Origin of the sequence: Streptomyces sp. B93, assembly GCF_018070565.1 — a bacterium.
In the GTDB taxonomy this organism is placed as follows: domain Bacteria; phylum Actinomycetota; class Actinomycetes; order Streptomycetales; family Streptomycetaceae; genus Streptomyces.
Genome location: NZ_JAGPXL010000018.1, coordinates 1 through 112887, shown reverse-complemented (window position 1 = coordinate 112887; position 112887 = coordinate 1). Strand labels below are relative to the sequence as shown.

The following is a 112887-nucleotide window of genomic DNA, read 5'->3' as shown; positions in this document are numbered from 1 at the left end:
TCGAGGCCGTCGTAGCCGAAGTCGCGGGCGAGTCGGCAGACCTCTTCCAGGGGCAGGTCGGCCCACTGGCCGGTGAAGAGCGTGAAGTTGCGGGGCATCCGTCCGGTCCTCCTCAGACGACGGTCAGGCGGCGGTCAGGCATGGGTCACGCGGTGGTCGGGCATGGATCAGGCGGCGATGGTCGTGTAGACGCTGTTCTTCTCGGCGCTCTCCTCCACCGCGGCGAGCACCCGCTGCACCTGGAGGCCGTCGGCGAAGGACGGCTCGGGGCGGCGGCCCTCGGCGACGGCGTGCACCAGGTCGCGGACCTGGTGGACGAAGGTGTGCTCGTAGCCGAGCCCGTGCCCGGGCGGCCACCAGGCCTCCAGGTAGGGGTGGTCGGGTTCGGTGACGAGGATGCGGCGGAAACCGGAGTAGGTGTCCGGTTCGGTGCCGTCGTGGAACCAGAGTTCGTTCAGCCGCTCCAGGTCGAAGGCGAGGGAGCCGCGTTCGCCGTTGAGTTCCAGGCGCAGGGCGTTCTTGCGGCCGGTGGCGTAGCGGGTGGCCTCGAAGGAGGCCAGGGCGCCGGAGGCGAAGCGGCCGGTGAACAGGGCGGCGTCGTCGACGGTGACCTCGCCGGTGCCGTCGGCGGACACCGCGGCGAGCCCGCTGGTGGGTCCACCGGGCAGCGGCCGGTGCCGTACGAACGTCTCGGTGAGCGCGGAGACCCCGGCCAGCGGCTCTCCGGCCAGGTGCTGTGCGAGGTCGACGATGTGCGCGCCCAGGTCGCCGAGCGAGCCGGACCCGGCGTGCTCCTTGCGCAGCCGCCAGGTCAGCGGGAACCGCGGGTCGGTCAGCCAGTCCTGGAGGTAGGTCACCCGGACGTGCCGCAGGGTACCGAGGCGGCCCTCCGCGACCATGCGGCGGGCGAGGGCGGTGGCGGGCACCCGGCGGTAGTTGAAGCCGACCATCGCCAACTGGCCCCGCGCGGAGGCGGATTCGGCCGCCGCCGACATCGCCTCGGCCTCCTCCACGGTGTTGGCGAGGGGCTTCTCGCACAGGACGTGCTTGCCCGCGGCGAGGGCGGCCAGCGCAATCTCGGCGTGGCTGTCGCCGGGGGTGCAGATGTCGACGAGGTCGATGTCGTCGCGGGCGACCAGGGCGCGCCAGTCGGTCTCGGCGGAGGCCCAGCCGTGCCGGTCGGCCGCGGCGCGTACGGCGGTGGCGTCCCGTCCGCAGATCGCGGTCAGCTCCGGCCGCATGGGCAGGTCGAAGACATGGCCCGCGGTGCGCCAGCCCTGGGAGTGGGCGGCGCCCATGAAGGCGTAGCCGACCATGCCGACGCGCAGGGGCGGCGGCCCCGCTGCCCCGCTGCGGTCGTCCGGCCCCTCGGCCTGCTGCGGCTGTCCCATTGGATGACTCCTCCTCGTCGTCGTGGCGCGGTGGGGGGTGGCGCCCGGCCCGCCGTCGGCGGCGGGCCGGGCCCGTGGTACGGGGCGCCTCACTCGAAGCCGGTGGACATGTACTGACCGACGTTGTCCTTGTCGACGACGGCCGAGTAGAGCGTGATGGAGGCGGGGATCTCGAACTCGGCCATGCCGCCGACGCCCTTGCCCTGGCCGAGGGCGCGGGCGAGGTCGATCGCGGAGGCGGCCATGGTCGGCGGGTAGAGGACGGTGGCCTTCAGGACGCTGTTGCCCGCCTCGATGGCCTGGAAGGCGGAGAGCGCGCCGGCGCCGCCGACCATCAGGAAGTCGTCGCGTCCGGCCTGTTCGATGGCGCGCAGGGCGCCCACGCCCTGGTCGTCGTCGTGGTTCCACAGGGCGTCGAAGTTGGACTGCGCCTGGAGCAGCTGGGCCATCTTGGCCTGCCCGGACTCCACCGTGAACTCGGCGGCCTGGCGGGCGACCTTCTTGATGTTGGGATAGTTCTTCAGGGCGTCGTCGAAGCCCTGGGTGCGCTGCTGGGTGAGTTCCAGGTTGTCGAGCCCGGCGAGTTCGATGACGCGGGCGTTCGGCTTGTCCTTGAGCTTCTCGCCGATGTAGTGCCCGGCGTTGAGGCCCATGCCGTAGTTGTCGCCGCCGATCCAGCAGCGGTAGGCCTGCGGGCTGTTGAAGATGCGGTCGAGGTTGATCACGGGGATGCCCGCGCGCATCGCCTTGAGGCCGACCTGGGTGAGGGCCTTGCCGTCGGCGGGCAGCACCACCAGGACGTCGACCTTCTTGTTGATGAGGGTCTCGATCTGCCCGATCTGCTGGGCGGTGTCGTTGGAGCCCTCGGTGATCTCCAGGGTGACGTCCGAGTACTTCCCGGCGCGGCTCTTGGCGTTGTCGTTGATGGCGTTGAGCCAGCCGTGGTCGGCCTGGGGACCGGCGAAGCCGATGGTGACCTGCTTGCCGGGCTGGTCGTCGGCGGCGGGCTGGTTGTTGTCCGCCTTGTCCTTGTCGTCGCTGGACTCGTTACTCGTGCAACCTGCGAGGAGGGCACCGGCCGAGACGGCGGCGGTCCCGAAGAGCAGTCCTCTGCGTGTGGGGAGCTGTGTCATGTCGGTGAACCCTTTCCTCAGGTCGTGCTCGCGGTACGGCGCTGGACCAGCACGGCGGCGACGATGATCGCGCCCTTGGCGATCTGCTGGACGTCGCTCTGAAGGTTGTTCAGGGCGAAGATGTTGGTGATGGTGGTGAAGATCAGGACGCCGAGCACGGAGCCGACGATGGTGCCGCGGCCCCCGCTGAGCAGGGTGCCGCCGATGATCGCGGCGGCGATGGCGTCGAGCTCGTAGAGGTTTCCGTTGGTGTTCTGACCGGAGCCGGACAGGATGATCAGCAGGAACGCGGCGATGCCGCAGCACAGTCCGGACAGCAGGTACAGGTAGAGGCGCTGGCGGCGGACGTCGATCCCGGCGAGGCGGGCGGCCTCGGGGTTGCCGCCGACGGCGACGGTGCGGCGGCCGAAGGTGGTGCGGTTGAGCACCAGCCAGCCGACGATGGTGACGAAGGCGAAGACCAGCACGAGCGGCGGGATGCCGAGCACGTAGGCGTCGCGTTCGCCGAGGTCGAGGACGCTGTCGACGGTGACGATCTGGGTGCGGCCGTCGGTGATCTGGAGGGCCAGGCCGCGCGCCGAGGCGAGCATGGCGAGGGTGGCGATGAACGGGACCATCCCGCCGTAGGCGATGAGCAGTCCGTTGACCAGGCCGCAGCCGACCCCGACCAGTACGGCGGTGAACAGGATGCCGCCGAAGCCGTACTCCTGGGTGGCGACGGTGGTCGCCCACACGGAGGCGAGGGCGACGATCGCGCCGACGGAGAGGTCGATGCCGCCGGAGGTGATGACGAAGGTCATCCCGACGGTGACGACGCCGATGACCGAGGCCTGGGTGAGGACGAGTTGGAGGTTGCGGGTGTCGAGGAACTCGTCCGGCTTGGTGATCCCGCCGATGACGACGAGGGCGGCGAGCACGCCCAGCAGGGTCAGGGTGCGGACGTCGGCGCGGAACACGAGGGTGCGCCATGCGGGCGGCGGGGGCGCCGACGGCACCTTGTCGGCGCTGTCCCGCGGCGGGGAGACGGGCTGCGTCATGACGCCGGGCTTCCTTCCATCACGAGGTCGAGTACGCGGTGTTCGTCGAGGTCGCGGGCGGGCGCGGTGTGGACGACGCGGCCCTCTCGGAGCACCAGGACACGGTCGGCGAGGCCGAGCACCTCGGGCACCTCGCTGGAGACCAGCAGGACGCCGAGGCCTTCGTCGGCCAGGCGGCGGACGACCGCGTACAGTTCGGCGCGCGCGCCCACGTCCACGCCGCGCGTCGGTTCGTCGAGCAGCAGCACCCGGCAGCCGCGCAGCAGCCAGCGCGCGAGCACCGCCTTCTGCTGGTTGCCGCCGGAGAGGGTGCGCACCGGCACGGACGGGTTGTCGGGGCGCAGCGACAGCTGCCGGGTCGCGGCGCGGGCGGCGCCCAGTTCGGCGCCGCGGTCGATCCAGCCGCCGCGGGAGAAGCGGGACATGGAGGAGACGGACACGTTCCGGGTGACCGACTCCAGCATCAAAAGGGCCTGGGCCTTGCGTTCCTCGGGGGCGAGCCCGAGCCCGGCGCGCACGGCGGCCCGTACGCTCCCGGGCCGCAACGGCCGCCCGTCCACCAGCACTTCACCGGCGGTGGGCTTCCTGGCGCCGTAGACGGTCTCCAGGATCTCGGAGCGTCCGGAGCCGACGAGTCCGGCGAGGCCGACGATCTCCCCGGGGCGGACCTCCAGGTCGAGCGGCTCGAACTCGCCGTCCCGGGCCAGGCCGCGCACCTGGAGCAGTGGTTCGCGGGCGGGCGGCTCGGTGGGCCGGTCGGGGAAGACGTACTCGACGTTGCGGCCGGTCATCAGGGCCACGACCTCACGGGTGGGCGTGGACTTGGCGGGCAGTCCGTTCGCCACCGCCCGGCCGTCCTTGAGGACGGTCACCCGGTCGCCGATGCGGCGGATCTCCTCCAGCCGGTGGGAGATGTAGACGACGGCGACCCCGTCGGCGGTCAGGTCGCCGACGATGCGGAAGAGGTTGTCGACCTCGTCCGGGTCGAGCGCCGCGGACGGCTCGTCCATCACGATGAGCCGTACGTCGTGGGAGAGGGCCCGCGCCATCGACACGATCTGCTGCTGCGCCGCCGACAGCTCCCCCACCAGCCGTGCCGGATCGATCTCGGGGTGGCCGAGCCGTTTCAGCAGCGCGGCCGTCGAGGAGCGGGCGGCGCCGCGCCGTACGACGAAGCCGACGGCCGTCGGCTCATGGCCGAGGTGGACGTTCTCGGCGACGGACAGGTGCTCCACCAGGTCGAGTTCCTGGTAGATGGTGGCGATGCCGAGGCGCATGGCGGCGATCGGCGAGCGGAGGGTGACCTCCTCGCCGCGCCAGCTGATGGTGCCGCCGTCGGGCTGGTGGGCACCCGCGAGGACCTTGATCAGGGTGGACTTCCCGGCGCCGTTCTGGCCGAGGAGGCAGTGCACTTCACCCGCCTGGACGTCGAGGGTGACGCCGTCCAGGGCGCGGACTCCGGGGAACGACTTGGTGATGCCGGACATGCTGAGCAGCGGTGGTTCTGGTGCCATGTGGGTTCCCCTTGGCGGGCGTGCGGGCCGGTTCAGGGCAGGGCGGAACGGGGCAGGGCAGAGCTGGGCAGGACGTGGCGGGGCAGGGCAGGGCAGAGCAGGGCGGGGCAGGGGTGGTGCCGGGCGTGGTGCCTGACGAGCCGTGGTGCGGTGCGGGGTTGCGCGGTTACGCCGGTGAGAACAGATGGTCGCTGATGAGCCGGGCCGCGCCGATGACTCCGGCGGTGGGGCCCAACTCGCCCAGGACGATGGGGAGGTTGCCGGTCGCCAGCGGCAGCGACTGGCGGTAGACCTGGGTGCGGATCGCGGCGAGCAGGGTGTGGCCGAGGCCGGTCACCCCGCCGCCGATCACCACCAGGCCGGGGTTGAAGAAGCTGACCAGACCGGCGATGACCTTGCCGGAGTGGTTGCCGCCCTCGCGGATCAGGTCCAGGGCGGTGGCGTCGCCCGCGGCAGCGGCGGCGGCGACGTCGACGGCGCTGAGGCCGCCGCCCGCCTCCAGCCGTGCGGCGAGTTCGGCCGAGTGGCCCTGCTGGGCCGCCTCCAGCGCGTCGCGGGCGAGCGCGGCGCCGCTGAAGTGGGCTTCGAGACAGCCCCGGTTGCCGCAGGCGCACGGGCGTCCGTCGGGCACGGCCTGGATGTGCCCGATGTCGCCCGCGCTGCCCGTCGTACCGCGGTAGACCTCTCCGCCGACGACGATGCCGCAGCCGATACCGGTGCCGATCTTGACGCAGAGGAAGTCGTTGACGGTCCGGGCGACTCCGGCGTGCTGTTCCCCCATCGCCATGAGGTTCACGTCGTTGTCGACCATGACCGGGCAGCCGAGTTCCTGGCTGAGCGCCTCCCGCACCGGGAAGCCGTCCCAGCCGGGCATGATCGGGGGCGCCACGGGGACGCCCTCGGGGAACCGCACCGGGCCCGGGACGCCGATGCCGGCGCCGTCGAAGCCCTCCGCGAGTCCCGATGCCCGCAGTTTCGCCGCCATGGCGAGGACCTGCTCGAAGACCGCGACCGGGCCTTCGCGTACCTCCATGGGCTGGGTGATGTGCCCCAGGATCTCCAGTTCGGCGTTGGTGACCGCGACGTCGATGGAGGTCGCGCCGATGTCGACACCGAGGAACCGCAGATTGGGGGCGAGCCGGATGTTGTGGGAGCGTCGGCCGCCGCGGGAGGCGGCGAGCCCGTCGGCCACCACCAGTCCGGTCTCCAGCAGCCGGTCCACCTCCACCGCCAGCTTGGACCGGGACAGATCGACCTGGTCGCCCAGCTGGGCCCGGGAGTTGGGGCCGCCGTCGCGCAGCAGCTTCAGCAGTTTGGCCTGATGGGCGTTAGCGGGTCGCGCCGTCATACGTCTCACGAGCCCCTCCCCGCCTCTGTCGGCCTGTGTGCGCCGGGTTTCCGCCACTGCTGTGGCTTGCTTCGGTAGGGGAACGTAGCAGCGGCTGCCATGACTGGGAAGAAGTCGTGCACGAATTACCGACGACTTTTTCCACTCGCAGGACAAAGCCGGGGTGCACAACGGGCGCAATGACAACACTCAGGGCGCGCGCCGCGCTGAAGGCATGGGCGCGCGCCCGGTTCTGAGGCGTGGGGTCAGGGCTGCTGCCGGGCGTGATATGAGCGGCGGGTGTGCTCGGTGTGTTCACGCATCAGCCGGGTGGCCGACTGCTCGTCGCGGGCCACGATCGCCGCGATCAGGTCCCGGTGCTCCACCCAGGACTGGTGGCCGCGCTGCCGGGCGACCGGCGTGTAGTACCAGCGCACGCGCCGGTCGACCTGGGCGGCGAGTTCGGCGAGGACCGCGTTCCCGGCCAGCTCCATGATCTTGGCGTGGAAGCGGGCGTTGAGCGCCACGGCGGCGTCCACGTCGTCGTCGGCGACGGCCTCCAGCCCCTCGTGCAGCAGGGCCTCCAGCGCGTCGATGCCGTCCTTGGTGGCGTTGGCCGCGGCGAGCCGGGCGGCCTCGGCCTCCAGCAGCGTACGGACGGTCAGCAACTGGTCGGCCTCCTCCTCGGTGGGCTCGTGCACGAACGCGCCCTGGGCGGGCCGCAGATCGACCCAGCCCTCGGTGTTGAGGCGTTGCAGCGCCTCGCGCACCGGCTGGCGCGACACCCCGAGGTGACCGGCGAGTTCGCTCTCGACGAGGTGCTGGCCCGGCTGGAGGGCGCGGGTGGTGATGAGTTCCAGGAGCGCCTCGTAGACCCGGTCGCGCAGCGGTCCGGGCCGTTCGAGCTTGGGCACCGCCCCCTGCGGCAGTCCTGTCGACAACATCGGTCCCCCTCCTCGGCGGGCCGTGCACGGCGGGCGCGGGACCCGCGGTGGCGCCGGTCCCTGCGGCACTGGTAGCCAGTATCGATTGTCTTTCGTCTACAGTCTACGGCGCACAAGTGCCAGCCCATGGGTGAGTCGACCTCGTCACACACCCGCCCGAAGTGCGGTTGCGCCGCTGCTCAAGGGCAGCGGACGACCTGCCCGGCGTACGACAGGTTGCCGCCGAAGCCGAACAGCAGCACCGGGTCGCCGGTGGTGACCGCGCCCTGTTCGACGAGCTTGGAGAAGGCCAGCGGGATGCTCGCGGCCGAGGTGTTGCCCGACTCGGTGACATCGCGGGCGACCACCGCGTTGACGGCGCCGATCTTCTCGGCGAGGGGTTCGATGATCCGCAGGTTGGCCTGGTGCAGCACGACCGCGGCGAGGTCGGCGGGGGCGAGACCGGCCCGCTCGCAGGCCCGCCGGGCGATCGGGGGCAGTTGGGTGGTCGCCCAGCGGTAGACGCTCTGCCCCTCCTGCGCGAACCGCGCCGGTACGCCCTCGATGCGCACCGCGTGCCCCATCTCGGGCACCGAGCCCCACAGCACCGGCCCGATGCCCGCGTCCGCGGAACCGGCCGCCTCGACCACGGCGGCGCCCGCCCCGTCCCCGACCAGCACACAGGTCGTACGGTCCGTCCAGTCGGTGACGTCGGACATCTTGTCGGCGCCGATCACCAGCGCCCGGGCCGCGGCGCCCGCCCGCACGGCGTGGTCGGCGGTGGCCAGGGCGTGGGTGAACCCGGCGCACACCACGTTGACGTCCATGGCGGCGGGCGAGGGCACCCCCAGCCGGGCGGCGACCCGGGCGGCCGTGTTCGGGGAGCGGTCGATGGCCGTGGAGGTGGCGACCACGACCAGGTCGATGTCACCGGGGGTGAGGCCCGCCGTGGCGAGCGCCTTGGCGGCGGCGTGCGCGGCCAGCTCGTCGACCGGTTCGTCGGGCCCGGCGATATGGCGGGTGCGGATGCCCACCCGGCTTCTGATCCACTCGTCGCTGGTGTCGACCAGGTCCGCCAGGTCCTCGTTGGTGAGCACCTTGGCTGGCTGGTAGTGGCCTAGCGAGGCGATGCGCGAGCCGTTCATGGGTGGGATCCCCCTCGTTGCCTTGGGTAGCGGGATTCACCAGTGTGATCAGTGACTCACGGGTACGGCGGCAGGCAAGGCGACAGGAATCGGGCGCCCGAGTTGTCGGCTTCCATCAGACCCTCGGACGCCCGAACACCTGTCGGACACTCACCCCGTGAAGAGTTGGGTGGCCTTGCGGACCAACTCGTAGAGCCCATAGCCGAGCGGCGCCCCCACCCACAGCCAGGCGAAGGCGATCAACGCACGCCGGTCAGGCGGACTCTGGCTGCTGTCCTCGGACATCGGCGGCCTCCCTCGGCGCGGTGACATGGTGACGGGGATCGACGGGGCGGACGAACTCGTTGGCGACGAAGCCGACGACGAGCAGCCCGATCATGATGACGAACGACGTTCCGTACAGGGCGGATCCGGACTTGCCCGCCTCCTCCTGCCGGTCCGCTATCCAGTTCACGATCAGCGGGCCGAGGACGCCCGCCGTGGACCAGGCGGTGAGCAGCCGCCCGTGGATGGCGCCGACCTGGTAGGTGCCGAAGAGGTCCGTCAGATAGGCGGGGACGGTGGCGAACCCGCCGCCGTAGAAGGAGAGGATCACCAGCGCGCACAGGATGAACAGCGGCTTGCTCGCGTCACCGAACAGCGCGATGAGGAGGTACATCAGCGCTCCGGCGCCCAGGTAGACGCGGTAGATGTTCTTGCGGCCGATCAGGTCTGAGGTGGACGACCAGGTGATCCGTCCGGCCATGTTGGCGGCGGACAGCAGGGCGACGAAGCCGGCGGCGGCCGTGGCCGACACGGGGGTCGGGGTGTCGGCGAAGAAGTCCGTGATCATGGGGGCGGCCTTCTCCAGGATGCCGATGCCCGCGGTGACGTTCATGCACAGCACGACCCACAGGCACCAGAACTGCGGGGTGCGCACGGCGCTGCGGGCCGAGACCTGCACACCGTCCACCGTGCTCGGCGCGGACGCCACCGGCCGCTCACCGCGCGTCACCCGCACCAGCAGGACACCGAGCAGCATGAACACCGCGTACGTCAGCCCGTGGACCAGGAACGCCATGGCGATCCCGGAGTTGTCGGCACCGAACGACTCCAGCATCCGCGCCGACCACGGCGAGGCGATCAGCGCGCCGCCGCCGAAGCCCATGATGGCGATGCCGGTGGCCATGCCGGGCCGGTCCGGGAACCACTTGATCAGAGTGGAGACCGGGGAGATGTAGCCGATGCCGAGGCCGATGCCGCCGACGAAGCCGTAGCCGAAGACGATCAGCCAGTACTGCTCGGTGGCGGCGCCGAGCGCGGCGAGCAGGAAGCCGGACGAGAAGCACACCAGGGCGACGGTCATCGCCCAGCGCGGCCCGTTGCGCTCCACGAGCGTGCCGCCGAACGCGGCCGACAGGCCGAGCATCACGATGCCGAGCTGGAAGGGCAGCGCGCTCTGGGTGCCGCTGAGGCCGAGCGCGGATTCCAGGGGCGGCTTGAACACGCTCCAGGCGTAGGCCTGGCCGATGGAGAGGTGGACGGAGAGAGCGGCGGGTGGCACGAGCCAACGGCTCCAGCCCGGGGGTGCGACGGGGGGACTCATGATCCCGGACGATAGGAACGGGTACGGGAGTTGAGAACCCTCGGGTCGACCGTATGCGATGAGCGGTATGCCGTGTGCGGTGAGCGGTATTCCGCGGCTGGGGGGTCAGTCGTGCGGCACCAGTGCCACCGGACCCCGCACCTGGTGGATCAGGGCGTGCGCGACCGGCCCGGTGTGCGGGACCGTCACCGTGGCGCGCCGCCGCAGGCCCACCACCAGCAGGCCGGCCCCGTCGGCGGCCGGTACCAGCACATGGGCCGGGCGGCCCTCGTGGCAGACCTCCGAGACGGACACGGCCGGGTACTTCTCGCGCCACGGCAGCAGCAGCTCGGCCAGCTCACGCTCCGCCGACCGGCACACGCTCGCCCGCCGCTCGGCGGCGTCCGGCAGGCCGCGGGCGAACGGCAGGTGCCAGGCGTGCACGGCGCGCAGCGGCGCCCGCCGCAGGTCGGCTGCGCGGAAGGCGAAGGCGATGACGTCGTCGCTGGGCTCGTCGACATCGACGGCGACGGCGACGGCGACCTCACGGCAGGGGGTGCGCACCGACGGGCCGCCGGTCTCGTCCGGCACGTGCTCGTCCTCGGCCGCCGCGCCGTCGCGCACCAGCACGATCGGGCGCGCGCAGCGGGCGACGGTCGCCATGGCGACCGACCCGGAGACGAACCCGCCGAGACCGGTCGGTCCCTGGCTGCCGATCACCAGCAGTTCGGCGTGCTCACCCTCCGCGAGCAGGGCGGGCACGGGCGGTTTGGCCACCTGCTCGGCGGTGACGGTGAGCTGCGGGTACCGCTCCGCCAGCCGGTCGAGCGTATGGCGCAGCACATGGCGGGCGTGCTGCTGCGGGGCCCGCAGCTCGGGCAGGGCGGCGGCCTCGACGGCGCCCTCCGGCAGGCCCGCCTCCCAGGCGTGCACGAGCCGGAGCGGGAGTCCGCGGCGCAGTGCCTCGCGGGCCGCCCAGTCGGCGGCGGCGAAACCCTCGCGTGAGCCGTCCACACCGGCAACCACTGGCCTGATCATGACCGTCACCTCCTGGTCATGCGGTGGGTGTGCGGGGCGGCCGGGGCGGGCCGCGCTGCCGGAGACACGAGGGGCCTCCGACCACCAGCGTGAGCCACGTGGGCCCCGAGCGCCAAGGGCCGTTCGGCCCCGGCAGCGCACCTGGGCCCGCTCAGTCGTGCTGCGGCACGACCGCGACCGGGCACTCCGCGTGGTGCAGCAGTGTGTGGGCGACCCTGCCGAGCTGGAGGCCGATGTGGCCCTGACGGCGCCGGGCGCCGACGACCACGAGATCGGCGGCGGCGGAGTGGCGCACCAGCACCTTGCGTGCCGGGCCCTCCACCGTCGTACGGCGCACCCGCAGGCCGGGGTGGTCGGCCAGCGGGCCGCCGAGCAGTTCGTCGAGCTGGGTGAGGGCGCGTTCCTCGTGGTGGCGGGCCGGTTCCTGGGCGAGGGCGCCCGTGTCGGCGCTCTCGTGGACGGGGCAGCGCCAGGCGCGGACCGCGTCCAGGGTGGCGCCGCGGACCTCGGCCTCGCGGACGGCGAACCGGGCCGCCGCGCTGCCGGAGGCCGGTTCCCCGGCGCCGAGCAGGACGCGGTCGTGGCCGCCGGTGAGTCCGGTCCGGTCGCCGCGGACGACGATCACCGGGCAGTGCGCGCGGGCGGCGACCGCCAGGCTCACCGAGCCGAGCAGCAGCCCTTTCAGCTCGCCGCGCCCCCGGGAGCCGGTGACCAGGGCGAAGGCGTGGTCGGCGGCGCGCAGCAGCGCGTCCACCGGGTCGGAGGTGTGCACGGCCGTGGAGAGTTTCACGTCGGGCTCGCGGCGCCGGGCGCGTTCGGCCGCGGAGGCGACGATGTGCTCGGACAGCACCTGCTCGGAGGGCCGTTTCAGGTCCCCGGAGAGGGTGATGCCCTCGTAGCGCTCCCAGAGGGAGGCGTACACCAGCCGCAGTGGCACGCCGTGGCGGGCGGCCTCGTCGACGGCCCAGTCGACCGCCGTCAGACTGCCGTCCGATCCGTCGACGCCCACGAGCAGGGGCAGTTCCGTCGTCGTCATCGTTGCCACCGCCTCGTCGTCGGGCAGGGTGCGTACAGGTCCATGCTCACCGTGGCAGCCGGGGCGGCCGGGCAGGAGGGGCTGTTCGGGCCCGGCGGGGACCGGTCGGCCCCTGGCACCGGGGCGCGGTGGGGAGCAGCATGGCGGAAGGGCCCGGAGTGAGGAGCGGGAGATGTCCGTCGGCCGGATCGTCGTCATCGGGGTCGGCAACGAGTTCCGCCACGACGACGGTGTCGGCTGGGCGGTGACGGCACGGCTCGCGGAGCGCGCCGCCGCCCGGCCGCTGCCGCCGGGCACCGTCCTGGAGAACTGCGACGGCGACCCGGCCAGGCTGCTGGGCCTGTGGGAGGGCGCCGCCCTCGCGGTCGTCGTCGACGCCGCGCACGCGCGCCCCCCGCACCCGGGCCGCGTCCACCGGCTCACCCTGGACGGCACGGGGACCGCCCGCACCACGACGACCAGCTCGCACGGGCTGGGCCTCGGGGACGCGGTGGAGCTGTCCCGCGTCCTGGACCGGCTGCCGGGCCGTCTGGTGGTGTACGCCGTCGAGGGCGCCGACCGTTCGCAGGGCCGGGGTCTGTCCGCCGCCGTGGCGGCCCGCGTGGAGGAGGTCGCGGACGCGGTGGAGGCGGACCTGCGGCACGGTCCGGGTGGACCGGACGACGCCCACGGCCCGGCTGGACCGGACGACGCCCACGGCCCGGCTGGTCCGGACGACGCCCACGGCCCGGCTGGACCGGACGACGCCCACGGCCCGGCTGGTCCGGCCGGGCCGGGGAAGCCGACCGGTGCGGGCGGCCGGGGGGTCCGGCCCGGCAGCCTCGCCCGTCCCGGCGGCGTCGCCCGCCCCGGCGGGAAGGGGGCGCCGTCATGAGCGAGCGCCGCACCCGGCACATCGAGGTCTTCGGCCGCGTCCAGGGCGTCGGCTTCCGGCCGTACGTGCACCGGACCGCGACCGCGCTGGGCCTGGACGGCTGGGTGCGCAATGTCGACGGCCATGTGGAACTGACCGTCTCCGGCGGCCCCGACGGGCTGCGCGAACTGGTCGCACGGCTGCGTGACCGGCCGCCGCCGCTGGCCGCCGTACGCCGGATCGAGGTGACGGACGTCCCCGGCGACCGGGCGCCCCCCAATGCCGGGTTCACGGTGGTGGCGAGCCAGGCCGACCCGTCGGCCGCGCCCCGCGAGATCCCGCCGGACGCGGCGATCTGCGAGGCGTGTCTGGCGGAGCTGTCCGACCCGGCGGACCGGCGGTACCGCTACCCGTTCGTCAACTGCACCGACTGCGGACCCCGGGCCACCGTGATCGAGGAGCTTCCGTACGACCGCGAGCGCACCACGATGCGCCGCTTCCCGCTCTGCCCCGACTGCGCGGCCGAGTACGCCGACCCGGCCGACCGGCGCTTCCACGCCGAGCCGCTCGCCTGCCCGGTGTGCGGTCCCCGGCTCGCCTGGGACGGGCTGCGGGGCGAGGAGGCGCTGCGGGCGGCGGTGCGGGCCGTCGGCGCGGGCGGCATCGTCGCGGTGAAGGGGCTCGGCGGCTACCAGCTGGTGTGCGACGCCACCGACGCGGCGGCGGTGGACCGGCTCAGGGAGCGCAAGCGCAGGCCCGCCAAGCCGTTCGCCGTGATGGTGGGTGACCTGGCCGGGGCCCGGCGGCTGGCGCACGTCGGCCGGACCGAGGCGGCGGTGCTGGCCTCGCCGCAGCGCCCGGTCGTCCTGCTCCGGGCCCGGCGCCGCGGTACGCCGCTCGCCGCCGGGGTCCATCCCGGCACCGGGCGGGTGGGGCTCTTCCTGCCCACCACCGGCCTGCACCACCTGCTGCTGGGCGAGCTGGCCCGGCCGCTGGTCGTCACCAGCGGCAACCTCGCCGACGAGCCCATCGCCACCGACGACGGCGAGGCCCGCCGGTCGCTCGGCACGGTCGCCGACGGGTCCCTGACCCATGACCGGCCCATCCGGGCGCGCTACGACGACTCGGTGGTGCACACCGCCCACGGCGCGGTGCTGCTGCTGCGCCGGGCCCGCGGCTACGCGCCCGCGCCGCTCGCCCTGCCGGTGCCCGCGCCCGTCCCCGTGGTGGGCGCCGGTGCCCAGCTCAAGCACACCTTCGCGCTGGCCGGGGCGGGCCGCGTCCATCTCGGTACCCACACCGGCGACCTCGCCGACGCGTCGACGTACGAGGCGTTCGAGACGTCGTACGCCGATCTGACCCGGCTCACCGGCATCGCGCCCCGGGTCGTCGCCCACGACCTGCACCCCGGCTATCTGTCGACCCGGTGGGCGACCGGGGGGCGGCGCTTCGAGCGGCGGATCGCCGTCCAGCACCATCACGCGCACGTGGCCGCGGTCGCCGCCGAGCACGCCCTGACCGGGCCGTTCACCGGGGTCGCCTACGACGGTCTCGGCCTGGGCGACGACGGCACCCTGTGGGGCGGGGAGGTGCTGGTCGCCGGGCTGGCGGGCTACCGCCGGGTGGGCCGCTTCGCGCGGGCTCCGCTGCCCGGCGGGGAGGCCGCCGTCCGGCATCCGGCGCGGATGGCGCTCGGCTACCTGCACGGCCTCGAACCGCTCGGCGGGCCCCGGCCCGGACCGGACCTCGTGCGGCCGTTCACCGACCGGCTCGACACCCGCGAGGCCGCGGTCGTCCGGGCCATGGTGGAACGCGGCGTCAACTGCCCACCGGCCTCCAGCGCGGGCCGCCTGTTCGACGCGGCGGCGAGCCTGCTCGGCCTCGGCGACACCGTGTCGTACGAGGGTCAGGCCGCCGTCGCCCTGGAGAGCGCGGCGGGCGGCCACCGGGCGGACGCGCTGCCGTGGCGGCTGGCACGGGCGGACGGCCTGTGGGTGTACGACCCGGCGCCGACGCTCACCGCGCTCCTGGAGGGGCTCGCGGACGGGGTGCGGGTTCCCCTGCTCGCCGCCGCCTTCCACACGGCCGTCGCCGAGGTCACCGCGGCGCTGGTCGGCCGGGCCGTGGCCGACGGCGCCCCGCGCACCGTGTGCCTGGGCGGCGGCTGCTTCCAGAACACACGGCTGCTGACCGAGGTCTCCGGTCTGCTGCGCGCCCGCGGCCTGCGGGTTCTCACCGGGCGGGCCGTGCCGGTCAACGACGGTGGCATCAGCTACGGCCAGTCGGCGGTCGCGGCCGCCGTACTGGCGGGAGAGGGGTGAGGGCGATGTGCCTGGGCATCCCCGGCCGGATCGTCGACGTCCGCGAGGAGGCGGGCCTGCGCACCGGCACGGTCGACTTCGGCGGGGTGCGCCGTGAGGTGTGCCTCGCCTACACGCCGGACGCCGGGGTGGGGGCGTACGTCGTCGTCCACGTCGGGTTCGCCATCGCCCGGGTCGACGAGGCCGAGGCCGAGCGCACGCTGGAGGTGCTGCGGGCCATGGCCGACGCGGTGACGGGCGAGCTGGGCGAGCCGCTGCCCGCCCGCCGCGAGAGGGCGGACTGAAGTGACCGGTGGTGCGGAAGAGGGCCGAACGGCCCTGGTGGCGGGGCGCCGGACGCGGTGTACTGGAGGTGACGGGAAGGACCCGGCACAGACGCGGAGCAGCGGTTTCCCCCGGCCGCTCACCGCGCAATTCGGATCCGCGAGAAGCGGGTGAGTCCTTCCCGTCCTTTCGTGCCCGGACACCGTCCAGGGGGGCCGAAGGGCCCTCGGATCGGGTCCGGGCGGCCTGTGGCGCCGGGCGGCGCCCGGGCGGACGCTGGAACGAGTAGCCCCCACGGCCTCCGCACGGAGGGGAAGTCTCATGTCCGACCGTCGCACCGCCGCCGTCCTGGACCTAACCGGGCTCGACGCCCTGGTCCAGGTGCTGCGCGGCCGGGGCCGCACCGTCGTCGGACCGACCGTGCGGGACGCCGCCGTGGTCCTCGCGGAGATCACCTCCGCCGACGAACTGCCGTTCGGCTGGGGCACCGAGGTCGAGGCGGGCCGCTACCGGCTGGTGCCACGCGCCGACGGCGCGGCCTTCGCGCACACCACCGGCCCGCAGTCGTGGAAGGCGTTCCTGCACCCCGAGCGGGAGCGGCTGTGGAGCGCCGACCGTACGGCGGACGGGGACCTGTCGGTGACCGGGGAACCGCCCGCGCACCCGTCGTACGCCTTCCTCGGCGTGCGCCCCTGCGACCTGCGGGCCATCGCGATCCAGGACCGGGTGCTGGCCGGGGGCCGCTACCAGGACGACGGCTACGCCGCCCGCCGCACCGGTGCCTTCCTGGTGGCCGTCGAGTGCACGGAGCCGGGCGCCACCTGCTTCTGCGTCTCCATGGGCGCCGGGCCGGGTGCCGACGAGGGCTTCGACCTCGCGCTCACCGAGGTGGTGGACGAGGCGGGTCACCGCTTCCTCGTCCGCGTCGGGAGCGAGGCCGGCCAGGCCGTCCTCGCCGAGGTCCCGCACCACGGCGCCGACGAGCGGACGTCCGCCGCCGCCCGGGACGCCGTGGCCGCGGCGCGGGAGCGAATGGGCCGGACCATGCCGCCCGTTGACCTGCGCGCGCTGCTCGGTGAGAGCCTGACCGCGGACCGCTGGGACGATGTCGCCGAGCGCTGTCTGACCTGCGGCAACTGCACCATGGTGTGCCCGACCTGCTTCTGCACGACCACCGAGGAGGTCACCGACCTCACCGGGACGCACGCCGAGCGGTGGCAGCGCTGGGACTCCTGCTTCGACCTGGACTTCAGCCGTCTGCACGAAGGCCCCGTACGGTCCTTGGGCCGCAGCCGCTACCGGCAGTGGCTGACCCACAAACTCTCCACCTGGTACGAGCAGTTCGGCAGCTCCGGCTGCGTGGGCTGCGGGCGCTGTATCACCTGGTGCCCCGTCGGCATCGACATCACCGAGGAGGCCGCGGCGCTCGACGAGGAGCGCGCCGCCCGGTCCCGGCACGAGACCCACGAGGAGACGCGACGATGACCTCCACCACCACCCTCGCCGCCGCCCTGCCCGCCGAACACCGCGCACGGCTGATGCGGTTCGCCCGCGAGGCCTCCTTCGCGTCGGGCGCCCGCCTGTTCGAGGAGGGCGAGCGCGCCGACCGGTTCTGGATCGTGCGGACCGGCACCGTCGTGCTGGACCTGAGTGTGCCCGGCCGCCGCCCCGCGGTCATCGAGTCGCTGGGCCACGGTGAACTCGTCGGCTGGTCCTGGCATTTCCCGCCGTACTGGTGGCAGCTGGGCGCCGAGGCGCTCAGCCCGGTGCGGGCCTGGGAGTTCGACGCGAACACCGTACGGGCCCTGTGCGAGGAGGACGCCGAGTTCGGCCGCGCGGTCGCCACCTGGGTCGGCCGGGTGGTCGCCGACCGGCTGCACGCCTCCCGCATCCGGCTGCTCGACCTGTACGCCCCGCACGGCAGCGGGAGCCGGTCATGACGAGCGTCCCGCTGCCCTACCGGGTGACCGCGGTACGGCCCGAGGCCGCCGACACGGTCAGTGTCGCGCTGGCCCCGGCGGGCGCCGCGGTCCTCGCGCCCTTCGCTCCGGGGCAGTTCGCGATGGTGTACGCCTTCGGGGTGGGCGAGATCCCGGTCTCGGTGTCCCGGATCGACCGTCACGAGCTGACGCACACGGTCCGCTCGGTCGGCGCGGTCTCGGCGGCGCTGTGCGCGCTGCGCCCCGGCGACCTGGTGGGCCTGCGCGGCCCGTTCGGCACCGGCTGGGACCTGGGCCGGGCCCGCGGCCGGGACGTCCTGGTCGTCGCGGGCGGCATCGGCCTCGCCCCGCTGCGCCCCCTGCTGGACGCCGTACTCGCCGCCCCGCACGCCTACGGGCGGCTGAACCTGCTGGTCGGCGCCCGCAGCGCGGAGGACCTGCTGTACGCCCGGCAGCTGCGGGCCTGGGCGAGCGCGCACGGCCCACTGAACTGCGCGGTCACCGTGGACCGCCCCTCCCCCGGCTGGCCGGGCCGCGTCGGGGTGGTCACCGCGCTGCTCGACGACGCCCGGTTCACGCCGGCGAACACGACGGCGTACGTGTGCGGCCCCGAGGTGATGATCCGCGCCACCGCCCGTGCGCTGCGCGCCGTGGACGTGCCCGCGGACCGGATCCGGGTGTCGCTGGAGCGGAACATGCGCTGCGCCACCGGCACCTGCGGCCACTGCCAGCTCGGCGGGGTGCTGCTGTGCCGGGACGGTGCCGTGATCGGGTGGGACCGGGCTGGGAGCCTGCTGTCCGTGCGGGAGTTGTGAGGCCCGCCGCCGAAGGAGGTGCGATCGTGTCCGAGCCGACCGTCCCCACACTCGCCGTGTTCAAGCTGGCGTCCTGCGACGGCTGCCAGCTCACCCTGCTGGACTGCGAGGACGAGCTGCTCGCCCTCGCGGGCCGGGTGCGGATCGCGCACTTCCTGGAGGCGTCCGGTGCGGTGGAGCCCGGACCGTACGACCTCGGGCTGGTGGAGGGGTCCGTTACCACCGCCGCCGACGCCGAACGGGTCCGGGAGATCCGCGCCCAGTGCCGGGTGCTGGTGACGATCGGCGCCTGCGCCACCGCCGGCGGCATCCAGGCGCTGCGCAACTTCGCCGACGTGGAGGAGTTCACGCGCGCCGTGTACGCGCGGCCCGACTACATCGACACCCTCGCCGAATCCACCCCCGTCTCGGCCCACGTCGACGTGGACTTCGAGCTGCGCGGCTGCCCGATCGACCGCCGTCAGCTGCTGGAGGTCGTCACCGCGTTCCTCGCCGGACGCCGGCCGGACGTGCCCGACCACAGCGTGTGCTTCGAGTGCAAGCGGCGCGGTGCCGTCTGTGTCACCGTCGCCCGGGGCATCCCCTGCCTGGGCCCGGTCACGCACGCCGGATGCGGGGCGATCTGCCCGGCGTACGGCCGCGGCTGCTACGGCTGCTTCGGCCCGTCGGCCTCCCCCAACCTGCGCGCGCTGCTCGGGCTGCTGCGCCGCGACGGTCTCGACGACCGTGACGTCGCACGCCTGCTGCGCACCTTCAACGCCGCCGCGTTCGACCGGCTTGCCGAGGACCACGACGAGGAGGTGCGGACATGACCCACCAGGGCTCCCGAGTGCTGCGCGTCGGCTCGCTCGCCCGTGTGGAGGGCGAGGGCACCCTGGTGCTGCGGATGGCGGACGGCCGCGTCGAGGAGGCGTCGCTCAGCATCTACGAACCGCCCCGGTTCTTCGAGGCGTTCCTGCGCGGCCGGGTGCACACCGAGCCGCCCGACATCACCGCCCGGGTCTGCGGTATCTGCCCGGTGGCCTACCAGATGAGCGCCTGCCAGGCCGTCGAGGACGCCTGCGGTGTCACCGTGGAGCGGCCGGTGCGGGAGCTGCGGCGGCTGCTGTACTGCGGTGAGTGGATCGAGAGCCACGCCCTGCACATCCATCTGCTGCACGCCCCGGACTTCCTCGGCTGCGAGAGCGGGATCGAGCTGGCCCGCACCCAGCGGGCCGCCGTGGAGCGGGGGCTGCGGCTGAAACAGGCGGGCAACGCGGTCATGGAACTCCTCGGCGGCCGGGCCGTCCACCCGGTGAACGTCCGGCTGGGCGGCTTCCACCGGGTGCCCACCCGGGCCGAACTGCGCCCGCTGGCCGAGCGGTTGCGGCGGGCCGCCGACGACGCCTGGGACACGGCGCGCTGGGTGGCGGGCTTCGACTTCCCCGACGCGGACGTCGACGCCGACTTCCTGGCGCTGGCCGCGCCGGGCACGTACGCCGTCGAGCGGGGCACGCCGACGGTCCTGCGCACCGACGGCGTGCGGGCCGCCTTCCCGCTGCCCGCCTTCCTCGACCACGTCCGCGAGGAGCAGGTGCCGCGCTCCACCGCCCTGCACTCCCGGCTCGACGGGCGGCGCCATCTGACCGGGCCGCTCGCCCGGTTCGCGGTCGGCGGAGGGCTGCTGTCGGCGACCGCGCTGGCGGCGGCGCACGAGGCCGGGCTCGGCGATCCGCGGCGGGGCGCGGTGTGCCGCAACCCCTACCGGTCGGTCCTGGTGCGGGCCGTGGAGGTGGTGTACGCGGTGGACGAGGCGCTGCGGCTGATCGCGGGGTACGAGCCCCCGGCCCGGCCGTACGTCGAGGTGCCGCCGGTCGCCGCGACCGGGCACGGCGCCACGGAGGCGCCGCGCGGGCTGCTGTACCACCGCTACCGGCTGGACGGCGACGGCACGGTCACCGACGCCCGGATCGTGCCGCCGACGGCGCAGAACCAGGGCGCCATCGAGGACGACCTGCTGCGGGTCGCGCGGGCCGCCGTCGCCGCGGGCGGGGTGAGCGACGCGGAGCTGGCGCGGCGGTGCGAGCGGGCGGTGCGCAACCACGATCCGTGCATCTCCTGCGCCACCCACTTCCTCGACCTGACCGTCGTCCGCACCTGACCACCGGTGGGCCGTCATGAAGTACCTCGACGAATACCGTGATCCGGCGCTCGCCCGGCGGCTGCTGGACGAGCTGCGCGCCACCGCGACACGGCCGTGGCGGATCATGGAGGTGTGCGGCGGCCAGACCCACACCCTGGTCCGGCAGGGCATCGACGAACTGCTCCCGGCCGGGATGCGGATGATCCACGGGCCCGGCTGCCCGGTGTGCGTGACCCCGCTGGAGACCCTGGACCGGGCGATGGCCGTCGCCGGGCGCCCCGAGGTGATCCTCACCAGCTTCGGCGACATGCTGCGGGTGCCGGGCACCGAGACCGACCTGCTGTCGCTGCGGGCGCGCGGCGCCGACGTACGGGTGGTGTACACGCCGATGGACGCCGTCCGGCTGGCCTCCGACCGCCCGGACCGTGAGGTGGTGTTCCTCGCCGTCGGGTTCGAGACGACCGCGCCCGCCAACGCGATGGCGGTGCTGCACGCCGCCCGCCTCGGGCTCACCAACTTCTCCGTGCTGGTCAGCCATGTCCTGGTGCCGCCCGCGATGACGGCGCTGCTCGACGACCCCGACTGCGAGGTGCAGGCCTTCCTCGCGGCGGGGCATGTGTGCGCGGTGATGGGCTGGCACGAGTACGAGCCGATCGCCGCCCGCTACCGGGTGCCGATCGTGGTCACCGGCTTCGAGCCGCTGGATCTGCTGGAGGGCATCCTGATGGCCGTCCGCCAGCTGGAGTCGGGGCGCTTTGAGGTGGAGAACCAGTACGTACGGGCGGTGCGCCGGTCCGGCAACACCGCGGCGCGGGACGCCGTCCGCACCGTCTTCCGCGTCACCGACCGGGCCTGGCGCGGACTGGGCGAGCTGCCGGGCAGCGGGCTCGAACTGCGCCCGCCCTACGCCCGCTTCGACGCCGCCCGGCGCTTCGCCGTGGACGGTCTGCGCCCGGCGGAGGACCCGGTGTGCATCGCCGGTGCGGTGCTGACCGGCGCCCGGCTGCCGACCGACTGCCCGGCCTACGGCACCCGCTGTACGCCCCGCCATCCCCTGGGCGCCCCGATGGTGTCCGCCGAGGGCACCTGCGCCGCCTTCCACGCGGCCGGGCGCCGCAAGGAGGTGCCGTTGCCATGACCGCCGTATGCCCGGGCCCGCACCACGAGGACGAGGTCGTCCTGCTCGGCCACGGGGCCGGGGGGCAGTTGACCGCGGAGCTGCTGGAGGGCCTGGTGCTGCCCGCGCTGGACGGGCAGAGCGGTCCGCTGGAGGACGCCGCGCTGCTGCCGGGGCATCCGGAGCTGGTGGTCAGCACGGACAGTTTCGTGGTCAGCCCGCTGTTCTTCCCGGGCGGGGACATCGGCAGCCTGGCGGTGCACGGCACGGTCAACGACGTCGCCATGCGCGGGGCGCGGCCCCTGGCGCTGTCGGTGGCGCTGATCGTGGAGGAGGGGCTGCCGCTCGCCGAACTGCGTCGGGTGGCGGGGTCGTTGGGGGCGGCGGCGCGGGCGGCGGGGGTGCCCGTGGTCACCGGGGACACCAAGGTGGTGGGGCGCGGCGCGGTGGACCGGGTCTTCGTCAACACCACCGGTATCGGGCAGCGGCACCCGGGGCTGCGGCCGTCGGCGGCGCTGGCCCGGCCGGGGGACGCCGTGCTGCTGTCCGGCCCGATCGGGCTGCACGGCACCACGGTGCTGTCGACGCGTGAGGGCCTGGGTTTCGAGAGCGACATCGCCTCGGACAGCCGCCCGTTGCACCGGCTGGTGGCCGCGCTCGCGCCGCTCGGGGAGCGGGTGCACACGTTGCGGGACCCGACCCGGGGCGGGCTGGCCGCCGCGCTCAACGAGATCGCGCGGGACTCGGGCGTGGCGGTGGAGGTCGAGGAGGGCTCGGTGCCGGTGCCGGACGCGGTGCGGTCCGCGTGCGAACTGCTGGGGCTCGATCCGCTGGTGGTCGCCAACGAGGGATGCATGGTGGCGTTCGTGGCGCCGTCGGCGGCGCGGGAGGCGTTGGACGCGCTGCGGGCGCTGCCCGAGGGGCGGGAGGCGGTGCGGATCGGCGAGGTGCCGGCGGGCGGCCCTGAGGGACGGGTCACGCTGCGCACGCTGGTGGGTGCCCGGCGGGTGGTGGACATGCCGCTCGGGGAGCTGCTGCCGCGGATCTGCTGAGGGCGGTTGGCGGTAGCCGACAGGAAATCGACGCTTGTCCGAAGCCTTGCTGCGCCCACTTCCATACTGTAGACAATATTTCGTCGACATCCTTCGTCGACACCATTCTGCCGACAACCCTTCGGCCACGACCACCTCCGCGGTATCCCTCAAACCGAACGGAGCGTTTCCGTGAAAGTCGCAGTTCTCGGCGCCGGTGCGATCGGCGCCTACGTCGGTGCCGCGCTGGAACGCGCCGGTGCCGATGTGCACCTCATCGCCCGTGGACCGCATCTGGCGGCCATGAGGCAGCACGGAGTCCGGGTGCTCAGCCCCCGCGGCGACTTCACCGCGTACCCCACCGCCACCGACGACCCGGCCGAGATCGGCCCGGTCGACTACGTCCTCCTCGGCCTCAAGGCCAACTCGTACGCGGCGTGCGGGCCGCTGATCGAGCCCCTGCTGCACGACACCACCGCGGTGATCGCCGCCCAGAACGGCATCCCCTGGTGGTACTTCCACCGGCACGGCGGCCCCCACGACGGCCACCGCGTCGAGAGCGTGGACCCCGGCGGCACCGTCAGCGCCGTGCTCGCGCCCGAACGGGCCATCGGCTGTGTCGTCTACGCCGCCACCGAACTCGAAGGACCGGGCGTCGTACGCCACCTGGAAGGCACCCGGTTCTCCATCGGGGAGCCCGACCGCAGTGTCTCCGAGCGCTGTCTGGCGTTCAGCGACGCCATGCGGGCGGGCGGGCTGAAGTGCCCGGTCGAGCCCGACCTGCGCAACGACATCTGGCTCAAGCTGCTCGGCAACATCTCCTTCAACCCGATCAGCGCGCTGGCCCGCGCCACCATGCGGCAGATGTGCCTGCACGGCGGCACCCGGAAGGTCATCGAGATCATGATGACCGAGACCCTCGCCGTCGCCGAGGCGCTCGGCTGCGAGGTCGGCGTCTCCATCGAACGCCGTCTCGCGGGCGCCGAACGCGTCGGCGACCACCGCACCTCCACGCTCCAGGACCTGGAGCGCGGCAAGCCGCTCGAACTCGACGTGCTGCTCGCCGCGGTCGTCGAGCTGGCGGAGATCACCGGCGTGGACGTGCCCACCCTGCGCACCGTGCACGCCATCTCGGACCTGCTCGCGCTGAGGAGCGCCGCATGAGCAGCCGTATGAGGAGTGCCGCATGAGCAAACGCCGACCGACGAACTACACCCGGCTCACCCACCCCCTCGTCCGGGACTCCCGCGAGGAGCCCTTCCGGCGGGCGACCTGGGACGAGGCACTGGACCGCGCGGCCCGCGGGCTGCACCGCAACCGCGGCGCGTTCGGGATGTTCTCCTGCGCCCGCGCCACCAACGAGATGAACTACGTGGCACAGAAGTTCGCCCGCGTGGTGATGGGCACCCACAACGTCGACTCCTGCAACCGCACCTGCCACGCCCCGAGCGTCGCCGGACTGAGCGCCGCCTTCGGGTCCGGCGGCGGGACGTCCTCGTACGAGGAGATCGAGCACACCGACGTCATCGTGATGTGGGGCTCCAACGCCCGCTTCGCGCACCCCATCTTCTTCCAGCACGTGCTCAAGGGCATCCACAACGGCGCCCGGATGTACGCGGTGGACCCGCGGCGGACCTCCACCGCCGAGTGGGCGGAGAGCTGGCTCGGGCTGAACGTGGGCACCGACATCCCCATGGCGCACGCGATCGGGCGGGAGATCATCCACGCGGGCCTGGCCAACGAGGCGTTCATCGAGCGGGCGACCAGCGGCTTCGAGGAGTACCGCGAACTCGTCGAGCCGTGGACCCTCTCCCTGGCCGAGAAGGTGACCGGGGTGCCCGCCGCCGCGATCCGCGAGCTGGCGCACGCCTACGCCCGCGCCGAACGCGCCCAGTTGTGCTGGACCCTCGGCATCACCGAGCACCACAACGGCACCGACAACGTCCGCGCGCTGATCAACCTCTCCCTGCTCACCGGCCACGTCGGCCGCTACGGCAGCGGGCTCCAGCCCCTGCGCGGCCAGAACAACGTGCAGGGCGGCGGCGACATGGGAGCCATCCCCAACCGGCTGCCCGGCTTCCAGGACATCCTCGACCCCGAGACCCGGCTGAAGTTCGAGACCGCCTGGGACACCGTCATCCAGCCGCACTACGGGCTGAACCTGACCGACATGTTCGAGGCGATGGAGGACGGCACCCTGCGGGCGGTCTACTGCATCGGCGAGAACCCGGCCCAGTCCGAGGCCGACACCGAACAGGCGGTACGGCGGCTCAGCGGCCTCGACTTCCTCGTCGTCCAGGACATCTTCCTGACGAAGACCGCGCAGCTCGCGGACGTCGTGCTGCCCGCCACCGCGGGCTGGGCCGAGACCGACGGCACCACCACCAACAGCGAACGGCGGGTGCAGCGGGTGCGGCGGGCGGTGACCCCGCCCGGTGAGGCCCGCGAGGACATCGACATCATCTGCGACCTCGCCGCCCGGCTCGGCCACGACTGGAAGTACGCCGACGCCGAGGCCGTCTGGAACGAGCTGCGCTCGGTGTCCCCGGACCACTACGGCATGACGTACGCGCGCCTGGAGGAGCACCAGGGCATCCAGTGGCCCTGCCCGAGCACCGACGGACTCGAACCGACCTACCTGCACGGCCGGTTGTGGGAGCCGGACCCGCGGCGGCGGGGCAGGCCCGCCCCGTTCGGGATCGTCCGGCACGATCCGCCGGTCGACCTCACCGACGAGGAGTACCCGGTCCGGCTCACCACCGGGCGGCGCCTGGACTCCTACAACACCGGTGTGCAGAGCGGCAGTTTCGCCTCGCCGCTCAGGCGCGGGGAGTACGTCGAACTGTGCCCGGAGGACGCCGAGCGGTACGGCGTCGTCGTCGGCGAGGAGGTGCGGGTGACCTCGCGGCGCGGGTCGGTGGTGGCGCCGGTGTGGGTCGACACCGCGCTGCGGCCCGGGCTCGCGTTCATGACCATGCACTTCCCCGACGAGGTGGACACCAACGCGCTGACGATCGAGGCGAACTGCCCGATCGCGGGCACGGCGGAGTTCAAGGCGTCGGCGATCCGGATCGAGAAGCTGCCCGTCGCGACCATCGTGAGGTGACGTCAAGTGGACCTGCACTTCGGTGACAGCAAACCGACGGACGAGGAACGGGCGGCCGTCGACGCCCTGCTCGGCCCGCCGGAGTCCTCCTGGGAGGGCGCCGCCCGCGACGAGATGCGGACGGACGATCTGAGGTGGGCGCGCGGCGGGCGGGCCGCCCGGGACCGCCGCGACCTGCTGTTGCCGGGGCTGCACGCGATCAACGACCGGATCGGCTGGATCAGCGAGGGCGCCCTGGACTACCTGTGCCGGAGGCTGACCGTGCCCCCGGCGGAGGCGTACGGCGTCGCCACCTTCTACGCCATGTTCTCCGTCCGCCCCCGCCCCGCGACGGTCCTGCACCTGTGCACGGACCTGGCGTGCGCGGCGGCGGGCGCCGAGGAGCTGTGCGCCGGTGTCGAGGCGCGGCTCGGCCCCGGCAGCGGGGTGCGGGTCGAGCGCAGCCCTTGCCTGGGCCTGTGCGAACGCGCCCCGGCGGCGCTGGCGATCCGGGCCGGGGACCCGGTGCGTACGGCGGTGGCGGCACCGGCCACCGTCGACACCGCCGTACGCACCGCCACCGCGCCCGGCTCGGCCCCGGAGGAGCCACCGGCGGTACTGGCGGTGCCGCAGGCCGGGGACCCTTCGCTGCTGCTGCTCGGCCGGGTCGGCGCGGTCGACCCGGCGTCCCTGGACGACTACCGCGCGCACGGCGGCTACGGCGCGCTGCGGCGGGCCTTCGAGCTGGGCCCGGCCGGGGTGATCCGCGAGGTCACCGACTCCGGGCTGGTCGGACGCGGCGGCGCCGCCTTCCCCACCGGCCGCAAGTGGCAGGCGACGGCGTCCCAGCCGGACCACCCGCACTACCTGGTGTGCAACGCCGACGAATCGGAGCCGGGCACCTTCAAGGACCGCGTGATCATGGAGGGCGATCCGTACGCGCTGGTGGAGGCGATGACGATCGCGGCGTACGCGGTCGGCGCGCACCAGGGCTACCTGTATCTGCGCGGCGAGTATCCGCGGGCGATCCACCGCATGGAGCACGCCATCGGGCAGGCACGCGCGCGTGGGCTGCTCGGCGAGGACGTTCTCGGCCAGGGGTTCGCCTTCGACATCGAGATCCGGCGGGGCGCGGGCGCCTACATCTGCGGTGAGGAGACCGCGCTGTTCAACTCCATCGAGGGGTACCGGGGCGAGCCGCGCTCCAAGCCGCCGTTCCCGGTGGAGAAGGGCCTGTTCGGCAGGCCGACGGCGGAGAACAACGTCGAGACCCTGGTCAACGTGGTGCCAATCCTGACCATGGGCGCCGCGGCGTACGCGGCGATCGGCACCCCGAAGTCCACCGGTCCCAAGCTGTACTGCGTCTCCGGCAGCGTGGACCGCCCCGGCGTCTACGAACTGCCGTTCGGCGCCACGCTCGGCGAACTGCTCACGCTCGCCGGGGTGCGCGACGGGCTGCGCGCGGTGCTGCTCGGCGGCGCGGCGGGCGGTTTCGTACGCGCCGACGAACTGGACGTCCCGCTCACCTTCGAAGGCACCCGGGAGGCGGGCACCACCCTCGGCTCGGGGGTGGTGATGGCCTTCGACGGCACGGTGCCACTGCCCCGGCTGCTGCTGCGCATCGCGGAGTTCTTCCGCGACGAGTCGTGCGGCCAGTGCGTGCCCTGCCGGGTCGGCACGGTCCGCCAGCAGGAGGCGCTGCACCGGATCGCCGACCGTACGGGGGCGGCGGCCGCCGACGACATCGCGCTGCTCAGGGAGGTCGGCCGTGCCATGCGGGACGCCTCCATCTGCGGTCTGGGCCAGACCGCGTGGAACGCCGTGGAATCCGCCATCGACCGTCTGGGGGCGTACGAATGACCGTGACACCGCTGGGGATACCGCGCCGTCTGCTGGAGTTCACGATCGACGACCAGGAGGTCCGGGTCCCCGAGGGCGCGACGATCCTCGACGCCTGCCGGGGTGCCGGGACGGACCTCCCGACGCTCTGCGAGGGCGACACGCTGCGGCCCAAGAACGCCTGCCGGGTCTGTGTCGTGGAGGTGGAGGGCTCGCGCACCCTGGTCCCGGCCTGCTCCCGGAAGGCGGAGCCCGGCATGGTGGTGCGCACCGGCACCGAACGCGCCCGGCACAGCCGCAAGATCGTCCTCGAGCTGCTGGCGTCGTCCGTGGACCTGTCGACGACGCCGAAGGTCGCCGGGTGGCTGAAGGAGTACGAGGCGAAACCGGACCGCTTCGGCCCCGACGCGGCCCGGCTGGGCGAGGAACCGAGGATCGACAACGACCTCTATGTCCGTGACTACGACAAGTGCATCCTCTGCTACAAGTGCGTGGACGCCTGCGGCGAACAGTGGCAGAACAGCTTCGCCATCTCGGTCGCGGGCCGCGGCTTCGACGCCCGGATCGCGGTGGAGCACGATGCCCCGCTCACCGACTCGGCGTGCGTGTACTGCGGCAACTGCATCGAGGTGTGCCCGACGGGCGCGCTGTCGTTCAAGTCGGAGTTCGACATGCGGGCGGCGGGTACGTGGGACGAGTCGAAGCAGACGGAGACGACCACGGTGTGCGCGTACTGCGGGGTGGGCTGCAACCTTACGTTGCACGTCCAGGAGAACGAGATCGTCAAGGTCACCTCGCCGCACGACAATCCTGTGACCCATGGCAATCTCTGCATCAAGGGCCGCTTCGGCTACCAGCACGTGCAGAACCGGGACTGATCGGGGCTGATGGGAACATGGGACGAGTCACGGAACGACGCAAGGTGATCCGCATCCGGGACGGCGCGGTCTCCACCCGCCCGGACACCCTCGTCGCCGAGGAGCCCCTGGAGATCCGGCTGAACGGCAGGCCCCTCGCCATCACCATGCGCACCCCGGGCGACGACTTCGCGCTCGCCGCCGGGTTCCTGGTGAGCGAGGGGGTGCTGGCGGCGGCGTCCGACCTCCAGAACATCGTCTACTGCGCCGGGGCGACGGCCGACGGGTCGAACACGTACAACGTGGTCGACGTGCGGACGACGCCCGGCGTGGTGATCCCCGACATCACCCTGGAACGCAACGTCTACACCACCTCCTCCTGCGGCCTGTGCGGCAAGGCGAGCCTGGACGCGGTGCGGACCACGGCCCGCTGGCCCATCGCCGACACTCCCCCGGTGCGGCTCGAACCCGAGCTGCTGGCCAGCCTCCCCGACCGGCTGCGCGCCGCCCAGCGGGTCTTCGACCGCACCGGGGGTCTGCACGCGGCGGCGCTGTTCTCCGCGGACGGCGAGCTGCTCGACGTACGCGAGGACGTGGGCCGCCACAACGCGGTCGACAAGCTGGTGGGCCGTGCCGTGCAGAGCGGCGGTCTGCCGCTGTCCCGGACGGTGCTGCTGGTGTCGGGGCGGGCCTCCTTCGAGCTGGCGCAGAAGGCGGTGATGGCGGGGATCCCGGTGCTGGCGGCGGTGTCGGCGCCCTCGTCGCTGGCGGTCGACCTGGCCGCGGAGACCGGGCTGACCCTGGTGGGCTTCCTGCGGGGCAGCTCCATGAACGTGTACGCGGGCGAGGACCGGATCGCCCTGCGGGCCGCGGCCACCCAGGGCTGAGGGTTCCCCGCGGCACGGCGACGGGGCCCCGACCGGCGGGGAGCGCCCCCTGCGCCGCCGGGGCCCCGTCTCTGACCCCACCCGTACGCCCGCGGTGTCAGGGCGCGTCGGTGCCCGCGATCCGGGCCAGCATCCCGGTGAGGCGTTCCCGTTCGGCTGCCGTGAGGGGGCCGAGCAGGCGCTCGTTGGCCTGAGCGGCGGCGTGTTCGCAGCGGACCAGCCGCCGGGCGCCCTCCTCGGTGAGGGAGACGGCGTTCTTGCGTCGGTCGTGGGGGTCGGGGGCGCGGAAGACGAGGCCTGCGGCCTGGAGGTCGTGCAGGACACCGACCAGGTCCTTCGGGTCGAGGCGGACCCGGCGGCCGAGGTCGGCCTGGGCTACGGGGGCGAGGTCGCGCACGGCCAGCAGCACCACGTACTGCCACACCTTCAGACCCTCCGCGGCCAGCGCGTCCGCCATCAGGGCGCGGCCTCGGGCGGCGGCCCGGGCGAGCAGCCAGCTGGGCAGGGCGCGTATCGCGGGCGGCGGCGCTTCTGACAGGGCGGACATGGCGAACATCGCGGACACAGCAACACTCTAGGCCGGATTCGTTGGATTTACCCATGATTGCCTGATAATCGTTGGGATCCCCAACGAACTCCTGGAGGTGCGGTCGATGCGTCGCCCAGCCCTGAAGGGCAGGTCACACCGGCCGTCAAGCCGTCACGTCCGTCTCAGAGCCACTCTCACCGCCGCCGCGGTCGTCGCCGCCGCGGGCATGCTGCCGGGCACCGCGCAGGCCCGGCCCGCCACCGGGTCGCAGGCGGCCCCCTTCGACCATCAGGTCCTCTTCCGCGCCGACCGCGACCCCGGCGGCTACGCCTGCTTCCGCATCCCCGCGATCGTGCGCACCAACGCCAACACCCTGCTCGCCTTCGCCGAGGGCCGGGTCCTCAACTGCGGTGACGCGACCGACATCGACATCGTCCTCAAGCGCTCCACGGACGGCGGCCGCACCTGGGGCCCGCTTCAGGTGATCAACGCAGGCGGCGGCGACACCCACGGCAACCCCGCCCCGGTCGTCGACCGCAGGACCGGCCGGATCGTGCTGGCCCAGACCTACAACACGGGCCGCACCGACAGCGGGCACTGCGCCATCCCCTGCGACCGCGCGCCCTGGCTCCAGTACAGCGACGACGACGGCCGCACCTGGTCCAAGCCGCGCGACCTGAGCGCCGAACTGCTCCCCCCGAACTGGAACTCCTGGTTCGCCACCGGCCCCGTGCACGGCGTCCAGCTCACCCGGGGCGCCCACGCGGGCCGCCTCGTCCTCGGCGTCAACGCCGAGACCTACAGCGGCGGCCGGGTCACCGACAACCACGCCGCGCTGGTGATCAGCGACGACGGCGGCGAGAACTGGCGGATCGGCGCCACCGACTCCTGGCCGGTCGCCGCCGACGGCTCCTTCCGGCAGAAGCCCTCCGAGGTCACCCCGGCCGAACTGCCCGACGGCAGGCTGCTGGTCAGCAGCCGCGACGAGAACGGCAGCGACCTCGGCCACCGCTCCCAGGCCCTCAGCAACGACGGCGGCGAGACCTTCACCACCCCGTTCCAGGGCCTGCCGGACCTGTACACGCCGGAGGTGCAGGGCGCGCTGCTCACCCTGGACGACCGGGTCCTGCTGTCGGCGCCCGGCGACCCGGACCGCCGCCGCACCATGATGCTGCGCTCCTCCTACGACGGCGGCCGCACCTGGGACAGCGTGGACCGGGGCACGGTCATCGCCGGGGACTGGGCGGGCTACTCCGACCTGGTGGACGTCGACACCGACACCGTCGGCCTGATGTACGAGGGCGGCGCGGTCGACGCGCGCGACGAGATCCGCTTCGTCCGGGTCGCCGAAGACCGGCTGGCCCCGCGCCGCGCCGCCGACCCCACCACCGCCGACCACGGTCTGCTCGCCCCCCGGGCCACGGTGCTCGGCGGTGCCACGCCGACGAAGGGCGTGATCGGACAGGCGCTCTCCTTCGACGGCACCGACGACGCCGTACGCCTGCCCTACCGCCCCGAACTCGCCCTCGGCAGCGGTGACTTCACGGCCTCCCTGTGGTTCCGGTACACGGCGGACCAGGGCGAGCAGCCACTGCTGTGGATGGGCGGCATCGGCAACAGCCAGCCGCAGGTGTGGCTGCGCGGGGAGCCCGCGAGCGGCCAGGTGCGCGGGCTGATCACCACCCGTGAGGGCGCCCGGACCGTGCACACCGCCCATGTGGGCCACGCCGACGCGCACAACGACGGCGAGTGGCACCACGCGGTGCTGCGCCGTGGCGGCGGCAAGCTGACGCTGTTCGTGGACGACGAGCCGGTCAGCACGGCGGACGTGCCCGGCTCGGTCAGCCGCAACTCGCCGTTCGGCGTGCACATCGGCCAGCGGATGGACGGCCGCGCCCACTTCACCGGCGCCATCGACGACGTACGGGTCTGGAACCGCGCGCTGAGCGACGGCGAGGTCGGCGCCCTGCGCGGCACCGGGAACGCGCCACTGTTCGGCTCCCTGGCCTGGCTGCCCATGGACCGGGTGACCGGCAGCGGCTAACGTCCGCTGTCGTGCCCGACGCCGTACGAGCACGACAGCGCACGGGAGCCGGGGTCGGCCTGCTGCTGACCCTGGCTCTCGCGGCCGTGCTGCTCACGGCGCTCCCCGACGACGGGGACGGCGGCGACTGCGCACCGCACACCGTCGCCGACTGGTCGCCCGCCGACGCCCTCACCGCCGAGTTCGCCCGCTACGGCGACGACGCGGCCCGCACCGACGACTGGACCGGCGGCGACGGCACCCACTCCGTGGCCCTGCCGGACGGCAGGGTGCTGTGGCTGTTCTCCGACACCTACCTCGGCCGGGTGCACGCCCCGCCCGGCCCGTCCGGCGAGTCGGCCGCCTGGCGCGATCCGACCGCGCCCCTGGTGCGCAACTCCGCGGTCGTGATGGAGGAGGGACGGCTGCGGCGTACGCTGCCCGCGCCGCTGTTCCCCGACCCGGCGCCCGACCAGTGGCGCTGGCCGGTCGCGGCCCGCGTCGAGCCGCGCGAGCCCGGCTCGGCGGAGCGGGTCGTCCGGGTCCTGCTGTGGGTGCGTACGGCGGGGCAGGCCCCGTGGATCTACGGCGTGCCCACCGCCACCGAGGTCGCCACGCTCTCCCTGCCGGACCTGCGCGTCGAGTCGGTCTCCGAGGTCCTCGGCCAGCGGCTGCTGCCCGACCCGTCCCGGCGGGTGCTCTACGGCACGACGCTGGTCGAGCGGGACGGCTGGACGTACGTCTTCGGCGGCGACGACGGCCGGGCGGCCTCGCGGGCGACCTCCTCTGCGTACCTGGCCCGGGTGCCCGAGGGGCGGCTGACCGACCACGCGGCCTGGCGGTACTGGACCGGCTCCGGCTGGACCCGCGCCGCCGAGCGCGCGGTCCCGGTCCTCGGCGACGAGCGGCGCACCGGCGTGGCCAGCGCGTTCTCGGTGGTCCGCACGGGGGGCACGTACATGCTGTTCACGATGGCGGCGGGCGGCGCCGGGCTGACCACGGTGACGTCGTACTGGGCCTGCTCCCCCACCGGCCCCTGGCACGGGCCCGGCCGGGAGCTGCGGCCACCGCTGCCCGCCGGCGAGGTCGCCGCGTACAACCCGCAGACCCATCCCGAGCTGAGCGGCGACGGGCGGCTGGTGCTCAGCCACGACGTCAACGCACTGCCCGGCGTGGACGCGGCGGCGCAGATCAACGGGAACGTGTCCCGCTACCGACCACGGTTCGTGACCCTGCGTCTGGCCCCGGAGCGCTGACCTCCGCCTCCACGGGGTCACGGGAGCGGCGCTTGGCGATCACCGCGCAGACCATCAGCTGCATCTGGTGGAACAGCATCAGCGGCAGCACGGCGAGCGAGGCCTGCGCCCCGAACAGGACGCTCGCCATCGGCAGCCCGGCGGCGAGGGACTTCTTCGACCCGGCGAACTGGATGGCGATCCGGTCCTCGCGGCTGAACCGCAGCGCCTTGGCGCCGTACCAGGTCAGGGAGAGCATCACGGCCAGCAGCACGGCCTCCACCGCCAGCAGCCCGGCCAGCCGGGCGGCGCTCACCTGGTGCCAGACGCCGTGCACCATGCCCTCGCTGAACGCGGTGTAGACGACCAGCAGGATCGAGCCGCGGTCGACGAACCCGAGGACCTTCTTGTGCCGGGCGACGAAGCCGCCGAGCCAGCGGCGCAGCAGTTGTCCGGCGACGAACGGCACCAGCAGTTGCAGCACGATCTGGAGCACGGAGTCGGCGGCGAAGCCGCCCGCCGCGCCGCCCAGCAGCGAGGCCGCGAGCAGCGGGGTGAGCACGATCCCGGCCAGCGAGGAGAAGGAGCCCGCGCAGATGGCGGCGGGCACGTTGCCGCGGGCGATGGAGGTGAACGCGATCGACGACTGGATGGTCGAGGGGACGAGGGTGAGGAACAGCAGGCCCTGGTAGAGCGGGTCGGTCAGCAGCACCGGGACGAATCCGCGCGCCGCCAGGCCGAGCAGGGGGAAGACAAGGAAGGTGCAGGCCAGCACCGTGACATGGAGCCGCCAGTGCTTGAGTCCGTCCAGCGCCTCCCGGGTGGACAGCCGTATGCCGTAGAGGAAGAACAGGACGGCGATCGCGGCCGTGGACGCCCCTGACGCCACCTCGGCACCCGTGCCGCGGGCCGGTACCAGCGCCGCGAGGCCCACCGTCCCGAGCAGCATCAGGATGTAGGGGTCGACCGGCATCCGGGCCGGCCAGCGCAGGCGTTTCACGGTGCTCCACGGAACTCGGACGGTACGGAGGACGGCGGACGGTCGGACAAAGGCGTCCCCGCTCCATCTTGCTCCTCCGTCGACCGATCGGGAATCCCGCATACCACTCTGACTGCCATCACGTTCCGCGATAACGTGGGCGAGGTGTACGACCCCTCCCAGCTGCGCACCTTCCTCGCGGTGGCGCAGACGCTGAGTTTCACCCGGGCCGCCCGGCGCCTCGGTCTGCGCCAGTCGACGGTCAGCCAGCACGTGCGCCGCCTGGAGGACGCCACCGGACGGCAGCTGTTCAGCCGGGACACGCACTCGGTGGAGCTGACCGAGGACGGCGAGGCCATGCTCGGCTTCGCCCGCCGCATCCTGGCGGTGCACGAGCAGGCCACGGCGTTCTTCACCGGCACCCGGCTGCGCGGCAGGCTGCGCTTCGGCGCCTCGGAGGACTTCGTGCTGACCCGGCTGCCGGAGATCCTGGAGGGCTTCCGGCACGACCACCCCGAGGTCGACCTGGAGCTGACGGTCGAGCTGTCGGGCACCCTGCACGAGCGGCTGGCCTCCGGGAAGCTGGACCTGGTCCTCGCCAAGCGACGGCCGCAGGACGCCCGGGGCGAACTGGTCTGGCACGACCGGCTGGTCTGGATCGGCGCGGAACGCCTCCGGCTGGATTCCGAGCGCCCGGTGCCGCTGATCGTCTACCCGCCGCCCGGCATCACCCGCGCCCGCGCCCTCGACGCCCTCCAGCGGCAGGGCCGGGCCTGGCGGATCGCCTGCACCAGCGGCAGCCTCAACGGGCTGATCGCCGCCGCACGGGCGGGCCTCGGGGTGATGGCGCACTCGCGCGGGCTGATCCCGCCGGGCCTGGTCCGGGTCCCCGACCGCTTCGGCCTCCCCGAACTCGGCAAGGTCGACTTCGTCCTGGTGCACGGCCCGCGCCGCCCCACCGCCCAGGACACGGCGGGCGCCGCCGACGCCCTGTCCACGGCGATCCTGGCGGCGGGCGACCGGCTGCAGAGGCCCTGACCACGTCGTACGCGTCATGGTCATGGTCGTACAGATTCCGTGCAGATCACACGGCGGGAACTTACTCCGCAGTCACTACTGGGGTAGCTTGCAGCGCACCGAGCACAGCGTCGCAAGGGGCGGTACGGGTTTGCGTGAGTTCACCAATCCTCCGGTGGAGCTGCCGCCACCGGTGGGCGGCCTGGCCGACGTCGTCTTCGAACACGCCCACACCGACCCGGGCGCCGTCGCCCTCGGCCGCAAGGACGACGCCGGGCGGTGGCGGGACGTCACCTCCGGCGAGTTCCGCGACGAGGTGCTCGCGCTGGCCAAGGGGCTGCTCGCGCGGGGCGTACGGTTCGGCGACCGGGTCGCGATCATGTCCCGCACCCGCTACGAGTGGACGCTGTTCGACTTCGCCCTGTGGAGCATCGGCGCGCAGGTGGTGCCGGTCTACCCGACGTCCTCCGCCGAGCAGTGCTTCTGGATGCTCTACGACGCCGAGGTGACGGCGGCGGTGGTGGAGCACGAGGACCACGCCATGACGATCGCCACCGTCATCGACCGGCTGCCCCGGCTGCGCGAGCTGTGGCAGCTGGACTCTGGCGCGGTGCGGGAGCTGTACGACGCGGGCGCCCACCTCGACGACGAGGTGGTGCACCGGCACCGCAGGGCCGTCACCCCCGACTCGGTCGCGACCGTCATCTACACCTCGGGCACCACCGGCCGCCCCAAGGGCTGTGTCATCTCGCACGGCAACTTCATGTGGGAGGCGGACACCGTCATCGAACGCTGGGAGCCGGTGTTCCACTCCCGCCGGGGCGACGAGGCGGCCACCCTGCTCTTCCTGCCGCTCGCCCATGTCTTCGGGCGGATGGTGGAGGTGGCGGCGATCCGCGGCCGGGTCCGTTTCGGCCACCAGCCGCAGCTGAACGCCGCCGCGCTGCTGCCCGACCTGGCCGCGTTCCGGCCGACGTTCATCCTGGCGGTGCCGTACATCTTCGAGAAGGTGTTCGCCGCGGCCCGCCGCAAGGCGGAGAAGGAGGGCCGGGCCGGGCCCTTCGAGAAGGCCGTCGACGTCGCCGTGAAGTACGCCGAGGCCCTGGAGGCCAGGGCCTGGGGCATCGGTCCGGGGCCGTCGGCGGCCCTGCGGCTCCAGCACCAGCTGTTCGACAAGCTCGTCTACGCCAAGGTGCGCGCCGCGATGGGCGGCCGGATCCGCAACGCGATGTCCGGCGGCTCCGCCATGGACCGGCGCCTCGGCCTGTTCTTCGCGGGCGCGGGCGTACAGATCTACGAGGGCTACGGCCTCACCGAGTCCACCGCCGCCGCCACCGCCAACCCGCCCGACCGCACCCGCTACGGCTCCGTCGGACAGCCCGTGCCGGGCGTGACCGTGCACATCGCCGACGACAGCGAGATCTGGCTGCGCGGACCCAATGTCTTCCAGGGCTACCTCAACAACCCCAAGGCCACCGACGAGACCCTGCACGACGGCTGGCTGGCCACCGGCGACCTGGGCTTCCTCGACGAGGACGGCTATCTCACCATCACCGGCCGCAAGAAGGAGATCCTGGTGACCTCCGGCGGCAAGAGCGTCTCCCCCGGGCCTCTGGAGGAGCGGGTGCGGGACCATCCCCTGGTCAGCCAGTGCGTCCTCGTCGGCAACGACCGCCCCTTCGTGGCCGCCCTGGTCACCCTCGACCAGGAGGCTGTGGACCACTGGCTCCAGATGCGTGCCAAGCCCCGCCCGCCGGACACCGAGCTGGTGCGCGACCCGGATCTGGAGATGGAGGTGCGGCGCGCCGTGGTCGCCGCCAACACCCTGGTCTCGCAGGCCGAACAGATCCGCACCTTCCGCATCCTCACCCAGCCCTTCACCGAGGAGCACGGCCTGCTCACACCGTCGCTGAAGCTGAAGCGCAAGGCGATCGAAAAGGCGTTCGCGGACGTGGTGGAGGCGTTGTACCGGACCTGAAATCGCCGGTCCGGAATGCATTCGGGGCGGTGATCGTTGACGATGGGAGCACCACCTGACGACAACCGTAAGGATCACGAGCCAGTGAGCAGCAAGGTCCCCCCGATCATCCTCAACAACGGCGTCGAGATGCCCCAGCTGGGCTTCGGCGTCTGGCAGGTGCCGGACGACGAGGCGCAGCAGGCGGTGGGCACCGCGCTGGAGGCCGGGTACCGCAGCATCGACACGGCGGCGATCTACGGCAATGAAGAAGGCACCGGCAGGGCCATCGCCGCATCGGGCATCCCCCGCGAGGAACTCTTCGTCACCACCAAGCTCTGGAACAGCGACCAGGGGTACGACGCCACCCTGCGCGCCTTCGACACCTCTCTCGGCAAGCTGGGCCTGGACTATCTGGACCTGTACCTCATCCACTGGCCCATCCCGTCCCAGGGCACCTTCGTCGACACCTACAAGGCGTTCGAGAAGCTCCACGCGGACGGCCGGATCCGTGCCATCGGCGTCTCCAACTTCCTGCCCGAGCACCTGCGGCAGCTGATCGAGGCGACCTCGGTCATCCCGGCCGTCAACCAGATCGAGCTGCACCCGCACCTCCAGCAGCACGCCTCCCGCGAGTACCACGCGGAGCAGGGCATCGCCACGGAGGCGTGGTCGCCGCTCGGTCAGGGCAAGGGGCTGCTGGAGGTCCCGGCGATCGTCGCCATCGCGCGCAAGCACGGCCGCACCCCGGCCCAGATCGTGCTGCGCTGGCACCTCCAGCTGGGGAACGTCGTCATCCCGAAGTCCGTGACGCCGTCCCGGATCAGGGAGAACATCGACGTGTTCGACTTCAGCCTGGACGACGAGGACCTGGCCGCGATCAGCGCCCTCAACGAGGACCGCCGCATCGGCCCGGACCCGGCCGTCTTCGGCTGACCCGCCAGCGCCCCCGCGCCCCGGGACCACCAGAGGTCCCTGGGCGCGCGCGTCAGTTGGGCTGCCCGACCGGCCGTACGACGACGGTGTTGACGTCGACGCCCGCGGGCTGCCGGATCGCCCAGACCACCGAGTCGGCGATCTGCTCGGAGGTCAGCAGGTTCCCGGGCGGCAGGCTGCCGTAGCCGTCCCAGAACGGCGTCTCTACCCGGCCCGGCGCGATCAGGGTCACCCCGACGCCCCATTCGGTGACCTGCCGCCGGGTGTTCTCGGCCAGCCCGGTCACCGCCCACTTGGTGGCGCCGTAGATGTTCCCCGGTGTGGGCACGAACCCGGCCACGCTGCCGACCAGCACGATGCGGCCCCGGGTCGCCTTCAGCGCCTCGACGGAGGCGCGGACCAGCAGGGCCGGGCCGAGCACATTGGTCAGCACCATCTCCGGCCATCCGGCGGGGTCCCCGTCCGCGACCGAGTCATGGGTGGCGAAGCCCGCGTTGGCGACGACGGTGTCCAGTCGGCCGTACGCCGTCAGGGTCGCGTCGACCGCCGACCGCACGTCGCCGTAGTCGGCCGCGTTGCCGGTGATCGTCAACAGGCCGTCCGGGTCGCCGAGTTCCTTGGCGAAGGCGCGCAACCGCTCCTCGCCGCGCCCCGTGACGGTGACCCGGTACCCGGCGTCCAGCAGCTGTCGTGCCACCGCCGCGCCGATGCCGCTGCCGCCGCCGGTGATGAGCGCCACCGGAGAGTACGGAGAGTCGGTCATGATGCCCCCTTGGTTGTGGTGAGGCCCGGAGTCCATCACTTGGAGCGCTCTCAAGGTCAAGGGCTTATCGAGGGGCGTCGATCCGGGCCGCCGTGTGCACCGTCCGCGCGGTCAGGAAGAACACGTCCCGCCGGTGGAGCAGGCCCGCCCTGTCGTCGGGGTCGAGGAGCCGGTCGAGGGTGGCGGTGTCGGTGGCGTCGAGGCGGTCGGCGCAGGCCTCGCGGACCCGGGTGAGGGTGGTGACCAGACAGGAGCGGGCCCGGTCGGTGGCCGGGGGCGGCACGTCCAGCAGGAAGCTGCGGGTGCCGGTGGGCCGCAGTCCCGCGGAGGCCAGCAGCTGGGGCCAGTCCTCGGGCACGTCCACGGTGCCGGGCAGTTCGGCGCGCATCTCGGCGAACCAGTCGGCCTGCGCCGCGTCCAGCCGGGCCTGGAGACCGGGCCGCCCGATGCCGATGTCCCGCGGCAGGAAACGGACCGGCAGTCCGCCCTCCAGCAGTGCGAGGGTGCCGCCCGGCGCGAGCCGCCCGGCGAACGCGGTGAGCGCGGCGCGCTGGTCGCCGAGGTGGTGCAGGCTGTTGCTGGCCCAGATCAGGTCGGCCGGGTAGTCCAGGTCGTCGAGGATCCGGGGCAGTTCACCGGCGAGGGTGCTGAAGCGGTCGGCGACCCCGCGCCGCTCCGCCCGCTCCCGGGCGCGCTCCAGCAGGGGCCCGGCGGCGTCGACGGCGACGACGCGGGCACCGGGGAAGGCGTCGGCGAGCAGCGCCGAGACCACGCCGGGACCGCTGCCCGCGTCGACGATCAAACCGGGCTCGGTCTGTTTCCTGCCGAGCCAGGCCAGGGCCCGCTCGTACAGCGGGGTGTACAGCTCGGCCTCGGCCTCCAGGTGCGGGGCCATGGCGGTCCAGTCGAGGTCGCCGTGGTGGTGGGTGTGGTCGTGGGTGTGGGCGTGGTCGTGATCGTGCGCCATGGGGCCAGCCTCTCTCCCGGTGTGCCGTCAGCGTGCGACGGCACACCGGGAGGAGGCAACTCGCCTTGCCGACTCGGCAAACGATCGGGTCGGCACCGTCACCGCGTTACGGCAGCGGCGGGTAGGCGTTCCTCATCAGCTCCTGGAACTGGGCCGAGAACCAGTGCCCGGAGATCGGCGCGTCACCCAGGGCGCCCGTGAGGTTGTAGCCGTTGCGCGGGGTACCGGTGAACGCCGGGTCGCACATCCGGTCGAAGCCCTTGCCCTCGTCGTTGTCGATCTGACGGCTGGAGCCGTCGGACTCGCCCGGGGGCTTCATCCAGACGTAGGCGTCGATCCCGGGCTCCGGGTTGGCCTGCGGACGCTCGCCGAGCCCTGCACCGGCCTGGTTGCACCAGTTGCCGATGTGGATCCGGCGGTCGTAGCGGCCGCCGTCGACGTAGGTGTCCACGCTGGTCGTCGCACCGGGGCCGGAGGGCCGGGCGCTGCCGCCCCAGCCGTTGCGGGAGGTGTCGATCAGCATGCCGATGTTGCTGTTGAAGCCGACCGAGACCAGCTGGTTGCGGAAGCCCTGGGCGAAGGACAGCTCGTCCACGTAGCGGTTCCAGTCGACCCACTGGGACTGGCGGACGGAGGTGCCGTTCACCGTGGAGTCGATCGTGAAGTTCTCCTCCTTCAGGGCGCTGTAGTTGGCCGTGTTGGTGATGAAGCCGTGCACGTCGTTCACGGTCGCGCCCTCGGCGGTCGCGGCCTCCTTGAACAGCTGCGCGGACGGCGCGAAGTTGTCGTCCCAGCCGATCCAGCCGTGGTGCCCGGCGTCGACGTAGTTGTAGACGTTGCCCGCGTCCGCGAGCTTGTTGAGCGCGTAGCCCACGCCCTTGACGTAGTTGCCGTTGGCCTTCATCACGTCGCACTCGGGGGTGGCCGTCTCCCGGCTGCCCGTGTTGGTGACCAGGTTGGGCAGCGAGTCGATCTCGACGGTCGTGACGATCCGCAGGCCGGCGTACTTGGGATCGGCGAGGATCGCGGCGATCGGGTCGATGTACTCGGTCTTGTACCGGTCGATCTCCGTCGGGCCGAGTTCACCGTTGGAGGCGAGGGCGGAGCAGTCCCGGCCGGGCAGGTTGTAGATGACCAGCTGGATGACGAGTTCGCCGGAGCCCTTCTGCACCAGCGCCTCGTCGAGGTGGTCGCGCAGGCCCATGCCGCCGTTGACGCCGTTGATGGCCGCGATGCGGTCCAGCCAGACACCGGTCGGCTGGTTGGCGATCCGGCTGCCGCCCGGTTCGGCGGCGGCGTTCTCGGACCACTCGGGGTTCACGTACACCTTGGCGCCGGTGTAGGGGTTGTCGACCCGGTCACCGGTGCCGCCGCCCGGGTCCGGGTCCGGGTCGGGTCCGCCACCGCCGTCGTCGACGTTGCAGGTCACACCGTCCAGGGTGAAGGTGGCGGGGACGGCGTTGCCGCCGCTGTAGGTGCCCTGGAAGCCGAAGGTGGCCGAACCGCCGGTGGCCAGCGCGGCGTTGTACGACTCGTTGGCGGCGGTGACCTCGGCGCCGCTCTGGGTGACGCGTGCGTTCCACGCGTTGGTGACGCGCTGGTTGCCCGCGTACGACCACTTCACGGACCAGCCGTTCTTGGCGGCGCCGTTGTTGGTGACCGTGACGGAGGCGGTGAAACCGCTGCCCCAGTCGTTCTGCACCTGGTAGGCGACGGTGCAGGGGACGGCGGCGGTACCGACGTCGCCGGGGACGGCCGCGAGGGCGGTCCCGGCACTGCCGGCGACCAGGGTCAGCGCGGCGAGCAGCGCTGTTCTGGTGCTGGTGGTACGGCTCATCGGTGCGGGTTTCCTCTCGTGGGGGTGGTCCGTCGAGAGCGCGCCGGAACGCGCGGCACGGTGCCGCTGCGCGAGTAAAAGACCTGAACGCGGGGGGTGCCACATGAGCGGACTCCTGGCAGTACCGGCGCGACGTGACGGACGCGTCGACTGATTGGAACCGCTCCCACTGGTGACGCGAAGGTAGCGCCAAGTGACGGTAAAGAACAGAGGGCTTACTTGACTTTTTGGAAGCCGAACTGTCGAACGTTTTCGACTGTTCACACATCTTGACCCGTCAGACCCCCATCCCCACTATGGGAGCGCTCCCACTGGTTCAAGCCTTGACTTCGTCGAGCCGCAAGGAGGAACCAGCACCATGCCCCCCAGAAACAGACGCCGCACCGCGCGGCGGTTATGGACCGCCGTCGTGGCGGCCTTCGCGGTGCCGATCTCGCTGCTGGCCGCGAATCCAACGCCCGCACAGGCAGCGGCGGTTCAGTGCAGCGTCGACTACAAGACCAACGACTGGGGTTCCGGTTTCACCGCGGACCTGACGATCACCAACCGCGGCACGGACGTGATCGACGGCTGGGACCTGACGTACTCCTACTCGGGCAACCAGCGGCTCACCAACGGCTGGAACGGGACATGGTCCCAGTCCGGCCAGACGATCACCGTGCGCAACGCGTCCTACAACGGGCGGATCGCCGCCGGCGCGGCCGTCTCGACCGGCGCGCAGTTCACCTACAGCGGCAGCAACGCCGCCCCCACCTCCTTCGCGGTCAACGGCACCACCTGCGTCGGTGCCCACCAGCCGCCGATCACCGTGCTGACCAGCCCGGCGCCGGGCGCGGTGTACTCGCAGGGTGACGCGGTCCCGCTGGCGGCCACCGCCGCGGCGGCCGACAACGCCACGATCAGCAAGGTGGAGTTCTACGACGACACCACGCTGCTCGGCACCGACACCAGCGCGCCCTACTCGCTCTCGGTCTCCAGCTTGACCGTGGGCAGTCATTCTCTGGTGGCGAAGGCGTACGACAGCCTGGGCGCCACCGGTGACTCCACCCCCGTCGGCATCACGGTCGCCTCCGGTCCGGCCGTGGTCGCCACCCCCGCGCAGCTGCCCGTGCGCCAGGGCGAGACCGGCACCTTCGAGGTACGGCTGTCGACCCAGCCGTCGGCGAACGTGACGGTGACAACCGCCCGCACCGGCGGCAACACGGGCCTGTCCGTGACCAGCGGCGGCTCGCTCACCTTCACCCCGTCGAACTGGAACACCCCGCAGCGGGTGACCGTCACCGCGGACTCCTCCGGCACCGGCGCGGCGACCTTCGAGTCGACGGCGCCCGGCCACGGCAAGGCGACCGTCACGGTCACCCAGATCGCCGCGGCCAAGGAGTACGACGCCCGCTTCCTGGAGCTGTACGGGAAGATCACCGACCCGGCGAACGGCTACTTCTCCCCCGAGGGCATCCCGTACCACTCGGTGGAGACGCTGCTCGTCGAGGCGCCGGACCACGGCCATGAGACCACCTCGGAGGCGTACAGCTATCTGATCTGGCTCCAGGCCATGTACGGCAAGGTGACCGGCGACTGGACCAAGTTCAACGGCGCCTGGGATCTCATGGAGAAGTACATGATCCCGACGCACGCGGACCAGCCGACGAACTCCTTCTACACGCCGTCCAAGCCCGCGACCTACGCGCCGGAGCACGACCAGCCCAGCCAGTACCCCTCGGCGCTGGACACCGGCGTCTCGGTGGGGCCGGACCCGATCGCCGGTGAGCTGAAGTCGGCCTACGGCACGGACGACGTCTACGGCATGCACTGGCTCCAGGACGTCGACAACGTCTACGGCTACGGCAACTCGCCCGGCAAGTGCGAGGCGGGGCCGACGGACACCGGACCGTCGTACATCAACACCTTCCAGCGCGGCCCGCAGGAGTCGGTGTGGGAGACGGTTCCGCAGCCGACCTGCGACGCCTTCAAGTACGGCGGCCCGAACGGGTACCTGGACCTGTTCACCCGCGACTCGTCGTACGCGAAGCAGTGGAAGTTCACCAACGCCCCGGACGCCGACGCGCGCGCCGTGCAGGCCGCGTACTGGGCGGACCTGTGGGCCGAGGAGCAGGGCAAGGGCGGGGAGATCGCCGGGACCGTCGCCAAGGCGGCGAAGATGGGCGACTACCTGCGCTACGCCACCTACGACAAGTACTTCAAGAAGATCGGCCACTGTGTGGGGCCGTCCACCTGCCCGGCCGGCACCGGCAAGGACTCCTCGCACTACCTGCTCTCCTGGTACTACGCCTGGGGCGGCGCCACCGACACCTCGGCGGGCTGGTCCTGGCGCATCGGCTCCAGCCACGCGCACGGCGGCTACCAGAACCCGATGGCCGCCTACGCGCTCGCCAACTACCCCGACCTGAAGCCGAAGTCGGCGACCGGTCAGGCGGACTGGGCCAAGTCGCTGGAACGTCAGGTCGAGTTCTACCGCTGGCTCCAGTCGGCGGAGGGCGGTATCGCGGGCGGCGCCACCAACAGCTGGGCGGGCCGCTACGCCACTCCCCCGGCCGGGACACCGACCTTCTACGGCATGTACTACGACGAGAAGCCGGTGTACCACGACCCGCCGTCCAACCAGTGGTTCGGCTTCCAGGCCTGGTCCATGCAGCGGGTCGCCGAGCTGTACCAGCAGACCGGCAACGCCACCGCCAAGACGGTCCTGGACAAGTGGGTCGACTGGGCGCTGTCCGAGACCACGATCAACCCGGACGGCACCTTCCGCATCCCCGCCACACTCCAGTGGTCGGGCGCGCCCGACACCTGGAACGCGTCCAGCCCGGGTGCCAACAACGGCCTGCACGTCACGGTCACCGACTACAGCAGCGACGTCGGTGTGGCGGGCAGCTACGCCAACACCCTGATCCACTACGCGGACCGCTCCGGTGACACCGAGGCGGCCCGGGTGGCGAAGGCGCTGCTGGACGCCATGTGGGAGCACAACCAGGACGCGCTCGGCATCGCCGTCCCGGAGACCCGCACCGACTACAGCCGGTTCGACGACCCGGTGTACGTGCCGAGCGGCTGGTCCGGCACCATGCCGAACGGCGACCCGGTCAACTCCAGCTCGACCTTCGCCTCGATCCGTTCCTTCTACGAGGACGACCCGGCCTGGTCGAAGATCGAGAACTACCTGGCGGGCGGTGCCGCGCCCACCTTCACGTACCACCGCTTCTGGGCCCAGGCGGACATCGCCCTGGCCATGGGCGCGTACGCGGAGCTCCTCGAATAGCCCCCGCTGAAGGCTCCGTGTACCCGGGACCCGCCACCTGACGGCGGGTCCCCTCCAAGGCCGGGCGGTCCCCACCCGCACTGGGGACCGCCCGGCCGTCGCACGCCCGCTGACGGAACGACCGCAACGGAAACCACCTGAACGGAACGACCGGACAGGAAGGACTCCCCACCGTGCGAAGAACCCGCATCCTCACGGCCGTCCTGGCACTGGCGGCCGGACTGCTCGCGGGCACCCCGCCCGCACTCGCCGCGAAGGCGCCGCAGCCCACGGCGGCGCTCGCCGCCGACACCTACACCTGGAAGAACGCCCGAGTCGACGGTGGCGGTTTCGTCCCCGGCATCGTCTTCAACCGCGCCGAGAAGGACCTCGCCTACGCCCGCACCGACATCGGCGGCGCCTACCGCTGGCAGCAGTCGACGAAGACCTGGACGCCCCTGCTGGACTCGGTCGGCTGGGACGACTGGGGGCACACCGGCGTGGTGAGCATCGCCACCGACTCCGTCGACCCCGACCGGGTGTACGCGGCCGTCGGCACGTACACCAACAGCTGGGACCCCGGGAACGGGGCGGTGCTGCGCTCCGTGGACCGGGGCGCGACCTGGCGCAAGACCGAGCTGCCGTTCAAGCTGGGCGGCAACATGCCCGGCCGGGGCATGGGCGAGCGCCTGGCGATCGACCCGAACCGGAGCAGCGTGCTGTACCTGGGCGCGCCGAGCGGCAAGGGCCTGTGGCGGTCGACGGACTCGGGCGTCACCTGGTCCGAGGTGACGAGCTTCCCCAACCCCGGCAACTACGTGCAGGACCCGGGTGACACCAGCGGCTACGCCTCCGACAACCAGGGCATCGCCTGGGTCACCTTCGACGAGTCCACGGGCACGGCCGGAAACGCCACGCGGACGATCTACGTCGGTGTGGCGGACAAGGACAACGCCGTGTACCGGTCGACGGACGCGGGCGCGACCTGGTCACGGATCGCGGGCCAGCCCACCGGCCACCTCCCGCACAAGGGTGTCCTGGACACGGCGAACGGCCACCTCTACATCGCCTACAGCGACAAGGGCGGCCCCTACGACGGCGGCAAGGGGCGGCTGTGGCGGTACACCACGGCCACCGGCACCTGGACCGACGTCAGCCCGGTCGCGGAGGCCGACACCTACTACGGCTTCAGCGGGCTGACCGTCGACCGGCAGGACCCGGGCACGGTGATGGCGACGGCGTACAGCTCCTGGTGGCCGGACACCCAGATCTTCCGCTCCACCGACAGCGGTGCCACCTGGACGCAGGCGTGGGAGTACACGTCGTACCCGAACCGCTCCGACCGCTACACCATGGACGTCTCGTCCTCCCCCTGGCTGACCTGGGGGGCGAACCCGTCCCCGCCCGAGCAGACGCCCAAGCTGGGCTGGATGACCGAGGCGATGGAGATCGACCCGTTCGACTCCGACCGGCTGATGTACGGCACCGGGGCCACCATCTACGGCACCGAGAACCTCACCAACTGGGACAGGGGCAGCCAGTTCACCATCAAGCCGATGGTGCAGGGCCTGGAGGAGACGGCGGTCCTCGACCTGGCCTCTCCCCCGTCCGGCGCGCCGCTGCTCAGCGCGCTCGGTGACATCGGCGGCTTCCGGCACACCGACCTCACCAAGGTCCCGCCGATGATGTACACCCAGCCCAACTTCACCTCCACCACCAGCCTGGACTTCGCCGAGTCCAACCCGAACACCGTCGTCCGCGTCGGCCACCTCGACTCCGGTCCGCATGTGGCCTTCTCCACCGACAACGGCGCCAACTGGTTCCCGGGCAGCGACCCCTCGGGCGTCAGCGGCGGCGGCACGGTCGCGGCGGCGGCCGACGGGAGCCGGTTCGTGTGGAGCCCCGAGGGCGCGGGCGTCCACCACACCACCGGCTTCGGCTCGTCCTGGTCGGCGTCCAGCGGCATCCCGGCGGGCGCGGTCGTCGAGTCCGACCGGGTCGACCCGCGCACCTTCTACGGCTTCAAGTCGGGGAGGTTCTACGTCAGCACGGACGGCGGCGCCACCTTCACCGCGTCCGCCGCGACCGGGCTGCCCGCGGGTGACAGCGTCCGCTTCAAGGCGCTGCCCGGCACGGAGGGCGAGATCTGGCTGGCGGGCGGTGAGCCGGACGGCGCGTACGGGCTGTGGCACTCCACGGACCGCGGCGCCAGCTTCACCAAGCTGCCGAACGTCGGCGCCGCCGACACCATCGGCTTCGGCAAGGCGGCCCCCGGCGCCTCCTACCAGACCCTCTACACCAGCGCCGAGATCGGCGGCGTCCGCGGCATCTTCCGCTCCACCGACCGGGGCGCGAGCTGGACCCGCGTCAACGACGACGCCCACCAGTGGGGCTGGACCGGCGCCGCGATCACCGGCGACCCGCGCGTCTACGGACGGGTGTACGTGGCGACCAACGGCCGGGGCATCATCTACGGCGACACGTCCGACACCGGCGGCACGGACCCCGACCCCGACCCGGACCCCGGCCCGACCGGCGCCTGCACGGTGACGTACGACATCACCAACCAGTGGTCGGGCGGCTTCCAGGCGGACGTACGGCTCACCAACACCGGAACCACGGCGTGGTCCGGCTGGTCGCTGAGCTGGGCGTTCGGGCAGGGCCAGACGGTCACGCAGATGTGGAACGCCGAGCACGCCCAGTCGGGCGCGACGGTGACGGCGCGGAACGTCGGCTGGAACGCCAACGTGGCGGCCGGTTCCTCGGTGAGCTTCGGCTTCACGGGCAACTGGAGCCAGTCCAACCCGCAACCCACGGCGTTCAGGCTGGGTGACCGGACCTGCGCGGTCGGCTGACCCCTCCGGCCCGCGCACCGAGGCCCCGCCGCGTCACGGGCGGGGCCTCGGTGTGCCGGGCGGTGTCAGCGACGGCGACCGCGGGTGCGGGTGGAGCGGTAGCCGAACGGCCCAGGCAGGTCGTGGCTGGTAGTGGTGCGGCCGGAACTCGAGTAGGTGCGTTTGGGGCCGTTCCGGTGGCCGAAGGTGAGGGAGAAGGAACGGCGGTTGAGGTTGACGCGGACACCGGGGAGGATCCGGAAGCTCTTGCGGAAGGTGATCGGCACGGCACAGCTCCTCTCTGGCCTTGGGGCCCTCCCCCTAGCGCCTACCCCCTCTACGGCGTGTACACGGTCGGCCGGGGCGCCGTCGGCATCCTGTTGCCGAGGAAGAAACTCGGGTGCGGGGGCTGGTTGTAGGCGGTGTTCTGCCAGGCGAGACCCGTGCGGTACATGGTGTCGTGGAGCAGGGTGGTGATCCGGGTCGTCGTCTCGTGGGGCGTGGAGTAGATCCGCAGGTTGCGGTTGTCGCCGGTGCGCCAGACGACCTCCTCGCGCCAGTCGCCGATGATGTCGCCGGAGAGGGCGGGCGTGGCCTTGGTGCCGTTGTTGGAGGAGACACCGGAGCCGGTCAGCAGCCGGGTCTCGCCGGAGGTGGCGTACTTGTCGATGCGGGTGCCGTCGAGCAGTTCACGCACCACGTCGCCGTCCCACCAGGCGAGGAAGTTCACCGAGGACGGCTCGCGGCCCTTGGTGGCACCGGCCTCGTCCCGGATGGAGCTGTCGGAGGCCGACCACACCTCGGCGCCGTCGTTGCCCGCGTAGATGTCGGCCGCGACGCCGCGGCCGTTGTCGCAGCAGGGGGAGAGCTGCCAGCGGACGGCGCCGTTGGCGGGGTTCAGATACAGCTCGGCGGGCTGCGAGGTGGACTCGGAGACCTTGAAGTACTCAAGGCCCGGTGTCGACGGGTCGAGGTCGCCGAGGTGCTGGGCGTCGCCGTGGCCGGTCCGCGCGGTCCACAGACCGTTGCCGTTGTCGTCGACGGCCATCGAGCCGTAGACGATCTCGTCGCGGCCGTCGTTGTCGACGTCGCCCACGGACAGGCTGTGCGAGCCCTGGCCGTCGTAGCCCCGGCCGGAGTTGGTGGAGGAGTTGGTGTCGAAGGTCCAGCGGCGGGTGAAGGCGCCGCCCCGCCAGTCCCAGGCGGCGATGACGGTCCGGGTGTAGTAGCCGCGGGCCATGATCAGGGAGGGCCGGGCGCCGTCCAGGTAGGCGGTGCCCGCGAGGAAGCGGTCGACGCGGTTGCCGTAGGAGTCGCCCCAGGAGGAGACCGTGCCGCGGGCCGGGACATAGTCGACGGTGCCCATCGCCCTGCCGGTCTGCCCGTTGAACATGGTCAGGTACTCGGGTCCGGACAGGACGTAGCCGCTGGCGTTGCGGTGGTCGGCCGACGCGCTGCCGATGACGGCGCCGGTGCCGTCGACCGTGCCGTCGGCGGTCTTCATGGCGACCTCGGCCTTGCCGTCGCCGTCGTAGTCGTACGCCTGGAACTGGGTGTAGTGGGCGCCGGAGCGGATGTTGCGGCCCAGGTCGACGCGCCACAGCCGGGTGCCGTCGAGCTTGATGCCGTCGACGACGGTGTTGCCGGTGTAGCCGGACTGGGAGTTGTCCTTGGCGTTGGTGGGCTGCCACTTCAGCACGAAGTCGAGGGCGCCGTCGCCGTCGAGGTCGGCCACGGAGGCGTCGTTGGCCTCGTAGGTGTAGGCGACGCCGTCGGGGGTGGTGCCCCCGGCCGGTGGGCTCAGCGGGACGTCCTTGTACCCGGCGCGGAACTGCACGGCGTGCACGGAGTCGCCCTGCTCCACGCCGTTGACGACCGCGCGGACGGTGTAGTCGGCGTGCGACGGGGCGCCGGAGTGGAAGTAGTTGGTGGAGCCGGTGACCGGCGTGGAGTTGACCTTCGTACCGGCCCGGTAGACGTTGAAGGAGACGTCGTTCGGGTCGGTGGCCAGCCAGCGCCAGCTGACCAGGTTGCCGCTGCCGGTGTACACGCTGACCACGCCGCGGTCGAGCCGCTCTACCTGACGGGCGGTCGCGGCCTGGGCGGTGTCGGTGGTGAGCGCGGTCAGCCCGGCGCCCGCCAGCGCGGTCGCGGCGACGGCCGCCGCGAGGACGGCGGGCCTACGGCGTCTGCGGTGCTGGTGCGGGTGCTTCACGGGGGTACCTCCCGGGAGGACGGATGGGTTCCGCCTACCGGTCGCCGCCGCTCCCGGAACGGTTGCCGGGGTGCCCGCGTCAGCCCTTGCGGAACGCCCGCAGCGTGAACACCGGGTCCGGGCGGTCCCGGTCCTGGTCGGGGAGGGCGGCCAGGCGCGCGACGAACTCCTCCGCCAGCGGAGTGCCGGGCGGCACCGTGGCGAACCATCCGCGGCGCAGGTCCGCGATGGCACGGCGCGGGCTGCGCCCCTGCCCCCGCCCCGGGAAGCGGGCCCGTCCGGCGGCCCGCAGCCCGCACTCGGCGGCGTACGACTCCACCAGGTGCGGGGCGTCCATGGCCGGGACCCGGGGGCGGGCGGCCATCACGGCATCGATGTCACTGCCGACGTTGTGGGAGGCACCCTTGTCGACGGTCGTGACGTACACCCCGCCGGGCCGCAGCACCCGGGCGCACTCCGCGACGATGGCCCGCGCGTCCTCGGCCGTCGGCGCCAGGTGCAGCAGCCACACACTCGTCACGGCGTCGAACTCGCCGTCCCGGAACGGCAGTCGGCGGGCGTCGGCGAGGACGACGGCGCCCGGCAGCCGGTCGGCGGCCTGCCGGGCCATCGCGGGCGACCGGTCCACGCCGGTCACCCGCAGGCCGTCGCGGGCCGCCGCGAGCCGCCGGGTGACGATGCCGGTGCCGCAGGCGAGATCCAGCAGGGCGCGGGCCCCTGGCGGCACCAGTCCGAGTACGGCGTCGGCGGCGGCCGCCGCCCTGGGCTCACCGCCGCGCCAGGCGTCGTAGCCCTCGGCTTCCTTGTCGTAGTCGAGCATGACCGCTCCCCCCTTTCGACGTTCGGCGTTCAACGTCATCTACGTGCCGTGCGCCGCGTCGGCTCAGTCCGCCCCGTGCGCCGGGGCCAGCGCCGCCACGCGGCGGGCGAGTTCGACGTCGAGTCCGGTGACGGCGCCGCCCACGCTGTGGGTGTTCACGGACAGCTCGACGCTCCGGTAGCCGAGGGTGAGGTCGGAGTGGTGGTCCAGCTCGTCCTGGACCTGGGCGATGTGCACGACCATGGCCGCCGCCGCGATGTGCGACCCGAGCCGGTAGGAGCGGGTGAGCCGGTCCCCGGCGAGGGACCAGCCGGGCAGCTCCGAGAGGTGTGCCTCGATCTCCTTCTGCGACAGCGGTTCCACGGGCATGGGGACGCTCCCTTGCAGGTACGGGCGCGGGTACGGGGTACCTGTTCAGCCTGCCACAGCGGGCCCGGTGCGATGCGGGACCGTCCGGGTGTCTCGTTCCGGGGGCCCGGTCCGGCTACCGTCGTGGACATGAGCACTGCGACGCCCGCCCGCGCCGCCTCCGCGGCAGCCCCCGCCGACCAGGGGGTCGGGCCACTGCTGCGCGGCTGGCGGGAGCAGCGGCGGATCAGCCAGCTGGAGCTGGCGCTGCGCGCCGACTCCTCCGCCCGGCACATCAGCTTCATCGAGACGGGCCGTTCCCGGCCGAGCGAGGAGATGGTGCTGCGGCTCGCCGAGCACCTGGACGTGCCGGTGCGGGAGCGCAACGCCCTGCTGCTGGCGGCCGGTTACGCCCCCCGCTTCCCGGAGACCCCGCTGGACGACCCCGCGCTGGACGCGGTACGGGCCGGGATGGAGCGGCTGATACAGGGCTACGAGCCGTATCCGGCGCTGGTCGTCGACGCCACGTACAACGTGCTGGCCGCCAACCGGGGCATCACGATGCTGCTGGCCGAGGTACCGGAGTCACTGCTCGGGCCGCCGCTGAACGCGATGCGCCTCACCCTGCACCCGGAGGGTCTGGCGCCGCGCATCCGCAATCTGCGCGAGTGGCGCGGGCATCTGCTGGCGCAGATGGAGCGGCAGATCGCGCTGCGCCGGTCAAAGGCGCTGCGGGCGCTCTACGACGAGGTGGCGGCGTACCCGGTGCCCGAGTCGGCGTCCGACGCCGAACCCGTGGACCCGGTGCCGTACTTCGCGCTGCCGCTGCTGATCGAGCACGAGGGCCGGACGCTGTCGTTCGTCTCCTCGATCTCCACGTTCAACACGCCGATGGACGTGACCGTCGCCGAGCTGGCCATCGAGACACTGCTCCCGGCCGACCCGGCGACGGTCAAGTACCTTCACTCGCTGCTGCCCTGACGGGTGCGCAGGGCGCCGTACTGGAGGGCGGCGAAACCGGCGACGGTGAGCGCCTGGAGGACGATCCACACGGCGCCCGCGGTGCTCGGCGACAGCCACAGCCCGAGCGCGACGAGACTGACCGCGGCCCAGGCCAGGTTGGCCTCGACGACCGCCCGCACCCCGAGCGCGGGCGGGCTGGGCCGGGTGGCGAGCAGGCCGACGGCCGCCCCGTACAGGACGAGGAAGACGCCGAGGACCAGCAGCAGGGTGGAGTCGACGTCGAAGAGGCGGCCCAGTAGGCCGGAGACGGCGAGGTAGGCGACACCGTTCGTCCCGGTCACCACGGCGTCCAGCGCGAGGAAGCGGCGCAGCATGGTCTGCGGCTCGGTGGTGCGGGCGAGAGCGGCGAGGTGGGTTGCGGACATGGCGGATCACCCTCCGTCGGGGTCGGATGCTGCACTGGGGCCCGGGTCCCGGGCCGGAGTGCGCCGGCCCGGAACCCGGTGACCTCACGATCCCGCGCACCCGGGGTCATGGTCGATTACCTGCGAGGTAATGCGTGACGCCCGCTCACCCCACCGCTCCCGGACCGGTGTTGGTGACCGCGCGTGGTGAGCGCCTCACCACCGGCCATGTGAGACTGCCGCGGGAACATGACACACTGCCCCCATGCTTTCGGCGCGTAGGGGAGGCGTGGCGTGAGTGAGCGACGACCCGCGCCCACGGTCGGGCAGGTGGTGCTCGGCAGACGGCTTCAGGAACTGCGGGAGACGGCGAACCTCAGCCGTGAGGAGGCCGCACGGGTGCTCCGGGTGGCCCCGGCGACCGTGCGGCGCATGGAGACGGCCGAGGTCGCGCTGAAGATCCCGTACGTGCAGGTGCTGCTGACCACGTACGGGGTGCCCGAGGAGGAGGTGAGTGCGTTCGTCGCGCTGGCCGAGGAGGCGAACCAGCCGGGCTGGTGGCAGCGGTTCCACGATGTGCTGCCCGACTGGTTCAGCATGTTCGTCAGTCTGGAGGGCGCGGCGCGGATGATCCGCAGCTACGAGCCGCACTTCGTGCCCGGACTGCTCCAGACCGAGGGGTACGCGCGTGCCGTGCTGGAGGCGGGCACGATCGGCCAGTCGGGGCCGGAGACCATCGAGCGGCACGTGAAGCTGCGGCTGACCCGGCAGGAGCTGTGGAAGCGCCCGAACCCGCCCCATCTGTGGGTGATCCTGGACGAGACGGTGCTGCGGCGTCCGGTGAGCACCAAGCCCGAGGTGATGCGGGACCAGGTGGACCGGCTGCTGGAGGCCACCGAGAGCGACCTGGTGACGCTCCAGGTCGCCGAGTTCGACCACGGCCCGCATCCGGGGACGTACGCGCCCTTCTCGCTCTTCCGCTTCGCCGAGCCCGAGCTGCCCGACATGGTGTTCACCGAGTACCTGACGGGGGCGCTGTACCTGGACTCCCGTGAGGAGGTGTCCGGCCACCTGGAGGTACTGGACCACATGTCGGCGCACGCCGCGTCGGTGGCCCGCACCAAGCAGATCCTGCGGGAGTACCGCGAGCGGGTCTAGCGCCCGCCTGACCCGTACGGGTGCGGTCGGGGGGTGCGTCGGCGTGCTCGCGCCTACGTTCGGAGGGAACGGGGCGAGCGAGCACGACCGACAGGCGGGAGGCGGGCCCGATGCCCGGTTTCGAGGTGCTGTACCAGGCGGCGGCGCTCTGTCTGACCTATCCGGGCGACGACTTCCTGGCCCGGCTGCCGCTGCTGCGGGAAGCCGCGCCGCAGCTGCGGGAGTTCACCGACCACGCGGCGGTCACCGCGCCCGAGGAGCTGGCGGCGCACTACGTGCGGGTCTTCGGCGAGGACGGTGAGGAAGGGCTGCGCCTGGGCCGGGGGCGTGGTGCCGCCGCCCCGGCGCGGCTGTCGGACCTGTACCGCGCGCACGGTCTGGAGTTCACCGGCGAGGAGCGGCCGGACTTCCTGCCCGCGGTGCTGGAGTTCACCGCCCGCACCGGCAACACCGACCCGCTCACCGGCCACCGCGACGCCCTGGAACAGCTCCGGGCCCGCCTCACCGGCCTGGGCACGCCGTACGCCTGTGTCCTGGACGCGGTGTGCGCGACGCTGCCGCCCGCGCACCCGGGCGATCTGACGGACCCGGTGCCGCAGCCCCGCTGAGGATTTCGTCTGCGGGTGCGTCGTGGCTGGTCGCGCCGGCGCGGCGGAGCCGCATGTCGATACAGCCCCGCGCCCCTGGGTGGGCTGCCCCACCCGCGTCTCAGGCGGCGCCGCCCTTTTGGTCGCGCTCCTCGTCGACGATCTCCGCGTCCACCACGCCCTCCTCGTCCTGCGGCGTGTGCGGCGTGCCCTGCTCCTGGGTGGCGCCCGCCGCCGGCTGCTCCGCATGGGCGTACATGGCCTGTCCCATGCGCTGGCTGACGGCGGCGAGCTTCTCCACGCCCGCGCGCAGCGCCGCGGTGTCCGTCTCCGCGCCGGGGCGCTCCAGCAGGCCCTTGAGTTCGGTGACGGCGGACTCGACCTCGCCGCGGGTGTCGGCGGGGACGCGGTCGCCGTTCTCGGCGAGGAACCGCTCGGTCTGGTAGACGAGTTGCTCGGCCTGGTTGCGGGTCTCGGCGGCCTCCCGGCGCCTGCGGTCCTCGTCGGCGTACTGCTCGGCCTCCCGCATCATGCGGTCGATGTCGTCCTTGGGCAGGGCGGAGCCGCCGGTGACGGTCATCTTCTGTTCCCGGCCGGTGGCCAGGTCCTTCGCGGAGACGTGCATGATCCCGTTGGCGTCGATGTCGAAGGCGACCTCGATCTGCGGGATGCCGCGCGGCGCGGGCGGCAGACCGGTGAGGTCGAAGGTGCCGAGCTTCTTGTTGTACGCGGCGATCTCCCGTTCGCCCTGGTAGACCTGGATGCCGACGGAGGGCTGGTTGTCGGCGGCGGTGGTGAAGATCTCCGAACGCCGGGTCGGGATCGTGGTGTTGCGCTCGATGAGCTTGGTCATGATGCCGCCCTTGGTCTCGATGCCCAGGGACAGCGGGGTGACGTCGAGGAGGAGTACGTCCTTCACGTCGCCGCGGATGACACCGGCCTGGAGGGCGGCGCCGACGGCGACCACCTCGTCGGGGTTGACGCCCTTGTGCGGGTCCTTGCCGGTCAGTTCGCGGACCAGTTCGGTGACGGCGGGCATCCGGGTGGAGCCGCCGACGAGGATGACGTGGTCGATCGCGGCGAGCTTGATCCCGGCGTCCTTGACGGCCTGGTGGAAGGGGGTCTTGCAGCGGTCGAGGAGGTCGGCGGTGAGTTCCTGGAACTGGGCGCGGGTGAGCTTCTCCTCCAGGTGGAGGGGGCCTTCGGAGGAGGCGGTGATGTAGGGCAGGTTGATCGAGGTCTCGGAGGACGAGGACAGCTCGATCTTGGCCTTCTCGGCTCCCTCGCGCAGCCGCTGCACGGCCATCTTGTCGTTCCCCAGGTCGATGCCGTACTGGCCCTTGAACTTCTTCACCAGGTATTCGACGATCCGCATGTCCCAGTCGTCGCCGCCGAGGTGGGTGTCGCCGTTGGTGGCCTTGACCTCGATGACGCCGTCGCCGATCTCCAGCAGGGAGACGTCGAAGGTGCCGCCGCCGAGGTCGAAGACGAGGACGGTCTGTTCCTCGCCGCGGTCCAGGCCGTAGGCGAGGGCGGCGGCGGTCGGTTCGTTGATGATCCGCAGCACCTTCAGGCCCGCGATCTCCCCGGCCTCCTTGGTGGCCTGCCGCTGGGCGTCGTCGAAGTAGGCGGGCACGGTGATCACCGCGTCGGTGACGTCCTCGCCGAGGTAGGACTCGGCGTCCCGCTTGAGCTTCTGCAGGACGCGCGCGGACAGCTCCTGGGCCCGGAAGCGGGTGCCGTCCACGGAGCCCTGGTCGGGGAAGCGCCAGTCGGCCTCGCCCATGTGCCGCTTCACGGAGCGGGCGGTGCGCTCGACGTTGGTGACCGCCTGCCGCTTGGCGACCTCGCCGACCAGCACCTCACCGTTCTTGGCGAAGGCCACGACCGACGGTGTGGTCCTCGCGCCCTCCGCGTTGGCGACGACGGTGGGCTCGCCGCCCTCCAGGACGGCGACCACCGAGTTGGTGGTCCCCAGATCGATACCGACCGCGCGTCCCATCGCAGTCCCCTTCCGCGTCAGGGAGTGTCCGCCACTCCCTCCAGCACAAAACTTGAGTGGCCTGTTGTCAATGGCGCGTCCGGGCCACCCCCGGCCGCTCCCGGGCGGCCATGGCTCCTCTACAGAGGAGTACCCCGGTGCGGGCGGAGGCCCTGGAGCGTGAGGGCGTGCCGGGGGCGGTCGGTGACGAGGACGTCGACCCGGGGGTCGGTGAGGAAGGTGCGCAGGGCGGTGTCGTCGTTGACGGTCCACACCATGGTGTAGAGGCCGTGCCGGGCCGCCTCGCGCAGCACGTTCGCGCGGGCCAGCCGCTGGTGCACGGCGACGCCGTGGGCGCCGCAGGCGCGGACCCGGCGCATCGGGAACAGCTCGCTCAGCCGGGTCGCGGTGAGCCGGGAGGCGGTGATCTCCCCGCGGTCCCGGCCCAGGGACAGGGCGGTGCGCACCCGGGGGAAGGCCCGGCTGATCGCGGCGACGGAGCGGTCCTCCAGGGTGGTCGCCACGAAGCCGTCCGCTCCGAGCAGGGCGACGGCCCGGTCCATCAGCTCACGCTCGTAGCCGGTCTCCTTCAGGTCCAGGTGGCCGACCGCCTTCCCGGCGATCAGGGACATGACCTCGTCGACGACCGGCACCGGGTACCCGGCGCGCTCGCTCAGCTCGGCGTGGGTGATCCCGGACAGCGGCGGTCCGGTGTGCCGTACCCGGGGGTCGTGGTGGACGACGAAGACCCCGTCGGCGGTGCGGCGGACGTCGAACTCGACGTACTCGGCACCGGAGGCGACCGCGTCCTCGTACGCCTGCCAGGTCGCGGGGCCGTAGCGTTCGGAGCCGCCGCGGTGGGCGGAGACGGCGGGGCGGGGCGGCATCGCGGTCAACTCCCGGACGACACGGGGGCGGGGACCCGAGCGGGCCGGACCCCGCCGCGGGCGGGGCGGGGTCCGGCCCGGGGGGTCAGGCCAGCTTCGCGGTCAGCGTGATCGGTACGGCCTTCAGGGCCTGGCTGACCGGGCAGTTGACCTTGGCGTCCTCGGCGGCGAGCAGGAACGCCTCGCTGTCCATGCCCGGCACCGTGCCCTCGACGGTGAGGTGGACGCCGGTGATGCCCTCGCCCGGCTGGAAGGTGACGTCCGCCGAGGTGACCAGCTTGGTGGGCGTGTTGCCGCCCTTGGTGAGGATGTTGGAGAACGCCATGGAGAAGCAGCTGGAGTGCGCGGCGGCGATCAGCTCCTCGGGGCTGGTCTTGCCGTTGGCGTCCTGGGCGCGCGACGCCCAGGTCACGGGCTGCGTCTCGATGGCGCCGGAGGAGTCGAAGGTGACTGCCCCGTTGCCCTCCAGCAGGTTGCCTTCCCAGACGGTGTGCGCGGAGCGCGTGGTGGCCACGGTTCTTCCTTTCGCATGCCGGTGATCCGACCCCGGTACCGGGGTTCGGGCACCATCCGATCACATCACGGCGCGACACACGCACCACACCGGCCGACCGTCAGGCGGCTTCGCGGTCGGGTTCGGCCTCCCCCACCGGCACCTGGGGGCCGGTCGACTCCTCCAGCCAGCGGCGCAGCACCCGGTGGACGGCCTCGGCACCGGCCGGTTCGGCGCCGTCGCGGGCCGGGGCGGAGAAGACCACCGGGGAGAGCAGGAACGGCCTGCCCTGGGCGCCGCCGAGACCGCCGTGCGAGCCGATCTGCTCCTCGAAGGCGAGGACCTCGCCGTCGGCCGGGTCGTGGAAGGAGTTGACCATGATGTCGGCGGTGTGCGGGAAGGAGTGGGTGCGGCGTACGGCGTCGGCGGCGCCCGGCCCGAAGGGGGCGAGCGGGCCCGGACGGTCGTCGCTGAGGTCCGCCACCGGGATCTCGGCGCCGTACGCGCCGAGCACCACCCCGCCGTGCTCCTCGCTGCGGACCAGCAGGAACCCGATGCCGGGGTGGTTGGCGAGGGTGGTCAGCAGCGCCGGGTGACGGGCGTCGATCTCCTCCTTGGTCATCCGGTGCGGCACGTCCGGGAAGGAGACCAGGCCGAGGTTGCCGGAGGCGAGCACGATCGGCTCGGAGCGGCGGCCCGGACGGTACTGCTCGCCGCCCTCCTCGACGGGGATGCGCAGCGCGGCCCGGACGGCGGCCCGCGCCTCGGCGCCGCTGCGGGTGCGCCGCGCCTTTCGCGGTACCGGCAGCCCGCATCCGGCGCGCACCAGATCGCCGAGGGTGAGGCCGTAGCGGGCACGGAAGGTCTCGCCGGGGCTCTGGCCGTGGTCGGACAGGACGACGATCCGGTACGGGCGGGGGGCGTGCTCGGCGACCTTCTCGACCAGAGCCAGCGCCCGGTCCAGCCGCTGGAGGACCTTCTCCGCGTCCCGGCTCATCGGTCCGGAATGGTGCGCCACCTCGTCGTACGCCACCAGGTCGGCGTAGACGCAGGTGCGCCCGGCGAGCATGTCGCCCATCACCGCGGCGACGACGACGTCGCGTTCGACGACGGTGGCGAAGGCGCGGACGAACGGGTAGAGGCCGCCGCGGGAGACCCGGGGGCGCTGCTTGCGGATGCGGGCCCGGGTGGACTGGCCGATCTCCCGGCCGACCTCGGCGAAGAAGGACAGGGCGGTGCGGACCGCGTTGGCGGGGTCGGAGAAGTAGGCGAAGTAGCCCGCGCGGGAGCGGTTCTCGCGGCTGCGCCGCCGGGTGGCGATGGACAGCACCAGGGCCTGTTCTCCGGCGCCGCCGCTGAACAGGTTGCCGCGGGAGGCGCCGTCGACGCTGAGCAGCCCGCCGTGGCCGGTGCGCCGCACGGCCCTGCGCTGGAGTTCGGCGGCGCTGGTGGGCCGGTTGCAGACCATGACCTCCCGGGTGTCCTTCTCGTACCAGCGGAAGGCGGGGACGTCGTGGTTGCTGCCGTGCAGGATGCCGAGCTGGCTGGCGCCGGTCTGGCTGGACCAGTCGGTGCGCCAGGGGGTGAGCCGGTGGGTGGCCCGGGGGGCGGCCAGCCAGCGGGCGACGGTCGGCATCAGCCCCTTGTCCATGGCGTCCAGCAGGACGTCGTGGCCGACGCCATCGAACTGGAGGAAGACGGTGCCCGGGGCGACGGGGCCGGGCGGCAGGGCGCGGCGGCGGCGGTCGGCGAGCCGGTACAGGCGCCGCCGGTAGGCGTCGTCGTCGCGTACGGCGAGGGCGGCGCCGGTGGCGGAGGCGACGGCGGACATCACCGCGGCGACGACCACGGCGGTCTCGGGGGCGGCGGCGCCGCGTTCGCCGGGCGTGGGGTTGAGGCGCAGCGCGACCAGCAGCAGCGCCCCGTTGAGGAAGAACACCAGCAGGCCGAGCACCAGGGCGGGCACCAGCAGCAGCAGCCGTACCAGCAGCGGCCAGACCAGCGCCGACAGCAGACCGAACGCCCCGGCGCCGAACGCGGCGGTCACGGCGATGTCGGTGGCGCTGTCGCCGTCGGCCGAGCGCAGCCGGAAGTCCGGGAGGATCCCGGCGAGGACGAGCATGGTGACCGTGGAGACGGCCCACACCGTGACGCTCCGCCCGACCTGACTGGCCACCCGCCGCCAACGCCCGCCCAGCACGCCCCGTACACCTCACGTCCCGGCCCGTCCTCGACGCGGGCCCGTACCCAGCGTGTCACACACCCGCGGGAAACCGGCCGGGCGCCCGGTCCGGGCAGGCCGCGGCCCTGTCCGCCCTGCCGCGCGTCCGAGCGCCGGTGGCCGTGGCGGCGTGCGCGCCCGCCGTACGCGTCCTCCCCGCCGTCCCGGCCCTCGCCCTGCACGCCCAGGCGTCAGCGGCCGTCGTAGCCCGCTGTCGGCATCGACAGGCGGCGGTGGACGCAGGCCTTCATCTGGGCGTCGTAGGACGGTTCGGCGGAACCGACGGTCTCGACGCGGACGCCGCGGCGGGCACACTCCGCGGTGAAGGCCGCCACGTCGGCGAGGGCGCTCTCCAGCACCCGGTGGCTGGGGGCCACGAACACGTCCGTGCCCGGGCGCACCCCGTCCCACAGCACGCAGTGGTCCGACCGCAGCCCCCGCACCAGCAGCTCACGGGCGACGACGTAGCCGTGCTCGGCGGCCCAGCGGGCGCACATCGCGTGCTGGCTGCGGGAGTCCACCAGGAAGGGGTCCGCGTCCAGCTCCTGGAGCGGGGTCAGGCTGGCGATGGCCGTGACCCGCACCGGACCTGGCACATGTCCCATGGCGTCCCCTCACCTCCGGGTTTCGCCGCAGACCCTACTCCTGCCCGTAGGCTTCGGGGAGTCGCACGGAAGGGGCAAAGAGGTGCCGGTGGAGATCACCTGGTGGGGGCACGCCACCTGTGCGGTGGAGGACTCGAACGTGCGCCTCTTGACCGACCCCCTGTTCGCCCGGCGGCTGGCCCATCTGCGCCGCCGCCGCGGCGAGCTGCCACCCCCCGCCGACCGGCACGCGGACGCCGCCCTCGTCTCCCATCTGCACGCCGACCACCTGCACGTGCCGTCGCTGGCCCGGCTCGCCCCCGGCACCCGGCTGATCGTGCCCCGGGGCGCGCCCCGTGCCGTGCCCGGACTGCGCCGGCTCGCGCATCTGCCCCTGACCGAGATGGCACCCGGCGACGAGACGACGGTCGGCGCGCTGACGATACGGGCGGTGCCCGCGCTGCACGACGGACGACGGCTGCCGGTGGGCCCGCACCGCTCCCCCGCGCTCGGCTTCGTCGTGGAGGGCGAGGCGCGCACCTACTTCGCCGGGGACACCGGACTGTTCGACTCGATGGCCGAGGACGTCGGGCGCGTCGACGTGGCGCTGCTGCCGGTCGGCGGCTGGGGCCCGTACCTCGGCGACGGCCACCTGGACCCCGGGCGGGCGGCCGAGGCGCTGGCCCGGCTGGCGCCCGGCAGCGCGGTGCCGGTGCACTACGGCACGTACTGGCCGATCGGGATGGACGCGATACGCCCCCATGAGTTCCACACCCCCGGCGACGAGTTCGCGCGCCTGGCGGCGCTGCGGGCGCCCGGGGTGACCGTGCACCGGCTCAGCCACGGGGAGCGGCTCCGGCTGGAGGTCGCGCGGTGAGCTGGCTCGCGGCGGCACCGGCGGCGACGACGCCGGACTCCGCCCAGGTGATCGGGTATCCGTCGCTGTTCCTGCTGGTCCTCATCGGGGCGCTGGTGCCGGTCGTGCCGACGGGCGCGCTGGTGAGTTCGGCGGCCGTGGTGGCGTTCCACCGGGCGTCGCCGCTGTCGATGGCGCTGGTGTTCGCGACGGCGTCCCTGGCCGCGTTCCTCGGCGACGCCACGCTGTACTGGCTGGGGCGGCGCGGCATGGGCTCGAAGAACGGCTCGCGCTGGCTGGAGGCGATCCGGGCGCGGGCGCCGGAGGACCGGCTGACTCAGGCGCAGGCGAAGCTGGCGGAGCACGGGGTGGCGGTGCTGGTGCTGTCGCGGCTGGTGCCCGCCGGGCGGATTCCGGTGATGCTGGCGTGTCTGATGGCGCGGTGGCCGGTGCGGCGGTTCGTGCGGGGGAACTTTCCGGCGTGCCTGGCGTGGGCGGTGACGTATCAGCTGATCGGGGTCCTGGGCGGGTCGCTGTTTCCGGAGCCCTGGGAGGGGGTGGTGGCGGCGGTGGTGCTGACCGTGGTCATCAGTGCGGCGCCGGGGGCCTGGCGGCGGCTGCGGGGGGTTGTCACTCGTTGACTGCCGTCTGCGGGTGGGTTGGGGCTGGTCGCGCCCACGCGGCGGAGCCGCATATCGATACAGCCTCGCGCCCCTAGGGGGTCGCAGTCCCGTCGGCCAGGACGCGCGAGCCTCCGATGGGGAGGTCCCACAGGTTCGTTCGGTCCAGGCCCGCCTTCTCCCAGGCCCTGCGTACCCGTAGCAGCGGCTCCAGGACCGGTTCCGCCGAGAGAATAAAGGTGCCCCAGTGCATGGGGGCCATGCGGCTGGCGCCCAGGTCCTGGGCGGCCCGGACGGCCTCCTCGGGGTCGCAGTGGACGTCGCTGAGCCACCAGCGGGGGTCGTAGGCGCCGATGGGGAGCAGGGCGAGGTCGATTCCGGGGTAGCGCTGCCCGATGCGGGAGAACCAGTGGCCGTAGCCGGTGTCGCCCGCGAAGTGGACGCGCCGGCCGTCGGGCGCGGTGAGCACCCAGCCGCCCCACAGGCTGCGGCAGGTGTCGGTGAGGGTGCGCTTGGACCAGTGGTGGGCGGGCACGAAGTCGAAGCGGACGCCGCGCAGCACGGCGCCCTCCCACCAGTCCAGCTCGGTGACGTGGGTGAAGCGGCGGCGCCGGAACCAGCCGCCGAGCCCGGCCGGGACGAAGACGGGGGTGTCGCGCGGGAGGCGGCGCAGGGTGGGGGCGTCGAGGTGGTCGTAGTGGTTGTGGCTGATGACGACCGCGTCGACGCGCGGGAGGTCCTCCCAGGGGACGCCCACGGGGGTGACGCGGGCCGGGGTGCCGAGGATGCGGCGCGACCAGACGGGGTCGGTGAGGACGGTCAGCCCGCCGACGCCCAGCACCCAGCTGGCGTGTCCGGCCCAGGTGACGGCGAGGGTGCGGGCGTCGACGCGGGGCAGCGGGGCGGGGGCGTAGGGCAGCCGCGGAATGTCGGCGAGTCCCTCGCGGCCGGGGCGTACGGCGCCCTCGCGGGCGAACCGGGCGAACGCCTTCAGGCCGGGCAGCGGCGCGGTCAGCCGGTCGTGGAAGGTGCGCGGCCACACCCGGTTCTCGCCGAGCGGGCGGGGTTCGGCGAGCGGTGGGGCGGGGGCCGCGACCGGCGTGGGGAGGGACGCCTCCGCATCGTCGGTCTCCCGGGTGCTCGTGGTGCCTGCCGACTCGGACTGCTGCGTCATCGAGGAGACTCCCGTCGCTGAGCGTCGTCGCTGAGGTCGTCGAAGACCGCCTTCACATGGGTCAACGCACGGTGCACAGGGGGCATTTCCAGTGGTTCGGGGGCGCCGAGGCAGGCGGCGCGCTCGGTGTCCGTGGCCCCCAGCAGCGGGCCGGTGGACAGCCGTACGCGCAGCGCCCCGAGGTCGTCGCCGAAGCGGTGGCCGCCGGGTGCGGGCATGCCGAGCCGGGCGGTGAGGAAGTCCTCCAGTTCCTGGGCGTCGCCGACGCCGTGCGCGGCGAGCGCGGATCGCAGGGGGGCGAGGTCGGCGTACAGGTGGCGGCCCGCCCGCGGGGGCAGGGCGAGGGCGCCCGCGGCGACGACGGTGTGGTGCGCGGCGGCGGCCACGCGCGCGTGCAGCCGTACGGCGGCGGTGATCCGGCCGGTGATCTGCGGCGGCTCGGACAGCGCGAGGGCGGCCGCGGCGGCGACCGGCGCGGCCACACGCGCGTCGAGCGCGGTGAGCACGTCCAGCACGCGTGCGTGCAGGCCGTCCCCGGTGTCACCGGCGGGAAAGCGGGCGACGGCGGCGGGCCAGCCGGGCGGCAGCAGCGCACCGGCCAGGTCGGTGACGACGGTGACCCGCCCGGGCAGCATCTCGGCGGGGCTCAGCAACACCGTGTCGTGCGGGTCGTGCAGGGTGTCCCGCCAGGTTTCGTCGCTGACCAGGTGCAGGCCCTCGCCGGTGGCGGCCTCGACGGTCTCGTGCAGCAGCTCGGGCGGGGCGACCGTGGCCGTCGGGTCGTCGGCCACCGACAGCACCAGCAGCCGCGGGTCGCCGCCCTCGGCACGCACCCGGCGCACGGTCTCCAGCAGGGCGTACGGGTCGGGGACGCCGCCGCACTCGGCCGGGGTCGGCACGTGGAAGACGGGTCTGCCCAGCAGCCGGGCGTACGGAGCCCACCAGGCGGCGCAGGGCCGGGGCACCAGCACGTCGCCGCCGAGCGCCGCGGTGAGCGCCAGCAGCAGCGGCGGGGCGCCCGGTCCGGCCACCGCGGCGGTCGGGGCGGTGGGCAGTCCGCGCCGCTCCCAGTAGCCGCAGGCCGCCTCCAGCAGGGCGCCACCGCCGCCGAGGGGCTCACTGTCGGCGCGGTACGCGGCCCCGGCGACGGCGGCGGCGAGTTCGGGCGGCACGGGCAGCCCGTCCTCGGGCAGCGTGGGCCCGTAGCGGACGGGGCCGTGGCCTCGCGGTTCCGTCCGCATGCGCACCTCCGCACTCTCCGCTGCCCTGGCACCGTCGCGCGACCGCCCGTCGTGGGGCCCGTGGGCCGCGGGGGGCGGGTCGTGCTCTCGCGCTGTGAGTACCCATGACGGTGCCGCGTCAGGCGTCCGCCGTCGGCTCCTTGCGCCGCACCCGGTACACCGCGGCCCCGAGCGCGCCCGTGACCAGCAGACCGCCGGTGACCAGCGCGGGCACCGAGTCGGTGAACGTGCCGCCCTCACCGGCGTGCACGCCGTGCTGGACGCCGGTCCCGGGGCAGGAGGCGTCGGAGTCGTGGTGCCGCGGTGACGGGCAGGGCCGCGGGGTGTGGGTGGGGCCGCCGCCTCCGTGGGTGACCGTGAAGGTGGCGCTCCACGGCTTGCCCTGGCCACCGGGCGGCGCCGGGCAGGTCCCGTCGACGGTCCAGGCGGAGTCCGGGCCGACGGCGCCCGGTCCGCCCTCGAAGTTCCCGGCGGGCGCGATCTTCGCGGTGCCCTCGTAGGCGGGCCCGGTTCTGGTGTCGAGGGTGACGGGAAGCGCCCGCAGGGCGACGGTGCCCTCCTCGAACGCCTGCGAGGTGGCGTCGATGGTGCGGGGCGCGGGCCCGCCGATGGGGTCGCAGGACACGGTGACGGTGACGGTCCCGCCCGGCCGCACCGTCGCGGGACTCACCTCCGCGGTCGGCTCCGCGGACACGGCGGGTATGGCGCAGGTCAGTGCCGTACCGGCGAACGCGACGACGGACAGGACACGGGCTGTATGGCGCATGGGAGGGGCTCCTTCGAGCGGTGCGCAACGATCACAGCCATCACACCCCGCCCCGAAGAAGCAGGCAGAACCAACGCAGCCAACAGAGTGACAGCGCACCCGAAGGGGGGGCGGGGAACTGCGCTAGCAACCCCACACCACCCGCACCAGGCGACGAAAGGGCGACCACCCCCTACCCGCCCCGCAGCGCGTCCTCCCGCACCCGCGTGACGCACCGGCTGATCAGCCGCGACACATGCATCTGCGAGATTCCCAGCCGCTCCGCGATCCGCCGCTGCGTCATGTCCCCGAAGAACCGCATGTAGAGGATCTCCCGCTCCCGCTCCGGCAGCGCCGCGAGACCCGGCTTCGCCGCCTCCCGGTCGACCACCGTGTCCAGCGCCGGGTCCGGCGCGCCGAGGACGTCGCCCAGCGAATACCCGTCCTCGCCGCCGGGCAGCTCCGCGTCCAGCGACAGCGCGCCGAAGCTCTCCAGCGCCTCCAGACCGGCGCGTACGTCCTCCTCGCCGAGGTCGGTGTGCGCGGCGATCTCGGCGACGGTGGGCCCGCGTCCGGGGACGGTCTGGGTCAGTTCCTGGATGGCGTGCCGCACCCGGTTGCGCAACTCCTGCACGCGGCGCGGCACATGCAGGGTCCACATGTGGTCGCGGAAGTGCCGTTTGATCTCGCCGGTGACGGTGGGTACGGCGTAGCTCTCGAAGGCGTTGCCGCGCCCGGGGTCGTAGCGGTCGACGGCCTTGACCAGGCCGAGGGCCGCCACCTGGCGCAGGTCGTCGTAGGATTCGCCGCGGCTGCGGAAGCGTCCGGCGATGCGTGCGGCCATGGGCAGCCAGGCCTCGACGACCTCGCCGCGGAGGGCGTCGCGTTCGGGGCCGGGGGGCAGTTGGGCGAGGCGGCGGAAGGATTCGGCGGTGTCGGGGGCGTCGTCGTGGGGGTGGCGCTTCGTACGCGGTTGGTGCTTCGTGTTCCCGGTGCTTCGCATGAGGCGGGCAACTCCCTTGCAACCGTGCTCTGGAAGGGGACGGTCACCGCGGGAGCGTGCGTGGCGTCCGGACCGGCCGCACGCGGGGCCGCGACGGCCGCTCCCACGGACGTGCCTGCTGTCCGAAGCACTGTGGGGGCGCCTGCCCGGCGCCCCGCCCCGCAAACGCCCCGAGGTTTCCGTCCGTGTCCGCCGGGTGACTCGTCACGGTGCTTCCCGTGCCGTTCTCCCTGGAGGTTCCTCCATGAGCACCAAGGTCTCCGACCACGTTCTGCACCGGCTGCGCGAGTGGGGTGTGGAGCAGGTCTTCGGCTACCCCGGCGACGGCATCAACGGCCTGCTCGCCGCCTGGGGCCGGGCGGACGACCAGCCACGTTTCATCCAGTCCCGGCACGAGGAGATGTCCGCGTTCCAGGCGGTCGGCTACGCCAAGTTCAGCGGCCGGGTCGGGGTGTGCGCGGCGACCTCGGGGCCCGGCGCGATCCATCTGCTGAACGGCCTGTACGACGCCAAGCTGGACCACGTGCCGGTGGTGGCGATCGTCGGCCAGACGCACCGCACCGCGATGGGCGGCTCCTACCAGCAGGAGGTGGACCTGCACACCCTGTTCAAGGACGTCGCCTCGGAGTTCGTGGAGACGGTGACGGTGCCCGAGCAGTTGCCGAACGTGCTGGACCGGGCGATGCGCACCGCGTACGCGCGCCGCTGCCCGACCGCGGTGATCATCCCCGGCGACGTGCAGGAGCTGGACTACTCGCCGCCGACGCACGAGTTCAAGATGGTGCCCTCCAGCCTGGACACCGGTTCCTGGACGGCGGTGCCCTCCGACGACTCCCTGCGGCGGGCCGCCGAGGTGCTCAACGCCGGTGACAAGGTGGCGATCCTGGTCGGTCAGGGCGCCGCCGGGGCGCGGCACGAGGTGGAGCGGATCGCGGAGCTGCTGGGCGCGGGCGTGGCGAAGGCGCTGCTCGGCAAGGACGTCCTCAGCGACGAGCTGCCGTACGTCACCGGGGCGATCGGGCTGCTGGGCACGCGTCCGTCGTACGAGCTGATGCGGGACTGCGACACGCTGCTGACGATCGGCTCCTCGTTCCCGTACTCGCAGTTCATGCCGGAGTTCGGCAAGGCGCGCGGGGTGCAGATCGACATCGACCCGCACATGATCGGGATGCGATACCCGTACGAGGTGAACCTGGTCGGCGACGCGAAGGAGACGTTGCAGCGGCTGATGCCGCTGCTGGACACCGACCGTGGTCGCGAGTGGTTCGACACGGTGTGCGCGAACACGGCGCGCTGGCGGGACGTGCTGGAGCGGCGCGCGGAGCTGTCGGCCGATCCGATCAACCCCGAGCTGGTGGCGCGGGCCCTCGACCCGCTGCTGCCGGACGACGCGATCGTCACCTCCGACTCGGGCTCCACGGCGAACTGGTTCGCCCGGCACCTGACGATGCGGCCGGGGATGCGCGCGTCGCTGTCGGGGACGCTGGCGACGATGGGCTGCGGGGTGCCGTACGCGATCGGCGCGAAGTTCGCCCATCCGGACCAGCCGGTGGTCGCGCTGGTCGGGGACGGCGCGATGCAGATGAACGGGCTGGCGGAGCTGATCACGGCGGCTAAGTACCAGGACCGCTGGACGGACCGGCGGCTGGTGATCGGGGTGTGGAACAACCACGACCTGAACCAGGTGACGTGGGAGCTGCGCGCCATGGGCGGGGCGCCGTCGTTCCTGCCCTCGCAGGAGCTGCCGGACGTGCAGTACGCCGCGTTCGCCCGCTCGCTGGGCCTGACCGGCATCCGGGTGGAGAAGCCCGAGGACGTGGCGGCGGGCTGGCGGGCCGCCCTGGAGGCGGACGGGCCCGCGGTGGTCGAGTTCCTCACCGATCCGGCCGTGCCGCCGGTGCCGCCGCACGCCACGTGGGAGCAGATGGAGGCCACGGCCGCGTCGATCCTGAAGGGCGACGCCGACCGCGGCTCGGTGATCAAGCAGGGCTTCAAGGCGAAGATGCAGGAGTTCCTGCCGGGCCGGGAGAAGAAGCGGCCGGAGCGGTAGGCGCCCTGGGGGCGTCCCGTTCGTCCGCCACCGGCTCTCCCGGCAGTACCAGCTCCTCGTAGCGGCCCAGCGCCAGGACGACGCCGAGCAGCAGGAGCGGAATGAACACAGCGAGCACCGCCATGGTGTCCGTCCTCCAAGGATGGCCCACGTGGGGGGCGCGGTCCGGGTCTCCGGGTCGTGGCCGGACAAACCTCGTGAGGCCGTGTCGGCCTCCCGTCGGCGGGTACGCGGTGCCCACTCCCGAAGGTCTGGAGGAGACATGCAGCGAGGCAGTGACCGGCTGAGCGTCCACCGGGACGACGAGATGAAGCACGAACTCCAGGGTCTGCTCAGGTCGGGCCACCCCACCCGTACGGAGGAGTGGCACGACCCCGAGCCCGGCGCCGACGACGACCCCCGGCTGGCGGGCGGCCCTGCGATGGGCTCGATGGAGGAGACCCGGCTGGAGCTGGCCCGGGTGCTGGGCCGCACCTCGTTCCCGGCGGGACCGGTCGAGCTGATGGGCGTACTGCGCCGCAGCCACGCCCCGGACGCGCTGATCGAGCCGCTGGAGCGGCTGCCGCGCAAGGCCCGCTACGGCAATGTGCAGGAGCTGGCCGAGGCCCTGACGGGGCCGGAGCGGTCGGCACACACCCCCCGGGAGGAGCCGCGGTGATGGCGGATTTCGTGCGCGAGGTGATGACGCCGGGCGTGGTCGCGGTACGCCCGGACGCCTCGCTGGTGGAGGCGGCGCAGCTGATGCGCGCCCAGGACATCGGCGATGTGGTGGTGGCCGACGGTCAGCAGGTCGTCGGTGTGCTCACCGACCGTGACATCGCGGTGCGGGCGGTGGCCGAGGGCGCCGATCCGCTGACGGTGAGCGCGCGCTCGGTGTGCACCCCGGACCCGTATCTGGTGGGTCCGGAGGACCCGGTGTCCACGGCGGTGGCGCTGATGCGCGAGAAGGCGGTCCGGCGGCTGCCGGTCGTCGAGGACGGTCTGCCGGTGGGCATGGTCACCCTCGGTGACCTGGCGGAGGCCCAGGACCCGGAGAGCGTGCTGGCCGACATCAGCCGGGCAGCACCGGACGAGACGGACACGAGGAAGGGACGGTGACCTCACCGTGCGTATCGCGTTTCTCACCGCGCCCGAGGGCGTGGAACAGGTCGAACTGACCGAACCCTGGAAGGCGGCGTCCGACGCGGGCCACGAGCCGGTGCTGGTGTCGACGAAGTCCGGGGAGATCCAGGCCTTCGACCACCTCGACAAGGCGGACACGTTCCCCGTGGACGAGGTGGTGGGCGAGACCTCCGCGGACTCCTTCGGCGCCCTGGTGCTGCCCGGCGGGGTGGCCAACCCGGACTTCCTGCGGATGGACCCGGAGGCCGTGGCCTTCGTGCGGGACTTCTTCACCGGGGGGCGTCCGGTGGCGGCGATCTGTCACGCGCCGTGGACGCTGGTGGAGGCGGACGTGGTCCGGGGCCGGACGCTGACGTCCTGGCCGAGCCTGCGAACGGACCTGGGCAACGCGGGGGCCACCTGGGTGGACGAGCAGGTGAAGGTCTGTGGGGACGGGCCCAACCAGCTGGTCACCAGTCGTAAGCCGGATGACCTGAAGGCGTTCTGCGAGACGTTCCTGGAGGTGTTCGCCAAGGAGGCCGCCTGACGGCGGCGACGGCCGCCCGCCACCCGGTACGCCCTGGTCCTCTCAGAGGCCGGGGCGTTCCCGTGCGCCCTCCCTCGTGCGGGAGGCCGCGACGAAGCGGGACGGGTTGCGGCGCAGGTACTCGCCCTCCAGCTGGGCCATGCGTTCGTTGTGGGCGCGCAGCGCGTCGTTCGAGCCGTACAGCAGTGTGTCGTGGCGCGTGCGGTGGATGCTCTCCAGCTCCTGCATGAGCTGCTGGTCGTCCAGCTGCCCCGGGTCGACTCCGGTCATCGTGGTGCCCCGCTCGTCGTGTTCGTTCATGCGGTACGGGTACCCGCCCGGCACGCACTACCCCCGAGCGGCATCCGGGAGGGAGCCATGGATCTCGCTTTTCTGCATCCACTGTACGAACATTCCGGCCCTTGGGCCTCCGTGTACATCGACACCTCCCGGCATACGGAGGACACCCCCCACGAACGTCATCTGACCGCCGAGGCCATGGCGCGGGACCTCGCGGAGCAGGGCGCCGACGAGGCGACCTGCCGGGCCGTGCGGGACGCCGCGGAGGAGCTGCGGCACTCGCCGGAGCCGCACGGCCGGGCCCTGTTCGCCCGTGCGGGTGAGGTGGTCCTCGATCCGTCGCTGGCCCGCCCGCCGCAGCGCGACCAGGCGCTGTGGGCGCCGCTGCCGCGTACCGCGCCGCTGCTGGACCTCGCCGGTGAGGACCCGGTGTGCGTGGTGGCATACATCGACCGCAGGGGCGCCGACTTCGAGCTGCGCAGCGCGCTGGCCCGGGAGGAGGCGGGCACGGTCGCCGGACGGCAGTGGCCGGTGCACCGCACCAGCACCGTCGACTGGTCGGAGCGCCACTTCCAGCTGCGGGTGGAGAACACCTGGGAGCACAACGCGGCCGAGATCGCGGACGCGCTGGCGGTCTGCCAGGAGGAGACCCGGGCCGACCTGCTGATCCTGGTCGGTGACGAGCGCGAGCGGCGCTCGGTGCACGAGCGGCTGCCCCGGCGGCTGCACGACCGTACGGTGGAGGCCCCGCACGGCCCCGGCAGCCGGCTGCTGGACGCGGACGTGGAGGAGGTACGCGCCGCGCACGTACGGCAGCAGGCGGAGGCGGAGCTGGAGCGGTTCCTGGCGGCCCGCGCACCGGACGCCGAGGGACGCGCGGCGGCGGTGGAGGGGGTGCCCGCGCTGATCGAGGCGGCCCGCGAGCACCGAGTCGACGAGCTGCTGGTCCGTCCGCAGGGCGCGGACACGCACCGCGAGGTGTGGATCGGCGAGGACCCGGACCAGGTGGCGGTGCGCCGCACCGAGCTGAAGACGCTCGGCGAGCAGAACTCCTGGGCGGCCCGCGCGGACGACGCCCTGATCCGCTCGGCGGTGGCGACGAACGCCCCGGCGCTGTCCCTGGCCCCGTCCCCGGCGGCCGAGGAGGAACAGGTGCCGGTGGGCGGCCTCGGCGCGCTGCTGCGCTGGACGTGAGGGTGGCGTGACGGGGCGGACGTACGGCGGTGGCTACCGGGCCCGCTCCACGCGCCATTCGTCCCACACCGGCTCCGGCGTCTCCCGGACCCGGCCGTCGGCGCCGAAGACCAGGTAGCGGTCGAAGGAGCGGGCGAACCAGCGGTCGTGGGTGACCGCGAGGACGGTGCCGTCGAAGGCCTCCAGGCCCTCCTGGAGGGCTTCCGCGGACTCCAGGTCGAGGTTGTCGGTGGGCTCGTCGAGCAGCAGCGCGGTGACGCCCTCCAGTTCGAGCAGCAGGATCTGGAAGCGGGCCTGCTGGCCGCCGGAGAGCCGGTCGAAGCTCTGTTCGGCCTGGCCGGTCAGCTCGTAGCGGCGCAGCCGGGACATGGCCGCGCCCCGGTCCTGGGCGTGCTCCCGCCACAGGATGTCGAGCAGGGAGCGGCCCTGGAGTTCGGGGTGGGCGTGGGTCTGCGCGAAGTGTCCGGGCAGTACGCGCGCGCCGAGCTTCCACTGTCCGGTGTGCGCGATGTCCTCCCCGGCGAGCAGCCGCAGGAAGTGGGACTTGCCGGAGCCGTTGGAGCCGAGGACGGCGACCCGTTCGCCGTAGAAGACCTCCAGGTCGAACGGTTTCATCAGGCCGGTCAGTTCCAGTGCGGCGCAGGTGACGGCGCGTACGCCGGTGCGTCCGCCCTTCAGCCGCATCCGGATGTCCTGCTCGCGCGGCGGCTCCGGCGGCGGTCCGGCCTCCTCGAACTTGCGGAGCCTGGTCTGGGCGGCGGCGTAGCGGGAGGCCATGTCGGGGCTGTTGGCGGCGGCCTGGCGCAGGTTCAGCACCAGCTTCTTCAGCTGGGCGTGCTTCTCGTCCCAGCGGCGGCGCAGTTCCTCGAAGCGGGCGAAGCGTTCGCGGCGGGCCTGGTGGTAGGTGGCGAAGCCGCCGCCGTGCACCCAGGCGTCGGCCCCGGCGGGTCCCGGCTCCACGGAGACGATCTTCTCGGCGGCGCGGGCGAGGAGTTCCCGGTCGTGGGAGACGAACAGCACCGTCTTGCGGGTCTCCTTCAGCCGCTCCTCCAGCCAGCGCTTGCCGGGCACGTCGAGGTAGTTGTCGGGCTCGTCGAGCAGCAGCACCTCGTCGGTGCCGCGCAGCAGCGCCTCCAGGACGAGCCGCTTCTGCTCACCGCCGGAGAGGGTGCGCACCTGCCGCCACTGGGCCTTCTCGTAGGGCACGCCGAGCGCCGCCGTGGTGCACATGTCCCACAGTGTCTCGGCCTCGTAGCCGCGCGCCTCCGCCCAGTCGGCGAGGGCCTGCGCGTACGCCAGCTGGGCGGCCTCGTCGTCGACCGTCATCAGGGCGTGCTCGGCGGCGTCGACGGTCCGCGCGGCCTCGCGGATCCGCGGTGCCGCGACCGACACCAGCAGGTCGCGTACGGTCGACTCGTCCCGTACGGACCCGACGAACTGGCGCATCACCCCGAGGCCACCGCTGACGGTGACGGTCCCGCCGTGCGGCCTCAGCTCGCCGGAGAGCAGCCGCAGCAGGGTGGTCTTGCCCGCGCCGTTGGGGCCGACGAGGGCGACGACGGCGCCCTCGCCCACCCGGAAGGAGACATCGCCGAGCAGTGTCCTCCCGTCCGGGAGGTGGTATTCGAGGTGCGCGGCTTCCAGGTGTCCCATGGGCGCGATTGTCCGGGCGCCCGGTGTGCCGGGGCAAACCGTTATCACCGTGGCGCCGCGTGGCCGGGAGCGACCGGCCGGTAACGGGTACCCGCTCCCCCATGAGTCCCGATGTCGATCTCACCGTTCCCGAGCCGGGCGGGCACTCCCTCCGCGCCCGGCTGCTGGGCCTGGACGCCCGGCTGTTCGAGTTCGCCGCGGCCCGGCACTGGCCGTACGGCCAGCGGGTGCTGCCCCGGCTGAGCCACAGCGCCAACCACGGTGTGCTGTGGTTCGCGACGGCCGCCGCGATCGCCGCGAGCCGCACCCCGCGCGGGCGCCGGGCCGCCGCCCGCGGTCTGGCCTCCCTCGCCCTGGCCTCCGCCACCATCAACACCCTCGGCAAACGGTCGGTGCGCCGCCCCCGGCCGCTGCTCGACCCGGTCCCGGCGGTACGGCACCTGAAGCGGCAGCCGGTCACCACCTCCTTCCCGTCCGGCCACTCCGCGTCGGCGGCGGCCTTCGCGGCGGGCGTGGCCATGGAGTCCCCGGGGTGGGGCGCGGTGGTGGCGCCGGTGGCGTTCTCGGTGGCGATGTCCCGCATCTACACGGGGGCGCACTTCCCCACCGACGTGCTGGCGGGCGCCGCGCTCGGGGTGGGCGCCGCGTTCGCCGTACGGGGCATGGCGCCGACCCGGGCGCAGCTGGTGCCGCCCGCCCGGCCCCGCGCGGAGGTTCCGGCGCTGCCCGACGGCGAGGGCCTGGTCCTGGTGGCGAACACGGCCGCGGGCACTGCGGACCGGGTGCGGGCGCTGCGGGCGGCGCTGCCGGGCGCGGAGGTCGTCGAGTGCGAGCCCCAGGAGGTGCCCGGCGAGCTGGAGAAGGCCGCCGCGCGTGCCCGGGTGCTCGGGGTGTGCGGAGGCGACGGCACGGTCAACGCGGCCGCCGGGGCCGCGCTGCGGCACTCGCTGCCGCTGGCCGTGCTGCCGGGCGGCACCCTCAACCACTTCGCGCAGGACATCGGCGTGGAGGACGTCGGCGCGCTCGGCCGGGCCGTGCGGGGCGGTGAGGCGGTACGGGTGGACGTGGGCCGGTTCGGCTGCGGCTCCCGGCACGGGGTGTTCCTGAACACGTGCAGCCTCGGGGTCTACCCGGAGCTGGTGCGTGAGCGCGACCGCTGGTCTGGGCGGATCGGCAACTGGCCCGCCGGGGTGCTGGCGGTGCTGCGGGTGCTGCGTACCGACCGGCATCCGCTGGAGGCCCGGGTGGGCGGCGGCAGCCGGCCGCTGTGGCTGCTGTTCGCGGGCAACGGCACCTACCACCGGATGGGGCTGGTGCCGGGGCGGCGGCTCGATCTGGCGGACGGACAGCTCGACGTCCGGGTGGTGCACGGTGGCCGCAGGCCCGCGCCGCGTCTGCTGGCCGCCGCCCTCGCGGGGCCGCTCACCCGCTCCCCGGCGCACGCGGCCGTGACGGTGCCCCGGCTGCGGCTGACCGACGTCTCCCCCGGGACACTGCTCGCCTACGACGGCGAGGTCACCGAGGTGGCGGGCGAGGTGACGCTGGAGAAGCTGCCCGAGGCGCTGACGGTGTACCGGCCGCTGCCCGGGAGTTGACGGTGCGTCAGTCCATATGGCGAAACCAGGGGTCTCATCATTCGGTCGACGGGCGTACGGTGGCCCCACACTTCCGCCACGGGAAGACCTCAGGACGAGAAGGGGACGCCCAGCCATGCCGAAACCCCGGGAGACCGCCGTCTACACGCACGGGCACCACGAGTCCGTGCTGCGCTCGCACACCTGGCGGACCGCCGCCAACTCGGCGGCCTACCTCCTCGGTTCGCTCAAGCCCGACATGCGGGTCCTCGACATCGGCTGCGGGCCCGGCACCATCACCGCCGACCTGGCCGAACTGGTCCCGGAGGGACACGTCACCGGGGTCGACCGCGCGCCCGGCGTGCTGGAGCGGGCCCGGGCCACCGCCGCCGAACGGGGCCTGGCCAACGTGGACTTCGCGGTCGCCGACGTACACGCGCTGGACTTCCCCGACGACACGTTCTGCGTGGTCCATGCCCACCAGGTGCTCCAGCACGTCGGCGACCCGGTGCGGGCGCTGCGCGAGATGCGGCGGGTGACGAAGCCCGGCGGGTACGTCGCCGTCCGGGACGCCGACTACGCGGCGATGACCTGGTATCCCGCGTCGCCGGGCCTCGACGCGTGGCTGGACCTGTACCACCGGGTCTCCCGCGCCAACGGCGGTGAACCGGACGCCGGACGACGGCTGAGGTCCTGGGCGCTGACCGCGGGCTTCCCCGCCGACGCCGTCACGGCCACCTCCGCCACCTGGACCTTCGCCACCCCCGCCGAGCGCGCCTGGTGGAGCGGCCTGTGGGCGGACCGCACCCTGGCGTCGGCGTACGCCGAGCGGGCCACCGGGGGCGGGCACGCCACCGAGGAGGAGCTGCGGGCCGTGTCGGCGGCGTGGCGGGAGTGGGGAGAGCGGGAGGACGGCTGGTTCGGTGTCCTCCACGGGGAAATTCTGTGCAGGAAACAAGCCTGAGAAGCGAAATTCAGGAAACCCGTACGGCAGGAGGTTGACAGAATATGGTACCCATCCTGATCGTGCTCCTTCTGGCACTCATTCTGTTCGGTGCCGGATTCGCGTTGAAGGCGCTCTGGTGGATAGCGCTGGCGGTACTCGTCGTATGGCTGCTGGGATTCCTCTTCCGGGGCACCAGCGCGGCGGGAGGCCGCAGCCGCTGGTACAGGTGGTGAACGACCCCCGGGACTGAACCTCAGTCCCGGGGCAGCAGCGGTCCGAGCGGCCCGAGGTCCAGATTGAGGTCCTCGGGCCGCAGTCCGTACCGCTCCCGCAGTTCGGTCATCCGGTCGTCGAGCAGCATCAGGGTGAGCCCGATCCGCTCCTCCTGCTCCTCGGTCAGGTCCCCCTCGTCAAAGCGGCGCAGCGCCTGCCGCTCCATCAGCTGGCGCAGCAGCTCCACCACCGTGAGGACGAGTTTGACCAGGTCACGCTCCACGGTGTCCGGTTCGAGGTCCAGGCGGCCCCGGCGCGGTGTACTCATGTGCGCTCCCCCCAGGGCGCGGGGACCCGCGCGTTCACCGAGCTGATCAGGGCGTTCAGGTCGATGCGGACCAGGTCCACGTCGGCGATGCGCAGGGTGACGTCCCCGGTGATGACGACGCCTCCGGCCAGCAGCCGGTCCAGCAGGTCCACCAGGGCGACCTCACGGCGTTCCACGACGGTCACGTCCGGCCCTCCCCCTCTCCGTCAGGCTTCCTGGATTCTCCCGTCTCCCCCGGCTCGACGAAGGAATACGCCGCCCACGGTCCGGTGAGTTCCACCCGAATTCCGGCGGCGCCGTTCTCCGTCTCGTCCTTCGTCCGGTCCACGATTTCCACGAATTCCTCGGAATCGGCGCGCGGCACCAGGTAGGCGGCGTTGAGCACATTGTGTCCGGCGGCCCCCGACAGCGCCGGGCTCTGCGGCGCGTGCAGCCGGGAGTCCTCGGCGTGTGCGGCGAGCGTCCGGTGCAGCCGGGTCGCGAAGCCCTCGGCCCGCTGCCAGGTGTCCTCACGGGTGCGGGCCTGCCTGCTGCGCTGCCGCAGATAGTCCCGGCCCGACGCGGCCGACGCCTCCCGGCGGGGTTCCGGGGCGGACCGGCTCTCGGTGTCGGCCGGGAGGTACACCTTCACGCCCCACTCGACCCGCCCCTCCAGCCGGTCCAGGGTGTGCCGGAAGTCCGCCTCGCGCGCCTCGATCATCGTGCGTACGCCGCTGTCGTCCCGGAAGACGGTGGCGAGCCGCAGCGGCAGCGGGGTGGTGACGGTGGTGAGCGCGTCGATCACGCCCTGGTGGGCGCGGGCCACCCCGGTGAGCCAGTCCAGGTCCTCCAGATGGGCCCGTAGCGGCTCCTCCGCGAAGTCCGCCTCGGGCACATGGCTGACGACGGCGACCAGCCCGTGGTGCGGCAGCAGCCGGGGCGGGTCGCCCGCCACACCCGCGAGCTGGCTCTGGAGCGGGGTGCCGAAGGGGCGGCAGACGGCGTACACGTACCGCAGTCCGGTCATGTGACCTCCTCCTGGGCCCGGCCGGGTTCGAGTTCCGCCAGCCGGGCCCGCAGCTCGGCGTTCTCCCGGGCCAGCTCGTCACGGCGGGCCCGGGTGGACAGCGCCGGGTCGTCCTCCCACCAGTCGATGCCCATCTCCTTGGCCTTGTCCACCGAGGCGACGATGAGTCGCAGCTTGATGGTGAGCAGTTCGATGTCGAGCAGGTTGATGCGGATGTCGCCCGCGATCACCACGCCCTTGTCGAGCACCCGCTCCAGGATGTCGGCGAGGTTGGCGCCGCCGTCACGGCCGTAGGACTCGGGGAGCCGGCTGGGAGTCGTCATGCACGCCTCCCGTCCCTGTCGTCGGCGTACTCCTCGTCCTCGGGCTCGTCCTCGGGTTCCTCGTCGAACTCGTCCTCGGGCTCGTCTTCGGGCTCGCCTTCCGGCTCGTCCTCGAACTCGTCCTCGGGTTCCTCGTCGTACTCGTCGCGCTCCTCGGGCTCCTCGTGTTCCTCTTCCGGCTCCTCCTCGTCTTGCTCGTCGGCGACCGCATCCTCATGGCTCACGACGACCTCGCCGTCCCGGATCTCGCCCCGCCAGCCCTCCTCGGTCTCCCCCTTCAGGGTGATGAACCGGGCGAAGTGCTTCAGGTCGAGGCGGGCCCGGCGGCCCTGGGCACGCCAGATGTTGCCGGTCTTCTCGAAGAGGCCCTGCGGGTAGTACTCGATCACCAGCAGGACGCGGGTCAGGTTGTCGGCCAGCCGGTGGAAGGAGACGACACCCTTCGTGGTGCCCTTGGCGCCCTCCGAGGTCCAGGCGATCCGGTCGTCCGGCACCTGCTCGGTGGTGTGCGCCTTCCAGCCGCGGTTGGACCACAGGACCTTCAGCTGCCAGTCGGAGTCGGTGTCGTCGGCGCGGCTCGCGCTCTTGACGCCCTTGGCGAAGGTGCTGAAGTCCTGGTAGCGGGTCCACTGGTCGTACGCCGTGCGCAGCGGCACCCCGACATCGATGTGCTCCATGATGACGGTGGGCCGGTGCCCGGCGCCGCCCTTGCGCCCGCCGCCCTTGGAACCGGTGAGGTTCTTCAGCGCGCCGGTCACGCTGTCCTTGGCGCGGGACGCGCCGACCTCCAGCGCGGTGCGCAGCGGGCCCTTGCCCTCGGCGAGCTTGCGGCCGCCGTCGAGGGCGAGCCGGGCGAAGCCGGGGCTGTTGCCGTCGGCTATGTCGTTCAGCCGGCCGGTGGTCTCGCCGAGCTTGCGGCCGAGGCCGGTCAGCATCCGTTCCGCCTGGGCGGCCAGGTACTCCTGCGCCTCCGCCTTCAGCCGCTCGGCGGCCTCGCTGCGGGCGACGTTGGTGAGGGGCTCGCTCATCGCTCACCGCCTCCCTTCGGCAGCCGGGCCCCACGGGCGGCCGTGGTGGCCTTGCGGGCCGTCTTCTTCGCCGCGGTCTTCTTCGCGGCGCCCTTCTTGGCGGCGGCCTTCTTTGCCGGGGCCGCCTTCTTCGCGGGCGCCGCCTTCTTGGCCGCGGCCTTCTTGGCGGGGGCCGCCTTCTTCGCCGCGCGGGGCGCCTCGGGCTCGGCCTCGTCGGCCTCGGGCACCTCGGCCTCGCGCTCGCGGCCCTCGGGCTCGTCGTCCTCCGGCTCCCCGGCCGCTCCGGTCGGCACCACCCCGGCGAGCTGGTCGCGGACCTGGCCGGTCCGGCTGTGCAGCCGGTCGGCGAGCGCGTCGAGCTGCCGCTCGACCATCGCCCCGGAGGCGGCGGAGCCGACACCGCGCAGGTCCTCGCGCAGCTGGTCCCCGATCTCCTTGAACTGCGGGTTGTCCCGCAGCTGCCCGGCCACCAGGTCGGCGAGCGCCCGCGGCGTGAGCCGCATCCGCTTCCCGGCCACCAGCGTGCCGACGGCGAAGGCGAGTTTCATCTTCTTGGTCCGTCCGAGGACGTAACCGGCCCCAACCGCGAGGCCAAGTCCCACTCTGTTCATGGTGTCGTCCCGTCGTTCGTGTGCACGCCCCTGCGCGAGGCGGTCTCCAGGCGGTCCAGCAGTTCGTCCTCCCTGCGGTCGAACTCCTCCTCGTCGATCTCGCCCGCCTCCAACTGCTCCTCGAGGCGGGCGAGTTCGGCTCGGACGACGCCCGGGTCGTAGTACTGGCGCTCCGCCTCGCGGAGCACCTGTCCGATGACCCACGCACTGCCGCGCACCGGGGCGAACGGCAGCAGCAGGACCTCTCCGATCAGTCCCATGGGCTACCCGGTCCCGGTCCCGATGCCGCCGCTACCGCCGATGGCGCTGCCCGCGGGCTCGGCGGGGCCGGGCTCCACGAAGCTGTACGGCGGCAGCGGGCCGTTGACCCGCACGTCCAGGTGCGGATGGGCCTCGCGGGCCTGTGCCACGGCGGCCAGGAACGACTCGGCGGTGTCGCGGGCCACCAGGTAGGACACGTTCACCAGCCAGCCGGTGGACTCCGGTCCCACGCTCTCGGCCGCGGCGGCGGGTTCCAGCACCCGTCGCAGCTCGGCCGCGTCCTCCGCCTCCTTGGCCTGCACCGCGGCGGCGACCAGCTCGCCGAGCCGCAGCCGCTCCTCATAGCTGCCGCCGCCCGCCTGCCGGTTGGCCTCGGCGAGGGCACGGATCTCCTGGTTCTGGGCCATCACATGGTGCAGTACGGCCTCCTCCACGTGGGAGGCCTTGATGTTGTACTCGACCTTCCCCTCCAGCGCCCGCAGCCGCTCCTTGTAGTGGTCGGAGCGCTCGGCGAGCACGCCGGTGACGGCGGCGTCGTCCTGGGCGACGCTGCCGAACCTCATGGGCAGGACGCAGGCGGCCGCTCCGGCCTCCGCGAGCACGTTCTGGTGGGCGATCAGGTCCTTGCGCTTGGGCCGCAGCCCCTCGGGGGCGTCGCTGACGATCGCCGCGAGGTCACCCTCCTTGAGGATCCGCACGGGCCGTGCCGGGTCGCCGACGCCGCCCATCCCGTCGGGGAGGGCGGGGTGGGAACCGGCGGTGATGCCGTAGACGTACGTGCTCACTCCTGCTCCCCCTTCCTGCGCGCGGCCGTCGTCTTGCGGGCACGCGGCCTGGACTCGGTCTCGCCCTCCTCGCGCGCCTGCTTGAAGGCGTCGGAGACGGTCTGGGCGGCGCCGGACAGGGCGCCCTTGGACTTGCCGCGCGCGCCGGACTCGGTGATCTCGCCGACGACGTCGGGCAGGCCGGGGCTCTTGTTCGGGCCGGACTCCAGGTCGAGGCGGTTGCAGGCCTCGGCGAAGCGCAGATAGGTGTCGACGCTGGCGACGACGACGCGGACGTCGATCTTCAGGATCTCGATGCCGACGAGGGAGACGCGTACGAACGCGTCGATGACGAGCCCTCGGTCGAGGACCAGCTCCAGGACGTCGTACAGGCCGCTGGAGCCGCCCCCTCCGCCGGTCTGCTGTGCCGGGACGACGGTCATACCGACCGTGCCTCCTTGTCTGTCTCGTCTGTCGTGTCTGTCTCGTGTGTCTTGTCCGGGGATCTGACTGTGGTGTGCGGTGCGGGTCGGCGGCCTAACGGCCGCCGGGCCTGTGTGCGTCGGCCCGCCCGCGTTCGTAACGGCGAAGGCGCCGGTAGCCGGTGAGCTGTCCGTCCGGGTCGAGGTCGACCTGGTAGCTCGCCATCAGGCTCATCGTGTCGGGCACCCGGGCGAGTTCCATGACCTCGATCTCCAGGGACCAGCCGTCCTCCGTCTGCTCGAAGGAGGAGACGGTCTCGGCGGCCATACCGGTCAGCTCCGCGAGCTGGGTCCGTGCGTGCCGCAGCACCTGCATGGGGTTCGGCCGCTCTTGCGCCGTTGACTTCTCTTGCTTCGAGTCTTGCTTCGAATCGGATGTGCGCTGTCCGTCAGTCATGGCCACCTCCAATGCCGGGTGGCCGCAGGACCGTTGGCCAAACCTCAGCCGCGCAACGCGTCCAGCCGCCGCCGGGCGGGGCCCAGCGCGCGGGCGCGGCGCGGCACGTCGGCCCAGGGGTCGCTGCGGGCCTGCTCGACGGCGTCGGCGATGCTCCAGCGCCGGGGCCCGAGGCCGGGGTCGTCGAGCTGGTCCCAGGCGATCGGCACGGCGACGGGCGCGCCGGGCCGGGCACGCACGGTGAACGGGGCGACCGCGGTCTGCGCGTAGGCGTTGCGCTGCACGTCGAGGTAGAGACGTTCGCCGCGGTCCTTCTTGCGGGCGGCGGTGGTGAGCCGGTCGGGGTGGTCGGCGGCGAGGGTGTCGGCGACGTCCTTGGCGAACTCGCGCACCTCGTCGAAGTCCTGCCGTCCGTCGAGCGGTACGACGACGTGCAGGCCCCGCGAGCCGGTGGTCATCAGCGCGGCGGGCAGGCGCAGTTCGTCGAGGAGTCCGCCCAGCAGCCGGGCCGCCTCCCGCACCGGCTCGAAGCCCTCCACCGACGGGTCGAGGTCGAAGACCATCCGGTCCGGGTGGTACGGGCGGCCGACGCGCGACAGCCACCGGTGCAGGGTGAGGCAGGCCTGGTCGGCGAGGTGGACGAGGGTGGCGGTGTCGTCGCAGACGGTGTGGCGGACTGTGCCGCCCTCCTTGGCGACCTCGGCCCGGGTGATCCAGTCCGGGTAGTGCTCGGGGGTGTTCTTCTGCATGAACCGGCCGCCGTCCACGCCGTCCGGGTACCGCTCCAGCATCAGCGGGCGGCCCCGCAGCTGCGGCAGCAGGTACGGCGCCACCGACAGGTAGTAGTCGACGAGGTCGCCCTTGGTGTACGCGGGGTGGCCCGGCCCGCCGGGGAAGAGCACCTTGTCGGCGCGCCGCACCTCGACCGTGCGCCGTCCGGCCCGCACCGTCCGCACGGCGCCGTGGTTCACCGTACGACCGCCTGCTCCACCAGCAGTGCCACGGACGCGGCGATCGACTCGGCGTCGATGCCCGCGGCGTGCAGCTGCTCGGCGGGGCTCGCCGAGCCCGGCATCGTACGGACGGCGAGGCGGACCAGGCGGGGCACCGGGCGCCCGTCGAGGAAGGCGTCGAGGACGGCGTCGCCCAGGCCGCCCTCCTGGTGGTGGTCCTCCACGGTCAGCAGACAGCCGGTGTCCTCGGCGGCCTGCCGCAGGGTGGCGCGGTCGACCGGCTTGACGGAGTACAGGTCGATGACGCGCGCCCGGATGCCGTCGCGGCCCAGGGCGTCGGCTGCGGCCAGCGCCTCGGGCACGGTCACGCCCGCGGCGACCAGGGTCACCCGGTCCTCGGCGGAGGAGCGCAGCACCTTGCTGCCGCCGACCGGGAACCGCTCGTCGGGACCGTAGATCACCGGGCTCTTGCCGCGAGAGGTGCGCAGGTAGCGGATGCCATCCAGGCCCGCCATGGCCGCGACCAGCTGGGCGGTCTGGTTGGCGTCGCAGGGGTAGAGCACGGTCGAGTCGTGCACGGCGCGGAACATCGCCAGGTCCTCCAGGCCCATCTGGGAGGGCCCGTCCTGCCCGATGGCGACGCCCGCGTGCGAGCCGACCAGGTTGACACCAGCTCCGCTGACGGAGGCCATGCGGACGAAGTCGTGGGCGCGGGTGAGGAAGGCCGCGAACGACGACGCGTACGGCACCCAGCCGCGGCTGGCGAGGCCGACCGCCGCCGCGACCATCTGCTGCTCGGCGATGTAGCACTCGAAGAACCGCTCGGGGTGTTCCTTGGCGAAGAACTCGGCCCGGGTGGAGTCGCTGACCTCGCCGTCCAGGGCGACCACGTCACCGCGGCCGTCGCCGAGCGCGGCGAGGGCGCGGCCGTAGGCGTCGCGGGTGGCGACCTCCTCGCCGCGCTCCCAGCGGGGCAGTTCGACGGGGCCGGTGCGCACGGCGTGCAGCATGCGGGTGGTGGGCGGTTCATGGACCTCGACCCGCAGGTCACGGGGGCCGCCGAGTTCGGCGATCGCCTCGTCGGCGTCCGGCAGCGGCTTGCCGTGCAGTCCCTCGCGGTCCTCGACGGCCTCGACGCCCTTGCCCTTCAGGGTGCGGGCGAGGATCGCGGTGGGCTGCCCCTTGGTCGACAGGGCCTCGCCGTAGGCGCGGTCGACGGCGTCGACGTCATGGCCGTCGACCTCGACGGTGTGCCAGCCGAAGGCCTGGAAGCGGCGGGCGTAGGCGTCGAGGTCGTGGCCGTGCCGGGTGGGTCCGCGCTGGCCGAGCCGGTTGACGTCGATGATCGCGGTGAGGTTGTCGAGGTGCTCGTAGGCGGCGTGCTCGGCGGCCTCCCACACGGAGCCCTCGGCGAGTTCGCTGTCGCCGCACAGCACCCAGACCCGGTGGTCGTCGCGGTCCAGCCGCTTGCCCGCCAGGGCGACGCCGACCGCGACGGGCAGGCCCTGCCCGAGGGAGCCGGTGGCCGTCTCCACCCAGGGCAGCCGCCGGGGCGTGGGGTGCCCCTCCAGCCTGCTGCCCAGTTCTCGGAAGGTGAGGAGTTCCTCGTCGTCGATGGCTCCGGCCGCCTTGAACGCCGCGTACAGCAGGGGTGAGGCGTGGCCCTTGGAGAGGATGAACCGGTCGTTGCCGGGGTGGGCCGGGCGGTCGAAGTCGTAGCGGAGGTGGTTGGCCAGGAGGACTGCCATCAGGTCGGCCGCCGACATCGAGGACGTGGGGTGTCCGGAGCCCGCGGCGGCGGCCGCCCGTACGCTGTCCACCCGCAACTGCTGTCCCAGCTCGGTGAGTTCACCGCTGTTCATGCCTCTCCCTCCATGTCGGTGTCGGTGCGCCGGGGCGGTCCGGGCGTGGGGTGCGCGGCACCACGGCCCTGCTTCGCGGGCTCACCGCCGGGCTGGTTCTTGGCGGGCTCACCGCCCGGCTGGTTCTTCGCAGGTTCGCCACCCGGCTGGTTCTTCGCGGGCTCACCGCCCGGCTGGTTCTTCGCGGGCTCGCCACCCGGCTGGTTCTTCGCGGGCTCACCGCCCGGCTGCTGCCGCTGTTCCTGTTGTTTCCTCATCTCGCCCTCCGCGTTCTTGTCGCCGGAGCCACCGGATTCGCCGGAGCCACCGGATTCGCCGGACCCGCCACCGCGCGCCTCGGCTCCCTCGGGCACCCGCGCCAGCTCCGGCGACGCCGTGTCCAGCGGGACCGACCAGGACCGTACGAGACCCAACTGGACGGCCTGGCGCGGCAGTACGGCGTCCAGCAGCCAGTCGGCGGCGACCCGGACCCGGTTGCCGGGCATGGCGGCCAGGTGGTAGCCGCGGGTGACGGCCCCGGCGAGCGGCCCGGACAGCGGCACCCCCAGCGGGTTGGCCGCGGCCTTCACCCCGCCCAGGTCGACCACGAACCCCAGGTCGCTGTGGCGGTAGGCCTTCCGCTCGCCCACCCCCAGCGACGCGGCGATGTTGCGGGCGCACGTCCGGCCCTGCCGCCAGGCGTGCTGGGCGGTCATCGGCGTGTAGGTGCCGGGGTTCTCCAGGTCGGGCACGGCCGCGGCGTCCCCGCAGGCGAACACCTCGGGGCGGCCCGGCACCTGGAGGTGCGGGTCGACGAGGAGCCGTCCGCGCTCCATGGGCAGCCCCAGCGACTCCGCGAGCGGGTCGGGCCGTACGCCCACGCACCACACCAGGGTGCGGGTGTCGACGAACTCGCCGTCGGTGAGCAGCACCCCGCCGGGCGTGGCCTCCTTCACCGAGGTGCCCATCCGCACGTCCACGCCGCGTTCGCGCAGCACCCGGTCGGCGGTGCGGGAGAGCCGTTCGTCCATCTCGGGCATCACGCGGTCGGCGATGTCCAGGAGCATCCAGCGGGGCCGCATGCCCGCCCGCAGCGGGTGCCTGCGGACCTGTGCGTCGGTGAACAGCTGCCCGTGCGCGGCGACCTCGGTGCCGGTGTACCCGGCGCCGACCACGACGAAGGTGCAGCGGGCGGCGCAGCTCTTGGGGTCGTCGGTGGCGGCCGCCAGCTCCACCTGCCGGGTGACGTGGTCGCGCAGGTAGAGCGCCTCGGGCAGGCCGCGGAAGCCGTGCGCGTGCTCGGCGACGCCGGGGATGGGCAGCAGCTTGTTGACGCTGCCCGCGGCCAGCACCAGCCGGTCGTACTCCACCGTCCCGGCGTCGCCCTCGGGGTCGGAGTAGTGCACGGTGCGGGCGTCCAGGTCGATGGTGTCCGCCTCGCCGAGCAGCAGGCGCACCCCGGGCAGGGTGTCGGAGAGGGAGACGGTGACCCGGCGCGGCTCCAGGATCCCGGCGGCCACCTGGGGCAGCAGGGGCAGGTAAAGAAAGTAGTCGGTCGGGTTGATCAAGGTGATCTCGGCCTTGCCGCGGGCCATCCGCGACAGCTCGCGGGCCGTGCGGTACCCGGCGAAGCCGGCTCCGACGATCACGATGCGGGGTCGACTCACGGTTCCTCCGGTCCTCCGCGGTGCGGTGTCGTCCGAGCCTTCCGCGTCCCCCTGGCCAGGGCGGCCAAACGTGCCCGTGGTTCCCGGACCGGGCCCCGGGTACTCGGCCACGCGACCCGAACCGCCGCCCCCGGAGGTACCCCCCATGCCCGAGTACGGCTACTTCCTGTCCTGTGAGGAGCACGGTCCCGCCGAGCTGGTCGAGCAGGCGCGGATGGCCGAGCAGGCCGGTTTCCAGGCGCTGTGGATCTCCGACCACTTCCACCCGTGGAACGACGCCCAGGGCCAGAGTCCGTTCGTGTGGTCGGTGATCGGCGCGCTCTCCGAGGCGGTGTCGCTGCCGATTGAGACGGCGGTCACCTGCCCGACCGTCCGCACGCACCCGGCGGTGGTGGCGCAGGCCGCGGCCACCTGCGCGGTGATGACGCAGGGCCGTTTCCGGCTGGGCCTGGGCACCGGCGAGGCGCTGAACGAGCACATCCTCGGCGATCCCTGGCCGCCCGCGCACATCCGGCTGGAGATGCTGGAGGAGGCCGTGCAGATCATGCGCAGGCTGTTCAGCGGCGAGGAGGTCAGTCATCGGGGCACCCACTACACGGTGGAGAACGCCCGCCTGTACACGGTCCCCGACGAGCCCGTCCCGATCGACATCTCCGGCTTCGGGCCGAAGGCCACCTCGCTCGCGGCACGGGTGGCCGACGGGTTCGTCACGATGATGCCCGAGGAGCCGATGGTGGAGCAGTTCCGCAAAGGGGGCGGTGGCGCCAAGCCGGTGAGTGGAGGCACCAAGGTCTGCTACGGCACCGACCGCGACGAGGCCGTACGGACCGTGCGGCGGCTGTGGGCCAACGAGCTGCTGCCCGGCGAGATGGGCCAGGTGCTGCCCTCGCCGCGCCACTTCGAGCAGTTGGAGCCGCTGGTCACGGAGGAGATGGTGCGGGAGGGCCGGGTGTGCGGCGACGACGTGGACGAGCACGTCGCCGCCCTGAGCGCGTTCGCCGACGCCGGCTTCGACCGGGTCTACGTGAACCAGATCGGGCCCGAGCAGCGGGCGTTCTTCGACTTCTACCGCACCAAGGTGCTGCCGCAGCTCACCGGCTGACGCCCGCAGGGCCTGGCGCCCGGCTGGGTGGTCAGGCCCGGTGGTGCGGGTTCTCCGGGTCGGTCTCCTCCGGGCGGGGCGCTCCGGGTGCCGTCGGCGGCATCGGGGGGTACGGCACCGAGCCGAGGCCGCCGGGCGGGCCGACGGGCGGGGTGCCGCCGTGCACCCGGTCCTCACCGGTGGCCGCGTCCACGGGGTGCTCCGGCCGTGGCCGGGCCGCGCCGCGCAGCAGGTAGGCGATCGCGGCGAGGATCACCGCGGTGATCAGGGCGGCGGCCCAGTCGGGCAGACCGGCGGCGAGGGCGAGTCCCACGGTCAGCGCGAGGGCCGCGCCCGCGTACAGGGCGACGGCGCCGGACGCGGCGTACAGGGCGGCCTTGCGCCGCTGCTGGCGTGCCTGCCGGTGCAGTTCGTCCCGCACCGTCTCGCGCGTCACCTGCGCCAGTTCGTCGACCAGTTGCCTGTCCAGGTGTTCCAGATGATCGAGGCGCTTCATGGCGGCCGGGTACCCTCGGTCGACGGTGGGTAACGCCGTGGCGTCGGCGCTCAGTCCTTGATCATCTCGGTGGTGACGGCCCAGCGTTCGTGGTCGCGCCAGGCCCCGTCGATGTACAGCATGTCCGGCGAGTAGCCCTCCAGGCGGAAGCCGCAGGCGCGGGCCAGGGCGATGGAGGCGGCGTTGCCGGGCTGCACGTTGATCTCCAGGCGGTGCAGCCCCATCGGCCCGAACGCGTACCGCACCACCAGGTCGAGTCCCTCCCGCATCAGCCCCCGCCCGGCGGCGTGCGCGAAGGCGCCGTAGCCGAGGGCGCCGCTCTGGAAGACGCCGCCGACGATGTTGTTGATGTTGATGAACCCGGCGATGGTCCCGTCGTCGCGGTCGCAGACCAGGAACCCGGCCCTCGTCGGGTCCTCGATCAGCCGCCCCGCGTACCCGGCGTACTCCTCGACGGTCTGCGGCGGGAACAGCCAGGGCCGGTGCAGCTCACGGCTCTCCCGGGCCCGCGCCACGAACTCGACGCCGTCCGTCCGGGTGAAGGGCCGTATGCCCACCCGGGGGCCCTCGGCCAGCCGAGGGGGTGTGTGATGAGGCACCCGGCCACCCTACGGCCTCGCGCGCGCCCTGCGCCGACGGACGAAGTACGCCCCGCACAGCGCCCCGATGAGCCACATCGCGAGCAGCGCCGCCCACAGCGGCATGGACACCACGGGCACCAGCAGCCGGATGTCGGTGGTCTGGGTGTTCTCGAAGATGAAGATCAGGGCGAGGACGGCGAGCACCAGCACGGCGATCTGGCCGGCGGTCATCGGAGCGCGCCCACCGCCGTCCCGCTCACCGACGGTGTCGCCCGGGTAGGTCTTCTTCCGGCTCATGACACCAGCGTGCGGCCGGTTCCGGCCGCACGCGCGGCGAGAGCTGCCCACCGGGTGACGACGGGCTCAGCGCAGCGCCGGTTCGTCCAGCGTCAGGGTGGCGCGGTCCGCGTCCAGCTCGGCGGCCACCCCGAAGGGCACGGTCAGCGCCCCCTCGCAGTGTCCGAAGCCGAACTCCTCCACCACGGGCACCCCGAGCCCGCCGAGCCGGTCCGCGAGCAGCGCCCGCACCCGGTCGTAGGGGTCGCACTGCGCCCAGGACCCGAGCAGCACCCCGCACACCCCGTCCAGCCAGCCGGAGCGCAGCAGCTGGGTGAGGTAGCGGTCGAGCCGGTACGTCTCCTCCCCCACGTCCTCCAGGCAGAGCAGGCCGCCGCTCGCGGAGGGGCGGGCGCCCGGGGTGCCGAGGTCGGCGGCGAGCAGGCTGAGGCAGCCGCCGAGGAGGACGCCGCGGGCCCGGCCGGGGACGAGGGCGGGCCCGCCGGAGGTGATGGTCCGTACCGTCTCCGGTGCGAACAGGGTGGCCCGCAGGTGGTCCTGCGCCCGCGCGTTCTTGACGAGGTCGACGCCCGCGGCCATCGGCCCGTGCAGGGTGACCAGGCCGAGCCGGGTGGCGAAGGCCTCGTGCAGGGCGGTGATGTCGCTGAAGCCGACGAACACCTTCGGTCCGGCGGCCCGCATCGCCTCCCAGTCGAGCAGGTCGACCATCCGCTGGACGCCGTAGCCGCCGCGGGCGCAGAGCACCGCGTCCACGGACGGGTCGCACCAGGCGCCCTGGAGGTCGGCGGCGCGGTCGGCGTCGGCGCCCGCCAGGTAGTCGAAGGTGCCGTGCCGGTCCAGGACGTGGGGTGCCACCACCGGGTCGAGGTCCCAGCCGCGCAGGATGTCCAGCCCGGCCTGCAACCGGTCCTCGGGGACCGGCCCGCTGGGCGCGACGACGGCGACCCTGGCGCCGGGGGCGAGCCGGGCGGGTCTGGTCAGCTCCCTCACTTGGTCAGCTCCAGCTTCGGGACGCCCGCCGGGTGCAGCCCGAACACCTGGGCGTACAGGGAGAGTTCGGCCTCCAGCGCGCGCACCATGGTCTCGGCCCGCCGGAAGCCGTGCCCCTCGCCCTCGAAGGCGATGTAGGCGTGCGGCACCCGGCCGCCCTCGATGCGGGCGAGGAACCGTTCGCACTGGGTGGGCGGGCAGATCGGGTCGTCCAGGCCCTGGAGCAGCAGGAACGGCGCGGTGATCCGGTCGGCGTGCTCGGTCGGGGAGCGCTCGGCGTACCGGCCGGGCACCTCGGCGATTGGTCCGACGAGGCTCTCCAGGTACCGCGACTCGAAGTCGTGGGTCTCCCCCGTCGCCCAGCCGGTGAGGTCGAGGATGGGGTAGATGATCGTGCCGCAGGCATAGACGTCGGTGGCGGTGAGGGAGGCGGCGGAGGTCCAGCCGCCCGCGCTGCCGCCCCGGATCGCGAGGCGCTCCCGGTCGGCGGTGCCCTCGTCGGCGAGGGCGAGGGCGACGGCCGCGCAGTCCTCGACGTCGACGACGCCCCACTGCTCCCGCAGCCGGTCGCGGTACTCGCGTCCGTACCCGGTGGAGCCGCCGTAGTTGACCTCGGCGACGCCGATGCCGCGCGAGGTGAAGTAGGCGATCTCCAGGTCGAGGACGAGCGGGGAGCGCCCGGTGGGCCCGCCGTGCGCCCAGACGACGTACGGCGGCAGTTCGGGGCCGGGTGCCACGCAGCCGGGGTTGTGCGGCGGGTAGACGTGGGCGTGGATGTCGCGTCCGTCGGGTCCGGTGAAGGTGCGGATCTGCGGCTCGGGGTAGAGGGCGGGGTCGACGGCGTCGTCGTGGGCGGCGCCCATCACCCGGGCGTGGCCGGTGCGGGTGTCCAGTTCGACGACCTCCCAGGCGCTGCGCGGGCTGGCGCCGACGGCGACAACGCGTTCGCCGTGCACGGCGAGGGTGCCGGAGAACTCGGTCCAGGGTCCGGCGGCGTCGACGACCTCGCCGGTCTCGGGGTCGAGTATGCCGAGGGCGGTGGCGCCGCGGCCGTGCACGACGGCGATGGTGCCGCTGTCCAGGGGGGCGAACCAGCGGGAGCCGATGCGCCACATCGGGCCGCCGAACTCCTCCTCGCGGGGGCACAACGGGGTGCCGTCGCGGTAGAGGTTCCACCACCCGGTGCGGTCGCTGGTGTACAGCAGACCGCCGTCGGCCGACCAGTCGGCCTGCGCGACGGACTCCTCGGGGCCGCCCGCGACCGTGCGCGGCGTGCCGAGCGTCCCGTCCGCGGTCACGTCCGCGACCAGCAGTTCGGTGCCGTCCCAGGGCATCCGGGGGTGGTCCCAGGCGATCCAGGCCGCCCGCCGCCCGTCCGGGGAGAGCCGGGGGCCGGTGACGAACCGGTGCCGCTCGGCAGTGAGTTCGCGCACCGCGGCCCGGTCCCCGGCGGCCGAGCCGTCCAGCGGTACGGCGGCCAGTACGCGCCGTACGTCGGTGGGGCCGTCGCCGGTGAACTCCTCCAGGACGCACCACACCTCGCCGTCCTCGACCCGCATCACCGGGTCCGCCCAGCGCAGCCCGCCGCCGACGGCCGAGACCGGGGTGAGCGGCTGCGGCTCGACGCCGGGCGACCAGCGGTACAGCCGCTGGTCTCCGAAGTCCACGAACACCACCAGGGGCGTGCCGTCCACGACGGCTCCGGCCCAGGGCCGGCCGCCGTACTCGATGACCCGGCTGCGGACGTTCCACGGGGCGGGCAGCACGGTCTCCTCCGTGCCGTCCCCGTGGCGTCGTACGAGTGTGCGACGGCCGCCCTCGGTGGGGCGCGGCTCCGTCCACCAGACCTCGTCGCCGACGAAGCCGACGAACTCGGGGTGCCCGTCGTGCGCGGCGGCCACGGCCGCGTCGATCGGCGAAGGCCACGCACCGTATGGCAGGGTCTGCACCTTTTCCATCCCTCCCGGCCCCGCTCAGGCCGTCCGCAGAAAGCGGTCGAGGACGCGGACACCGAAGTGCAGCGCCTCGACGGGCACCCGCTCGTCGACCCCGTGGAACAGGGCCTGGTAGTCGAACCCCTCCGGCAGCTTCAGCGGCGCGAAGCCGTAGCCGGTGATGCCGAGCCGCGAGAACTGCTTGGCGTCGGTGCCGCCCGACATGCAGTACGGCACCACGTGCCCCTCCGGCGCGAACTCCTGGACGGCGGCGCGCAGTCCGGCGAACGTCGGCGAGTCCACCGGCGCCTGGAGGGCGACCTCGTGGTGCTCGAACTCCCAGTCCACGTCCGGGCCGGTGAGCCGGTCCAGGGTGGTGCGGAACTCGTCCTCGCCGCCCGGCAGATAACGCCCGTCGACATGGGCGACCGCCTCGCCGGGGATGACGTTGACCTTGTAACCGGCGTCCAGCATGGTCGGGTTGGCGCTGTTGCGGACGGTCGCCTCGACCAGCTTGGCGGCCGGACCGAGCTTGTCCAGCAGCGCGTCCACGTCGGTGAGGTCGCTGTCGATGCCGTAGACCGCGGCGAGTTCGGTGAGGGCGGCGCGGACGGTCGGGGTGAGCCTGAGCGGCCACTCGTGGTCGCCGATGCGGGCGATCGCGGCGGACAGCCGGGTCACCGCGTTCTCACGGTTCACCTTGGAGCCGTGCCCGGCGCGTCCGCGCGCGGTCAGCTTCAGCCAGGCCGTGCCGCGCTCTCCGGCGGCGATGGGGTAGATCTCGCGGCCGGAGCCGTCGTGGAAGGTGAACGCCCCCGACTCGCTGATGCCCTCGGTGCAGCCCTCGAACAGCTCCGGGTGCCGGTCGGCGAGGAAGCCGGAGCCGTCCTCGGCGCTGGCCTCCTCGTCGGCGGTGAAGGCGACCACGATGTCCCGCCGGGGGCGGACGCCCTGCCGGGCCCAGCCGCGCACCACGGAGAGGATCATCGCGTCCATGTTCTTCATGTCGACGGCGCCCCGGCCCCAGACGACACCGTCGCGGACCTCCCCGGAGAAGGGGTGCACGCTCCAGTCGTCGGCCTCGGCGGGTACGACGTCCAGGTGGCCGTGGACGAGCAGCGCGTCGGCGGAGGGGTCGGTGCCCTCGATGCGGGCGACGACGTTGGTGCGGCCCTCGGTGCGCTCCAGCAGCACCGGCTCCAGGCCGGTGTCGGCGAGCCGCTCGGCGGCGTACTCGGCGGCGGGCCGCTCCCGGCAGTCGCCGCCGCCGCGGTTGGTGGTGTCGACGCGGATGAGGTCGGACGTGAAGGTCACGACCTCGTCCAGCGCCTGCTGATCGGTCCCCTGAGCTGCCCGCTGGTCAGCCATACTGCTCCTCCACGGCGGACGAGACGACGGTGGTGACGGCCTTGAAGGTGCGGATGCCCTCGAACATGGTCCCGCTGGTGTAGGCCACCTTCCGCTCCCCGATCCGCTCCACTCCCGGTACGACGGTCGCCGCCATGGCCAGATGCTCGGCGTCGAACTCGACGGCGACTGTATACGGTCCGCCGGCGACCGGATCCTGCCGCCCCGCCAGGCTCACCGCCTCCTTGGCCGCGGCCCTGATGTCGGCGGCGGTGCGGGCGGGCGTCCGGCACACGGCGGCGTACCGCGAGACATGGTCCTTGACCGCCACCTTCAGCGCCCCGGGCGCGTAGCCGAGGGCGTCCTCGCAGGCCACGTCGTCCCCGGTGACCAGGATGACCGGCACCCCGTACTCGGCGACCACGTGCGCGTTCAGCAGGCCCTCGCTGGCGCGTACGTCGTTCAGCCACACCCCGGTGATGGAGTTGGCGAGGTAGGTGTGCGCGAGCACGCCCTCCGCCCCGGCGCCCGCGTGGTAGCCGACGAACGCGATCGCGTCGACGTCGCCGTGCTGCACGCCCTCCACCATGGACAGCGACTTGTGCCGGCCGGTGAGCATCTGCACCCGTTCGTCCAGTTGCTCCAGCAGCAGGTTGCGCATGGTCCAGTGGGCCTCGTTGACGAGCACCTCGTCGGCTCCCCCGTCGAAGAAGCCGAGGGCGGCGGCGTTGACGTCCGAGGTGAACATGGAGCGGCACCGTTCCCACTGCGGGGTGCCCGGCAGCACATCGGCGGGCCAGGTCACCCCCGTGGCGCCCTCCATGTCGGCGCTGATCAGGATCTTCATGCTGCGAAACGTTACGCGTCGCGGGCGGAACGGGCCAGGACGCGGTACGGCCCGTCCGGGCGCCCGCCGCCGACCCGGACCGCTCGCTCCCCAGGCGTCACGCCCGGCGCCCCGCCACCAGCCAGACCGACGGCAGTTCGATCCGCGTACCGTCCTCGGTGTACTCCGTGGTGACGAGCGGGAGTTCACCGCTCGCCAGGACGGTGAGCCCGGCCGCCCGCAGATGGTCGGGGACGGCCGCGTCGGCGACCTCGCCCGGCGCGATGCCGTGCCGCAGCACGGGGGCGAGCTTGGCGGGCGGACCGGAGGGGCCCGTCGCCAGGCCGCGCAGCACGGCCCCGGCGGCCTCCGAAAGCTCGACGAGGAAGACCCGGCCGCGCTCACCGGCGAGCGTCGCCAGGCTGTCGACCAGGGGCTGGCGGTCGTCGGGCTCGCACTGGTGCAGCACGCCCCGCACATAGACGTTGGCGTCGCCCAGCTCCGCGTGCAGCGTCTGCGCCTCGTCCTTCTCTGCGGCGTCCAGCAGCCGGTACGCGGCCTGCCCCGCGGGGTCCGCGCGCCGGGCGTGGTCGACGGCCGCGGCGGACAGGTCGACGCCTATGACGTGCGGGAAGCGGTCGGCGAGGAAGCGGGTCTGGGTGCCGTTGCCGCAGCCGACGTCGAGCAGCGGCAGCGCCGGGTCGGTGAGCTGGGGCTCGAACAGGGCCAGATGGCGGCCCGCGGTCAGCGCGGGCTCCGCGTCCCAGAACACGGCCCCGGTTTCCTGAGGCGCCTCGCGCCAGAACCCCTCCCAGGCCTCCCGGTACCGACTCGTCACGCTCATGCCCAACTCCCCAGGGTGCGACGGCGGCCCGCTCGGGTGAGGGGCCAGTACGGTCTATCGCGCCCAGGTCACGGCCACAAGAACACAGCGCCGATATCGCGCGCCCCTTTCACCACCCGCGCGCCCCTGCCGGGGGCGCGGACGGGTTCAGCGGCGCGGCAGGGTGAGTTCGAACCAGACCGTCTTGCCCGCCCCGGTCCGGCTGGCGCCCCACTCCCGGGCCAGGGTGCTGACCACCCTGAGGCCCCGTCCGGCCTCGTCGCCGCCTGAGGCGCTGAGCAGGGTGGGCAGTTCGTGGTCGTCGTCGTCCACCTCGCACAGCAGGGTGTCGCCGCGCACCAGGCGCAGCCCGACCGGACGGTGGTGGGAGTGCCGTACGGCGTTGCTGACGAGTTCGCTGACCAGCAGCTCGGCGGTGTCCGCGGTCCGCGCCAGGCCCCAGTCGTGCAGCTGCTCGCGGACCGCGGCGCGCGCCCGGCGCACCTCGGCGGGGTCGAGGGGCAGCCGCCACTCCGCGACGTCGTCCGGTGCGATGCCGCCGAGCCGGGCCATCAGCAGGGCCACGTCGTCCTTGCGGCCGCCCCGGGGGTTGAGGGCCCGGATGATGGTGTCGCAGGCGTCGTCCATGGAGGCGGCCGGGTGCGCGGCGGACTCGCACAGCGTGGCCAGCCCGACACCGATGTCCTCACCGCGCACCTCGACCAGCCCGTCGGTGCACATCACCAGCCGGTCGCCGGGCCGCACCGGCACCCGCACCGTCTCGAACGGCACCCCTCCGACGCCGATCGGGGCGCCCGTGGGCAGGTCCAGCAGTTCGCTGCGGCCGTCCTCGGCGCGGACCAGCACGGGCGGGATGTGCCCGGCGTTGGCGATGCCCAGCTCGCCCGCGATGGGGTCGTAGACCGTGTACAGACAGGTCGCGAGGTAGGTGTCGCCGAGCCGCTGGGCGAGGTCGTCGAGGTTGCGCAGCAGCTGGGCGGGCGGCAGGTCGAGGGCGGCCATGGTCTGCACGGCCGTGCGCAACTGACCCATCATCGCCGCGGAGTTCAGGCCGTGGCCCATCACGTCCCCGACGACGAACGCCGTGCGGGCGCCGGGGAGTTTCACCGAGTCGAACCAGTCGCCGCCGACCCGGCCGAGCAGGGTGCCGGGCAGATAGCGGGTGGCGATGTCGCAGCCCGCCATCCGTGCCGGGATGTGCGGCAGCATGCTGTCCTGGAGGGTCTCGGCGACGGACTCCTGGTAGGTGTACATGCGCGCGTTGTCGAGCACGAGGCCCGCGCGGGCGGCGAGTTCGGCGCCGGTGACCCGGTCCATGTCGTTGAAGACGGGCCGCTCGGGGTGGCGCAGCAGGATCATGAAGCCGAGGACGACGGTGCGGGCCTTGAGCGGGACGACCAGCATGGAGCGGCCGGTGATCAGCGGCCGGATGTCGCGCTTCTCGAACTGCGCGGCGATGGCGTGCCCCATCTCCTCGCTGATGCGCGGCACCAGCACGGGCTCACCGGTGGTCATGCACTGGAAGAACGGGGTGTGCGCCGGGAACGGCATCGCCTCGCCGACCGGCACCACGTCGTCCCAGCGGCCGGGTTCGTCGGTGTGCTCGACGGCGACCCGGTGCCACAGGGTGGTGGTGTCCGGCACACCGTCCGGGAACCCCTCACCGGCGACGACCTGTTCGCGCAGATAGGTGCCCGCGACATCGGTGAAGCGGGGGACGACGGCCTTGCTGACCTCGACGATGGTCTCGGCGAGGTCGAGCGAGGTGCCGATCCGGCCGCTGACCTCGTTGAGGAACTCCAGCCGTTCCCGGACGGCGGCGTACTCGAGGTCGTCGGCCTCCTCGCCCAGCTCCCGCGGCACGGGATCGCCCGCCGCCACGGCCCGCGCGAGCCGTTCGCGGCGCGCCCTGCGCTCGGCCCGCCGGGGCACGCCCCAGTCGGGGGTGACCGGCACCCGGTCGTTCTGGCTGAACTCCAGCACGGGATAGCCCAGTTCGAGGACCTGTCCGACGATCCGGGCGCTCTCCTCCACGCTCATGCTGGGCAGGATCTCGGGGAGGCGGCGGGCGAGGTCCTCGGCGCCGGGGAAGTCGGTGTGCAGGGCGAATCCGGGCACGATCCGCTCGACGAGCGCGTCCGTGGCGTCGAGGGTGTCGTCGGGGTCGCGCAGTCGCAGCGGCGCCGCGTCGGCGGCGAGCACGAGCAGCCGTTCCGGGCCGGGGCCGACCAGCGGGTAGGCCCACCACAGCACGTCGATCCGGTCGCGCTCCGGCACGGTGAGCCGGGCGCAGCCCGCCGCCGGGTAGGACAGCCACCCGCCGAGGGAGACGTCGAGGTCGGGACCGAGCCCGTCGTCCACGCCGTACGAGGACAGGGTGTCGTCCTCGGTCAGGGCACCGGAGACGGGCAGCAGGTCGGCCACCGGGCGGCCGATCGCCGCCTCCTTGGCGGTGCCGAACAGCCGTCGGGCGCCCGCGCTCCAGTGGGAGACGAGGCCCTCCCGGTCGACGACGACCACGGCCAGCGGGATGCGACCGGCCGCGGCGTTCCCCGTCACCGCGGCCCGCCCGGCCTCGTGGCCGTCGTCCACTTCCCGGTCGGTGCCACGGTCCATGGCCCAGGCCCTCTCTCCCCACGGCTCCGCAAGATCTGTCCCCCGGCCCCCACCGTACGGCGGTGACCGCCTCCGATGTGCGGCAACGGGCGAATTGACATCGCCCGCCGGACGCTCAGTCCTCGTGCCCGAGCTGGAGGTCCCGTTCGGTGCGGCCGCCGCCCGCCACCTGGAGGACGGTGGCGACGGGCGGGTATCCGGCGGCGATGACGGTGTACTCGCCGGAGGCCAGGTCGACGAAGCGGAAGGTGCCGTCGGGGCCGGTGGTGAGGGTGTCGACGACGTTGCCCGCGGCGTCCAGCAGGGTCACGCGGGCGTCCTCGACGGGCCGTCCGCCACCGGCCCGGACCGTGCCGCGCAGGGTGGCGCCGCCCGCGAGTTCGATGTCCTGCCGGGTCTCCCGGGCGGCCTGCACGGTCACCGGCAGCGCGGCGGGGCGGAACGCGGGCGCGCTGGCGGCGAGGGTGTACTCACCGGCGACCAGCTCGGTCATGACGTAGCCGCCCTCGCGTGCGCTGCGGGTGGTGGCGACGACCTCGCCGTGCACGTTGGTGAGGGTGACGGTGGCGTCCCGCACGGGGGTGCCGTCGGCGGTGACCACGCTCCCGGCCAGCCGTCCGGCGCCGCCGAGGACGACGTCGAGTTCGACGGGGCGCTCGCCGACGGTCACGGAGACCGCCTGCGGCTGGTGGCCGCCGGCCGCGGCGATCAGCACATAGGCCCCGGCGCCGGGCGTGGCGAGCGCGTACCGTCCGTCCTCGCCGCTGGCGCCCCGCCCGATCTGCTGTCCGGCGATGTCGATCAGGGTGAGCGCGGCGCGCGGCACGACGGTGCCGTCGGGGTGCTGCACGGTGCCGCAGACGGCGATCCCGGCCGCGTACGGCGAACGCGCCTGGGGTACCGGCGCGCTCTCCGGCTCGGTGGTGGTGGGGGCGTGGTAGGACACCAGCGGTTTCTCCTTGAGGAAGAAGGCGGCGAGCAGGCCGAGGACGAGCACCGGCACGAGGTAGAGGAAGATCCTCGGCATGGCGTCGGCGTAGGCCTGGATGTAGGCGTCGCGCAGCGGGGGCGGCAGGGTGCGCACCAGGTCCGGGGTGATGGACTCGAGGTCGGGCAGGCCGCCGCCCGGGTGCGCGGGGAGTTGGTCGGGGAGCCGGGCGGCGAGGCCGTCGGTGAGCCGGCCGCCGAAGAGGGTGCCGAAGACGGCGGCGCCGACGCTGCCGCCGATCTGCCGGAAGTAGTTGTTGGCGCTGGTGGCCGTGCCGAGGTCGGCGGGGCGGACGCTGTTCTGCACGGCGAGGACCAGCACCGGCATCACCATGCCGATCCCGGCGCCGAGCACGGCCATCCAGACGCTGTAGTGCAGCCGGGGGGTGCCGGCCTCCAGCCGGGACAGCAGCCACATCCCGGTGACGCTGAGGGCGCCGCCGAGGATGGGGTGGATCTTGTAGCGGCCGGTGCGGCTGACGAGTTGGCCGGAGACGATGGAGGCGCCGACGATCCCGCCCATCATCGGCAGCATCAGCAGCCCGGACTCGGTGGCGGAGGCGCCGTCGACCATCTGGAGGAAGGTCGGCAGATAGCTGGCGGCGCCGAACAGGGCGACGCCGGCCACCAGGGCGACGAGGCTGGTGACGTTGAAGACGGGGTCGCGGAACAGCCGCAGCGGGATGAGGGGTTCGGCGGCGCGGTGTTCGGCGACGGCGAAGAGCAGGACGGCGGCGAGGGCTCCGGCGGCCAGGCCCAGGACGACCCGCGAGTCCCAGGCGTACTCGGTGCCGCCCCAACTGGTCAGCAGCACCAGGCAGGTGGAGGCGGCGGTGAGCAGCAGCGCACCGGGGACGTCGAAGCGGGCCTTGGCGGCCGGCTTGGGGAGTTTCAGCACGACGGCGACGACGGCCATGGTGACCAGTCCGAAGGGCACGTTGACGTAGAAGCACCAGCGCCAGGAGTGGTGGTCGGTGAAGTAGCCGCCGAGCAGGGGTCCGGCGACAGAGGCGAGTCCGAAGGCGGCGCCGATCAGGCCCATGAACCGGCCGCGCCGCCGGGGCGGCACGATGTCCGCGATGATCGCCTGCACGCCGATCATGAGCCCGCCCGCGCCGACGCCCTGGACGGCCCGGTAGGCGATGAGCTGGTCCATGGTCTGGGCCCGCCCGGCGAGGGCGGAGCCGATGACGAAGACGACGATCGCGAACTGGAAGACGCCCTTGCGGCCGAGGAGGTCACCGAGCTTGCCGTAGACCGGCAGGGTGACGGTGGCGGTGAGGAGGTAGGCGGTGATCGCCCAGGACATCCGGTCCAGGCCGTGCAGCTCGCCGACGATCTTCGGCAGCGCGGTGGCGACGATCATCTGCTCCAGGGCGGCGAGCAGCAGTGCCAGCATCAGCGCCAGGAAGACCAGCCGCACCCGGCGCGGGCTGAGGGCGGCGGGCGGGGCGGTCTGGGCGGCGGGCGGCCGCGGGGGTGCCGCGACCGCTTCGTCCTGCACCACTGTGGTCCCGCCCACGTACCGCTCCCCTCGTCGCGCCTGCCGCTCGGTTCCCGCGTGAAGCGGCAACTGCGCGGGGGCGCGGCGAGTTACGGCGCGGCCGAGGTCCTCCGGGGAGATCCACTCGAACCGGTGAGCCCCCCAACAGCCGCGGGGGGCTTACCTTTTGCCTGCTTCCCGCCTACTTCTCCACCTCGGCGGCGAGCTTGGCGAGCACGGCGTCGTAGATGCGGCCGAGGCCCTTGGGGGCGAAGGTCTTCTCGAAGAAGCCGCCGATGCCGCCCGCGCCCTGCCAGGTGGTGGTGACGACGACCCGCGAGCTGCCCTCCCCGGCGGGGGTGACGCGCCAGGTGGTGACCATGGAGGAGTTGCGGTCCTTCTCGACCAGCTCGCCGTCGGAGGGTTCGGTGACCTCCAGCAGGCAGTCGCGGACGCGCTTGCTGGTCGCCTGGAGCTTCCAGTGGACCAGGGTGCCCTCGCCGTCGCCGCCCTCGCGCACCTCGTACTCGCTGAAGTGCTCGGGCAGCAGCTTCGCGCGGGTGCCGCTGTAGTCGGCGAGGGTGTCGAACACCGTCTCCGGGTCCGCCGCGACGACCCGTTCCGTGCTGGCCTCGACCTGCGCCATCGACTTCCTCCAGGAGCTGAGTTCTCGGGGTCGGGGCAAGCCAACCACCCCGGTCCCCGGCCGCCAAATCGGGGGCTTCGAAAGTGACCGAACACGATCATGGGAACACATGTTCTATTCTGGGCCCAGTGCTACCGAGGAGGCGTCATGCGCTGGGAGAACCTCACGACGGGATCCGGCGAGAGCGAGGGCCCCGCCGAACACGGCCGGGCGGCCGACGCCGCGCTGTTCGGCGCCGACGCGGTCGTCACCCGCACCTTCGACACCCCGGAGTTCCGCGGGATCACCTTCCACGAGGTGCGGGCCCGCTCCATCCTCAACCGGGTGCCGGGCGCCTCACGGATGCCGTTCGAATGGACGGTCAACCCCTATCGGGGCTGCACGCACGCGTGCGTCTACTGCTTCGCCCGCAAGACCCACAGCTACCTGGACCTCGACACCGGCCTCGGCTTCGACTCGCAGATCGTGGTCAAGGTGAACGCGCCCGAGCTGCTCCGCCGCCAGCTGGGCTCCCGCCGCTGGCAGGGCGACCACGTCGCGATGGGCACCAACGTGGACTGCTACCAGCGCGCGGAGGGCCGCTACCGGCTGATGCCGGGCATCATCGGCGCCCTGCGCGACCACGCCAACCCCTTCTCGATCCTGACCAAGGGCACCCTGATCCTGCGCGACCTGGACCTGCTGACCGAGGCGGCCGAGGTCACCGACGTGGGCATCTCGGTCTCGGTCGGCTTCACCGATCCCGAGCTGTGGCGCACCGTCGAACCGGGCACCCCCTCCCCTGAACGGCGCCTGGACGTCGTACGACGGCTCGGTGAGCGCGGGATCGGCTGCGGGGTGCTGATGGCGCCGGTGATCCCGTTCCTCAGCGACCAGGAGGACCGGCTGCGCGCCACCGTGCGGGCGATCGCGGCCAGCGGGGCGACCTCCGTGACACCGCTGGTGCTGCATCTGCGCCCGGGCGCCCGGGAGTGGTTCATGGCCTGGCTGGCCCGGCACCACCCGTACCTGGTGGGCCGCTACCGGCGGCTGTACGCGGACGGCGCATACGCGCCGAAGTGGTACCAGCGCCGGATCACCCGTCAGGTCCACGACCTCGCCCGCGAGTACGGCATCGGCCCCGCCCGCGCGGGCATGCCCCGCAGGACCGAGCGGCCGGAACCCGTGGCCGAGGCGCCCGACCCGGTCCAGCTGACCCTGCTCTAGGGACTGTCCGGGCTGGGTGATCGAGTATGGGCGCATGACGCACATACGCGAGATGTCCCTGGACGACTGCGACCGGGTGGCGGCGATCCGGATCGGCGGCTGGCGGGCCGCGTACCGGGGCATGATGCCGGGGCCCTATCTGGACGCCCTTAGCGTGACCGAGGACGCCCGGCGCCACCGCGCCCGGCTGACCGGGGGCGACGGCAGTGCGCTGAACCTGGTCGCCGAACGCTCCGGCGAGATCGTCGGCTGGGGCTGCCACGGCCCGTACCGCGACGACGCCGGTACGCCGGGCGCCGAGCTGTACGCCCTCTACGTCGCGCCGGACCACTACGGCGAGGGCATCGGCCGCGCCCTGCTCAGGGAGTCGCTGCGGCGCTGCGCGGCGGCCGGGCACGAGCGGATGTTCCTGTGGGTGCTCAAGGGGAACACCGGCGCCCGCCGCTTCTACGAAGGCTCGGGCTTCCGGGCGGACGGCACCGAGGAGCCCTTCGAGGCGGGCGGCGTCGAGGTGCCCGAGGTGCGCTACGTACGGCCGCTCCCCTGACGGCCCCCGGGCAGCCGGGCCAGCGCGCGCACCGCGGCCTCCGCGAGCGCCGGGTGGGCGAGCGCGCCCTCCAGAACGGGCCTGGCCCGCGCGTCACCGAGCGCGCCGAGTCCTTCCACACAGGCGACGGCGACCCGGCGGTAGGGATCGTGCGGGCGCAGCCGCCGCTGGAGGCAGGTGATCAGCGCGGGCACGGACTCGGGCGCCCGCAGCTCGGCCAGCAGCCGTACCGGGTACAGGGCGTAGGCGACGCGCAGTTCGTTGGTCGCGAGCGCCGCCGCCGCACGCGCGGTCCGCGGGTCACCGAGCCGGGCCAGGGCGTGCGCGGCGGAGGCGCACCGTTGCGGATCGCGGTGGTTCAGGAGCAGCACGAGGGACTCGAAGGCCCGCCGGTCGCCCGCGAGGCCGAGCCGGAACGCGGCCAACTCCCGGGCCCACAGGGGCTGTCCGGCGGCGGTGAGCACCTCGGCGAGCCGGTCGTGGTCCCCGGTGTCCCGCAGTTCCGCGAACTCCGGCGGGGCGCCGCTCTCCTGCCGTAAGCGCTCCGTGAGCGATCGCAACTCTTCGTCCATGACGCCGAGACTACAAACGATCTCGGCGCCCGGTAGGCCGCATCACGGACAGGTACGAGGGGACGCAGATCACAGAAACCCGGGGCTGGCGCGCTCGTTACCCGCAAGTTAAGCTCAGACGAGCGGGTCACCCACCCGCACCCCCTCACAGCGGCCTGGTGACGCAGCCGTTGTGGGAGCAGTCGGTCCGGTACCCCGTGTACCGCAGGACGACCAGGCCACGGGACAGGGCCGGTCGGACATCGCCGTCTCCCCGGGCGTGTGCGCGTCCGTGGTGGCGGTTCACACCGGGCGTGTGCGCTTCGCAGCCCGGCCACACCCGCATCCCGCAGCACTCGTGCGCATGCCGTGCGCCCCGTGGCGCACGGCGCGTTCCCAGTCGTCACCCTCATTCCTGGAGTCCGCGATGGTCTCTCCCCTGTCCGACGCGCAGTCCCCGCTGTCCCCCCTCATGAAGATCGCCGTGGTCGGCCTCGGCACCATGGGCACCGGCATCGCCGAGGTGCTCGCCCGCGCCGGTCGCGAGGTCGTCGGCATCGACATCAGCGAGGCCCAGGCCGTGCGCTGTGTCGCCGCCCTGGAGGCCTCCACCGCCCGCGCCGTGGCCCGCGGCCGGCTGACCGAGCCGGAACGCGCCGAGGCCCTCGCCCGTTTCCGCACCGCCACCGAGCTGACCGCCGCGGCCGACGCCGACCTCGTCATCGAGGTGGCGCCGGAGTCGTACGAGACCAAGCAGCAGATCTTCCGTGAACTGGACGGGATCGTGCGGCCGGAGACCATCCTGGCGACCGGCACCAACGCGCTGTCGGTGACCCGGCTGGCGGCCGAGTCGGCCCGTCCCGAGCGCGTCCTCGGGCTGCACTTCTTCAACCCGGCCCCGGCGATGCGGCTGGTCGAGGTGGTGTCCTCGGTGCTGACCGCGCCGGGCGCCGTCAGCGCGGTCACCGACCTCGCGGTCCAGCTCGGCAAGGAGCCGGTGGCGGTCGGCGACCGGCCCGGGTTCGTCGCCGACGGGCTGCTGTTCGGCTACCTGAACCAGGCGGCCGCGATGTACGAGTCCAACTACGCCTCCCGCGAGGACATCGACGCCGCGATGCGGCTGGGCTGCGGACTGCCGATGGGCCCCCTCGCCCTGCTCGACCTGATCGGCGTCGACACCGCGCGCACCGTCCTGGAGGCCATGTACGCCGAGTCCCGGGACCGGCTGCACGCCCCCGCGCCGATCCTGAAGCAGCTCAGCGAGGCGGGCCTGACGGGCCGTAAGTCGGGGCGCGGCTTCTACACCTACGAGGCGCCCGGCAGCGCGACCGTGGTGCGCGACGCCCTGACCCCGCTGGAGGGCGCCGGGCCGGCCACGGGCCGTCCGGTGGGCTCGGTCGGCGTGGCCGGTTCCGGGACCATGGCGTCGGGGATCGCCGAGGTGTTCGCCAAGGCCGGGTACGACGTGGTGCTGGCCGCCCGCAGCGAGGAGAAGGCGCAGGCGGCGAAGGCCCGTATCGGCAAGTCGCTGACGCGCTCCGTCGACCGGGGCCGGATGACGGCGGAGGCCGCCGCCCGGTCCCTGGAGCGGATCACCCCGGCGGGCTCCTACGACGCCTTCGCCGACGTCGACCTCGCCGTGGAGGCGGTCGCCGAGGACCTGGACGTCAAGCGGCAGCTGTTCGCGGCGCTGGACAAGGTGTGCAAGCCGGGGGCGGTGCTGGCCACCACCACCTCCTCGCTGCCGGTGATCGCCTGCGCCCGCGCCACCTCACGCCCGCAGGACGTGATCGGCATGCACTTCTTCAACCCGGCCCCGGCGATGAAGCTGGTCGAGGTCGTGCGGACGGTGCTGACCGGTGACGACGTGCACGCCACGGTCCGCGAGGTGTGCGGCCGGATCCGCAAGCACGCCGTGGACTGCGGCGACCGGGCCGGGTTCATCGTGAACGCGCTGCTGTTCCCCTACTTGAACAACGCCATCAAGATGGTCCAGGACCACTACGCCTCCCTCGACGACATCGACGCCGCGATGAAGCTGGGCGGCGGCTACCCGATGGGCCCCTTCGAACTGCTGGACGTCGTCGGCCTGGATGTCTCGCTGGCCATCGAGAAGGTGCTGCACCGGGAGTTCCGGGACCCGGGCCTCGCCCCGGCGCCGCTGCTGGAGCACCTGGTGGCCGCGGGCTGCCTCGGCCGCAAGACGGGCCGTGGTTTCCGCGAATATGCCCGGCGCTGACCGGCCGGGCGACTGGTTCCGTGCGGGAGCGGAGTGGGGCGGTCTGCTCGATCCGGGCAGCCGTGCCGCCCCCGCCGGGCCCGGCACCGACCCGTCCCCGGAGGGCGGGCAGCCCCCCGGGCCTGCGCATCGAGCCGCGCGCATGCAGTACGTTCGGGTCATGTCCCAGCCCGCCAAGTCCACCCGTACCCCCGCCACACCCGAGCCGCCGGAGAGTGCCGCAGGCAGTCGCGCCGCCGCCCAGCGGCTGAAAATGCGCCGGGAACTGGCGGCCGCTGCGATGGAGCTGTTCGCCACCAAGGGGTACGAGGCGACCACCGTCGACGAGATCGCGGCCCAGGCCGGGGTCGCGCGCCGCACCTTCTTCCGCCACTTCCGCTCCAAGGAGGAGGCGATCTTCCCGGACCACGACGACACCCTGGTCCGGGCCGAGGCGGTGCTGAACGCGGCGCCCGCCCACGAGCACCCGCTCGACACGGTGTGCCGCGGCATCAAGGAAGTCATGAAGATGTACGCGGCCCGGCCGGAGATCTCGGTCGCCCGCTACAAGCTCACGCGCGAGGTGCCCACCCTGCGCGAGGCCGAGATCGCCTCGGTGGCCCGCTACGAGCGGCTCTTCACCCGCTATCTGCTCGGCCACTTCGACGAGCACGCCCACGACGACGACGCCAACGACGACCCGCTGCTGGCGGAGGTCGCCGCGTCCGCCGTGGTCACCGCCCACAACCACGTGCTGCGGCGCTGGCTGCGGGCGGGCGGCCAGGGCGATGTGGAGGCGCAGCTCGACCACGCCTTCGCGATCGTCCGCAAGACCTTCGGCGCGGGCATCGGTGTCGGCCGCACCACCGCGCCCCGGGCCGCCTCGCCCGCGGCGACGGCTGCCGCCAGCGGCGAGGTGCTGGTGACGGTGGCCCGCACCGACGCCCCGCTGGACGAGGTCATGCGGACCATCGAGGAGGCGCTGAAGGCCCGCTGAGCGCCTGACCGCCCCTGTGATGACGGCCACCCCCTCGGGGTGGCCGTTTTGGTGTCTGTCGAGCCGTTTTCGACCGACCTTCGAGGCCGATTCGATCGATCATCGCTCATTTGTTACGTAAAGATTTCATCTGAGAGCAGTTTCTGGCACTCAGTGCCTTGCCAGGTGACACGGTGTGCCATACGTTGAAGGTGTCCGGGCTGTCCCCGCGGGTCACCACCGCGACCCGGACGCCTGCGTCACAGGCAACCTCCCGCGCCACAAAGCGCTGCCGAACAGCACCACCAGCCGGACCGACGGCATCCCCTTTCAAACCCTCAGCAGCACCGACGTAACCCTCAGCGCCCTTCCCTCGGGGCGCTCATCGCCGGAGGCAACACCGTGACCATGAAGGACATCCTGGCCGCGATCCAGTCGCCCGACTCCACCTCGGCCGACTTCGCCGCACTGCCGCTCCCCGAGTCGTACCGCGCGATCACCGTGCACAAGGACGAGACCGAGATGTTCGCGGGCCTCGCCACCCGCGACAAGGACCCCCGCAAGTCGCTCCACCTCGACGAGGTGCCGCTGCCCGAACTGGGCCCGGGCGAGGCCCTGGTGGCCGTCATGGCCTCCTCGGTCAACTACAACTCGGTGTGGACCTCGATCTTCGAGCCGCTGTCCACCTTCGGGTTCCTGGAGCGCTACGGCCGTCTCAGCGAACTCACCAAGCGCCACGACCTGCCGTACCACATCATCGGCTCCGACCTCGCGGGCGTCGTCCTGCGCACCGGCCCCGGCGTCAACGCCTGGCGGCCCGGCGACGAGGTCGTCGCGCACTGCCTCTCCGTCGAGCTGGAGTCCTCCGACGGGCACAACGACACCATGCTCGACCCCGAGCAGCGCATCTGGGGCTTCGAGACCAACTTCGGCGGCCTCGCCGAGATCGCGCTGGTCAAGTCCAACCAGCTGATGCCCAAGCCGGACCACCTCTCCTGGGAGGAGGCCGCCGCGCCGGGCCTGGTCAACTCCACCGCCTACCGCCAGCTGGTCTCCCGCAACGGCGCCGGCATGAAGCAGGGCGACAACGTGCTGATCTGGGGTGCCAGCGGCGGACTCGGCAGCTACGCCACGCAGTTCGCGCTGGCCGGCGGCGCCAACCCGATCTGCGTCGTGTCCTCGCCGCAGAAGGCGGACATCTGCCGCTCGATGGGCGCCGAGGCGATCATCGACCGCACCGCCGAGGGATACAAGTTCTGGAAGGACGAGAACACCCAGGACCCCAAGGAGTGGAAGCGCTTCGGCAAGCGCATCCGCGAACTCACCGGCGGCGAGGACATCGACATCGTCTTCGAGCACCCCGGCCGCGAGACCTTCGGCGCGAGCGTCTACGTCACCCGCAAGGGCGGCACCATCACCACCTGCGCCTCCACCTCGGGCTATCTGCACCAGTACGACAACCGGTACCTGTGGATGTCCCTGAAGCGCATCATCGGCTCCCACTTCGCCAACTACCGCGAGGCCTGGGAGGCCAACCGCCTGATCGCCAAGGGCAAGATCCACCCGACCCTGTCCAAGGTCTACCCGCTGGAGGAGACCGGCCAGGCCGCGCACGACGTGCACCGCAACGCCCACCAGGGCAAGGTCGGCGTGCTGTGCCTCGCCCCCGAGGAGGGCCTGGGCGTCCGCGACCAGGAGAAGCGCGCCACCCACCTGGACGCCATCAACCGCTTCCGGAACATCTGAGGGCCGGTAGATGACAGAGCGTCAGAAGGATCGTCCGTGGCTGATGCGGACGTACGCCGGCCACTCGACGGCGGAGGCGTCCAACGAGCTGTACCGGCGCAACCTCGCCAAGGGGCAGACGGGACTGTCGGTCGCCTTCGACCTGCCGACCCAGACCGGCTACGACTCCGACCACGTCCTCGCCCGCGGCGAGGTGGGCCGGGTCGGGGTGCCGGTCGCGCACCTCGGTGACATGCGCCGCCTCTTCCAGGACATCCCCCTGGAACAGATGAACACCTCGATGACCATCAACGCCACCGCCATGTGGCTGCTGGCGCTCTACCAGGTCGTCGCGGAGGAGCAGGGCGCGGACATCACCAAGCTCCAGGGCACCACCCAGAACGACATCGTCAAGGAGTACCTGTCCCGGGGGACGCACGTCTTCCCGCCGGGGCCCTCCCTCCGGCTGACGACCGACATGATCGCGTACACGGTGTCCCACCTCCCCAAGTGGAACCCGATCAACATCTGCAGCTACCACCTCCAGGAGGCGGGGGCGACGCCGGTCCAGGAGATCGCGTACGCGATGTCCACGGCGATCGCCGTCCTGGACGCCGTACGCGACTCCGGGCAGGTGCCGCAGGAGCGCATGGGCGACGTGGTGGGCCGTATCTCCTTCTTCGTGAACGCGGGCGTCCGCTTCATCGAGGAGATGTGCAAGATGCGCGCCTTCGGCCGCATCTGGGACCGCGTCACCCAGGAGCGGTACGGCATCGAGAACCCCAGGCACCGCCGCTTCCGCTACGGCGTCCAGGTCAACTCCCTCGGACTGACCGAGGCGCAGCCGGAGAACAACGTCCAGCGGATCGTGCTGGAGATGCTGGCGGTGACCCTCTCCAAGGACGCACGCGCGCGTGCCGTGCAGCTGCCCGCGTGGAACGAGGCGCTCGGCCTGCCCCGCCCCTGGGACCAGCAGTGGAGCCTGCGCATCCAGCAGGTGCTGGCGCACGAGAGCGACCTGCTGGAGTACGACGACATCTTCGAGGGCTCGAAGGTGATCGAGGCCAAGGTGGAGGAGCTGGTCGCGCAGGCGTCCGCCGAGATCGACCGCATCCAGGAGATGGGCGGCGCGATGGCGGCCGTCGAGTCCGGCTACCTCAAGTCTCAGCTGGTCGCCTCGCACGCGGAGCGCCGGGCCCGGATCGAGTCCGGCCAGGAGAAGATCGTCGGCGTCAACGTCTTCGAGACCACCGAGCCGAACCCGCTCACCGCCGACCTGGACACCGCGATCCAGACGGTCGACCCGGCGGTGGAAGCCCGCGTGGTGGCCGCGCTCCAGCAGTGGCGGGACACCCGCTACCAGCCGCCCTTCAACCACCCCCGGCCCTGCAAGGCGCTGGAGCGGCTGAAGGAAGCCGCCAAGGGCACCGACAACCTCATGGAGGCCACCCTGGAGTGCGCCCGCGCCGGGGTGACCACCGGCGAGTGGGCGGGTGCCCTGCGTGAGGTCTTCGGCGAGTTCCGGGCGCCCACCGGCGTCTCCTCCGCACCGGTCGCGGTGACCGCGGAGGAGGGTACGGGAATGGCTCTCGTACGCCGCAAGGTGGACCTGACGGCGAAGGACCTAGGGGTGGGCAAGCTGCGCTTCCTGGTCGGCAAGCCCGGCCTGGACGGCCACTCCAACGGCGCCGAGCAGATCGCCGTGCGCGCCCGGGACGCGGGCTTCGAGGTGGTCTACCAGGGCATCCGGCTCACACCGGAGCAGATCGTCGACGCCGCCCTCGCCGAGGACGTGCACGCGGTCGGTCTGTCCATCCTGTCCGGTTCGCACGCCCAGCTGGTGCCGGACGTACTCGAACGGCTGCGTGTGGCAGGCGCCACAGATATCCCGGTGATCGCCGGTGGCATCATCCCGAACGGTGACGCCGAAGCGCTGCGGGCCGCCGGAGTGGCCGCGGTCTTCACCCCGAAGGACTTCGACATCACCGGGATCATCGGCCGCATCGTCGACGAGATCCGCACAGCCAACAAGCTCGACCCCCTGGAGGTCCCCGCATGACCACGGTCAACCGCCTTCGCCCCCGGCGCTCCTGCCTGGCGGTTCCGGGCTCGAACCCGCGCTTCCTGGAGAAGGCCCAGGGCCTGGCCGCCGACCAGGTCTTCCTGGACCTGGAGGACGCCTGCGCTCCGCTCGCGAAGCCGGAGGCCCGGCACACCATCGTCAAGTTCCTCAACGAGGGTGACTGGACGGGCAAGACCCGCGTCGTGCGCGTCAACGACTGGACGACCGAGTGGACGTACCGCGACGTCGTGACCGTCGTCGAGGGCGCGGGCCCGAACCTGGACTGCATCATGCTGCCGAAGGTCCAGGACGCCCAGCAGATCGTCGCCCTCGACCTGCTGCTCACCCAGATCGAGAAGACGATGGGCTTCGAGGTCGGCCGGATCGGCATCGAGGCGCAGATCGAGAACGCGCAGGGCCTCAACAACGTCAACGAGATCGCGCAGGCCAGCCCGCGCATCGAGACGATCATCTTCGGCCCGGCCGACTTCATGGCGTCCATCAACATGAAGTCGCTGGTCGTGGGCGAGCAGCCGCCCGGCTACCCGGCGGACGCCTACCACTACATCCTGATGAAGATCCTGATGGCCGCCCGCGCCAACAACCTCCAGGCGATCGACGGCCCCTACCTCCAGATCCGCAACGTCGACGGCTACCGCGAGGTCGCCCAGCGCGCCGCCGCGCTCGGCTTCGACGGCAAGTGGGTGCTGCACCCGGGCCAGGTCGAGGCGTCCAACGAGATCTTCTCGCCGTCCCAGGAGGACTACGACCACGCCGAGCTGATCCTGGACGCGTACGACTACTACACGTCCGAGCAGGGCGGCAAGAAGGGTTCCGCGATGCTCGGCGACGAGATGATCGACGAGGCCAGCCGCAAGATGGCGCTGGTCATCGCGGGCAAGGGACGCGCGGCCGGGATGCGGCGCACCAGCACGTTCGAGATTCCGGAGGCGTAAGGCCATGCAGTTCGGGCGTACCTACGAGGAGTTCGAGGTCGGGGCGGTCTACAAGCACTGGCCCGGCAAGACGGTCACCGAGTACGACGACCACCTCTTCTGCCTCCTCACCATGAACCACCACCCGCTCCACATGGACACCAACTATGCGGAGAACACGACGGACTTCGGCAAGAACGTCGTCGTGGGGAACTACATCTACTCGCTGCTGCTGGGCATGTCCGTGCCGGACGTGTCGGGCAAGGCGATCGCCAACCTGGAGATCGAGTCCCTGCGCCACGTGGCGCCGACCTTCCACGGCGACACGATCTACGGCGAGACGACGGTCCTCGACAAGACGCCGTCGAAGTCGAGGAACGACCGCGGCATCGTCCACGTCGAGACCAAGGGCTACAAGCAGGACGGCACCCTGGTCTGCGTCTTCCGCCGCAAGGTGATGGTGCCGACCGAGACGTACATCAAGGAGCGCGGCGGCGAGCAGCCGGGCCGCCCCGAGCTGAAGGAACAGGGGAAGTAGCGATGGCCCGCCTCGCCCAGACCGCCGGTCTGACCGACGTCCAGCAGGAGATCCTCTCCACCGTCCGCGACTTCGTGGACAAGGAGATCATCCCGGTCGCGACCGAGCTGGAGCACCGCGACGAGTACCCGCAGCAGATCGTCGACGGCCTCAAGGAGTTGGGCCTGTTCGGCCTGATGATCCCGGAGGAGTACGGCGGTCTGGGCGAGTCGCTCCTGACGTACGCGCTGTGCGTGGAGGAGATCGCCCGGGGCTGGATGTCCGTCTCGGGCATCATCAACACCCACTTCATCGTGGCGTACATGCTCAAGCAGCACGGCACCCAGGAGCAGAAGGACCACTTCCTGCCGCGGATGGCGGCGGGCGACATCCGCGGCGCCTTCTCGATGTCGGAGCCGGGCCTCGGCTCGGACGTGTCGGCGATCACGTCGAAGGCTGTGAAGGACGGCGACGAGTACGTCCTGAACGGCCAGAAGATGTGGCTGACGAACGGCGGTACGTCGTCCCTCGTGGCCGTCCTGGTCAGAAGTGACGAAGGACACCCTGAGGGCACGGCGCCCCACAAGTCGATGACGACCTTCCTCGTGGAGAAGGAGCCCGGCTTCGGAGAGGTCCGCCCGGGCCTCACCATTCCGGGCAAGATCGACAAGATGGGTTACAAGGGGGTGGACACCACCGAACTCATCATGGATGGCCTGCGGATTCCCGCCGACCGGGTGCTCGGCGGCGTCACCGGCCGAGGTTTTTACCAAATGATGGACGGCGTCGAGGTGGGCCGCGTGAACGTGGCGGCGCGTGGCTGCGGCGTCGCTCAGCGTGCCTTCGAGCTGGGTGTCCAGTACGCCCAGCAGCGTCACACTTTCGGCAAGGCGATCGCCCAGCACCAGGCCATCCAGTTCAAGCTCGCGGAGATGGCCACCAAGGTGGAGGCAGCGCATGCGATGATGGTGAACGCGGCACGCAAAAAGGACTCCGGACAGCGAAACGACCTCGAAGCGGGGATGGCGAAGTACCTCGCCTCCGAGTACTGCAAGGAGGTCGTGGAGGATGCCTTCCGGATCCACGGCGGCTACGGCTTCTCCAAGGAGTACGAGATCGAGCGCCTCTACCGGGAGGCACCGATGCTGCTGATCGGTGAGGGTACCGCCGAGATCCAGAAAATGATCATCGGACGGCGACTGCTCGAAGAGTATCGATTCCAGGGCTGAATGTCCGGATACGGGGTGTTATCTCCGAGAAGAAGATCACACCCCGTAGGCACTCCTCGGCCGTCGACTCGGCTTCCTGGCTTACCCAGTTGTGGCGCTTAGCCGCTACGATCGCCGGAAAGCCGCCGTCCCCCGTCAGAAGCGCGGCGTAATCCGCTACGAAGGTCATCCATGCCCCACAGCCAAACCTCTGCATCTCGCGACAGCCTGGCCGGCGTACGCCTCGCGCGCGGAGCATCGCCGTGGCTTCTCCCGACCGTCGCCACCGCAGCCCTCAGCCTGGTACGCGCCCGCCGCTCGGGCGCCGCCAAGGCCGTCGCCGTCCCCGCCACCGCGCTCGCGGCGGGGATGCTGTGGTTCTTCCGCGACCCCGAGCGCGAGATCGCCCAGGGCAGGGTCATCTCGCCCGCCGACGGCGTGGTGCAGAGCATCATGCCGTGGAAGGACGGCCGCACCCGCGTCGCGATCTTCATGAGCCCGCTGAACGTGCACGTCAACCGCGCGCCGCTGTCCGGCACCATCACGTCCGTCGAGCACGTCCCCGGCGGATTCGTTCCTGCTTTCAACAAGGAGAGCGAGAACAACGAACGCGTCGTCTGGCACTTCGACACCGAACTCGGTGACATCGAGATGATCCAGATCGCCGGCGCGGTGGCCCGCCGCATCGTCCCCTACCTCCCCGAGGGCACCAAGGTCGAGCAGGGCGAGCGGATCGGCCTGATCCGCTTCGGCTCGCGCGTCGACCTCTACCTGCCCGAGGGCGTCGAGGTCGCGGTCGAGGTCGGCCAGAAGACCGTGGCTGGGGTGACTCGCATTGACCGTGACTGACCCGGAGACACCGACGGGCTGGGTTCCGGAGGTCGCCGAGGACGAAGAGGAGGAGATGCCCCTCTCTCTGCGCCTCTCGATAGCGGACACCCTCACCCTGGGCAACGCCACCTGCGGCTTCATGGCGGTGTACTTCACCACCACCGGCATCCTGATCCCGCACCTCACGGGCAGCCAGGAGACCGGCATGGCCCGCCACAGCGCGGCCACGGCGGTCATCCTCATGCTCTGCGCGGCGGTCTTCGACCTGTTCGACGGCCTCGTGGCGCGCAAGCTGCGCTCCTCCCCCATGGGCGCCGAGCTGGACAACCTCTCGGACCTGATCAGCTTCGGCCTGGCCCCGGCGTACTTCGTCCTGGTCTACGGCATGGTCGCGGACGACGCCCACCAGCGGGTGGCGGCGGTGGGCGCGATCGTCGTGCTGCTGGCCGTGGTGCTCCGCCTGGCGAGATTCTCCTGCGTGACCCCGACGAACGGCATGTTCCAGGGCATGCCGAGCCCCTTCGGCGCGCTGACGGTCGTTGCCATCGTCCTCCTCGAGCTGCCCTTCGTCGCCACCCTGCTGGCGATCATCGGCACCGCCTGGCTGATGGTGAGCCGCGTCGAGTACCCCAAGCCGCGGGGCCGCCTCGCGGTGGCCATGCTCGCCTGGATCGTCCTGTCGATGGGCCTGCTCTCCGCCTGGGCCTTCGGCGCCCCCAGCGGCCAGCTGCTCCTCCAGACCGGCTGCGCGCTCCAGCTGGTCACCGGCGCGGTCATCCCCCTGTTCGCCACGGCCCGCCGAGTGAACAACTTCCGCGACAACCGCCGAGAGGCGCGAGCGGCGCAGATTCCGTAGCCACAACGGCAGCGGCCCC

103 protein-coding genes and 1 pseudogene (1 of these 104 only partly in view) are annotated in these 112887 nt (G+C 72.7%); 47 read left to right on the top strand and 57 right to left on the bottom strand.

Features of this window, described 5'->3' with window-relative positions:
• From KBY47_RS19575 to KBY47_RS19525, 11 genes are all read right to left on the bottom strand, one after another.
• A protein-coding gene (locus KBY47_RS19575; RefSeq protein ID WP_210922465.1) for a sugar phosphate isomerase/epimerase crosses the window boundary here: on the bottom strand, nt 1-98 show its 5' portion. 901 nt of this gene lie to the left of the window's left edge; the window shows 98 of its 999 coding nt (coding positions 1-98); it begins with the start codon at nt 96-98; the stop codon falls past the left edge of the window.
• A gap of 69 nt (nt 99-167) precedes the next feature.
• Nucleotides 168-1391 (bottom strand): Gfo/Idh/MocA family protein, encoded by a 1224-nt coding sequence (locus KBY47_RS19570; RefSeq protein WP_210922464.1) that lies wholly within the window; start codon nt 1389-1391, stop codon nt 168-170.
• An 89-nt stretch (nt 1392-1480) separates the two neighbouring features.
• Complete coding sequence (locus KBY47_RS19565; RefSeq protein WP_210922463.1) at nt 1481-2524, bottom strand: substrate-binding domain-containing protein; 1044 nt, start codon at nt 2522-2524, stop codon at nt 1481-1483.
• A 17-nt stretch (nt 2525-2541) separates the two neighbouring features.
• Complete coding sequence (locus KBY47_RS19560; protein WP_210922462.1) at nt 2542-3561, bottom strand: ABC transporter permease; 1020 nt, start codon at nt 3559-3561, stop codon at nt 2542-2544.
• The gene (locus KBY47_RS19555) at nt 3558-5075 is read right to left on the bottom strand and encodes a sugar ABC transporter ATP-binding protein (protein WP_210922461.1); all 1518 of its coding nucleotides are present in this window, start codon (nt 5073-5075) and stop codon (nt 3558-3560) included. Before KBY47_RS19555 ends, KBY47_RS19560 begins: the two co-directional genes overlap by 4 nt.
• Before the next feature lie 166 nt (nt 5076-5241).
• Nucleotides 5242-6423: an ROK family transcriptional regulator gene (locus KBY47_RS19550; protein ID WP_210922460.1), complete on the bottom strand. Its 1182-nt coding sequence runs from the start codon at nt 6421-6423 to the stop codon at nt 5242-5244.
• Between the two features lie 245 nt (nt 6424-6668).
• Complete coding sequence (locus tag KBY47_RS19545) at nt 6669-7346, bottom strand: GntR family transcriptional regulator (RefSeq protein ID WP_210922459.1); 678 nt, start codon at nt 7344-7346, stop codon at nt 6669-6671.
• 179 nt (nt 7347-7525) lie between these two features.
• Entirely contained in the window at nt 7526-8470 is a 945-nt protein-coding gene (locus tag KBY47_RS19540; protein WP_210922458.1) for a beta-ketoacyl-ACP synthase III, read from the bottom strand.
• A 253-nt stretch (nt 8471-8723) separates the two neighbouring features.
• Complete coding sequence (locus KBY47_RS19535; RefSeq protein WP_210922457.1) at nt 8724-10055, bottom strand: OFA family MFS transporter; 1332 nt, start codon at nt 10053-10055, stop codon at nt 8724-8726.
• A 105-nt stretch (nt 10056-10160) separates the two neighbouring features.
• Nucleotides 10161-11072 carry a universal stress protein gene (locus KBY47_RS19530; protein WP_210922456.1) on the bottom strand — a complete coding sequence of 304 codons (912 nt, stop codon included), beginning with the start codon at nt 11070-11072 and terminating at the stop codon, nt 10161-10163.
• A 151-nt stretch (nt 11073-11223) separates the two neighbouring features.
• The gene (locus KBY47_RS19525; protein ID WP_210922455.1) at nt 11224-12108 is read right to left on the bottom strand and encodes a universal stress protein; all 885 of its coding nucleotides are present in this window, start codon (nt 12106-12108) and stop codon (nt 11224-11226) included.
• 172 nt (nt 12109-12280) lie between these two features.
• Between KBY47_RS19525 and KBY47_RS19520 the strand changes: the two are divergent.
• The 15 genes and pseudogenes from KBY47_RS19520 to fdhD all read left to right on the top strand — a co-directional run.
• Nucleotides 12281-12745 (top strand): annotated as a pseudogene (locus tag KBY47_RS19520) (hydrogenase maturation protease); the annotation flags it as partial.
• A 233-nt stretch (nt 12746-12978) separates the two neighbouring features.
• Nucleotides 12979-15282 (top strand): carbamoyltransferase HypF, encoded by a 2304-nt coding sequence (hypF, locus tag KBY47_RS19515; protein ID WP_210922453.1) that lies wholly within the window; start codon nt 12979-12981, stop codon nt 15280-15282.
• Nucleotides 15283-15287: 5 nt separating this feature from the next.
• On the top strand, nt 15288-15566 hold the full coding sequence (locus tag KBY47_RS19510; protein ID WP_210922452.1) for a HypC/HybG/HupF family hydrogenase formation chaperone: 279 nt from the start codon (nt 15288-15290) through the stop codon (nt 15564-15566).
• Nucleotides 15567-15867: 301 nt separating this feature from the next.
• Nucleotides 15868-17031 carry a 4Fe-4S dicluster domain-containing protein gene (locus KBY47_RS19505; RefSeq protein ID WP_210922451.1) on the top strand — a complete coding sequence of 388 codons (1164 nt, stop codon included), beginning with the start codon at nt 15868-15870 and terminating at the stop codon, nt 17029-17031.
• On the top strand, nt 17028-17486 hold the full coding sequence (locus KBY47_RS19500) for a cyclic nucleotide-binding domain-containing protein (RefSeq protein WP_210922450.1): 459 nt from the start codon (nt 17028-17030) through the stop codon (nt 17484-17486). The genes KBY47_RS19505 and KBY47_RS19500 overlap by 4 nt, the downstream gene beginning before the upstream one ends.
• Nucleotides 17483-18301: an FAD/NAD(P)-binding protein gene (locus KBY47_RS19495; RefSeq protein ID WP_210922449.1), complete on the top strand. Its 819-nt coding sequence runs from the start codon at nt 17483-17485 to the stop codon at nt 18299-18301. The genes KBY47_RS19500 and KBY47_RS19495 overlap by 4 nt, the downstream gene beginning before the upstream one ends.
• Before the next feature lie 26 nt (nt 18302-18327).
• A complete protein-coding gene (locus KBY47_RS19490; protein ID WP_308405206.1) occupies nt 18328-19113 on the top strand; it encodes an oxidoreductase in 786 nt (261 codons plus the stop codon).
• On the top strand, nt 19110-20441 hold the full coding sequence (locus tag KBY47_RS19485) for a Ni/Fe hydrogenase subunit alpha (RefSeq protein WP_210922448.1): 1332 nt from the start codon (nt 19110-19112) through the stop codon (nt 20439-20441). The genes KBY47_RS19490 and KBY47_RS19485 overlap by 4 nt, the downstream gene beginning before the upstream one ends.
• A 16-nt stretch (nt 20442-20457) precedes the next feature.
• Nucleotides 20458-21561: a hydrogenase formation protein HypD gene (gene hypD, locus KBY47_RS19480; RefSeq protein ID WP_210922447.1), complete on the top strand. Its 1104-nt coding sequence runs from the start codon at nt 20458-20460 to the stop codon at nt 21559-21561.
• Entirely contained in the window at nt 21558-22592 is a 1035-nt protein-coding gene (hypE, locus tag KBY47_RS19475) for a hydrogenase expression/formation protein HypE (RefSeq protein WP_210922446.1), read from the top strand. Before hypD ends, hypE begins: the two co-directional genes overlap by 4 nt.
• Nucleotides 22593-22763: 171 nt before the next feature.
• On the top strand, nt 22764-23735 hold the full coding sequence (locus tag KBY47_RS19470) for a 2-dehydropantoate 2-reductase (protein ID WP_210922445.1): 972 nt from the start codon (nt 22764-22766) through the stop codon (nt 23733-23735).
• 22 nt (nt 23736-23757) lie between these two features.
• A complete protein-coding gene (locus tag KBY47_RS19465) occupies nt 23758-25677 on the top strand; it encodes a molybdopterin oxidoreductase family protein (protein WP_210922444.1) in 1920 nt (639 codons plus the stop codon).
• 6 nt (nt 25678-25683) lie between these two features.
• Nucleotides 25684-27516, top strand: a complete 1833-nt coding sequence (locus KBY47_RS19460; protein WP_210922443.1) for an NADH-ubiquinone oxidoreductase-F iron-sulfur binding region domain-containing protein — start codon at nt 25684-25686, stop codon at nt 27514-27516.
• The gene (locus tag KBY47_RS19455) at nt 27513-28373 is read left to right on the top strand and encodes a 2Fe-2S iron-sulfur cluster-binding protein (protein ID WP_210922442.1); all 861 of its coding nucleotides are present in this window, start codon (nt 27513-27515) and stop codon (nt 28371-28373) included. Before KBY47_RS19460 ends, KBY47_RS19455 begins: the two co-directional genes overlap by 4 nt.
• A gap of 17 nt (nt 28374-28390) precedes the next feature.
• Nucleotides 28391-29239, top strand: a complete 849-nt coding sequence (gene fdhD / locus KBY47_RS19450) for a formate dehydrogenase accessory sulfurtransferase FdhD (protein ID WP_210922441.1) — start codon at nt 28391-28393, stop codon at nt 29237-29239.
• Between the two features lie 97 nt (nt 29240-29336).
• On the opposite strand, the gene KBY47_RS19445 is transcribed toward fdhD, so the two are convergent.
• The gene (locus KBY47_RS19445; protein WP_210922487.1) at nt 29337-29777 is read right to left on the bottom strand and encodes a MarR family winged helix-turn-helix transcriptional regulator; all 441 of its coding nucleotides are present in this window, start codon (nt 29775-29777) and stop codon (nt 29337-29339) included.
• A 115-nt stretch (nt 29778-29892) separates the two neighbouring features.
• On the opposite strand from KBY47_RS19445, the gene KBY47_RS19440 reads away from it, so the two are divergent.
• Together KBY47_RS19440 and KBY47_RS19435 are read left to right on the top strand one after the other, a co-directional pair.
• Nucleotides 29893-31812 carry an exo-alpha-sialidase gene (locus KBY47_RS19440; protein WP_210922440.1) on the top strand — a complete coding sequence of 640 codons (1920 nt, stop codon included), beginning with the start codon at nt 29893-29895 and terminating at the stop codon, nt 31810-31812.
• An 11-nt stretch (nt 31813-31823) separates the two neighbouring features.
• Nucleotides 31824-33047 carry a DUF4185 domain-containing protein gene (locus KBY47_RS19435; RefSeq protein ID WP_210922439.1) on the top strand — a complete coding sequence of 408 codons (1224 nt, stop codon included), beginning with the start codon at nt 31824-31826 and terminating at the stop codon, nt 33045-33047.
• Here the strand turns inward: KBY47_RS19435 and KBY47_RS19430 are convergent.
• Nucleotides 32983-33999, bottom strand: coding sequence for a bile acid:sodium symporter family protein (locus KBY47_RS19430; RefSeq protein ID WP_210922486.1), 1017 nt, complete (start codon nt 33997-33999; stop codon nt 32983-32985). The two genes, KBY47_RS19435 and KBY47_RS19430, sit on opposite strands and share 65 nt — an antisense overlap.
• A 171-nt stretch (nt 34000-34170) precedes the next feature.
• On the opposite strand from KBY47_RS19430, the gene KBY47_RS19425 reads away from it, so the two are divergent.
• The 3 genes from KBY47_RS19425 to KBY47_RS19415 all read left to right on the top strand — a co-directional run bounded on the left by KBY47_RS19425 (nt 34171) and on the right by KBY47_RS19415 (nt 37915).
• Nucleotides 34171-35043, top strand: a complete 873-nt coding sequence (locus tag KBY47_RS19425; protein WP_210922438.1) for a LysR substrate-binding domain-containing protein — start codon at nt 34171-34173, stop codon at nt 35041-35043.
• Between the two features lie 130 nt (nt 35044-35173).
• Entirely contained in the window at nt 35174-37000 is a 1827-nt protein-coding gene (locus KBY47_RS19420; protein WP_210922437.1) for a long-chain fatty acid--CoA ligase, read from the top strand.
• Nucleotides 37001-37084: 84 nt separating this feature from the next.
• Nucleotides 37085-37915, top strand: coding sequence for an aldo/keto reductase (locus KBY47_RS19415; RefSeq protein WP_308405204.1), 831 nt, complete (start codon nt 37085-37087; stop codon nt 37913-37915).
• A 52-nt stretch (nt 37916-37967) separates the two neighbouring features.
• Here the strand turns inward: KBY47_RS19415 and KBY47_RS19410 are convergent, their stop codons facing one another.
• From KBY47_RS19410 to KBY47_RS19400, 3 genes are all read right to left on the bottom strand, one after another.
• Nucleotides 37968-38678, bottom strand: coding sequence for an SDR family oxidoreductase (locus KBY47_RS19410; protein ID WP_210922435.1), 711 nt, complete (start codon nt 38676-38678; stop codon nt 37968-37970).
• 64 nt (nt 38679-38742) lie between these two features.
• Nucleotides 38743-39645 (bottom strand): trans-aconitate 2-methyltransferase, encoded by a 903-nt coding sequence (locus tag KBY47_RS19405; RefSeq protein WP_210922434.1) that lies wholly within the window; start codon nt 39643-39645, stop codon nt 38743-38745.
• Between the two features lie 106 nt (nt 39646-39751).
• Nucleotides 39752-41482 carry a glycoside hydrolase family 6 protein gene (locus KBY47_RS19400; protein ID WP_210922433.1) on the bottom strand — a complete coding sequence of 577 codons (1731 nt, stop codon included), beginning with the start codon at nt 41480-41482 and terminating at the stop codon, nt 39752-39754.
• 358 nt (nt 41483-41840) lie between these two features.
• Here KBY47_RS19400 and KBY47_RS19395 point away from each other — a divergent pair, with 358 nt between their 5' ends.
• Both KBY47_RS19395 and KBY47_RS19390 read left to right on the top strand, forming a co-directional pair.
• Entirely contained in the window at nt 41841-44756 is a 2916-nt protein-coding gene (locus KBY47_RS19395) for a glycoside hydrolase family 48 protein (RefSeq protein ID WP_210922432.1), read from the top strand.
• 173 nt (nt 44757-44929) lie between these two features.
• Nucleotides 44930-47590 (top strand): cellulose binding domain-containing protein, encoded by a 2661-nt coding sequence (locus tag KBY47_RS19390; protein WP_210922431.1) that lies wholly within the window; start codon nt 44930-44932, stop codon nt 47588-47590.
• Nucleotides 47591-47655: 65 nt separating this feature from the next.
• Here KBY47_RS19390 and KBY47_RS19385 read toward each other — a convergent pair whose 3' ends face one another.
• The 4 genes from KBY47_RS19385 to KBY47_RS19370 all read right to left on the bottom strand — a co-directional run bounded on the left by KBY47_RS19385 (nt 47656) and on the right by KBY47_RS19370 (nt 50973).
• The gene (locus KBY47_RS19385; RefSeq protein ID WP_210922430.1) at nt 47656-47856 is read right to left on the bottom strand and encodes a DUF4236 domain-containing protein; all 201 of its coding nucleotides are present in this window, start codon (nt 47854-47856) and stop codon (nt 47656-47658) included.
• Nucleotides 47857-47906: 50 nt separating this feature from the next.
• Nucleotides 47907-49784 carry a rhamnogalacturonan lyase gene (locus KBY47_RS19380; RefSeq protein WP_210922429.1) on the bottom strand — a complete coding sequence of 626 codons (1878 nt, stop codon included), beginning with the start codon at nt 49782-49784 and terminating at the stop codon, nt 47907-47909.
• Between the two features lie 79 nt (nt 49785-49863).
• On the bottom strand, nt 49864-50604 hold the full coding sequence (locus KBY47_RS19375) for a class I SAM-dependent methyltransferase (protein ID WP_210922428.1): 741 nt from the start codon (nt 50602-50604) through the stop codon (nt 49864-49866).
• A gap of 63 nt (nt 50605-50667) precedes the next feature.
• A complete protein-coding gene (locus KBY47_RS19370; protein ID WP_210922427.1) occupies nt 50668-50973 on the bottom strand; it encodes a 4a-hydroxytetrahydrobiopterin dehydratase in 306 nt (101 codons plus the stop codon).
• A gap of 129 nt (nt 50974-51102) precedes the next feature.
• Between KBY47_RS19370 and KBY47_RS19365 the strand changes: the two genes are divergently transcribed.
• Nucleotides 51103-51933 carry a helix-turn-helix domain-containing protein gene (locus tag KBY47_RS19365; protein ID WP_210922426.1) on the top strand — a complete coding sequence of 277 codons (831 nt, stop codon included), beginning with the start codon at nt 51103-51105 and terminating at the stop codon, nt 51931-51933.
• Here the strand turns inward: KBY47_RS19365 and KBY47_RS19360 are convergent.
• Complete coding sequence (locus KBY47_RS19360) at nt 51915-52340, bottom strand: hypothetical protein (protein WP_210922425.1); 426 nt, start codon at nt 52338-52340, stop codon at nt 51915-51917. The two genes, KBY47_RS19365 and KBY47_RS19360, sit on opposite strands and share 19 nt — an antisense overlap.
• 273 nt (nt 52341-52613) lie before the next feature.
• Here KBY47_RS19360 and KBY47_RS19355 point away from each other — a divergent pair, with 273 nt between their 5' ends.
• Together KBY47_RS19355 and KBY47_RS19350 are read left to right on the top strand one after the other, a co-directional pair.
• On the top strand, nt 52614-53477 hold the full coding sequence (locus KBY47_RS19355) for a helix-turn-helix transcriptional regulator (protein ID WP_210922424.1): 864 nt from the start codon (nt 52614-52616) through the stop codon (nt 53475-53477).
• Nucleotides 53478-53587: 110 nt separating this feature from the next.
• Nucleotides 53588-54085, top strand: a complete 498-nt coding sequence (locus KBY47_RS19350; RefSeq protein WP_210922423.1) for a nitrate reductase molybdenum cofactor assembly chaperone — start codon at nt 53588-53590, stop codon at nt 54083-54085.
• Nucleotides 54086-54185: 100 nt separating this feature from the next.
• On the opposite strand, the gene dnaK is transcribed toward KBY47_RS19350, so the two are convergent.
• The 5 genes from dnaK to KBY47_RS19325 form a co-directional block, all read right to left on the bottom strand.
• Entirely contained in the window at nt 54186-56066 is a 1881-nt protein-coding gene (gene dnaK / locus KBY47_RS19345; protein ID WP_210922422.1) for a molecular chaperone DnaK, read from the bottom strand.
• 119 nt (nt 56067-56185) lie between these two features.
• A complete protein-coding gene (locus KBY47_RS19340) occupies nt 56186-56932 on the bottom strand; it encodes a glycerophosphodiester phosphodiesterase family protein (RefSeq protein WP_210922485.1) in 747 nt (248 codons plus the stop codon).
• A gap of 85 nt (nt 56933-57017) precedes the next feature.
• Complete coding sequence (locus KBY47_RS19335; protein WP_210922421.1) at nt 57018-57446, bottom strand: OsmC family protein; 429 nt, start codon at nt 57444-57446, stop codon at nt 57018-57020.
• Between the two features lie 100 nt (nt 57447-57546).
• Nucleotides 57547-59625 (bottom strand): phage holin family protein, encoded by a 2079-nt coding sequence (locus tag KBY47_RS19330; RefSeq protein ID WP_210922420.1) that lies wholly within the window; start codon nt 59623-59625, stop codon nt 57547-57549.
• Nucleotides 59626-59837: 212 nt separating this feature from the next.
• Complete coding sequence (locus KBY47_RS19325) at nt 59838-60251, bottom strand: hypothetical protein (RefSeq protein ID WP_210922419.1); 414 nt, start codon at nt 60249-60251, stop codon at nt 59838-59840.
• An 82-nt stretch (nt 60252-60333) separates the two neighbouring features.
• On the opposite strand from KBY47_RS19325, the gene KBY47_RS19320 reads away from it, so the two are divergent.
• Together KBY47_RS19320 and KBY47_RS19315 are read left to right on the top strand one after the other, a co-directional pair.
• On the top strand, nt 60334-61107 hold the full coding sequence (locus tag KBY47_RS19320; protein WP_210922418.1) for an MBL fold metallo-hydrolase: 774 nt from the start codon (nt 60334-60336) through the stop codon (nt 61105-61107).
• A complete protein-coding gene (locus KBY47_RS19315; protein WP_210922417.1) occupies nt 61104-61727 on the top strand; it encodes a DedA family protein in 624 nt (207 codons plus the stop codon). The genes KBY47_RS19320 and KBY47_RS19315 overlap by 4 nt, the downstream gene beginning before the upstream one ends.
• A 73-nt stretch (nt 61728-61800) precedes the next feature.
• Here the strand turns inward: KBY47_RS19315 and KBY47_RS19310 are convergent, their stop codons facing one another.
• From KBY47_RS19310 to KBY47_RS19295, 4 genes are all read right to left on the bottom strand, one after another.
• Nucleotides 61801-62880 (bottom strand): MBL fold metallo-hydrolase, encoded by a 1080-nt coding sequence (locus KBY47_RS19310; protein ID WP_210922416.1) that lies wholly within the window; start codon nt 62878-62880, stop codon nt 61801-61803.
• Nucleotides 62877-64121, bottom strand: a complete 1245-nt coding sequence (locus KBY47_RS19305; protein WP_210922415.1) for an aminotransferase class I/II-fold pyridoxal phosphate-dependent enzyme — start codon at nt 64119-64121, stop codon at nt 62877-62879. The genes KBY47_RS19310 and KBY47_RS19305 overlap by 4 nt, the downstream gene beginning before the upstream one ends.
• 118 nt (nt 64122-64239) lie before the next feature.
• Nucleotides 64240-64887: a hypothetical protein gene (locus tag KBY47_RS19300; RefSeq protein WP_210922414.1), complete on the bottom strand. Its 648-nt coding sequence runs from the start codon at nt 64885-64887 to the stop codon at nt 64240-64242.
• 172 nt (nt 64888-65059) lie between these two features.
• Nucleotides 65060-65869 (bottom strand): RNA polymerase sigma factor SigF, encoded by an 810-nt coding sequence (locus KBY47_RS19295; protein WP_210922413.1) that lies wholly within the window; start codon nt 65867-65869, stop codon nt 65060-65062.
• 244 nt (nt 65870-66113) lie between these two features.
• Here KBY47_RS19295 and KBY47_RS19290 point away from each other — a divergent pair, with 244 nt between their 5' ends.
• The 4 genes from KBY47_RS19290 to KBY47_RS19275 all read left to right on the top strand — a co-directional run bounded on the left by KBY47_RS19290 (nt 66114) and on the right by KBY47_RS19275 (nt 69567).
• Entirely contained in the window at nt 66114-67919 is a 1806-nt protein-coding gene (locus tag KBY47_RS19290; protein WP_210922412.1) for a thiamine pyrophosphate-requiring protein, read from the top strand.
• A 262-nt stretch (nt 67920-68181) separates the two neighbouring features.
• On the top strand, nt 68182-68577 hold the full coding sequence (locus KBY47_RS19285) for a DUF2795 domain-containing protein (protein ID WP_210922411.1): 396 nt from the start codon (nt 68182-68184) through the stop codon (nt 68575-68577).
• On the top strand, nt 68577-69017 hold the full coding sequence (locus KBY47_RS19280; RefSeq protein ID WP_210922410.1) for a CBS domain-containing protein: 441 nt from the start codon (nt 68577-68579) through the stop codon (nt 69015-69017). The genes KBY47_RS19285 and KBY47_RS19280 overlap by 1 nt, the downstream gene beginning before the upstream one ends.
• Nucleotides 69018-69024: 7 nt before the next feature.
• Entirely contained in the window at nt 69025-69567 is a 543-nt protein-coding gene (locus KBY47_RS19275; protein WP_210922409.1) for a type 1 glutamine amidotransferase domain-containing protein, read from the top strand.
• Nucleotides 69568-69609: 42 nt separating this feature from the next.
• Here KBY47_RS19275 and KBY47_RS19270 read toward each other — a convergent pair whose 3' ends face one another.
• The gene (locus tag KBY47_RS19270) at nt 69610-69867 is read right to left on the bottom strand and encodes a DUF6158 family protein (protein ID WP_210922408.1); all 258 of its coding nucleotides are present in this window, start codon (nt 69865-69867) and stop codon (nt 69610-69612) included.
• A gap of 57 nt (nt 69868-69924) precedes the next feature.
• Between KBY47_RS19270 and KBY47_RS19265 the strand changes: the two genes are divergently transcribed.
• Entirely contained in the window at nt 69925-71040 is a 1116-nt protein-coding gene (locus KBY47_RS19265) for a Vms1/Ankzf1 family peptidyl-tRNA hydrolase (RefSeq protein ID WP_210922407.1), read from the top strand.
• A 33-nt stretch (nt 71041-71073) separates the two neighbouring features.
• On the opposite strand, the gene KBY47_RS19260 is transcribed toward KBY47_RS19265, so the two are convergent.
• Nucleotides 71074-72693 carry an ABC-F family ATP-binding cassette domain-containing protein gene (locus tag KBY47_RS19260; RefSeq protein WP_210922406.1) on the bottom strand — a complete coding sequence of 540 codons (1620 nt, stop codon included), beginning with the start codon at nt 72691-72693 and terminating at the stop codon, nt 71074-71076.
• 101 nt (nt 72694-72794) lie between these two features.
• Between KBY47_RS19260 and KBY47_RS19255 the strand changes: the two genes are divergently transcribed.
• From KBY47_RS19255 to KBY47_RS19245, 3 genes are all read left to right on the top strand, one after another.
• Nucleotides 72795-74288: a bifunctional phosphatase PAP2/diacylglycerol kinase family protein gene (locus tag KBY47_RS19255; RefSeq protein ID WP_210922405.1), complete on the top strand. Its 1494-nt coding sequence runs from the start codon at nt 72795-72797 to the stop codon at nt 74286-74288.
• Nucleotides 74289-74403: 115 nt separating this feature from the next.
• On the top strand, nt 74404-75231 hold the full coding sequence (locus KBY47_RS19250; protein ID WP_210922404.1) for a class I SAM-dependent methyltransferase: 828 nt from the start codon (nt 74404-74406) through the stop codon (nt 75229-75231).
• Nucleotides 75232-75275: 44 nt separating this feature from the next.
• Nucleotides 75276-75446 (top strand): hydrophobic protein, encoded by a 171-nt coding sequence (locus tag KBY47_RS19245; RefSeq protein ID WP_210922403.1) that lies wholly within the window; start codon nt 75276-75278, stop codon nt 75444-75446.
• 20 nt (nt 75447-75466) lie between these two features.
• Here the strand turns inward: KBY47_RS19245 and KBY47_RS19240 are convergent, their stop codons facing one another.
• The 13 genes from KBY47_RS19240 to KBY47_RS19180 all read right to left on the bottom strand — a co-directional run bounded on the left by KBY47_RS19240 (nt 75467) and on the right by KBY47_RS19180 (nt 85087).
• A complete protein-coding gene (locus KBY47_RS19240) occupies nt 75467-75754 on the bottom strand; it encodes a gas vesicle protein K (RefSeq protein WP_210922402.1) in 288 nt (95 codons plus the stop codon).
• The gene (locus KBY47_RS19235; protein WP_210922401.1) at nt 75751-75939 is read right to left on the bottom strand and encodes a gas vesicle protein; all 189 of its coding nucleotides are present in this window, start codon (nt 75937-75939) and stop codon (nt 75751-75753) included. Before KBY47_RS19235 ends, KBY47_RS19240 begins: the two co-directional genes overlap by 4 nt.
• Entirely contained in the window at nt 75936-76760 is an 825-nt protein-coding gene (locus KBY47_RS19230) for a GvpL/GvpF family gas vesicle protein (protein WP_210922400.1), read from the bottom strand. Before KBY47_RS19230 ends, KBY47_RS19235 begins: the two co-directional genes overlap by 4 nt.
• Nucleotides 76757-77083, bottom strand: coding sequence for a gas vesicle protein (locus KBY47_RS19225; RefSeq protein ID WP_210922399.1), 327 nt, complete (start codon nt 77081-77083; stop codon nt 76757-76759). Before KBY47_RS19225 ends, KBY47_RS19230 begins: the two co-directional genes overlap by 4 nt.
• Nucleotides 77080-78111 (bottom strand): SRPBCC family protein, encoded by a 1032-nt coding sequence (locus KBY47_RS19220; protein WP_210922398.1) that lies wholly within the window; start codon nt 78109-78111, stop codon nt 77080-77082. The genes KBY47_RS19225 and KBY47_RS19220 overlap by 4 nt, the downstream gene beginning before the upstream one ends.
• On the bottom strand, nt 78108-78722 hold the full coding sequence (locus KBY47_RS19215; protein ID WP_210922397.1) for a DNA primase: 615 nt from the start codon (nt 78720-78722) through the stop codon (nt 78108-78110). Before KBY47_RS19215 ends, KBY47_RS19220 begins: the two co-directional genes overlap by 4 nt.
• Nucleotides 78719-78982, bottom strand: coding sequence for a gas vesicle protein GvpG (locus KBY47_RS19210; RefSeq protein WP_210922396.1), 264 nt, complete (start codon nt 78980-78982; stop codon nt 78719-78721). The genes KBY47_RS19215 and KBY47_RS19210 overlap by 4 nt, the downstream gene beginning before the upstream one ends.
• A gap of 3 nt (nt 78983-78985) precedes the next feature.
• Complete coding sequence (locus KBY47_RS19205; RefSeq protein WP_210922395.1) at nt 78986-79768, bottom strand: GvpL/GvpF family gas vesicle protein; 783 nt, start codon at nt 79766-79768, stop codon at nt 78986-78988.
• The gene (locus tag KBY47_RS19200) at nt 79765-80190 is read right to left on the bottom strand and encodes a gas vesicle structural protein GvpA (protein ID WP_210922394.1); all 426 of its coding nucleotides are present in this window, start codon (nt 80188-80190) and stop codon (nt 79765-79767) included. Before KBY47_RS19200 ends, KBY47_RS19205 begins: the two co-directional genes overlap by 4 nt.
• A gap of 94 nt (nt 80191-80284) precedes the next feature.
• Nucleotides 80285-80626: a gas vesicle protein gene (locus tag KBY47_RS19195; protein ID WP_210922393.1), complete on the bottom strand. Its 342-nt coding sequence runs from the start codon at nt 80624-80626 to the stop codon at nt 80285-80287.
• A 44-nt stretch (nt 80627-80670) separates the two neighbouring features.
• Nucleotides 80671-81597, bottom strand: coding sequence for a non-homologous end-joining DNA ligase (gene ligD, locus KBY47_RS19190; protein ID WP_308405202.1), 927 nt, complete (start codon nt 81595-81597; stop codon nt 80671-80673).
• Nucleotides 81594-83441, bottom strand: coding sequence for a transketolase (locus KBY47_RS19185; RefSeq protein WP_210922392.1), 1848 nt, complete (start codon nt 83439-83441; stop codon nt 81594-81596). The genes ligD and KBY47_RS19185 overlap by 4 nt, the downstream gene beginning before the upstream one ends.
• Nucleotides 83438-85087 carry an NAD(P)/FAD-dependent oxidoreductase gene (locus KBY47_RS19180; RefSeq protein WP_210922391.1) on the bottom strand — a complete coding sequence of 550 codons (1650 nt, stop codon included), beginning with the start codon at nt 85085-85087 and terminating at the stop codon, nt 83438-83440. Before KBY47_RS19180 ends, KBY47_RS19185 begins: the two co-directional genes overlap by 4 nt.
• 145 nt (nt 85088-85232) lie before the next feature.
• Here KBY47_RS19180 and KBY47_RS19175 point away from each other — a divergent pair, with 145 nt between their 5' ends.
• Nucleotides 85233-86189: an LLM class F420-dependent oxidoreductase gene (locus KBY47_RS19175; RefSeq protein WP_210922390.1), complete on the top strand. Its 957-nt coding sequence runs from the start codon at nt 85233-85235 to the stop codon at nt 86187-86189.
• A 31-nt stretch (nt 86190-86220) separates the two neighbouring features.
• On the opposite strand, the gene KBY47_RS19170 is transcribed toward KBY47_RS19175, so the two are convergent.
• From KBY47_RS19170 to KBY47_RS19120, 11 genes are all read right to left on the bottom strand, one after another.
• Nucleotides 86221-86685, bottom strand: coding sequence for a phage holin family protein (locus tag KBY47_RS19170; RefSeq protein WP_210922389.1), 465 nt, complete (start codon nt 86683-86685; stop codon nt 86221-86223).
• 50 nt (nt 86686-86735) lie between these two features.
• A complete protein-coding gene (locus tag KBY47_RS19165; protein WP_210922388.1) occupies nt 86736-87284 on the bottom strand; it encodes a GNAT family N-acetyltransferase in 549 nt (182 codons plus the stop codon).
• 9 nt (nt 87285-87293) lie between these two features.
• Entirely contained in the window at nt 87294-87563 is a 270-nt protein-coding gene (locus KBY47_RS19160; RefSeq protein WP_247694936.1) for a LapA family protein, read from the bottom strand.
• 66 nt (nt 87564-87629) lie between these two features.
• A complete protein-coding gene (locus tag KBY47_RS19155; protein WP_210922387.1) occupies nt 87630-88553 on the bottom strand; it encodes an LD-carboxypeptidase in 924 nt (307 codons plus the stop codon).
• Nucleotides 88550-90511, bottom strand: coding sequence for a prolyl oligopeptidase family serine peptidase (locus KBY47_RS19150; RefSeq protein ID WP_210922386.1), 1962 nt, complete (start codon nt 90509-90511; stop codon nt 88550-88552). The genes KBY47_RS19155 and KBY47_RS19150 overlap by 4 nt, the downstream gene beginning before the upstream one ends.
• A 15-nt stretch (nt 90512-90526) precedes the next feature.
• The gene (locus KBY47_RS19145) at nt 90527-91855 is read right to left on the bottom strand and encodes a M20/M25/M40 family metallo-hydrolase (RefSeq protein ID WP_210922385.1); all 1329 of its coding nucleotides are present in this window, start codon (nt 91853-91855) and stop codon (nt 90527-90529) included.
• Nucleotides 91848-92681, bottom strand: coding sequence for a M55 family metallopeptidase (locus KBY47_RS19140; protein WP_210922384.1), 834 nt, complete (start codon nt 92679-92681; stop codon nt 91848-91850). The genes KBY47_RS19145 and KBY47_RS19140 overlap by 8 nt, the downstream gene beginning before the upstream one ends.
• A 97-nt stretch (nt 92682-92778) precedes the next feature.
• A complete protein-coding gene (locus tag KBY47_RS19135) occupies nt 92779-93504 on the bottom strand; it encodes a class I SAM-dependent methyltransferase (protein WP_210922383.1) in 726 nt (241 codons plus the stop codon).
• A 147-nt stretch (nt 93505-93651) separates the two neighbouring features.
• Nucleotides 93652-96120, bottom strand: coding sequence for a SpoIIE family protein phosphatase (locus KBY47_RS19130; RefSeq protein WP_210922382.1), 2469 nt, complete (start codon nt 96118-96120; stop codon nt 93652-93654).
• A gap of 115 nt (nt 96121-96235) precedes the next feature.
• Entirely contained in the window at nt 96236-98629 is a 2394-nt protein-coding gene (locus KBY47_RS19125) for an MFS transporter (protein ID WP_210922381.1), read from the bottom strand.
• A gap of 163 nt (nt 98630-98792) precedes the next feature.
• Nucleotides 98793-99236, bottom strand: coding sequence for an SRPBCC family protein (locus tag KBY47_RS19120; RefSeq protein WP_210922380.1), 444 nt, complete (start codon nt 99234-99236; stop codon nt 98793-98795).
• Nucleotides 99237-99383: 147 nt separating this feature from the next.
• On the opposite strand from KBY47_RS19120, the gene KBY47_RS19115 reads away from it, so the two are divergent.
• Nucleotides 99384-100442: an Rv2578c family radical SAM protein gene (locus KBY47_RS19115; RefSeq protein ID WP_210922379.1), complete on the top strand. Its 1059-nt coding sequence runs from the start codon at nt 99384-99386 to the stop codon at nt 100440-100442.
• A 34-nt stretch (nt 100443-100476) separates the two neighbouring features.
• Complete coding sequence (locus tag KBY47_RS19110; protein WP_247694934.1) at nt 100477-100989, top strand: GNAT family N-acetyltransferase; 513 nt, start codon at nt 100477-100479, stop codon at nt 100987-100989.
• Here KBY47_RS19110 and KBY47_RS19105 read toward each other — a convergent pair.
• Nucleotides 100968-101561, bottom strand: a complete 594-nt coding sequence (locus KBY47_RS19105) for an adenylosuccinate lyase (RefSeq protein ID WP_210922378.1) — start codon at nt 101559-101561, stop codon at nt 100968-100970. The two genes, KBY47_RS19110 and KBY47_RS19105, sit on opposite strands and share 22 nt — an antisense overlap.
• A gap of 406 nt (nt 101562-101967) precedes the next feature.
• Between KBY47_RS19105 and KBY47_RS19100 the strand changes: the two genes are divergently transcribed.
• The 9 genes from KBY47_RS19100 to pssA all read left to right on the top strand — a co-directional run bounded on the left by KBY47_RS19100 (nt 101968) and on the right by pssA (nt 112868).
• Nucleotides 101968-103779: a 3-hydroxyacyl-CoA dehydrogenase family protein gene (locus KBY47_RS19100; RefSeq protein ID WP_210922377.1), complete on the top strand. Its 1812-nt coding sequence runs from the start codon at nt 101968-101970 to the stop codon at nt 103777-103779.
• A gap of 160 nt (nt 103780-103939) precedes the next feature.
• Complete coding sequence (locus KBY47_RS19095) at nt 103940-104755, top strand: TetR family transcriptional regulator (protein ID WP_210922376.1); 816 nt, start codon at nt 103940-103942, stop codon at nt 104753-104755.
• 387 nt (nt 104756-105142) lie between these two features.
• Nucleotides 105143-106480 (top strand): crotonyl-CoA carboxylase/reductase, encoded by a 1338-nt coding sequence (gene ccrA / locus KBY47_RS19090; protein WP_210922481.1) that lies wholly within the window; start codon nt 105143-105145, stop codon nt 106478-106480.
• A 10-nt stretch (nt 106481-106490) separates the two neighbouring features.
• The gene (locus KBY47_RS19085) at nt 106491-108518 is read left to right on the top strand and encodes a protein meaA (protein ID WP_210922375.1); all 2028 of its coding nucleotides are present in this window, start codon (nt 106491-106493) and stop codon (nt 108516-108518) included.
• Nucleotides 108515-109477 (top strand): CoA ester lyase, encoded by a 963-nt coding sequence (locus tag KBY47_RS19080; protein ID WP_210922374.1) that lies wholly within the window; start codon nt 108515-108517, stop codon nt 109475-109477. The genes KBY47_RS19085 and KBY47_RS19080 overlap by 4 nt, the downstream gene beginning before the upstream one ends.
• A 4-nt stretch (nt 109478-109481) precedes the next feature.
• A complete protein-coding gene (locus tag KBY47_RS19075; RefSeq protein WP_210922373.1) occupies nt 109482-109994 on the top strand; it encodes a MaoC family dehydratase in 513 nt (170 codons plus the stop codon).
• 2 nt (nt 109995-109996) lie between these two features.
• Nucleotides 109997-111202 (top strand): acyl-CoA dehydrogenase family protein, encoded by a 1206-nt coding sequence (locus tag KBY47_RS19070; RefSeq protein WP_210922372.1) that lies wholly within the window; start codon nt 109997-109999, stop codon nt 111200-111202.
• A 171-nt stretch (nt 111203-111373) separates the two neighbouring features.
• On the top strand, nt 111374-112030 hold the full coding sequence (locus KBY47_RS19065) for a phosphatidylserine decarboxylase (RefSeq protein ID WP_210922371.1): 657 nt from the start codon (nt 111374-111376) through the stop codon (nt 112028-112030).
• Complete coding sequence (pssA, locus tag KBY47_RS19060) at nt 112017-112868, top strand: CDP-diacylglycerol--serine O-phosphatidyltransferase (protein WP_210922370.1); 852 nt, start codon at nt 112017-112019, stop codon at nt 112866-112868. Before KBY47_RS19065 ends, pssA begins: the two co-directional genes overlap by 14 nt.
• Nucleotides 112869-112887: the final 19 nt, after the last annotated feature.

What these genes read in the sequence shown, in the direction of transcription:
- KBY47_RS19570 (WP_210922464.1), bottom strand. Translation starts at nt 1,391, where the DNA reads ATGGGACAGCCGCAGCAGGCCGAGGGGCCGGACGACCGCAGCGGGGCA.
- KBY47_RS19565 (WP_210922463.1), bottom strand. Translation starts at nt 2,524, where the DNA reads ATGACACAGCTCCCCACACGCAGAGGACTGCTCTTCGGGACCGCCGCC.
- KBY47_RS19560 (WP_210922462.1), bottom strand. Translation starts at nt 3,561, where the DNA reads ATGACGCAGCCCGTCTCCCCGCCGCGGGACAGCGCCGACAAGGTGCCG.
- KBY47_RS19555 (WP_210922461.1), bottom strand. Translation starts at nt 5,075, where the DNA reads ATGGCACCAGAACCACCGCTGCTCAGCATGTCCGGCATCACCAAGTCG.
- KBY47_RS19550 (WP_210922460.1), bottom strand. Translation starts at nt 6,423, where the DNA reads ATGACGGCGCGACCCGCTAACGCCCATCAGGCCAAACTGCTGAAGCTG.
- KBY47_RS19545 (WP_210922459.1), bottom strand. Translation starts at nt 7,346, where the DNA reads ATGTTGTCGACAGGACTGCCGCAGGGGGCGGTGCCCAAGCTCGAACGG.
- KBY47_RS19540 (WP_210922458.1), bottom strand. Translation starts at nt 8,470, where the DNA reads ATGAACGGCTCGCGCATCGCCTCGCTAGGCCACTACCAGCCAGCCAAG.
- KBY47_RS19535 (WP_210922457.1), bottom strand. Translation starts at nt 10,055, where the DNA reads ATGAGTCCCCCCGTCGCACCCCCGGGCTGGAGCCGTTGGCTCGTGCCA.
- KBY47_RS19530 (WP_210922456.1), bottom strand. Translation starts at nt 11,072, where the DNA reads ATGATCAGGCCAGTGGTTGCCGGTGTGGACGGCTCACGCGAGGGTTTC.
- KBY47_RS19525 (WP_210922455.1), bottom strand. Translation starts at nt 12,108, where the DNA reads ATGACGACGACGGAACTGCCCCTGCTCGTGGGCGTCGACGGATCGGAC.
- hypF (WP_210922453.1), top strand. Translation starts at nt 12,979, where the DNA reads ATGAGCGAGCGCCGCACCCGGCACATCGAGGTCTTCGGCCGCGTCCAG.
- KBY47_RS19510 (WP_210922452.1), top strand. Translation starts at nt 15,288, where the DNA reads ATGTGCCTGGGCATCCCCGGCCGGATCGTCGACGTCCGCGAGGAGGCG.
- KBY47_RS19505 (WP_210922451.1), top strand. Translation starts at nt 15,868, where the DNA reads ATGTCCGACCGTCGCACCGCCGCCGTCCTGGACCTAACCGGGCTCGAC.
- KBY47_RS19500 (WP_210922450.1), top strand. Translation starts at nt 17,028, where the DNA reads ATGACCTCCACCACCACCCTCGCCGCCGCCCTGCCCGCCGAACACCGC.
- KBY47_RS19495 (WP_210922449.1), top strand. Translation starts at nt 17,483, where the DNA reads ATGACGAGCGTCCCGCTGCCCTACCGGGTGACCGCGGTACGGCCCGAG.
- KBY47_RS19485 (WP_210922448.1), top strand. Translation starts at nt 19,110, where the DNA reads ATGACCCACCAGGGCTCCCGAGTGCTGCGCGTCGGCTCGCTCGCCCGT.
- hypD (WP_210922447.1), top strand. Translation starts at nt 20,458, where the DNA reads ATGAAGTACCTCGACGAATACCGTGATCCGGCGCTCGCCCGGCGGCTG.
- hypE (WP_210922446.1), top strand. Translation starts at nt 21,558, where the DNA reads ATGACCGCCGTATGCCCGGGCCCGCACCACGAGGACGAGGTCGTCCTG.
- KBY47_RS19465 (WP_210922444.1), top strand. Translation starts at nt 23,758, where the DNA reads ATGAGCAAACGCCGACCGACGAACTACACCCGGCTCACCCACCCCCTC.
- KBY47_RS19455 (WP_210922442.1), top strand. Translation starts at nt 27,513, where the DNA reads ATGACCGTGACACCGCTGGGGATACCGCGCCGTCTGCTGGAGTTCACG.
- fdhD (WP_210922441.1), top strand. Translation starts at nt 28,391, where the DNA reads ATGGGACGAGTCACGGAACGACGCAAGGTGATCCGCATCCGGGACGGC.
- KBY47_RS19440 (WP_210922440.1), top strand. Translation starts at nt 29,893, where the DNA reads ATGCGTCGCCCAGCCCTGAAGGGCAGGTCACACCGGCCGTCAAGCCGT.
- KBY47_RS19430 (WP_210922486.1), bottom strand. Translation starts at nt 33,999, where the DNA reads ATGCCGGTCGACCCCTACATCCTGATGCTGCTCGGGACGGTGGGCCTC.
- KBY47_RS19410 (WP_210922435.1), bottom strand. Translation starts at nt 38,678, where the DNA reads ATGACCGACTCTCCGTACTCTCCGGTGGCGCTCATCACCGGCGGCGGC.
- KBY47_RS19405 (WP_210922434.1), bottom strand. Translation starts at nt 39,645, where the DNA reads ATGGCGCACGATCACGACCACGCCCACACCCACGACCACACCCACCAC.
- KBY47_RS19400 (WP_210922433.1), bottom strand. Translation starts at nt 41,482, where the DNA reads ATGAGCCGTACCACCAGCACCAGAACAGCGCTGCTCGCCGCGCTGACC.
- KBY47_RS19395 (WP_210922432.1), top strand. Translation starts at nt 41,841, where the DNA reads ATGCCCCCCAGAAACAGACGCCGCACCGCGCGGCGGTTATGGACCGCC.
- KBY47_RS19375 (WP_210922428.1), bottom strand. Translation starts at nt 50,604, where the DNA reads ATGCTCGACTACGACAAGGAAGCCGAGGGCTACGACGCCTGGCGCGGC.
- KBY47_RS19370 (WP_210922427.1), bottom strand. Translation starts at nt 50,973, where the DNA reads ATGCCCGTGGAACCGCTGTCGCAGAAGGAGATCGAGGCACACCTCTCG.
- KBY47_RS19365 (WP_210922426.1), top strand. Translation starts at nt 51,103, where the DNA reads ATGAGCACTGCGACGCCCGCCCGCGCCGCCTCCGCGGCAGCCCCCGCC.
- KBY47_RS19360 (WP_210922425.1), bottom strand. Translation starts at nt 52,340, where the DNA reads ATGTCCGCAACCCACCTCGCCGCTCTCGCCCGCACCACCGAGCCGCAG.
- KBY47_RS19350 (WP_210922423.1), top strand. Translation starts at nt 53,588, where the DNA reads ATGCCCGGTTTCGAGGTGCTGTACCAGGCGGCGGCGCTCTGTCTGACC.
- dnaK (WP_210922422.1), bottom strand. Translation starts at nt 56,066, where the DNA reads ATGGGACGCGCGGTCGGTATCGATCTGGGGACCACCAACTCGGTGGTC.
- KBY47_RS19340 (WP_210922485.1), bottom strand. Translation starts at nt 56,932, where the DNA reads ATGCCGCCCCGCCCCGCCGTCTCCGCCCACCGCGGCGGCTCCGAACGC.
- KBY47_RS19325 (WP_210922419.1), bottom strand. Translation starts at nt 60,251, where the DNA reads ATGGGACATGTGCCAGGTCCGGTGCGGGTCACGGCCATCGCCAGCCTG.
- KBY47_RS19310 (WP_210922416.1), bottom strand. Translation starts at nt 62,880, where the DNA reads ATGACGCAGCAGTCCGAGTCGGCAGGCACCACGAGCACCCGGGAGACC.
- KBY47_RS19305 (WP_210922415.1), bottom strand. Translation starts at nt 64,121, where the DNA reads ATGCGGACGGAACCGCGAGGCCACGGCCCCGTCCGCTACGGGCCCACG.
- KBY47_RS19300 (WP_210922414.1), bottom strand. Translation starts at nt 64,887, where the DNA reads ATGCGCCATACAGCCCGTGTCCTGTCCGTCGTCGCGTTCGCCGGTACG.
- KBY47_RS19295 (WP_210922413.1), bottom strand. Translation starts at nt 65,869, where the DNA reads ATGCGAAGCACCGGGAACACGAAGCACCAACCGCGTACGAAGCGCCAC.
- KBY47_RS19290 (WP_210922412.1), top strand. Translation starts at nt 66,114, where the DNA reads ATGAGCACCAAGGTCTCCGACCACGTTCTGCACCGGCTGCGCGAGTGG.
- KBY47_RS19285 (WP_210922411.1), top strand. Translation starts at nt 68,182, where the DNA reads ATGCAGCGAGGCAGTGACCGGCTGAGCGTCCACCGGGACGACGAGATG.
- KBY47_RS19280 (WP_210922410.1), top strand. Translation starts at nt 68,577, where the DNA reads ATGGCGGATTTCGTGCGCGAGGTGATGACGCCGGGCGTGGTCGCGGTA.
- KBY47_RS19270 (WP_210922408.1), bottom strand. Translation starts at nt 69,867, where the DNA reads ATGAACGAACACGACGAGCGGGGCACCACGATGACCGGAGTCGACCCG.
- KBY47_RS19265 (WP_210922407.1), top strand. Translation starts at nt 69,925, where the DNA reads ATGGATCTCGCTTTTCTGCATCCACTGTACGAACATTCCGGCCCTTGG.
- KBY47_RS19260 (WP_210922406.1), bottom strand. Translation starts at nt 72,693, where the DNA reads ATGGGACACCTGGAAGCCGCGCACCTCGAATACCACCTCCCGGACGGG.
- KBY47_RS19255 (WP_210922405.1), top strand. Translation starts at nt 72,795, where the DNA reads ATGAGTCCCGATGTCGATCTCACCGTTCCCGAGCCGGGCGGGCACTCC.
- KBY47_RS19250 (WP_210922404.1), top strand. Translation starts at nt 74,404, where the DNA reads ATGCCGAAACCCCGGGAGACCGCCGTCTACACGCACGGGCACCACGAG.
- KBY47_RS19245 (WP_210922403.1), top strand. Translation starts at nt 75,276, where the DNA reads ATGGTACCCATCCTGATCGTGCTCCTTCTGGCACTCATTCTGTTCGGT.
- KBY47_RS19240 (WP_210922402.1), bottom strand. Translation starts at nt 75,754, where the DNA reads ATGAGTACACCGCGCCGGGGCCGCCTGGACCTCGAACCGGACACCGTG.
- KBY47_RS19230 (WP_210922400.1), bottom strand. Translation starts at nt 76,760, where the DNA reads ATGACCGGACTGCGGTACGTGTACGCCGTCTGCCGCCCCTTCGGCACC.
- KBY47_RS19225 (WP_210922399.1), bottom strand. Translation starts at nt 77,083, where the DNA reads ATGACGACTCCCAGCCGGCTCCCCGAGTCCTACGGCCGTGACGGCGGC.
- KBY47_RS19220 (WP_210922398.1), bottom strand. Translation starts at nt 78,111, where the DNA reads ATGAGCGAGCCCCTCACCAACGTCGCCCGCAGCGAGGCCGCCGAGCGG.
- KBY47_RS19215 (WP_210922397.1), bottom strand. Translation starts at nt 78,722, where the DNA reads ATGAACAGAGTGGGACTTGGCCTCGCGGTTGGGGCCGGTTACGTCCTC.
- KBY47_RS19210 (WP_210922396.1), bottom strand. Translation starts at nt 78,982, where the DNA reads ATGGGACTGATCGGAGAGGTCCTGCTGCTGCCGTTCGCCCCGGTGCGC.
- KBY47_RS19200 (WP_210922394.1), bottom strand. Translation starts at nt 80,190, where the DNA reads ATGACCGTCGTCCCGGCACAGCAGACCGGCGGAGGGGGCGGCTCCAGC.
- KBY47_RS19195 (WP_210922393.1), bottom strand. Translation starts at nt 80,626, where the DNA reads ATGACTGACGGACAGCGCACATCCGATTCGAAGCAAGACTCGAAGCAA.
- KBY47_RS19185 (WP_210922392.1), bottom strand. Translation starts at nt 83,441, where the DNA reads ATGAACAGCGGTGAACTCACCGAGCTGGGACAGCAGTTGCGGGTGGAC.
- KBY47_RS19175 (WP_210922390.1), top strand. Translation starts at nt 85,233, where the DNA reads ATGCCCGAGTACGGCTACTTCCTGTCCTGTGAGGAGCACGGTCCCGCC.
- KBY47_RS19170 (WP_210922389.1), bottom strand. Translation starts at nt 86,685, where the DNA reads ATGAAGCGCCTCGATCATCTGGAACACCTGGACAGGCAACTGGTCGAC.
- KBY47_RS19160 (WP_247694936.1), bottom strand. Translation starts at nt 87,563, where the DNA reads ATGAGCCGGAAGAAGACCTACCCGGGCGACACCGTCGGTGAGCGGGAC.
- KBY47_RS19150 (WP_210922386.1), bottom strand. Translation starts at nt 90,511, where the DNA reads ATGGAAAAGGTGCAGACCCTGCCATACGGTGCGTGGCCTTCGCCGATC.
- KBY47_RS19145 (WP_210922385.1), bottom strand. Translation starts at nt 91,855, where the DNA reads ATGGCTGACCAGCGGGCAGCTCAGGGGACCGATCAGCAGGCGCTGGAC.
- KBY47_RS19140 (WP_210922384.1), bottom strand. Translation starts at nt 92,681, where the DNA reads ATGAAGATCCTGATCAGCGCCGACATGGAGGGCGCCACGGGGGTGACC.
- KBY47_RS19135 (WP_210922383.1), bottom strand. Translation starts at nt 93,504, where the DNA reads ATGAGCGTGACGAGTCGGTACCGGGAGGCCTGGGAGGGGTTCTGGCGC.
- KBY47_RS19130 (WP_210922382.1), bottom strand. Translation starts at nt 96,120, where the DNA reads ATGGACCGTGGCACCGACCGGGAAGTGGACGACGGCCACGAGGCCGGG.
- KBY47_RS19120 (WP_210922380.1), bottom strand. Translation starts at nt 99,236, where the DNA reads ATGGCGCAGGTCGAGGCCAGCACGGAACGGGTCGTCGCGGCGGACCCG.
- KBY47_RS19115 (WP_210922379.1), top strand. Translation starts at nt 99,384, where the DNA reads ATGCGCTGGGAGAACCTCACGACGGGATCCGGCGAGAGCGAGGGCCCC.
- KBY47_RS19110 (WP_247694934.1), top strand. Translation starts at nt 100,477, where the DNA reads ATGACGCACATACGCGAGATGTCCCTGGACGACTGCGACCGGGTGGCG.
- KBY47_RS19105 (WP_210922378.1), bottom strand. Translation starts at nt 101,561, where the DNA reads ATGGACGAAGAGTTGCGATCGCTCACGGAGCGCTTACGGCAGGAGAGC.
- KBY47_RS19100 (WP_210922377.1), top strand. Translation starts at nt 101,968, where the DNA reads ATGGTCTCTCCCCTGTCCGACGCGCAGTCCCCGCTGTCCCCCCTCATG.
- KBY47_RS19095 (WP_210922376.1), top strand. Translation starts at nt 103,940, where the DNA reads ATGTCCCAGCCCGCCAAGTCCACCCGTACCCCCGCCACACCCGAGCCG.
- ccrA (WP_210922481.1), top strand. Translation starts at nt 105,143, where the DNA reads ATGAAGGACATCCTGGCCGCGATCCAGTCGCCCGACTCCACCTCGGCC.
- KBY47_RS19085 (WP_210922375.1), top strand. Translation starts at nt 106,491, where the DNA reads ATGACAGAGCGTCAGAAGGATCGTCCGTGGCTGATGCGGACGTACGCC.
- KBY47_RS19080 (WP_210922374.1), top strand. Translation starts at nt 108,515, where the DNA reads ATGACCACGGTCAACCGCCTTCGCCCCCGGCGCTCCTGCCTGGCGGTT.
- KBY47_RS19075 (WP_210922373.1), top strand. Translation starts at nt 109,482, where the DNA reads ATGCAGTTCGGGCGTACCTACGAGGAGTTCGAGGTCGGGGCGGTCTAC.
- KBY47_RS19070 (WP_210922372.1), top strand. Translation starts at nt 109,997, where the DNA reads ATGGCCCGCCTCGCCCAGACCGCCGGTCTGACCGACGTCCAGCAGGAG.
- KBY47_RS19065 (WP_210922371.1), top strand. Translation starts at nt 111,374, where the DNA reads ATGCCCCACAGCCAAACCTCTGCATCTCGCGACAGCCTGGCCGGCGTA.